At 42.2% G+C, this 115,343-nt stretch carries 95 protein-coding genes, 3 tRNA genes and 1 pseudogene (1 of these 99 running past the window's edge); 44 read left to right on the top strand and 55 right to left on the bottom strand.

The window, feature by feature from the left end:
- Positions 1-270 precede the first annotated feature (270 nt).
- From ACTXGK_RS25190 to ACTXGK_RS25180, 3 genes are all read left to right on the top strand, one after another.
- Complete coding sequence (locus tag ACTXGK_RS25190) at positions 271-522, top strand: hypothetical protein (RefSeq protein WP_443515009.1); 252 nt, start codon at positions 271-273, stop codon at positions 520-522.
- Positions 523-773: 251 nt separating this feature from the next.
- Positions 774-1,019 (top strand): hypothetical protein, encoded by a 246-nt coding sequence (locus ACTXGK_RS25185; RefSeq protein WP_201599849.1) that lies wholly within the window; start codon positions 774-776, stop codon positions 1,017-1,019.
- A gap of 386 nt (positions 1,020-1,405) precedes the next feature.
- Complete coding sequence (locus tag ACTXGK_RS25180; protein WP_443515012.1) at positions 1,406-3,034, top strand: long-chain-fatty-acid--CoA ligase; 1,629 nt, start codon at positions 1,406-1,408, stop codon at positions 3,032-3,034.
- A 315-nt stretch (positions 3,035-3,349) separates the two neighbouring features.
- On the opposite strand, the gene ACTXGK_RS25175 is transcribed toward ACTXGK_RS25180, so the two are convergent.
- Positions 3,350-4,501: a hypothetical protein gene (locus ACTXGK_RS25175; protein ID WP_443515014.1), complete on the bottom strand. Its 1,152-nt coding sequence runs from the start codon at positions 4,499-4,501 to the stop codon at positions 3,350-3,352.
- A 471-nt stretch (positions 4,502-4,972) separates the two neighbouring features.
- Here ACTXGK_RS25175 and ACTXGK_RS25170 point away from each other — a divergent pair, with 471 nt between their 5' ends.
- The 6 genes from ACTXGK_RS25170 to ACTXGK_RS25145 all read left to right on the top strand — a co-directional run bounded on the left by ACTXGK_RS25170 (position 4,973) and on the right by ACTXGK_RS25145 (position 10,044).
- The gene (locus tag ACTXGK_RS25170; RefSeq protein WP_443515015.1) at positions 4,973-5,881 is read left to right on the top strand and encodes a YagK/YfjJ domain-containing protein; all 909 of its coding nucleotides are present in this window, start codon (positions 4,973-4,975) and stop codon (positions 5,879-5,881) included.
- Between the two features lie 154 nt (positions 5,882-6,035).
- Positions 6,036-6,311, top strand: coding sequence for a hypothetical protein (locus ACTXGK_RS25165; RefSeq protein WP_443515017.1), 276 nt, complete (start codon positions 6,036-6,038; stop codon positions 6,309-6,311).
- A gap of 60 nt (positions 6,312-6,371) precedes the next feature.
- Positions 6,372-7,364, top strand: a complete 993-nt coding sequence (locus tag ACTXGK_RS25160; protein WP_443515019.1) for a DUF932 domain-containing protein — start codon at positions 6,372-6,374, stop codon at positions 7,362-7,364.
- A gap of 115 nt (positions 7,365-7,479) precedes the next feature.
- On the top strand, positions 7,480-8,592 hold the full coding sequence (locus ACTXGK_RS25155) for a YqaJ viral recombinase family nuclease (RefSeq protein ID WP_443515021.1): 1,113 nt from the start codon (positions 7,480-7,482) through the stop codon (positions 8,590-8,592).
- Between the two features lie 122 nt (positions 8,593-8,714).
- Complete coding sequence (locus tag ACTXGK_RS25150; protein ID WP_443515022.1) at positions 8,715-9,626, top strand: recombination directionality factor; 912 nt, start codon at positions 8,715-8,717, stop codon at positions 9,624-9,626.
- Between the two features lie 166 nt (positions 9,627-9,792).
- Positions 9,793-10,044, top strand: a complete 252-nt coding sequence (locus tag ACTXGK_RS25145; protein WP_443515024.1) for a helix-turn-helix transcriptional regulator — start codon at positions 9,793-9,795, stop codon at positions 10,042-10,044.
- Between the two features lie 223 nt (positions 10,045-10,267).
- On the opposite strand, the gene ACTXGK_RS25140 is transcribed toward ACTXGK_RS25145, so the two are convergent.
- Both ACTXGK_RS25140 and ACTXGK_RS25135 read right to left on the bottom strand, forming a co-directional pair.
- Positions 10,268-11,353 (bottom strand): GTPase, encoded by a 1,086-nt coding sequence (locus ACTXGK_RS25140; protein ID WP_443515026.1) that lies wholly within the window; start codon positions 11,351-11,353, stop codon positions 10,268-10,270.
- Positions 11,346-12,452 (bottom strand): GTPase, encoded by a 1,107-nt coding sequence (locus ACTXGK_RS25135; protein WP_443515028.1) that lies wholly within the window; start codon positions 12,450-12,452, stop codon positions 11,346-11,348. Before ACTXGK_RS25135 ends, ACTXGK_RS25140 begins: the two co-directional genes overlap by 8 nt.
- A gap of 248 nt (positions 12,453-12,700) precedes the next feature.
- Here ACTXGK_RS25135 and ACTXGK_RS25130 point away from each other — a divergent pair, with 248 nt between their 5' ends.
- A complete protein-coding gene (locus tag ACTXGK_RS25130) occupies positions 12,701-13,999 on the top strand; it encodes a Y-family DNA polymerase (RefSeq protein ID WP_443515030.1) in 1,299 nt (432 codons plus the stop codon).
- Positions 14,000-14,017: 18 nt separating this feature from the next.
- Positions 14,018-14,443, top strand: a pseudogene (locus ACTXGK_RS25125) (LexA family protein).
- A gap of 104 nt (positions 14,444-14,547) precedes the next feature.
- On the opposite strand, the gene ACTXGK_RS25120 reads toward ACTXGK_RS25125, so the two are convergent.
- The 6 genes from ACTXGK_RS25120 to ACTXGK_RS25095 form a co-directional block, all read right to left on the bottom strand.
- A complete protein-coding gene (locus ACTXGK_RS25120) occupies positions 14,548-15,069 on the bottom strand; it encodes a hypothetical protein (protein WP_443515032.1) in 522 nt (173 codons plus the stop codon).
- An 11-nt stretch (positions 15,070-15,080) separates the two neighbouring features.
- Positions 15,081-16,283 carry an AAA family ATPase gene (locus ACTXGK_RS25115; RefSeq protein ID WP_443515034.1) on the bottom strand — a complete coding sequence of 401 codons (1,203 nt, stop codon included), beginning with the start codon at positions 16,281-16,283 and terminating at the stop codon, positions 15,081-15,083.
- 167 nt (positions 16,284-16,450) lie between these two features.
- Positions 16,451-16,900: a hypothetical protein gene (locus ACTXGK_RS25110; protein ID WP_443515036.1), complete on the bottom strand. Its 450-nt coding sequence runs from the start codon at positions 16,898-16,900 to the stop codon at positions 16,451-16,453.
- 49 nt (positions 16,901-16,949) lie between these two features.
- The gene (locus ACTXGK_RS25105; RefSeq protein WP_443515038.1) at positions 16,950-17,609 is read right to left on the bottom strand and encodes a hypothetical protein; all 660 of its coding nucleotides are present in this window, start codon (positions 17,607-17,609) and stop codon (positions 16,950-16,952) included.
- A gap of 14 nt (positions 17,610-17,623) precedes the next feature.
- Positions 17,624-17,800 (bottom strand): hypothetical protein, encoded by a 177-nt coding sequence (locus ACTXGK_RS25100; RefSeq protein WP_443515039.1) that lies wholly within the window; start codon positions 17,798-17,800, stop codon positions 17,624-17,626.
- Between the two features lie 16 nt (positions 17,801-17,816).
- Positions 17,817-18,137, bottom strand: a complete 321-nt coding sequence (locus tag ACTXGK_RS25095) for an HNH endonuclease (protein ID WP_522910088.1) — start codon at positions 18,135-18,137, stop codon at positions 17,817-17,819.
- 245 nt (positions 18,138-18,382) lie between these two features.
- Here ACTXGK_RS25095 and ACTXGK_RS25090 point away from each other — a divergent pair, with 245 nt between their 5' ends.
- The 3 genes from ACTXGK_RS25090 (at position 18,383) to ACTXGK_RS25080 (ending at position 27,984) form a co-directional block, all read left to right on the top strand.
- Positions 18,383-21,247, top strand: coding sequence for an SNF2-related protein (locus tag ACTXGK_RS25090; RefSeq protein ID WP_443515043.1), 2,865 nt, complete (start codon positions 18,383-18,385; stop codon positions 21,245-21,247).
- A gap of 185 nt (positions 21,248-21,432) precedes the next feature.
- A complete protein-coding gene (locus ACTXGK_RS25085) occupies positions 21,433-24,579 on the top strand; it encodes a DNA methyltransferase (protein ID WP_443515044.1) in 3,147 nt (1,048 codons plus the stop codon).
- Between the two features lie 3 nt (positions 24,580-24,582).
- Positions 24,583-27,984, top strand: a complete 3,402-nt coding sequence (locus tag ACTXGK_RS25080) for a DEAD/DEAH box helicase family protein (protein ID WP_443515046.1) — start codon at positions 24,583-24,585, stop codon at positions 27,982-27,984.
- A gap of 96 nt (positions 27,985-28,080) precedes the next feature.
- Here ACTXGK_RS25080 and ACTXGK_RS25075 read toward each other — a convergent pair whose 3' ends face one another.
- The 12 genes from ACTXGK_RS25075 to ACTXGK_RS25020 all read right to left on the bottom strand — a co-directional run bounded on the left by ACTXGK_RS25075 (position 28,081) and on the right by ACTXGK_RS25020 (position 41,110).
- Positions 28,081-28,434, bottom strand: coding sequence for a hypothetical protein (locus ACTXGK_RS25075; RefSeq protein WP_443515047.1), 354 nt, complete (start codon positions 28,432-28,434; stop codon positions 28,081-28,083).
- A 148-nt stretch (positions 28,435-28,582) separates the two neighbouring features.
- On the bottom strand, positions 28,583-30,418 hold the full coding sequence (locus tag ACTXGK_RS25070) for a GmrSD restriction endonuclease domain-containing protein (protein ID WP_443515049.1): 1,836 nt from the start codon (positions 30,416-30,418) through the stop codon (positions 28,583-28,585).
- A 118-nt stretch (positions 30,419-30,536) separates the two neighbouring features.
- Positions 30,537-30,947, bottom strand: a complete 411-nt coding sequence (locus ACTXGK_RS25065) for a DUF3293 domain-containing protein (protein ID WP_443515051.1) — start codon at positions 30,945-30,947, stop codon at positions 30,537-30,539.
- 100 nt (positions 30,948-31,047) lie between these two features.
- Positions 31,048-32,418, bottom strand: a complete 1,371-nt coding sequence (locus ACTXGK_RS25060) for a tyrosine-type recombinase/integrase (protein ID WP_443515052.1) — start codon at positions 32,416-32,418, stop codon at positions 31,048-31,050.
- A 163-nt stretch (positions 32,419-32,581) separates the two neighbouring features.
- Positions 32,582-32,668: transfer RNA gene (locus tag ACTXGK_RS25055), tRNA-Leu, on the bottom strand.
- A gap of 124 nt (positions 32,669-32,792) precedes the next feature.
- Positions 32,793-32,866: transfer RNA gene (locus tag ACTXGK_RS25050), tRNA-Cys, on the bottom strand.
- Positions 32,867-33,107: 241 nt separating this feature from the next.
- Positions 33,108-34,097, bottom strand: coding sequence for a formate dehydrogenase accessory sulfurtransferase FdhD (gene fdhD / locus ACTXGK_RS25045; protein ID WP_443515425.1), 990 nt, complete (start codon positions 34,095-34,097; stop codon positions 33,108-33,110).
- A 57-nt stretch (positions 34,098-34,154) separates the two neighbouring features.
- On the bottom strand, positions 34,155-36,485 hold the full coding sequence (locus tag ACTXGK_RS25040; RefSeq protein WP_443515054.1) for an FdhF/YdeP family oxidoreductase: 2,331 nt from the start codon (positions 36,483-36,485) through the stop codon (positions 34,155-34,157).
- 191 nt (positions 36,486-36,676) lie between these two features.
- Entirely contained in the window at positions 36,677-37,471 is a 795-nt protein-coding gene (locus tag ACTXGK_RS25035) for an ABC transporter ATP-binding protein (protein WP_058024151.1), read from the bottom strand.
- A gap of 64 nt (positions 37,472-37,535) precedes the next feature.
- Positions 37,536-38,435 carry an ABC transporter permease gene (locus ACTXGK_RS25030; protein ID WP_443515056.1) on the bottom strand — a complete coding sequence of 300 codons (900 nt, stop codon included), beginning with the start codon at positions 38,433-38,435 and terminating at the stop codon, positions 37,536-37,538.
- 446 nt (positions 38,436-38,881) lie between these two features.
- The gene (locus ACTXGK_RS25025; protein ID WP_443515058.1) at positions 38,882-39,913 is read right to left on the bottom strand and encodes an ABC transporter substrate-binding protein; all 1,032 of its coding nucleotides are present in this window, start codon (positions 39,911-39,913) and stop codon (positions 38,882-38,884) included.
- A gap of 132 nt (positions 39,914-40,045) precedes the next feature.
- Positions 40,046-41,110, bottom strand: coding sequence for an ABC transporter substrate-binding protein (locus ACTXGK_RS25020; protein ID WP_201602713.1), 1,065 nt, complete (start codon positions 41,108-41,110; stop codon positions 40,046-40,048).
- A gap of 579 nt (positions 41,111-41,689) precedes the next feature.
- On the opposite strand from ACTXGK_RS25020, the gene ACTXGK_RS25015 reads away from it, so the two are divergent.
- The gene (locus ACTXGK_RS25015; protein WP_443515059.1) at positions 41,690-42,100 is read left to right on the top strand and encodes a hypothetical protein; all 411 of its coding nucleotides are present in this window, start codon (positions 41,690-41,692) and stop codon (positions 42,098-42,100) included.
- Positions 42,101-42,247: 147 nt separating this feature from the next.
- On the opposite strand, the gene metG is transcribed toward ACTXGK_RS25015, so the two are convergent.
- Together metG and ACTXGK_RS25005 are read right to left on the bottom strand one after the other, a co-directional pair.
- A complete protein-coding gene (gene metG, locus ACTXGK_RS25010; RefSeq protein WP_443515061.1) occupies positions 42,248-44,347 on the bottom strand; it encodes a methionine--tRNA ligase in 2,100 nt (699 codons plus the stop codon).
- A gap of 341 nt (positions 44,348-44,688) precedes the next feature.
- Positions 44,689-46,104, bottom strand: a complete 1,416-nt coding sequence (locus ACTXGK_RS25005) for a GntP family permease (RefSeq protein ID WP_443515063.1) — start codon at positions 46,102-46,104, stop codon at positions 44,689-44,691.
- A gap of 397 nt (positions 46,105-46,501) precedes the next feature.
- Between ACTXGK_RS25005 and ACTXGK_RS25000 the strand changes: the two genes are divergently transcribed.
- The 6 genes from ACTXGK_RS25000 to dcd all read left to right on the top strand — a co-directional run bounded on the left by ACTXGK_RS25000 (position 46,502) and on the right by dcd (position 52,437).
- The gene (locus ACTXGK_RS25000) at positions 46,502-47,842 is read left to right on the top strand and encodes a short-chain fatty acid transporter (RefSeq protein WP_443515065.1); all 1,341 of its coding nucleotides are present in this window, start codon (positions 46,502-46,504) and stop codon (positions 47,840-47,842) included.
- 139 nt (positions 47,843-47,981) lie between these two features.
- Entirely contained in the window at positions 47,982-48,695 is a 714-nt protein-coding gene (locus ACTXGK_RS24995; RefSeq protein WP_443515067.1) for a CoA transferase subunit A, read from the top strand.
- Positions 48,696-48,804: 109 nt separating this feature from the next.
- Positions 48,805-49,434: a 3-oxoacid CoA-transferase subunit B gene (locus ACTXGK_RS24990; protein ID WP_394211580.1), complete on the top strand. Its 630-nt coding sequence runs from the start codon at positions 48,805-48,807 to the stop codon at positions 49,432-49,434.
- Positions 49,435-49,476: 42 nt separating this feature from the next.
- On the top strand, positions 49,477-50,277 hold the full coding sequence (locus tag ACTXGK_RS24985; RefSeq protein WP_443515069.1) for a 3-hydroxybutyrate dehydrogenase: 801 nt from the start codon (positions 49,477-49,479) through the stop codon (positions 50,275-50,277).
- A 209-nt stretch (positions 50,278-50,486) separates the two neighbouring features.
- Positions 50,487-51,719, top strand: a complete 1,233-nt coding sequence (gene apbC / locus ACTXGK_RS24980) for an iron-sulfur cluster carrier protein ApbC (protein ID WP_443515071.1) — start codon at positions 50,487-50,489, stop codon at positions 51,717-51,719.
- Positions 51,720-51,861: 142 nt separating this feature from the next.
- Entirely contained in the window at positions 51,862-52,437 is a 576-nt protein-coding gene (dcd, locus tag ACTXGK_RS24975; protein ID WP_058024138.1) for a dCTP deaminase, read from the top strand.
- A gap of 104 nt (positions 52,438-52,541) precedes the next feature.
- Here the strand turns inward: dcd and ACTXGK_RS24970 are convergent, their stop codons facing one another.
- The 6 genes from ACTXGK_RS24970 to ACTXGK_RS24945 all read right to left on the bottom strand — a co-directional run bounded on the left by ACTXGK_RS24970 (position 52,542) and on the right by ACTXGK_RS24945 (position 58,913).
- Positions 52,542-52,979, bottom strand: coding sequence for a ClpXP protease specificity-enhancing factor (locus ACTXGK_RS24970; protein ID WP_238037387.1), 438 nt, complete (start codon positions 52,977-52,979; stop codon positions 52,542-52,544).
- Between the two features lie 132 nt (positions 52,980-53,111).
- Positions 53,112-53,726, bottom strand: a complete 615-nt coding sequence (locus ACTXGK_RS24965; RefSeq protein WP_058024136.1) for a glutathione S-transferase N-terminal domain-containing protein — start codon at positions 53,724-53,726, stop codon at positions 53,112-53,114.
- Between the two features lie 195 nt (positions 53,727-53,921).
- The gene (locus ACTXGK_RS24960) at positions 53,922-54,635 is read right to left on the bottom strand and encodes a cytochrome c1 (protein ID WP_290177728.1); all 714 of its coding nucleotides are present in this window, start codon (positions 54,633-54,635) and stop codon (positions 53,922-53,924) included.
- Entirely contained in the window at positions 54,635-55,840 is a 1,206-nt protein-coding gene (locus ACTXGK_RS24955; protein WP_443515427.1) for a cytochrome b, read from the bottom strand. The genes ACTXGK_RS24960 and ACTXGK_RS24955 overlap by 1 nt, the downstream gene beginning before the upstream one ends.
- A 22-nt stretch (positions 55,841-55,862) precedes the next feature.
- Positions 55,863-56,447, bottom strand: coding sequence for a ubiquinol-cytochrome c reductase iron-sulfur subunit (gene petA / locus ACTXGK_RS24950; protein WP_394211590.1), 585 nt, complete (start codon positions 56,445-56,447; stop codon positions 55,863-55,865).
- A 522-nt stretch (positions 56,448-56,969) separates the two neighbouring features.
- Positions 56,970-58,913, bottom strand: coding sequence for an ATP-binding cassette domain-containing protein (locus ACTXGK_RS24945; RefSeq protein ID WP_443515075.1), 1,944 nt, complete (start codon positions 58,911-58,913; stop codon positions 56,970-56,972).
- A gap of 240 nt (positions 58,914-59,153) precedes the next feature.
- Between ACTXGK_RS24945 and ACTXGK_RS24940 the strand changes: the two genes are divergently transcribed.
- The 3 genes from ACTXGK_RS24940 to ACTXGK_RS24930 all read left to right on the top strand — a co-directional run bounded on the left by ACTXGK_RS24940 (position 59,154) and on the right by ACTXGK_RS24930 (position 62,836).
- The gene (locus ACTXGK_RS24940) at positions 59,154-59,411 is read left to right on the top strand and encodes a SlyX family protein (RefSeq protein WP_443515077.1); all 258 of its coding nucleotides are present in this window, start codon (positions 59,154-59,156) and stop codon (positions 59,409-59,411) included.
- Positions 59,412-59,631: 220 nt separating this feature from the next.
- A complete protein-coding gene (locus tag ACTXGK_RS24935; protein ID WP_443515079.1) occupies positions 59,632-61,023 on the top strand; it encodes an outer membrane protein transport protein in 1,392 nt (463 codons plus the stop codon).
- 370 nt (positions 61,024-61,393) lie between these two features.
- On the top strand, positions 61,394-62,836 hold the full coding sequence (locus ACTXGK_RS24930; protein ID WP_443515081.1) for an outer membrane protein transport protein: 1,443 nt from the start codon (positions 61,394-61,396) through the stop codon (positions 62,834-62,836).
- A gap of 465 nt (positions 62,837-63,301) precedes the next feature.
- Here ACTXGK_RS24930 and putP read toward each other — a convergent pair whose 3' ends face one another.
- Both putP and ACTXGK_RS24920 read right to left on the bottom strand, forming a co-directional pair.
- Positions 63,302-64,801 (bottom strand): sodium/proline symporter PutP, encoded by a 1,500-nt coding sequence (putP, locus tag ACTXGK_RS24925; protein ID WP_443515083.1) that lies wholly within the window; start codon positions 64,799-64,801, stop codon positions 63,302-63,304.
- A 474-nt stretch (positions 64,802-65,275) separates the two neighbouring features.
- A complete protein-coding gene (locus ACTXGK_RS24920) occupies positions 65,276-66,148 on the bottom strand; it encodes a LysR family transcriptional regulator (protein ID WP_058023799.1) in 873 nt (290 codons plus the stop codon).
- Positions 66,149-66,621: 473 nt separating this feature from the next.
- Here ACTXGK_RS24920 and leuC point away from each other — a divergent pair, with 473 nt between their 5' ends.
- From leuC to ACTXGK_RS24895, 5 genes are all read left to right on the top strand, one after another.
- Entirely contained in the window at positions 66,622-68,040 is a 1,419-nt protein-coding gene (gene leuC, locus ACTXGK_RS24915; protein WP_186474764.1) for a 3-isopropylmalate dehydratase large subunit, read from the top strand.
- 141 nt (positions 68,041-68,181) lie between these two features.
- A complete protein-coding gene (gene leuD, locus ACTXGK_RS24910; protein WP_201599633.1) occupies positions 68,182-68,832 on the top strand; it encodes a 3-isopropylmalate dehydratase small subunit in 651 nt (216 codons plus the stop codon).
- Positions 68,833-68,971: 139 nt separating this feature from the next.
- A complete protein-coding gene (locus ACTXGK_RS24905; protein WP_443515086.1) occupies positions 68,972-69,691 on the top strand; it encodes a hypothetical protein in 720 nt (239 codons plus the stop codon).
- Between the two features lie 39 nt (positions 69,692-69,730).
- Positions 69,731-70,834, top strand: coding sequence for a 3-isopropylmalate dehydrogenase (leuB, locus tag ACTXGK_RS24900; protein ID WP_443515088.1), 1,104 nt, complete (start codon positions 69,731-69,733; stop codon positions 70,832-70,834).
- Between the two features lie 294 nt (positions 70,835-71,128).
- Positions 71,129-72,418: a L,D-transpeptidase family protein gene (locus ACTXGK_RS24895; protein ID WP_443515090.1), complete on the top strand. Its 1,290-nt coding sequence runs from the start codon at positions 71,129-71,131 to the stop codon at positions 72,416-72,418.
- A 256-nt stretch (positions 72,419-72,674) separates the two neighbouring features.
- On the opposite strand, the gene infA is transcribed toward ACTXGK_RS24895, so the two are convergent.
- From infA to dinB, 7 genes are all read right to left on the bottom strand, one after another.
- Positions 72,675-72,896: a translation initiation factor IF-1 gene (infA, locus tag ACTXGK_RS24890; RefSeq protein WP_021814850.1), complete on the bottom strand. Its 222-nt coding sequence runs from the start codon at positions 72,894-72,896 to the stop codon at positions 72,675-72,677.
- Positions 72,897-73,017: 121 nt separating this feature from the next.
- A complete protein-coding gene (gene truA / locus ACTXGK_RS24885; RefSeq protein WP_443515092.1) occupies positions 73,018-73,857 on the bottom strand; it encodes a tRNA pseudouridine(38-40) synthase TruA in 840 nt (279 codons plus the stop codon).
- A 43-nt stretch (positions 73,858-73,900) separates the two neighbouring features.
- Positions 73,901-74,974, bottom strand: a complete 1,074-nt coding sequence (locus ACTXGK_RS24880; protein WP_443515094.1) for an asparaginase — start codon at positions 74,972-74,974, stop codon at positions 73,901-73,903.
- Between the two features lie 185 nt (positions 74,975-75,159).
- Complete coding sequence (locus ACTXGK_RS24875) at positions 75,160-76,827, bottom strand: FimV C-terminal domain-containing protein (protein ID WP_443515096.1); 1,668 nt, start codon at positions 76,825-76,827, stop codon at positions 75,160-75,162.
- Positions 76,828-76,878: 51 nt separating this feature from the next.
- On the bottom strand, positions 76,879-78,669 hold the full coding sequence (locus ACTXGK_RS24870) for a FimV/HubP-related protein (RefSeq protein ID WP_443515097.1): 1,791 nt from the start codon (positions 78,667-78,669) through the stop codon (positions 76,879-76,881).
- A gap of 113 nt (positions 78,670-78,782) precedes the next feature.
- Positions 78,783-79,985, bottom strand: coding sequence for a tRNA preQ1(34) S-adenosylmethionine ribosyltransferase-isomerase QueA (gene queA, locus ACTXGK_RS24865; protein WP_443515099.1), 1,203 nt, complete (start codon positions 79,983-79,985; stop codon positions 78,783-78,785).
- Positions 79,986-80,162: 177 nt separating this feature from the next.
- On the bottom strand, positions 80,163-81,248 hold the full coding sequence (gene dinB, locus ACTXGK_RS24860) for a DNA polymerase IV (protein WP_443515100.1): 1,086 nt from the start codon (positions 81,246-81,248) through the stop codon (positions 80,163-80,165).
- Positions 81,249-81,756: 508 nt separating this feature from the next.
- Between dinB and ACTXGK_RS24855 the strand changes: the two genes are divergently transcribed.
- Positions 81,757-82,002 (top strand): hypothetical protein, encoded by a 246-nt coding sequence (locus ACTXGK_RS24855; protein ID WP_443515102.1) that lies wholly within the window; start codon positions 81,757-81,759, stop codon positions 82,000-82,002.
- Positions 82,003-82,108: 106 nt separating this feature from the next.
- Here ACTXGK_RS24855 and ACTXGK_RS24850 read toward each other — a convergent pair.
- Together ACTXGK_RS24850 and ACTXGK_RS24845 are read right to left on the bottom strand one after the other, a co-directional pair.
- Positions 82,109-82,195 (bottom strand) — tRNA-Leu (locus ACTXGK_RS24850).
- Between the two features lie 132 nt (positions 82,196-82,327).
- The gene (locus tag ACTXGK_RS24845) at positions 82,328-83,101 is read right to left on the bottom strand and encodes a ferredoxin--NADP reductase (RefSeq protein WP_443515103.1); all 774 of its coding nucleotides are present in this window, start codon (positions 83,099-83,101) and stop codon (positions 82,328-82,330) included.
- A 427-nt stretch (positions 83,102-83,528) separates the two neighbouring features.
- Here ACTXGK_RS24845 and tsaA point away from each other — a divergent pair, with 427 nt between their 5' ends.
- The 8 genes from tsaA to gspK all read left to right on the top strand — a co-directional run bounded on the left by tsaA (position 83,529) and on the right by gspK (position 91,522).
- Positions 83,529-84,386 carry a tRNA (N6-threonylcarbamoyladenosine(37)-N6)-methyltransferase TrmO gene (tsaA, locus tag ACTXGK_RS24840; RefSeq protein WP_443515104.1) on the top strand — a complete coding sequence of 286 codons (858 nt, stop codon included), beginning with the start codon at positions 83,529-83,531 and terminating at the stop codon, positions 84,384-84,386.
- A gap of 58 nt (positions 84,387-84,444) precedes the next feature.
- Positions 84,445-86,232 (top strand): type IV pilus assembly ATPase TfpB, encoded by a 1,788-nt coding sequence (gene tfpB / locus ACTXGK_RS24835; protein WP_443515106.1) that lies wholly within the window; start codon positions 84,445-84,447, stop codon positions 86,230-86,232.
- Between the two features lie 161 nt (positions 86,233-86,393).
- Positions 86,394-87,182, top strand: coding sequence for a TatD family hydrolase (locus tag ACTXGK_RS24830; protein WP_443515108.1), 789 nt, complete (start codon positions 86,394-86,396; stop codon positions 87,180-87,182).
- A gap of 234 nt (positions 87,183-87,416) precedes the next feature.
- Positions 87,417-88,100 (top strand): TetR/AcrR family transcriptional regulator, encoded by a 684-nt coding sequence (locus ACTXGK_RS24825; RefSeq protein ID WP_201599651.1) that lies wholly within the window; start codon positions 87,417-87,419, stop codon positions 88,098-88,100.
- Positions 88,101-88,431: 331 nt separating this feature from the next.
- Positions 88,432-89,091 (top strand): prepilin-type N-terminal cleavage/methylation domain-containing protein, encoded by a 660-nt coding sequence (locus ACTXGK_RS24820; RefSeq protein ID WP_443515429.1) that lies wholly within the window; start codon positions 88,432-88,434, stop codon positions 89,089-89,091.
- A complete protein-coding gene (gspI, locus tag ACTXGK_RS24815; protein ID WP_443515111.1) occupies positions 89,091-89,594 on the top strand; it encodes a type II secretion system minor pseudopilin GspI in 504 nt (167 codons plus the stop codon). The genes ACTXGK_RS24820 and gspI overlap by 1 nt, the downstream gene beginning before the upstream one ends.
- Before the next feature lie 2 nt (positions 89,595-89,596).
- Positions 89,597-90,427, top strand: coding sequence for a type II secretion system minor pseudopilin GspJ (gene gspJ / locus ACTXGK_RS24810; protein ID WP_443515112.1), 831 nt, complete (start codon positions 89,597-89,599; stop codon positions 90,425-90,427).
- Positions 90,428-90,475: 48 nt separating this feature from the next.
- Positions 90,476-91,522: a type II secretion system minor pseudopilin GspK gene (gspK, locus tag ACTXGK_RS24805; protein ID WP_443515114.1), complete on the top strand. Its 1,047-nt coding sequence runs from the start codon at positions 90,476-90,478 to the stop codon at positions 91,520-91,522.
- Between the two features lie 21 nt (positions 91,523-91,543).
- Here gspK and ACTXGK_RS24800 read toward each other — a convergent pair whose 3' ends face one another.
- From ACTXGK_RS24800 to ychF, 4 genes are all read right to left on the bottom strand, one after another.
- Entirely contained in the window at positions 91,544-92,224 is a 681-nt protein-coding gene (locus ACTXGK_RS24800; RefSeq protein WP_443515115.1) for a TetR/AcrR family transcriptional regulator, read from the bottom strand.
- A gap of 108 nt (positions 92,225-92,332) precedes the next feature.
- Positions 92,333-93,751, bottom strand: a complete 1,419-nt coding sequence (locus tag ACTXGK_RS24795; protein WP_443515117.1) for a deoxyguanosinetriphosphate triphosphohydrolase — start codon at positions 93,749-93,751, stop codon at positions 92,333-92,335.
- Between the two features lie 62 nt (positions 93,752-93,813).
- Positions 93,814-94,326 (bottom strand): hypothetical protein, encoded by a 513-nt coding sequence (locus ACTXGK_RS24790; RefSeq protein ID WP_443515119.1) that lies wholly within the window; start codon positions 94,324-94,326, stop codon positions 93,814-93,816.
- A 186-nt stretch (positions 94,327-94,512) separates the two neighbouring features.
- Positions 94,513-95,604: a redox-regulated ATPase YchF gene (gene ychF / locus ACTXGK_RS24785; protein WP_057759361.1), complete on the bottom strand. Its 1,092-nt coding sequence runs from the start codon at positions 95,602-95,604 to the stop codon at positions 94,513-94,515.
- Positions 95,605-96,049: 445 nt separating this feature from the next.
- On the opposite strand from ychF, the gene ACTXGK_RS24780 reads away from it, so the two are divergent.
- The 3 genes from ACTXGK_RS24780 (at position 96,050) to ACTXGK_RS24770 (ending at position 100,169) form a co-directional block, all read left to right on the top strand.
- Entirely contained in the window at positions 96,050-98,248 is a 2,199-nt protein-coding gene (locus ACTXGK_RS24780; protein WP_443515121.1) for an ATP-dependent helicase, read from the top strand.
- A 276-nt stretch (positions 98,249-98,524) separates the two neighbouring features.
- Positions 98,525-99,772: an NAD(P)/FAD-dependent oxidoreductase gene (locus tag ACTXGK_RS24775; protein WP_443515123.1), complete on the top strand. Its 1,248-nt coding sequence runs from the start codon at positions 98,525-98,527 to the stop codon at positions 99,770-99,772.
- Positions 99,773-99,830: 58 nt separating this feature from the next.
- On the top strand, positions 99,831-100,169 hold the full coding sequence (locus tag ACTXGK_RS24770; protein WP_055124581.1) for a RidA family protein: 339 nt from the start codon (positions 99,831-99,833) through the stop codon (positions 100,167-100,169).
- A 190-nt stretch (positions 100,170-100,359) separates the two neighbouring features.
- On the opposite strand, the gene ACTXGK_RS24765 is transcribed toward ACTXGK_RS24770, so the two are convergent.
- Together ACTXGK_RS24765 and ACTXGK_RS24760 are read right to left on the bottom strand one after the other, a co-directional pair.
- The gene (locus tag ACTXGK_RS24765) at positions 100,360-101,172 is read right to left on the bottom strand and encodes an enoyl-CoA hydratase (protein ID WP_443515125.1); all 813 of its coding nucleotides are present in this window, start codon (positions 101,170-101,172) and stop codon (positions 100,360-100,362) included.
- Between the two features lie 190 nt (positions 101,173-101,362).
- Positions 101,363-101,863, bottom strand: coding sequence for a lactoylglutathione lyase family protein (locus ACTXGK_RS24760; RefSeq protein WP_101205448.1), 501 nt, complete (start codon positions 101,861-101,863; stop codon positions 101,363-101,365).
- Between the two features lie 107 nt (positions 101,864-101,970).
- On the opposite strand from ACTXGK_RS24760, the gene ACTXGK_RS24755 reads away from it, so the two are divergent.
- A complete protein-coding gene (locus ACTXGK_RS24755; RefSeq protein WP_443515127.1) occupies positions 101,971-102,840 on the top strand; it encodes a LysR family transcriptional regulator in 870 nt (289 codons plus the stop codon).
- A 95-nt stretch (positions 102,841-102,935) separates the two neighbouring features.
- On the opposite strand, the gene ACTXGK_RS24750 is transcribed toward ACTXGK_RS24755, so the two are convergent.
- The 8 genes from ACTXGK_RS24750 to ppsA form a co-directional block, all read right to left on the bottom strand.
- The gene (locus tag ACTXGK_RS24750; protein WP_443515128.1) at positions 102,936-104,072 is read right to left on the bottom strand and encodes a glycerate kinase; all 1,137 of its coding nucleotides are present in this window, start codon (positions 104,070-104,072) and stop codon (positions 102,936-102,938) included.
- A gap of 112 nt (positions 104,073-104,184) precedes the next feature.
- Positions 104,185-105,540 carry a GntP family permease gene (locus ACTXGK_RS24745; protein WP_443515130.1) on the bottom strand — a complete coding sequence of 452 codons (1,356 nt, stop codon included), beginning with the start codon at positions 105,538-105,540 and terminating at the stop codon, positions 104,185-104,187.
- Between the two features lie 332 nt (positions 105,541-105,872).
- Positions 105,873-106,112 (bottom strand): hypothetical protein, encoded by a 240-nt coding sequence (locus tag ACTXGK_RS24740; RefSeq protein ID WP_443515132.1) that lies wholly within the window; start codon positions 106,110-106,112, stop codon positions 105,873-105,875.
- 321 nt (positions 106,113-106,433) lie between these two features.
- Positions 106,434-106,940 (bottom strand): 50S ribosomal protein L9, encoded by a 507-nt coding sequence (gene rplI / locus ACTXGK_RS24735; protein WP_201599665.1) that lies wholly within the window; start codon positions 106,938-106,940, stop codon positions 106,434-106,436.
- 20 nt (positions 106,941-106,960) lie between these two features.
- Positions 106,961-107,191, bottom strand: coding sequence for a 30S ribosomal protein S18 (gene rpsR, locus ACTXGK_RS24730; RefSeq protein WP_010198808.1), 231 nt, complete (start codon positions 107,189-107,191; stop codon positions 106,961-106,963).
- A 16-nt stretch (positions 107,192-107,207) separates the two neighbouring features.
- Positions 107,208-107,612 (bottom strand): 30S ribosomal protein S6, encoded by a 405-nt coding sequence (rpsF, locus tag ACTXGK_RS24725; protein ID WP_101205443.1) that lies wholly within the window; start codon positions 107,610-107,612, stop codon positions 107,208-107,210.
- Positions 107,613-107,885: 273 nt separating this feature from the next.
- Positions 107,886-108,869 (bottom strand): RDD family protein, encoded by a 984-nt coding sequence (locus ACTXGK_RS24720; protein WP_522910078.1) that lies wholly within the window; start codon positions 108,867-108,869, stop codon positions 107,886-107,888.
- 114 nt (positions 108,870-108,983) lie between these two features.
- A complete protein-coding gene (ppsA, locus tag ACTXGK_RS24715) occupies positions 108,984-111,368 on the bottom strand; it encodes a phosphoenolpyruvate synthase (RefSeq protein ID WP_443515136.1) in 2,385 nt (794 codons plus the stop codon).
- A gap of 584 nt (positions 111,369-111,952) precedes the next feature.
- On the opposite strand from ppsA, the gene ppsR reads away from it, so the two are divergent.
- The gene (gene ppsR / locus ACTXGK_RS24710) at positions 111,953-112,849 is read left to right on the top strand and encodes a phosphoenolpyruvate synthetase regulatory kinase/phosphorylase PpsR (RefSeq protein WP_371531258.1); all 897 of its coding nucleotides are present in this window, start codon (positions 111,953-111,955) and stop codon (positions 112,847-112,849) included.
- Between the two features lie 158 nt (positions 112,850-113,007).
- Positions 113,008-114,657 (top strand): Si-specific NAD(P)(+) transhydrogenase, encoded by a 1,650-nt coding sequence (gene sthA / locus ACTXGK_RS24705; protein ID WP_443515431.1) that lies wholly within the window; start codon positions 113,008-113,010, stop codon positions 114,655-114,657.
- A gap of 92 nt (positions 114,658-114,749) precedes the next feature.
- Here the strand turns inward: sthA and ACTXGK_RS24700 are convergent, their stop codons facing one another.
- A protein-coding gene (locus ACTXGK_RS24700; protein WP_443515138.1) for an ABC transporter permease crosses the window boundary here: on the bottom strand, positions 114,750-115,343 show its 3' end. 597 nt of this gene lie beyond the right edge of the window; the window shows 594 of its 1,191 coding nt (coding positions 598-1,191); its start codon lies off the right edge, out of view — the gene reads right to left on this strand; it ends in the stop codon at positions 114,750-114,752.

Genomic DNA, 115,343 nt, shown 5'->3' with positions numbered 1-115,343 from the left:
GCTAACATATAGGATGTTGGTGTTTTTGAAACTTTTCCAGCTGGTCAATACCAACAAAAAATATTCCAATGTCCTTGGTCTATATCACGTTACATAGCATAAATTTCACCATGAAATATCTCATCCGAATCAGCTAAAACGCTACTTAAGGCAAGCTAGAATTACTCTCCAGTATGTCTATTTGTAACCTTCAAGTCTAAAAAATATATTGCAGAAAGTGAATTTATCTGTAAAGTATAAAAATAACAGACTAAAAATAAGGGATTAGACATGCTTATCGAACTACAGGGTAGTAGATTGACTCAGGCAATATTAGAGCGGGATGATAATCAGGTATGGTGTGCTGTGAGCAATGTCAGTGACGATCATGCTATGACAGCCATCGATAATGGTTATTATGAATTATTAGTGTCTATCGTGTCTTTGGGTGATGATGGCTTTGTTTGTGATAAAGGCAATCTATGGCAATACGCTGTGCCCGTTAAAAAAGTCGAGCTTACTCAGAATGAAGTGGGTTTATGATTAATAATAGTTAAAAACGGTTGGTGCTCGGTCAATATAGATTAGTTTGATTGTTGACGCTGAATAGTAGCGTTTATTTTGTAACTGCACGATAAAAATAATAACGCCAACATGATATGCAAATATCAGCACCCGCATTGCAGCACTATAATTCCTGATTGAAAATCAAAGTCTTAGCGGTGGTCAAGCGATTGCTCTTATAGTCCTGATTGTTTGCCTGAATAATTCTCTTCATTGTAGGAGTCAGTGGTATGGATAGTGGAATGGTGGGGAGTGCATTAACGCGCTCAATGCTTGAAAATGGTCATCAAGAAATATGGTGTGCCGTGAGTGATGTGAGCGATGAAGACGCTATGGAAGATCAAGTAGGGAACGACTTTACAGCGTGTATCGTAGATTTTAGGGACGGACAGTTTTATTGCGCCGCAGATAATGGTTGGTTTCATGCAGTACCAATTGAGGTACGTGCACTAACACAAAGTGAAGTTGGTTTCTAAAAAAATAAAAATTATCAAAGTATAAAGTATTTAGTTCTTGCTACCCCACCAAACATAAAAAACCGATCATTTAATTTGATCGGTTTTTTTGCGTTAGGTGGTATTGCTCAAAACACCTAAGGAATTTGATGAATTTAGTGTCATTTAACGATTTTTATTGATGATTAATGTAGCTAACGGTTTGGTAAAACCGTAGGAAAGGAAAAATAGAATATTAGCAGCAATATATAAATAATGAACAGTCGTCTATTTTAATCGATGGCGATCATAATATTAGCTTGTCTTGACACACAATTCTGATTATTCTTAATTGTGGTTTATTTTTAGTATTAGAGGATACATGAATAAAAATAAGCGGACTTTCAAACAACGACAGGGAATGTACTATGTTAGGAAAAATGATGTATCAGCCATTGCTGATCAGTGGTCTAATCGAACACGCTGCCCGATATCACGGTGATACGGCAGTTTTGTCCAAAGAAGTCGATGGACAAATGACTCATACTAATTGGCTTACGATTTCGAATAACTCAAAACGGTTGGCGAACGCCTTAGCTGCCCTAGGACTTCAATCATCAGAGCGCTTAGCCACATTGGCTTGGAACAATCGCCGTCACTTAGAAGCTTGGTATGCGATTTCAGGCAGTGGCATGGTTTGCCATACCATTAATCCACGTCTATTTCCTGAGCAGCTTAGCTACATTATCAATGATGCTGGTGACCGCGTGCTATTCTTTGATGTCACATTCCTACCGCTCATTATGGCAATTAAAGAAGATATTAAAGGGATTGAGCACTTTATTTGCTTGAGCGCTCGAGAGGATAGTGTTGTCGAAAAACTGCCTGATGTATTATTTTTTGATGAGTTATTAGCAGAGCATAATGCTGATTTTGATTGGCCTCAGTTTGATGAAGCCACTGCCAGCTCACTTTGCTATACATCAGGAACGACAGGCAATCCTAAAGGGATTTTATACACGCACCGCTCTTCTGTGCTTCATGCGATGGCATTGTGCATGCCGGATGTGTCGGGATTATCTGCGCAAGATGTCCTACTCCCTGTAGTACCGATGTTCCATGTCAACGCGTGGGGCACCCCTTATGCGGCTGCATTAACTGGCTGCTCTCTGATACTTCCAGGTCCCAATCTGGATGGTGGTAGCCTAGTATCTCTCATTGATGATTATAAGGTGACGGTTGCGTTAGGCGTTCCCACGATTTGGCAAAGCCTATTGACCGCCGCTAAAGCCAGAGGCAGTAAGCTTGATAGTATGACGCGGACCATTGTCGGTGGCGCCGCTTGTCCACCATCAGTGATTAAAACGTTTAGAGAAGATTTTAATTGCGATGCGGTACACGGCTGGGGTATGACGGAGACCAGCCCACTTGGAACGATGAATCAAATAAAGGCTAAGCATAAATCACTGAGTAGAGATGAGATTAACGAGCTACGTAACTCTCAAGGACGTCCACCATACGGTGTTCAGTTACGTCTCATAGATACTGATGAGCCACTTAAGCCAGTCAAAGAGGATGGAGTGTCTCAGGGTCGCTTGCAGATCAAAGGTCACTGGATTATCAACGATTATTACACAGAGAATCCTGATGCCATTACGGAAGATGGCTGGTTTGACACGGGTGATATTGCAACCATTGATGCTGATGGCTATATGAATATTCGTGACCGATCAAAAGATTTAATCAAATCTGGCGGGGAGTGGATCTCCTCAGTAGAGCTTGAAAATATCGCTGCCGCCCATCCACAGATAAAAATGGCAGCTGCTATCGCGGCAAAACACAAAAAATGGGGCGAGCGTCCAGTACTGATTGTGGTAAAAGAAGAGAATGCAGAACTCGATGAGTCACAAGTGCTAAGTTTTTATGAAGATAAAATTGCTAGCTGGCAGATACCTGATAAAGTTATTTTTGTAGAGAACATCGTACTGAACGGTGCCGGAAAAATGGTGAAAAAAGACTTACGTGATGACCATGGTGATGTATTGTTGGGCATGTGATGGTATGTTCGTAAAGTAGTATGTATTCTAAACGCCCCTGATATGCGTCGAAAGTCGACGTGTATCAGAATCACGAATGATAATAAATAGAGCAGGACAGTATGGAACGCCAGATACAACAAAGCCCCTGATATCAAGGGCTTTAGCTGTTCTATAAGATAGTATAGGACTATGTAATGGTACCCGGAGCCGGAACGGTATTGTATAATTAAGTGTTTGATTTTATTTATTAAATTATTTTTAATGTGATGTAGTGTACATGATAGTGTACATGAGATAGGGTTTTCAAAAATTCATGGTAAATATTTTATGTCATTAAGTTTTATCGTAAGCGTCATCAATTAGCTGCTGAAGATACTCAGTGCTACTTACTCCATAATCGCTAGCCAATTTTTTTAGCTTATTTATGTGCCTTCTATTCAAAATGTATTCAAGAGCGGACTCAGCATCTTTTTTATCACGAAACTTCTTTTGACTCCAGGCACCGCGCATCTTTCTAATAATTTCTTTCTTTTTCAGACTCATACCTGATGTTCCATACGTAGTGCTATTATTATCTAATCCTGTATCTATAATGTCGAGAGAGGCACAAACTTGTTCATATATGCTTTGCAAAGTATCTGTTAAAAACCCCCTTGGTTGTATGAGGAGATTTTGTGAATACAAGTGTTCTTGTGCCCATAGAATTTGTTGTTCGTTTTTTACGTCTAACCAATCTGTGTACTTTTCCGAAGTCCTACGTAAGCTGTATTCAACTTTAGCACAATTTATAAACTCTGACTTTCGTTCAAACTGTTTTATGTGTTTATTTAAACGTAGAGTAGAGTTACGACGATTGCTAGTACTACTTGTATCATAATTCTCTCTAATAGGTCTAAAGGGTCTAAAGGGTCTAGATGTTCTAGGAGGTCTAGAAGGTCTAGAAGGTCTAGAAGGTCTAGGAGGTAAACTGATACTCATATCATAAATATTTGTGGCTACATTTCGTGGTTTTATAGCTCCTGAATATCTGACATTATTCATTGATCGTTCATTATCTATGTTATTGGATTCTTCCTCTGTTAAAAGGTAACAGGTGTCAAATCTTTTTAGACAATCATCTATGTATGTTGTACGTAGGATAGGTTGGAATTTTAAGATGTAAGGAGTCAGAGCTTTGAATCTATTCTTCTTAAGGTAGTCATCAAACCATAATACTACTCTCAAACTTTTGAATATCCAGTCTACTGCTTTATCGTCGAGTACATGATTATGTGCTATATCAATGTAGCTATCTAAGTCTTCAGACATTATATTGAGTTCTGCTAGTCTTCTGCTTAAATAATCCACATCAATAACAGAAGTGCTCTGTGACTTATCGATAGATACTTCCGTCATTAATACATACAGCAACCTAGGCGATAAGCCTTTAATTTTCGATTTAATATAATCGCTATCTAATAGTCCATCGTCTCTAGTAGTCATCATTACACTCTAAATTATTAATATTTAAATAATAATTGTACTACAATTTACTATTAGTTTAATAATATTAACATAATTATATAGTAATATTTTAGTAATGGTTATTATATAAGTTATCCCAGTATTACTAGGCTGTATAGCTTATTTGGGAGTATTTTAGTATAAATGCGATTTATTATTACTGGTTAACTTAGTTGCTGCTAGTGTATTGTTTGACAATTCTTAACTTTGACTATTTTATTGTCTTCTGACTTGATGCAATAATTCAGCTAACTCCATCCCAATTTTCATCACTCAAAAAGCCTGAAACCCCGTTATCCAGTTGATGATAAAACGCTAGAAACTCTGCTGCCAAATTTGTCATATATAGTTGGTATCTATGTTATTGATTAATACTATTGACTGATCATCATAAAAAAATACCACTAGACCCTACTCTATGAACAATCCGTTCTCATTCATAGGAGTAGTCTCATGTCATACCCACATATCCATCAATCCAAGCTTATTAGTACTATCGATTTATTAGTCAGAGATGTGCTATTTGATGATATCGATATCAGTCAAGTCAGCGTTCAGCTATCGAATTTGTATTTACCCTTGCTAGACGATTACGATCCCACATTGGAGTACGCACAAACTGTTGAAGCATTCAAACATAGTGCTGAAAAAGTGATGGCTGACCCATACTCGCAAGCTCAGAGGTGGGACGACTACAATACGGCTCAATTTATGGATTACCTAGGCATTTATAAAGCTCTCATTACAGCCGAAGATGCTAAGCTGAATAAGCAAGAGAAAAGTAATAGCAAGGTGCTTGAAGTAGATTTACGCAAGTTATTCAGGAGGTATTCTAGGCTGTTATTTGTCAGAGTTGATTTAGGATACTTAAAAGACACCATGCATTTAGTTGATATCGAAGATTTACATCGACACCTAAAAAACCTTAGAGAGCTTATAGGCAATAAAAAGACATGCTTTGAAGGTTTGGTAGGCCATGCTATAGCGATAGAACAAGGACATGAACATGGCTACCATTGTCATGTCCTCTTAATCTATAACGGTGCTAACCGCTGGAAAGACACCTATCTAGGCCAAGCAGTAGGAGAGAAGTGGGAGAACATTACTGATGGTCTGGGCTCTTACTATAATTGCAACCACACAGCAAATAAGAGAGCTTATGAAAAGAGTGGCACACTCGGTATCGGCATGATAAGTCGTCACGATGAACAAGCCGTTGAGAATGCGATAAGAACGGCCTTATACCTCACTGACCCTGGTAAGACTGACCGCTATACTGACAGGCTTGACCAGCATCTCAAGGTCAAGCTACCTAAAATGAAAACTTTTACTCGCGGTATTACTCAAGGTGAAAGGGTATAGTCAACTGGACCCATACCAAAGTAATCTCAGATATATACTATTTTAATGAGATAGCGCATTAGTAGTTAGTAAAGCGCCTAATCCAATCAATATTTAATCAATAAAGGTCTGCCTCGTGCAGGCCTTTTTTATGCCCAAAATAAAAGGAGTCTTTATGAAAACCATCTGTCCATGTTGCCAGTCAACTGCGGTCTATGAGATGACTGATGGTATCAATCTAATCGACCAGCTGTTATCCCCTGCGGTTCTCGTCAGCTTTGGCGTTAGTCTGTGTAAGACGCTTAAGGTTCATCCTTCTATAGGCGTGGTTGCAGGTAAAACAGTCTCAGCGCTTATAGAGATGACTCAGTCTCATCAGGCGCTACCGCTGCTAGTCAATCAGCAATATCGCTGTGACGACTGCTCCCATGTGTTCACATCACTTCATTAACTTTCAACTCAATCCTCTAACTTATTCAGTTATAAATTATCAATAAAAAGGAAAATTCTCATGGCACATTTAATCGAAAGTATGGCGTACGTAGGCGAAACCCCTTGGCATGGTCTTGGCAATGAGCTATCACCTAAGCAGCCGTTAGAGGTTTGGGCACGCGAGGCAGGTCTTGATTGGCGTATTGAGTCATCGGACGTCAGCTATATGTCAAGCAATGACAAAGGGCACAACCTCATCATGCCCTTTGCTGAGAACAAGGTGCTCTATCGCAGCGATAACCTAGAGCCGTTATCAGTCGTCAGTCAACGCTATCAAGAAGTACAACCGCGTGAGATTTTAGAGTTCTATCGCGATCTCACAGAGCAGTCTGACTTTGAGCTTGAGACTGCTGGTGTGCTCAAAGGTGGTAGAAAGTTATGGGCACTGGCTCGTACAGGCCAGTCAGCAACGCTCAAGGGTAAAGATGTTAGTAACGGCTATCTGTTACTGGCAACGGCTTGTGATGGGACGCTTGCGACCACAGCACAGTTCACTAATATTCGTGTGGTCTGTAATAACACCCTTGCTGTTAGCTTAGCTAACGGAAGTGGTGGTGTGGTCAAAGTTCCGCATAGTACCTCCTTTGATGCGGACAGCGTCAAGCAGCAATTAGGCGTATCAGTAAAACAGTGGGAAGAGCATGTTTATGAGATGAAGCAGTTATCGGAGCGCCGTGTCACTCAAGCGGATGCCGCGAATTATCTCAGCCGTGTATTCAACGACCAAGACAATGACCTTATCTTGTTTAATAGCGCTAAAAAGCAAAAGGATGCCGTTCCTAATGCCAAAGCGATGAATAAGGTGATGCAGATGTTTAACGGTCAAGGGCGCGGTGCTGATTTAGATGCTGCCCGTGATACGGCTTATGGACTGCTATGTAGTATCACGGAATACGTTGACCATGAACGCCGGGCCATGAGTACCGATAATCGTCTCAATTCAGCATGGTTCGGTGCTGGGGCTAAGCTTAAGCAAAAGGGCTTAGAGGAATCGCTACTGATGCTTGCTTAATCAGGGATGTCTAACGTCTGGAAATACGATCAACCACGCCTTAGCGCGTGGTTTTTTTATGTCCATTATTTAACCAGCCACCTTAATTCATTAAGCTATTTATAAGGAATTTATTATGGAAACCATCGCATTAAACACAACCACTCAGCCAAGACGCGCAAAGCGTTCAACTGTTAAAGCAAAAACAATGCGCATACCTTCAAACACGAAAGCCAACATTGAGCACCCAACGCCTTTGGTGCCATCGACTCAATCAACCAACGCTAAACGTCTTGTCAGCACCAAGGGCTTGAGCCGTGAAGACTGGTTAGCCGTTCGAAAGCAAGGTGTTGGTAGCTCTGATGCTGCCGCTGCATGTGGGATTCATCCGTACCTATCCATGCTTGAGCTATGGATGATTAAGACGGGACGCATGAGCTCAAACATTGATGAGAGTATTGAGGGTTATTCTCCATTGTACTGGGGTAATACGCTTGAACCAATGGTCGCTAAATACTATCAAGAGCATACAGGCAATAAAGTACGCCGGGTGAATGCCGTCTTGCAACACGCTGAGCCTGATAATCACTTTATGCTAGCGAATTTAGACTATGCCGTGACAGGAAGCGACGACGTACAAATACTAGAGTGCAAAACCGCTGGTGAGCATGGCGCGAAGCTATGGAAGCATGGTGTGCCTCTGTATGTGACTTGCCAAGTTCAGCACCAGTTAGCAGTCACAGGTAAAAATGCGGCGCATATCTGCGTGCTGCTATGCGGACACGAAGCCAAAATATACAAGGTTGAGCGCGATGAGCACTTGATTGAATCCATTACTCGTCATGAGCGTTTGTTCTGGCATTACGTAGAGACGGACACACCACCAACCCCTGACCATAGCGAGTCAGCAGCCAAAGCATTAAAGCTGCTTTACCCAAAGCCAAAACCCTCAAGCAAAATTGATTTAAGTGCAGATGACCGCGCTAATAGCTTGTTCGCTAAGCTGCTTAATCATCGCATGTCTATTGAAGAACTAGAGCAACGTCATGACCAGATTAAGCATCAGCTACAAACGCTTATCAAAGACAATGAGGTCGCGATCTTTGATAAAGGTGCTATTTCATGGAAACGCTCGAAAGATAGTGTCGGATTGGATAGCAAGGCAGTTATCAAAGCCCATCCAGAATTGCTCATACAGTTTGGTAAAACAAAGCAAGGCAGTCGCCGCTTCGTTGTCTTAGATGACTGAGCTAAAAATCACTTAATCAAACGCACAACAACCAACCATTTCAAGCGCATAACCGCCCACCCCTAAAAGGTGGGCTTTTTTATGGCTAAGCGCATTTTATTAAACACACAAGGAATATAACCATGATTAAAGGTCTCACGATAACCCCGCCAGTACTCGGTCGCATTAGCATTGGTAAAGTCGTTCAAAAAGACGGCAAGCGTCTACCAGCTAAAGACGATCAATTCACTATCACCAGCCAAGTTCAAAACAAGGATGGCTGGATCAATCATCCACTCGATGCAAGGCTACGCGAAAAGAATGACGGTAAACTCAGGCAGATTCCCGTACGCATGTTATTTAATGATCCTGAACTGAATTTGCGAGCTGAATACACGCTATTTGATAGGCAGACTGGACGCCCCCTTTGCGTAGGTGATGGTGAACATTGCCAACGTCGAACCAATAACGGTGTTGAGCAACTGTCATGCCCATCTCCCGATCGCTGTCCATTAGCCCAAGGCGGTGCTTGTAAGCCCTATGGCAGGCTCTACGTTAATTTGAGTGAAGACGATGAGCTTGGCACCTTTATCTTTCGTACCACTGGCTTTAATAGCATTCGTACGCTTGCAGCAAGGCTTAGTTATTTTGCAGCGGTATCAGGCAATAAGCTGTCCTGTCTCCCACTCCAATTAACGCTACGCGGCAAAAGCACCACGCAAAGCTATCGTACACCAATCTACTTTGTGGATTTGACGCTACGTGATGATGTGACTTTGAAGCAAGCGGTACGAGATGCTGGAGCCATTGATGCAGAGTTAAGTGAACACGGTTTTGACCAAGCAGCGCTAGAAGTCGCTGCTAAGCAAGGCTACGTTAATTCTTGCTTTGAGGTTGATGACGATAATCTATTGGATGTGGCAGAAGAGTTCTATCCAGTAGAGACAGATGAGGCTAATAGTGATCATCAAGGAGGGTCGCAAAATGGTATTGCTTCCTACAATGTCGGTAACATCGAAAGAAGTCTAAGGGAGAGTGTGACAGCTATAAGTTAAAGCAGTGGTAAGGATATACGGCATAAAAAGGGAGTTGATTATTCAACTCCTTTTTTTATGTGCTTGATAAAGAGTACGCGCGGTCAGTATAGGGCGCCGTAAAAAAATATGGGACTCCGTAACTGTATGAGAGGAAATGCTCTCATTCACTCATAAGGAGCTAGTCATGGAAAACTTTAACGCAATACAGCCTGTAATCAAGCAGTGTAACCACATCCCACAGTTACTAAGCATCAAAGATGTTGGTCATTACACAGGTCTTAGTCGTTCCACGATATATGAGCTTACCAACGAAGATTCCGACCGTTATGACTCAACATTTCCTAAGAAAGTACAGCTTACGAAGGTAAGAGTAGTGTGGGTAGCTAGTGAGATCGCTGAATGGATTAATAATAAGATAGGTGAGCGTTCAGCTTAGAATTAGCAAACCGCCTCAACTCTAGCGAGTAGGGCGGTTTATTTTTTTTGGTGAATCTAGCAGTTTTGTATGTCAGTTCTTTTTACCCAACTTTACTCACACCTCTCTTATATATAAGTTAGTTACTAAATGAGCTTTAGTAAGCTTGAATATAGATGGTCTATTTTAAGTGGTGTGTTGATAGTTTTAAAGGGCGAAATCATTAGTTCTGTCGGGGTGTAAATTAATGAACTAAACTATTCATCAGTTCTTTTTTTATACCTTGCAAAGATAGTTCTAATTCCTGAGTTCTTTTGTTGATTTGACTTTTAAGTTTCGCAAAAAAGTTATCGGCTTCGCTATAAAAAATATTTACGTATCTCTTTCTTTCAGAACGTAATACAAATGGTAAAACTATTATTAATGGAATCAACACTATATCACTCCAATCCCAATCTGTTTCTATAGGCCCATCAATTTTTAAATCCTCACTATTACTGTATGATTTAATTTTTCCACTAAGCTTGTTTAAAATAAATTCGTACTGTTTTAATGCTGATTTTTCAGCTTTATTACCACTCTCTGTAACTTCTCTAACTATATTTTTAGACGTAGAAGATAGTTTATCCTTTACTTTATCAGAGTTAAAGCCACCTATACTCAATTCCTTATCAATAATTTCATACATTTTCTTCTGTCTATATTCAAGATCTGATAGCATTACTTCTTGACAATGCTTTGGAATACGTAAAATCAAAGAGTCGACTAAGTCTATAAGTGATTGTTTTTCAACAAGTTCTTTTCCAAATTTATGCGTTTCTCCTCCTCTAGTTTTTTTACTTTCGCTACATACGGGAATTATTGCTAACTCAAAGCCTAATGCTTTTTTAATTTCTTTAATGAAACACTCTTCATCTTCTTCAGCTATTGCATCTGCTTTAGTTAAAACAATACTTATTTTATTTTTTTCGCTTCTAAGTTTTTTAATAATTTCAATATCTGCATCTTGAATACGGGCACTGGGTGCAGATATACAGTAAAAAATAGAATGAAACCATTCAGAGGCTGGTTTATCAATATCTCTATTTTTAAGCTCTTGATCTAATTCATTTAACCATTGGTCTTGTTTACCTACCTCTAAACCCCATGAATCGTAGATATTTACTACCATACCTTTAATAGAGTGCTCAACCTTATGAAAACCATTGGTAGTAACTGGACGACCTGTTCCTGTTGCTACTTTTTTTTCTCCATATAGGTAATTAATTAAGCTGCTTTTACCTACTCCAGTCTGACCAATAATTGCAATATTATAATTTGTGTTATCCATTTTTCTTCTCTTGTTCTTGTTTCAGATATTTCATAAATATATTAATTAGATCTGTATCAAAGTGCTTCATGAAAGACGCGTCGTCTATATTATCAATGCCTAATTCAACAACGTTTGCACAAGCTTCGGAAACAGCAAAACCGAAAGCTGAAGTTATAGATGCTGCTACTACTCCATTAATTGTTCCACCAGTTACAGTACCTACTCCTGGTATAAGCTTTAATATTTGACTTACTAAATACCTACCCGCCATAGGTAGAGCTGAGGCTAAAGCCACTTGAATAATTGCAGATGCATTATCTACGGCTTTATCCAAATTATAGATATATAATATTCTGGCCAAGAGCTTTGATTGATTAGCTAGTAACAACGGGGCACTAGAAGCAGGAATAGGAACAAAGCCAGTGGCAAAAGCTAAAGAGGTATGCTTAATAACAGCGTTCTTAGCATGCTCTCTTTTTCCTTTAATGCTTGCTTTTTGCGCAGAAATAAATGCAGTTTTTAGAGCTTCTGGTAATTGAATAACGCTCCATTCAATGAGTTTTTTTAGCTCCATTCCATGTGAAATATTTTTCGTATTAGTTTCAAAAATATGAATATTAGGGAATTCAGCTAAGATGACTTTTTTCATCTCAATGGCATCTTCTTCATTTATCAAATCAGATTTCGTTAGGATAATAGCGAGAGGTACCTTAGATTTTTCTATTTTACGAATGATCTCAATATCAAAATCTGTAATACGAGAGCTTATAGATTGTACGCAATACCATGCTAAATGGGGTTTATCTTCAACTTTTTCATGTGTTCCTGTACACAATTCAATAACATCTTTCTGAAACTGTACTTCTTGCTCAGAGCCAATTTCATACCCCTTACTGTCAAAAAGAACTATAGGAATATTCTCAGAGACAAATCTGTCAATGTGTTGAGTTACTGGTTTGCCAATTCCAGTCTTAGCAATATTCTCTCCAAAACATAGGTTTAATAACGAACTTTTACCCACTCCCGTTCCACCAACTAACAAAATATTTGGTTTTTTAATCTCTTTTTTTAATGAATTAAATTCTTTATACAGTTTTTCTTGGAAATTATCTGACATATTTAATCTCATTATGGTTAAGTATATTAAATAAAGATTATATACAGCATTCAGCATTTTTAGCGAGCTAACTATTAAAAATAATTAACAATCCTCTTAAACCCTCACGACAGCCATCGTTGTCTACTATTTTCTACCCCTTGAAGTTTAAAGCTCTATCTCTCTACACTCAAAGGCATATCCAATCATGCAAATAGTCGTGTTTTGATATGCCTTTTCTTTTATACCGTTCACTTATCGAGTAAGTCATGTATGCGCTTGTTGATTGCAATAGCTTTTACGCCGACTGTGAGAAACTCTTTCGCCCCGATCTAAAAGATAAGGCGGTGGTGGTACTATCCAATAACGATGGCTGCGTGGTTGCTCGCTCAACTGAGGCAAAGCTACTCGGTATTAAGATGGGCGTACCGTTCTTTCAGGTCAAAGAGTTCTGCGAGAAGAACGACATCACGGTCTTCAGCTCTAACTACACCCTTTATGCTGACATGTCTCATCGCGTCATGACCACGCTTGAAACCCTATGCCCTACTGTAGAAGTCTGTTCTATCGATGAAGCCTTTTTATACTTAGCCGATTATCCGACTGCGATGACTGATCTTAACGCTTACGGTACTAAGCTTAAAAGCATTGTAGAGATGTACACGGGCATTCCTGTATGTGTGGGTATGGGTAGCACCAAGACCATGGCAAAACTTGCCAACCACGCCGCTAAGAAGCACCCAGCTACCAAAGGCGTTTGTGTCCTACAAGATCTTAGATGGATACGTCACATCATGCAGATCACTGATGTGGGTGAGGTATGGGGTGTGGGTCGTCGTTATAAAGTTAGACTCAATGAGATGGGTATTTGTACCGTCTATCAATTGGCCGTATGCGCACCTGCCAAGATAAGACAGCACTTTGGCGTAGTATTAGAGCGCACTTGCTTAGAGCTTAATGGTCAGTGCTGTATCGGTATTGAAACCGCTGGACCTAAAAAGCAGATTGTCTCTTCACGCTCATTCTCTACACGCATTACTTGCCCTGATGAGCTGAGCGAGTGTGTTTGTAGTCATGTGTCAAAAGCGGCTAACAAACTTCGCAAGCAAGGGAGCGTCTGTAGCTACCTTAGCGTCTTCGCTAAGAGTAGCTCGTTCAGTACCACAGAGAGCTATGCCTCAATCTCCGGTCAATCTCAGTTTATAACGCCGACGGCTGATACAAGAGTGATGGTCGCTGCGGCTCGGCAAATACTGACACAGATATTTAAAGAAGACATACGCTACGCTAAAGCAGGTGTAATGCTCTTTGATATCTGTCAGCACCATGAGGTGCAGTCTGACTTATTTGCAGAGAATAGTAGTGATGATGCAGGTCAAAGCAGTAGTCACTGTGCCAATAGAAGCGCAGAAGTAATCGCTATCATGGATAAGCTTAATAAAAAGTTTGGACAAAACAGCAACCAGCAATCTGCTGTGTTTATCGCAAGCGAAGGAATAAAGAATAAGCACTCATGGCAAATGAGCCGCAATATGCTATCGCCTTGCTATACCACTAATATTAACTAGTTACCCAAGGTGGACTAAATGACCGTTAAGATAATTGGTAGGCTTACCGATGAGGGTGAAACGGTATTGCTGTCTTTATACAGTGATAGAGTAAAAGTAGGCTTCCCAAGTCCTGCGACTGACTATGTGCAAAACCGTATTGATTTGAATACCTTACTTATTCATAGTCCGACGACGACCTATTTAGTCGAAGTTGAAGGCGACAGCATGATCGATATCGGTATCTACCCTAATGATATTTGAATTGTTGATCGTTCGATAAGTGCTAGGAACAAGGATATTGTCATTGCGCTAGTCGAAGATGGATTCACGGCAAAGCAGTTGATACTAGGTGAGCACATCGTCTTGCGTGCTCACAACGTCAACTATCCTGACATTATCGTTAAGGGATCGCTTGAGCTGTTTGGCGTGGTGGTCAGTAGTATTAGGCGGTTTAAGCGCTGAGGATAGTGTGGGTCGCAAGTGAGATTGTTGAATGGATTAATACTAAGGTTTTAAAAAGGTCGGCTTAGTTTATGCATTAGCCGTCTCACTTAAATGTAAGTCGGCTATTTTTTTTGCTTAACGCCTAATAATGAGCGTAGCGTTATGACTGTGGCATGATTGGTCTCATCAAGTACTGGCTTAGCAAATAGGGGCTCATAGCTTTTCGATAAGGCAGGGTTATCGGACAATTTAGGGTGGAGCATACTCTTAAATTTTTGTGCAGTGTTAGGAATGCTTTGAGCAAGTATGCTAAGTAGCATACCTTCCAAGCATAGCGGCTCTGAATATAAAATAGCAATACCTGAATCTTTAGCTGCTTTAATATCTTGTTGCTTAACCGGAACATCGCTATCCATCAAAATAAATTTCTGGTCATAATCAACGTGACGACTCTTTTTAACCGTGTCCTTGATGATATCGTGTGGTGAGCCACCACTCGAAAAATCAAGAGTTATTTTACTACCAGAGTGTCTTTCGTAATAAATGCCTTTCATATGACTTAAAAACGCCTTGTCATGTTCACCTTCACCCATAACGAGTAGGGTGGTTTTGTTGACTGACCTAGTAGGTTTACGCTTTGCCATAATCTAGCTCCTTATAGATTTGGTATCGCGTCAAACGCGCCAGCCATATACTTAGCGTAAAGGTTGTCATCGTTACGAACCCCTTCCATTTCATCAAGCCGCCAAGCTTCTGAAGCCTGCTCGTATTTTTCGACTAGATAAATTTGATGCTTGTTCAATAAATTAAACACATCAGGGGTATGGCAACTAAAAATAAGCTGCGCATTATGAGGATTGTGATGCGAGGAGCGAAACAAATCAAAAATAGCAGGTAACAGCAGTGGGTGTAAGTCATTATCAAGCTCATCAATAATGGCTACACCACCGTTCTTAAGAACAGGCAGTATCAGCCCAAGCAAACTATAGGCAGATTGTGTACCATTGGATTCTTCATAAATCATAAGCTCAAATGATTCATCACCCACTTTATGTACACCAAAAGGTAGTAGTACTTCTTGCTGCTTACCCTCGTTCACCATCATCACGCTTTTTATATTAATCTCATCTATGCCCGTATCAAACTGACAAAGTAGCTTTTCAGCGGTTTGTTTTAAACCATCATCCTTAGCAAATAATTCTGTCATTTCAGGTATAGATTGGCTAAGGCTACCAAGCCTACCCATTGAGACTACATTAGTCTTATAGTGATTGAACATATCAAAAATGGCTTCTGCCAAAGGCTCATCAAGCAAATTAGCATAGCTGATAAGTGATGCATTTTTTTTCACATCATCGGCTAAAGAAGGGATAACAAAGTTACGATGTTTATAGTTAAGCGCGTCACTGTCATGCTGACGTATAAATATATAGCTAAACTGGCTACTGGTCTTTTTGTATAATGCCTCTTTAACCACGCTATGCTGTGTCAGAGTGAGCTCATAGCGATACTGATCATAAATGCCATCAGAATTTTTAAGTAAAAAGCCAAATTCAAATTTGGATAACTCATTGTTACTTAACGCAAGCTGGCTAAAAGAAATAGGTTGCTCTGAGTCAAGGCTGCTAGTAGATTCGCACATAAACCAACGTAAAAAGGCAATGGCTTTTAATAGCTGCGTTTTACCGGAGCCATTCGCGCCAAGCACAGCGGTGACTTTATTTAATCGATACTGGTCTTGCGTGGTATCAACATAAAAATCATAGTCAGTCTTAGTAGGTTGTTTACCCAGAGTGAATGACACCTCAGTAGACTCTGAGTAAGAATAAAAATTATTAAAGCGAATATAAGTAATCATATTAGGTCACTTTTAACAAAATATTGTGGTTTCTTTGATAATATAGCATAGATATCACTACATGGTCTTGCTGTATAAATATTATTGTTTTTATACAGACAATAAAAAACTGCCTTCTACATAAGTAAAAGGCAGCCTGTGATGTTGAGTATGAGTGGGTAATTACATTAGCAATATGCTGAGAAAATACCTTCAACCGCTTTTCTATCTATATAAAAAGGGTGGTTAGTGTCTAGGCGCATCGCATTTTTTATTCTTACATTATTGCTTTGGTTAGAGCCTTCGTACACAAAAGAGTCGATAGGGGTGGCGCAGTTAATTAATGCAGCGTAAGAATGTGTGTAGTACTCGCTAATATGTTTTTGATACGCATTAACACGAATATCAACAATTTCAGGTTTTTTAGTTCTTAGATTCTGTCTAATAATATCGTTTAATCCTGCTGTCCAGATAGTACGCATCTCAAGACCTCTGAGCATGCCATTATTTTCAGTATAGACGGTAACTGATGGATAATCTTGACCAAAAGAATAAGGATCGATTGCAGATGCAGGAACGGTTGCTACAGCAGCAGTAGCTAATGCTAAGCTGATTGTAAGTTTTTTTATTATGGTCACTATTGAAGCCTTTTAAGTAGATTGAATAACTTGGATCTCATTAAGGGTTTTAAATAAACTGACCAAAGTAGCTATCTACCCAGTCTTTTACACTTGATACTCCACTCACAGTATAAAAAGTGTCATCGGGAACATCTTGCGCTTTGGCTAAACCAGCTTGATTAGCGATATGATCAGCTAGATAAAAATACACCTTGTCGTCTTTATCGTACTGTACAAGATTGCCATTTGATTCAGTCGCAATTGTCGTCAACGCTAAGAGCTTAGAATTAGGGCTAGTACGGCTGTCCTGACATTTATTAATGTAGTCCTCTTCAAGAGCCCCGAGACCAAATATAGTATTATTAATTAAAAAAACATTATTGTAAGGAAGGAGTTCTTTGCTACTAGCTGAGTACGAATCGATGACTGATCCAAACCATTGATATAGCTCAAGATGAAGCGGATGGATGTTGGTAGTATCAAGTTGATTGATACATCCTACCTTTGTAAGAAAACCAGTACCATGCATAGGTAGTTCAAAAAACCTAAAGTCTCCTTGCTCGGAGCTTAGCTCAGTGACTATAGAATTCTTAAAAAGTGTATAGTCATATACTGTAGTAGAGGGTAGCTGCCGAAAGTAATCATTGCCTGATACTACTTCAGTTTCTTTAATATTCTCTAAAAAATAACGTGAGCTATTTTGATATGATAAAAATATACTGTTCATTTTCCATCCTATTACTATTTTTTAAGCCCACTGAGAAATACTAATGCGCCGACTGCCATCATGACTAAACCAACAGGTGGAACAGATGTCATAGCGGCAAACCCAAAAAAGACTAACACTGCTCCAAATGCTTTTTTACCTATGAAAAAAGAAATAACTAGCGCAGCTAAGATACCTAAAATTAATCCCAATTTTTAACCCCTTACTTTAGTAATTAATAAGGCTTCTTAATTCTCTTGCTAGTGCTTGGCCTGAATACTTTAATGTTAGCTTATTTATGAGCGCACTTTTTTTAGAGTTGCACGAGCGGCAAAGAACCTGAAGGTTGGTTATTGCGTTAGTACCATGTGCTTTTTGCGGTACTATATGATCAATGGTGACTGTTCCCTCAGATCTGCTTAGTATTTGACGACATGCACGGCAAGAATGCTGATCGCCTGGATTAGATTTAAAATATACGTCTCTGTAGTTGTTACCAGCAGAGTTGTTAACAACCTTCTGAACACCTGAGAAAAATTTACCTATCATATAATCCACTCCTTGTTTAAACTCAGAAACAAACATTTGTATTTTTTTATTGTAACAGGTTTGTAATTTTAAAACTATATATAGGATTCTTGTTATTGATGTATATCCTTTTTTATGAATAGCCGTGATAGATTACTTTCTGACAAAAAAGTAGATAATTTTTTTAGATTTTATCCAAGAGCTAATGTTTTAATAACTGCTAACAAACACAAATGTTGGAGCTGAAATTACAAATGACTGTGACCTTGAAAAATATAACCAACCACCAATTAAAATACTTCGCTTGGGAAATCACTAAAAAGCGGAGCAGCTCCGACGATGCTCGTATTGCGCAGTCCCTGTTTGATGCTCAGGTCGATGTCAATCCTCATCAAATTGAAGCTGCCTTATTTGCGCTTAGTAATCCTTTGAGTCGTGGTGTGGTATTAGCTGACGAAGTAGGATTAGGTAAAACTATTGAAGCAGCGTTAGTTTTATGTCAATACTGGGCGGAGTATAAACGAAACTTACTGGTAATCTGTCCAGCATCATTACGAAAGCAGTGGGCATTAGAATTACAAGATAAATTTAACTTACCTGTACAAGTATTAGATTCGTTTACTTGGAAGAAATTACGTCAAGAAGGTGTTTATAATCCTTTTGAAAATAAAAAGATCACCGTTATATCCTATCCGTTTGCAACCAGAATGGAGCATGAGCTGGCTAAAATACCTTGGGATATGGTTGTTATTGATGAGGCACATCGGCTGCGTAATGCTCATCGACCAAGTAACAAAACAGGCAATAGTTTTAAAAAGTCTCTAGTTGCTCGCAATAAACTGCTACTGACGGCCACTCCACTACAAAATTCATTAATGGAGCTATACGGGCTCAGCACCATTATAGATGAGCATCTATTTGGTGATGATAAGGCGTTCCGCCGTCAATATGTTAACGAAGATAACTTGCCAGCCCTTAAGCGCCGATTAGATCAATTTGTGCATCGTACGCTACGTAAAGACGTTTTGGAGTATATCCCTTATACCAAGCGTCATGCTTTGACTGTACCATTTACTCCTAGCGATGTAGAACAGCGTTTATATGATCAAATCAATAGCTACTTACAAAGAGAGTTTAGCTATGCCTTTCCTGTACAGCAGCGCCATCTAATCACCATTGTTTTACGTAAGCTATTGGCGTCTTCTACTTCTGCTGTTATCGCAACATTAGAATCGATTCGTAATCGTCTACAATCTCTTTTAGACAATCAAACTATTGATGCAGAATGGATAGAGCATTTTATTGCTGATGAAGATATAGATGAAGAGCTTATCGAAGAGGACGAGAACGAGAACGAGAACGAGTATAGCGAATATGAAACTCGCGGCGTTGATGCAGATTTACTTAAATCTGAAATTAAAGAGGTCGATCAGTATCTTGCTTTAGCTCATGAAATTGATGAAGACCGTAAGTCTTATGCGTTATTAACGGCGTTGGAGCGTGGGTTTGCCCGTATGTTTGAAATGGGGGCGCCAAAGAAGGCTGTGATATTCACTGAGTCACGTCGCACGCAAACCTATCTTGTAGAGTTTTTGCAGTCTCATGGCTTTAATGGCAAGGTAGTTGCTTTTAATGGTAGTAATAATAGCCCAGTCAATACTGGTATCTATCACAGATGGTTAGCTAAACACGTAGGTAGCGACAGGGTGACTGGCTCATCGTCAATAGATAGACGTACAGCGCTTATCGATTATTTCAGAGATGAAGCTGAAATCATGATTGCTACCGAAGCCGCTGCTGAGGGTGTCAACTTACAATTCTGCTCTTTAGTAGTTAACTACGATTTGCCGTGGAACCCACAAAGAGTCGAGCAGCGTATTGGACGCTGTCATCGCTATGGTCAAGCTTTTGATGTGGTTGTAGTCAACTTCATCAATGAGCGTAATGCTGCTGACCAAAGAGTGATGGAGCTGCTTAGTGAGAAGTTTGAGCTATTTGAAGGGGTATTTGGAGCCTCGAATGAAATCCTAGGATCGATAGAAAGCGGTATTAACTTTGAGAAACGTATCCTTGAGATCTATGACAAGTGCCGTACCAACCAAGAAATTGAAGCAAGCTTTAATAAGCTACAGTCCGAGCTTGAAGCTCAAATCAATCAAAAAATGCTACAGACTCGTGATTTGCTATTAAAACACTTTGATGCAGATATTCACGAATTGCTGAAGATTCATAAGCAGCGTGCCGAAGAGCAGCTTGATCGTATCAGTAACTTTTTTTGGACGATTAGCCGAGCACTACTAGCGCCCTATGCTGACTTCCATCCTAATCAGTTAAATTTTACGCTGCATAAGTCGCCTACAGTAGATATAAAGGTTGGTAGCTATCAGCTGATCAGAAAGGGCGAATCTGTACCTGATAATACCTACATATATCGTCTAACGCATCCACTCGGTGAGTATGTACTAAATAAGGCAAAGTACCTACCTACTGAGACTGCGCAGATAAACTTTGATTACAGCAATTATGATAAAAAAGTATCCAGCCTTGAGCCATTAGTAGGGCAATCAGGATGGTTGTCGCTTAGTTTATTATCACTAGACTCGTTTGCAAAAGAAGAGCATTTAATACTGACAGGAATGACTGATAATAATACTGTCTTAGATGCTGATATCTGTGAGCGTATTTTACGTTTAGAAGGGGTAGTGGTTGAAGATAAAATAACGAAAGCTATTCCGAAACTATTCACTGATACAATTGAGTTTCAGCATAAAAACAAGCTGAGTGAGGCGCTTGATAATAATCAAGTGTTTTTTAAGCGTGAGCAAGAAAAAATCGAGAGTTGGGCAGATGATCATATGGCATCGGCTGAGTCAGCGCTTGATGATATTAAGCTCAAAATCCGCAGCTTAAAGCGTGAGACGCGTCAAGCTAGTACTATCGATGAGCAAAAACAAAAGCAAGAGCAGCTCAAAAAGGCAGAACGTGAACAGCGCAAACTACGTCAAAATATTTTTGACGTGACTGATGAGATTGAGGAAAGGCGCGATACATTAATTGAAAACTTAGAACAAATGATGCATAAAAAAAGCCAGTTTGAAACGCTTTATCATATTCGTTGGCACGTAAAATAAGTTGATAAATTTTATAATGGAGCAAGCGCTTTTTAGCTATTGAAGCACTGATCTGATATAATGTTTGGCTAATTTTTTTTCTCTTTTAGGGCTGGGTTTGGTTTCATTAATTGAGACTAGCCTAGCTCGTTTTGTCATAAGCCTATGACAAAATGCTGCTATAAAAACCTGTCGAAGGACTCACTATGAGCCAATATGCCAATCTTAATCAAAAACTAAAAAACATCTTTCAAATTGATCGTCCTGATCTAGATTTTGGTATTTATCGTATCTTGAATGCTCGTCGTAACGAAATCAGCGACTATCTAGATAATCGTCTCAAAGCCAAAGTAGAGACGTATCTGACGGATGCCAAAAGCGACGTACATGACAGCCAGCTTGAGAGCATTACTAATCAAATCAAAGATGAGTTTGGCAAGCGTGCGTTCGATGAGGCAGGCAACTTAGTCAATGAAACCGCTATCGAAAGCTCACTTGGACAGCAGTACCAAGAGCTACGCGATCATGCTGATAGCAGCTTTGATCAAGCGCAAGTATTTAGCCATTTGTACACCTTTTTTAGTCGCTATTATGATGAGGGCGATTTTATCAGTCAGCGCCGTTATAAAGGCGACACCTATGCCATTCCTTATTCTGGCGAAGAGGTGATGCTGCATTGGGCGAATAAAGACCAGTACTATACCAAGTCAGGTGAGATGTTTAGCAACTACCGTATTCGCTTCAACTCGATAGGTGAGTCAGACAAATCCGTCTTATTCCGTTTGTTATCTGCTGATACGGCGAAGGACAATCAAAAAGACAATGACAAAAGTCGTCGCTTCGTTATTCTTTCTAAGCCAAAGACGGTAACTCGTACGGATGAAGAAGGCGAGGAATATGAAGAAATCGTACATCCTATAGAGCTTAATAACGCTGGCGACGAGCTGACGGTATGGTTTGAATACGCGGTCATGGACAGTAAGGCCAAGCAAGACAAGCTCAATCTACAAGCGCATGACGATATATTAACAAATACCAAAGTCAGTACAGCATGGGCTAACTTACTCAAGCATCCAGCACCAACCGAAAAACAGGCTGATCGTGACTTACTCCGTAAGCATTTAGATACCTATACGCAAAAGAACACAGCTGATTATTTCATTCATAAAGACTTAGGTAAATTCTTAAATAATGAGCTGGACTTCTATATCAAAAATGAAGTCATGCATTTAGATGATGTGGTCAATAGCTCGGGCTTTATAGAGATAGAGCGTCAGCTTGCGCTGATTAAGTGCTTACGCAAGATCGGTCGTGAGTTAATTGAGTTTTTAGCATCTTTAGAGGATTTTCAAAAGAAGCTATGGCTTAAAAAGAAGTTTGTGGTATCCAGTCATTATTGCATTACCCTTGATCGTGTCGATGAAGCGCTGTATAGCGAAATTGCTGTTAATGAGGCTCAGTGGCAGCAGTGGGAGAGCTTAGGATTTAAGGTAGCTGATGATAGCTTACCGCATTGGGGTAGCAGCCATTATCTAAAAGAGCATTCGTATCTGATGGTGGATACCAGCTTGTTTGAGTTAGGCTTTAAAGCCAAGCTATTAAATAGCATTGATGATTTGGATGAGCAGACAGATGGTCTGATAATCAACAGTGATAATTTTCAGGCATTAAATCTAATTGAGAGTAAAAATACACAGGCATTAGACTTTATATACATTGATCCACCTTATAACACTGTTCACTCTAAAATTCTTTATAAAAATAACTTTGAGCACTCAAGCTGGTTGACGCTTCTAAACCAAACTATATCCACATCAGTTCCGCTTTTAAAAGATGATACATCGTCTTTTGGTGTAGCGATTGATGATTATGAATTTAAAAACGCCTTGGACTTAGTTAAGCTAAACTTTCCATCTTTAGAGTTATCGACTATTGTGATAAATCATCACCCTCAGGGTTCTGGTGGACGTATTTCACGTACACACGAGTATTATATAGTCGCCTCTTCACCTACTGCTCCTGCATTACTCGGAAAGCCTAAAGATGATATTGAGGAAGATCGTAGCTTTATGAGAAGTGGTACAGGAGAGAACAATTTTAGATTTGGCAGGTGGAAGAGCTTCTACGCAATACTCGTGGATGATGAAGGAAATGTAATTAGAACAGAAGATCCGCCTGAAATTGATGCTAGCTATCCCACAAATAAAACTGAAGATAATTTATCAAGAGTCTATCCTATCAACTCTAAAGGAGAGGAACGAGTTTGGCGGTCCTCATACATAACTGGTGCAAAACGTGTAGCTGACGGTGAAATATTTATAACTAAACAAGGTTCTGTAAAACAAAAAATATTTCATGAAAATAAAAGAGAAACACTATTCAGTAATTGGGTTGGCACAGATTTTAATGCTGGAGTGCAAGGAACTAATGTACTCAATGACTTAGGATTAGGTGGTAAGTTTGATTACCCCAAATCTTTGAAGACGCTTGAGACATCATTCTGGATGCAATCATTTGGGAAAGATGATTTCAGAATGATTGATTACTTTGCAGGCAGCGGGACATCAGCTCATGCAGTAATAAACTTAAACCGTGAAGATGAAGGCAGTCGTAAGTACATTCTAGTGGAGCAAGGCGAATACTTTGATACTGTAGTTAAGCCCCGTATTCAAAAGGTTGTCTATAGTGGAGACTGGAAAGACAGTCAGCCGCTGCTACCTAAGAGTAAGGACGCTGATAATTCGATTAATCCTTTTAACGGAATTAGCCACTGCTTAAAAGTCGTCAAGCTTGAGAGCTATGAAGATACTTTAAACAACCTTGAGCTTAACCGTAGTCCGGCTCAGAATGATTTGTTTGCTGACTTGACACCTGCTCAGCAAGACGATTATCTCATGCATTACATGCTTGATATTGAGAGCAAAGACTCGCTACTTAACGTAGCTGATTTCGCAAACCCTTTTGATTATCAGCTTAAGATAACTGCTGACAGTGCTGGCGCCTATACTGTACAAAATATTGATCTCATCGATACCTTTAACTATCTCATAGGGCTAAAGGTTAGAAATATAGACTATCAGCTAGATCGAGGATTTGTACAAGTAGATGGGTATTTGCGTACTGGTGAGTTTGTGACTGTATTTTGGCGTGACTGTGAACAGATTGGTTATGATGAGCTGGACGAGAAGCTACAAAAGCTGCGTATCAATGCCTTAGATAGCGAGTATCAGCAGATATACGTCAATGGTGATCATAACATCAACACCAAGCTTATCAGTACTGATGGTAATGAGAGACAACTAAAAGTCCGCTCTATAGAGCAGGTATTCCTTGAGCGCATGTTTGCAGAGTAAGTTATGGCTAATCCCAGTAAAAAGAAAAGCAAAAAAATAAACTTTCATGAGCAGCTAGTGCTTACGCAGTGGCTGTGGTCAAAGTTTAATCCTGATAATATTAAGGGCATGCATACGCTATTAGATTTGCCTGTCCATGAAGGTATTGAATACGAAGGTGAGGATGCCGGTCAAACCAAGTTTTTCACTGAGCTGACTAGAGACTTAGTCGGTAAGCAGACTTTAGATATAGATACGCTAAGGCGCTATGATAGAAATATCGTGCGTCACTGGCTACAGATTAGTGAAGCTCGCAATGAGCAAGCTAACAGTGAGCTGAATCTAAAATACTTCCAGTACCTATCATTATTATTTACGGAATATTATCTGGATCAATACTTCAATCATTCTGAGCAGATGCTAGAGGAGCTCAATGCTACCGTAGCTACCTATAACGAGGACAAAAGCGATAGCGAGATATTACAACCGTATGTAGCCAACGACTTAAATAAGGTTGCGTATTGGAGCGCCACAGGTAGCGGCAAGACGCTATTGATGCATATCAATATTTTGCAGTATCAGTACTACACTGAGCACGCCAGCCACAATGATAAAATCGAGCAGATAATTCTACTGACTCCTAATGATGGGCTAAGCAATCAGCATCTTGAAGAGTTCAAGATGTCTGGTATCGAAGCCATGATATTCCAAAAAAACAAATCCCGTGACCAGTTTTTAAAGTATGTGCAAATTATTGATATCCATAAGCTGGCTGAAAGAGATGGTGATAAGACGATAGCGGTAGAGTCACTAGAAGGTCAAAACCTTGTACTTATTGATGAAGGTCACCGTGGCACAAGTAGTGCTGGTGTATGGATGAGCTATCGTGACACGCTGACAAAAGACGGCTTTAGCTTTGAATATTCAGCGACCTTTGGTCAAGCGATTAATAAATCCAATAACGTCGTCAAGCAAGAAGAAGAAGAGATAAAAACCAAAGCAAAAATGCATTTTGGTACTAAGGCATTAACCAAACTAGACGATACTCAGTTGAAGGCTTTAAGTTTAGATGAGCTGGAAAAGCAAAAAGTAAGGCGCGAAGCCTTGCGTGAAGTCTATGCAAAAAACATCTTGTTTGACTACTCGTACAAGTATTTTTATGATGATGGCTATGGTAAAGAAGTCAATATTCTAAATATGAAAAAAGGTGAGACGCAGGATAATCAGCAGCTATATCTAACCGCCTGCTTATTGGCTTTTTACCAGCAGCAGCACCTTTATCAAAATAACGTCGGACGTCTTAAGCAATTCAAAGTTGAAAATCCCCTTTGGGTATTTGTCGGTAATAAAGTAAATGATGATGATTCAGATATTTTGACCATCATCAAGTTTTTAGCTGACTTTTTAGACAGTCGTTATAAAGCAGAAACTATTAACTGGATTCATGACTTTATTACCAATAAGTCACGTTTGGTCGATAACAAAGGTAACAATATTTTTGTTAATCGTTTTGCTCCATTACATGGTAGAGACGCTGAAGTTATTTATCAAGATATACTCAGTCAGTTCTTTAATGCAGGGAGTAATCAACGCTTAAACGTCATTCGGATCACTCAAAATACAGGCGAGCTACGCCTACAAATTGGTGAGAATACACCGTTTGGTGTGATAAACGTAGGTGATGAAAAAGGCTTATTTGATCACTGTGAAAAGCTAGGCGATAGCCATTATCTTAATACGCGTACCGATGAGTTCACCCCGACGCTATTTGATACCATTAATGACGATGATAGCAAAACCAATCTACTCATTGGCTCACGTAAATTTACCGAAGGTTGGAGTAGTTGGCGCGTCTCGACTATGGGTCTGTTGAATATGGGTTCTGGTGAAGGCTCACAAATTATTCAATTGTTCGGTCGAGGTGTACGTTTAAAAGGTGAGGGGTTCTCACTCAAACGAACGCCGCACAACATTTATAGTAAAGCTGAATATAAAGACCTATATTTAGATTTGCTACAAACGATTAATATCTTTGGCTTACATGCTGACTATATGGAAAAATTCCGTGACTATCTAAATGATGAAGGTATCGTCCTTAATCAAGATTTAGTCACTTTAGATTTCAATACCAATCGTATATCAGCGCCACATAGACTCAAAACTTTGACGCTTAAAGATGGTTATAAGGATAATCAGCCAAATGGCTTTAAAGCGCAGGTTAAGCTGTCGCTATTTGAAATTCCTGGTAAGTATCAGGGCAAAATCAAAAAGCCATTTGTGATTTTAGACTTGTATCCACGACTGCAAGCCTATCATACCGATAAGCGTAAGCGTAATAATGACTTAAAAGACAAGCGTCAAGAGCATGAGATATCACCTGACATCATGCCGTTTTTTGATTTTGATAGCCTATATCTACAACTACAACAGTATAAAATGCAACGTGGCTATACCAATATACGTCTTGGTATCGACGAGCTTAGAGCATTCTGCTGTAAGCCAATTAAGAATACCCATGATGACTGGTATAGGCTATTGGTAGATAGCGAAAAGCTGACGAAAGATGTAGATGGTATTCGCTTTCAGCAAAGCGTTTTATTAGAGCTGCTACAAGCGTACATGGACAGATTTTACAAAACCATGAAAAACGCATACGAAGGTCAGTACTATGAAGTGACAGAGTTTAATGTCGGTGACGATGATCTGCCTATTCACATGTGCGACAAATATGTCTTTACATCAAAAGAAGGGTTTAATGGTGAGGCAGAAGAGTACTTTAAACGCCTTACCAAGTTACAAGATATAGTCAATGATGGACAGCTAGAGAAGACAGTCAACTGGCAGGACGGTAGCTTACGTACAGTCGTGTTTGATAAGCATCTGTATTATCCATTGTTCAGCAAAAATGATGATAGCCTACCTTTTACTTGGTCGCCTTCTGTATTTGATTATGATAGTAAGGATGAGAGTAGCGAAGTTAAGTTCGTTGATGATCTACAGCGCTATATCAATTCTGATAAACAGATTGATGCGCTTAAAGATTACCATATCTATTTACTTCGTAATCCCGATAACCGTTACAAAGGATTAGGTTTTGCACTAGCAGGTAATTTTTATCCAGACTTTTTATTGTGGTTAGTACACCAAGAGACGGGTGAGCAGTACCTGACCTTGATCGATCCTAAGGGTATCCGAAACATGAATACTGATGATGCCAAAATTAATCTATATAAAGAAATAAAAACCCTTGAGAGCCGCTTAGAGGATAAGCTGATACTAAATAGCTTTATTTTGACCACGACGCCAATGAAGGAATTGATAAACAATTCATTGAGTGAAGATGAGCTTAAAGAGCGTAATGTGTTATTTATGCTAGGCAATCAAACACAGTATTTAAATGATATGTTTGAGGGGATTTTGAGCTAGACGTAGAAGCAATTGTTCTATTAAAGGTTGACCTAAGAGTAAACTAAATAGCTAAGAAAATAATGTATACCATCTTAGCTATCAGGTCATATATAACTAATTGCTAATAATTTCAGTATCCTTAAACCCTAAGAGCTTCAAGAAAAAAATAGCTTCCTGTTCGTTTCTAAAGTTTCTTTGCGTATGGAAAATATCAGGTTCAGACATATCGTTTGAGCCAGAGAGAGTTAAAGCATTTCCTTCGTATAGCGGCTTACCATTAGCGCCGTAAAAATCAACAAAGAAGCCATTATCGTTGGGTCTTAGCCTTGCTTGTTTAATTATTCCTACTTCATGTCTTATTTGAGCTATCGATGACAGTATAAGGTTACTACCATAGCTGCCACTAAACTCTATTACACCTTCATCAGCCATATCGGCTAAAGACTTTTTACTTGAAATATTGGTCATGATCAATATCCATAAGTTATTAATGTGTTTTGCAGCTTGTATAGTATTTATGCCCTACTGGTAGGTCATAAGCACCTATAGTTGATATACTACACACAAACAATTGATAGATACAAATCTGTCTATTAACAACTTTCTTAAGCGCCTTCTAGTTACCTTGATATTCATTCCAAATTGCATCAAGAGTTGGCTGCTCTCCAAAGCATAGCTTATTAAGAGCTATTTCAAATAGTTTTGCTCGCTTGCGTCGGAATTCGGCAAAATCCTTATTGAGCTGTGACTTTAGGTCTTTGTCACTCATATTAGAGTAGTGTGCTTTTGCTAATAGGTCATACGGTATGAGATGGGTTCTAAGTCTTGTTTGAACCGACTGCATATCTGAGAGCTCAACACGTTCTTTTAAATATTCGATAGGATCTTTACGACCTATCACTCTGTTTGTTTTCCAAGTAATTAATGCGCAATTCATTGCATAAAAGCTATTTTTTTCGATTTCTTTTAATAAAGCATCTGGGAATAAGTGGTGGTATTCGCGATGTTGAATACTCTCAAACGTTGCCTGACGATTATCTGCAAAGTCATAGGCACCAAAGTAGCTAGCTACAGCTAGTACACCTCTTGCTTCTATCCCAACCTTTTTAGGCCAACCTGCTTCAGCTAAAGAGTCAGTATTAGATAAAGGGTATTCATCTCGATTAAATATAGGGACAATATTCCAATCAGCGTTAGAAAACTCCTTTTTACTTAACAATGCCTTTAAACCTTTATAGTCAGCATACGCGCGCGAAGCAGCTGAATTTTCATAGCGGTTTGTAAAAAAAGCAGACCATAAATAAGCACGTAGTAATTGCTCAGCTTTTGCAACAAAATCACCATGCTCTGGAATCAAATCATATAGAGCTGCAATTACTGCAAGAACTGCGTTGGTAGGTAGTCTTGCGGCATCAAAAATACCTTGGCTATCTAGTAGCCAAGCCATTTTTTCTAATCCAGATTCTAAAATATCCCAATTTTCTAATAGAATCTGCTTGTCCATTTCTACCATGCCTTTATGGTTAGGCGTTTTGTCTTGCAATAAAGCAGATGTCGATAAAATTAAATCTCTGACATCACCAAATCTTATCGCTCTTGGACATTGACCAACTAACTGTTTTTCTAAATCATGTAAAGATTTGCCTGCTACACTTTCAACTTCAGCCACGATAATATCGTAAAGAGAAAGAGGTTTACTATTGGTATTCATGTTAATGAATACCTGCAATGCAACGTCTTTATGTGTTTCAATGGGCAGTGATAGGTATGGTAAGTTAAAATGAGTCACTCGCTCTCGTAAGTTTTTGATCTCGTCTTTGAGCTTCTCTTTAGTTGCTGTATACAGCTTATATTTAGTAAGAGCATTTGGATCATTATCATTAGGCTCTAAGTTACTGGTTGACTCATTCACCCACTTATCAACTTGATTAGTCAGATCGCCAGGGCATAATAGGTGAATTGGAATAAACCCTCTATATAACGAGTTTACAGGATCATCTGCCCATAATGGCATTCTGCGTCCGTCTTTAGAGTGCCATCTTCCCTGACAATAAACCTCAATCTCGTCACTATATTTTGTTTCACGTTGATCGAACTCAGGAAGGTAAACAAAGAATGTCTCAGATTCATAATTGTTATGCATACTGCGCCAAAAGGCGGTTAAGCGTTGTTGGCCATCAAGCAAATGCTGGTTTACAGTGCCGATAGTAGCTGGTTCTGACGTTACTATATATCTTGAAATGAACTTTTCTTCACTACCTACTTCTAGTGCAAGCGTAACCCCTACAGGGAGATTGTTGATAATGGTATTCATAAAACTGGTGATACGACCACGATCCCATGCTTCGAACCTTTGAAAACGCGGTAACTTAATTTGCCCTTGTTTAATGTGTTGGTACCATATACCTAACGTTCTATCTTGCGCTTTACTTGATTGCTGCATAATGCCCATAGCTGACTCTTAAATTTGTAAATACATAAAAAAGGAAAGTGTGCTTGTTAACAGTTATTATCTCGTTAAGTAAATAACTTATATGGCTAATCATTAGCGTAATAATTAAAGTTTTAAGCTAAGCAAAATTAGGGTTTAATAGTAAGGTAGGTAAGCCATCAGTGGTAACATATAACACAGCATTTTGCTCAAAGCTACAACATAAGTTGAGGCTGGTGCCTTTATCTATCGGGTAAGCGAAAAAACTGTCTTCTCGCCACTCGTTATCCTCACTTTCACCATAGCCATCAATAACAATTAACCCTTTGTTTAGCAGAATGGTTTTTAGCTTTTGGTTGGCTTGTCTATTTACTTCAGCAGTAAGCTTGTCACCCATTGGATTCCAAGCTGTTATAAATACGCCACCAGCTGGCGCAAATGGCTGTAATAGAGAATTCGCCTCACACGATTTTTTGTCAATTTTAAGTAATATGTCACCAAACTGATAATTGGTTTGACGGTAAATTTCTACAATGGATGGGTCTAGCATAATAAGGCTCGATTAAGTGGTTCTGGTTAGGATGTTTGTTGTGAGTAATTTGGCTTTTTAGCTAATATTATATTCTTCAGTTTATTTAAAAATCAGGCACTTAAGACTTGTTCTTCAACATAGCTAATACTTGGTCTTCTCCTAGTTCTGCAATGAATGCTTGCAGCTGGGCAGTAGAGTCAGCTTGTAATTGAGCATCTGCTCTAAACTCAGCCGTGTCATTGCCTTCCCTGAGCGCATCTAAGTAGTTTGCCCATTTCTGCATCATATCGCTACGATCGTCGATGTACTCAAACCGACCGTAAGCGGTTCCATTAGGATCTTTAGTAGTATGACCTAATGCCATCTCAACAAGCACAAGAGAGTACTTTAGTTGCTCTTGCAGAATAGTTTTCGCCGTGGCTCTAAATCCATGAGCACAATGTATATCTTTATAGCCTAAATCCTTTAGACGCTTATTGGCAGTCGCATCAGATATTATCTGGTGCTTTTTTGCCGTTTGGCTAAAAAAGACATATTCGGTATGACCATTGATTTTCTGCTGCTCACGCAAAATAGCCACTGCTTGAAGAGATAGAGGCACAACCATGTCCTTGACCATGTTTACCTTGCCTTGTCCTTTGAGCGGCTTTAGTGTCCACCTGCCAATATCCAAGTCCAAATCAGCCCAGCGCATGAGCCTTAGATCACCATTACGTACGAACAGTAACGCCAATAGCCTAAGAGAGTTGATAGTGTTTGGATCACCTTCTATAGTCTCTATATCACGTAGCAGCTTAGCTAGTTCTTTAGGCTTAGTGATGGCAGGACGATGACCATAACTAGACTTAGCTAATTGACTCTTAATAAGCGCCGCAGGATTGCTGCTACAGAACCCACGAGCGCCAGCATAGACAAATACGTCACTAGCAATACCTGCACAGCGTTCAGCCTTATCTGTGGGCTTGCCAGCTTTATTTAAGGAGTTAGCTTGGATGTCTAGTAACACTTCGAGCATTCTAGGTGAGCCAATCTCACTAATAGGCTCATTACCAATATAAGAGCATATAAGCTCTAAACGGCCTTTCTTACGAATCAACGTATTACCTTTTTGAGTCTGCTCCAGTCCTTCAAAATACTCCCAAGCGAAATGATTAAAAGAGTTTTTATTTTTACTAATAACACTTTTCTTTAATTCTTCACGATGGTTTTTGGGGTCAATATTACGGCTCAACAACTCTTCATATTCACGCCAAATTTCACAGGCACGTGAAAACGATACGTTTGGATATACACCAAGCGATATACGTTTGTTTTTTGAATGAGTAGGAGACAGGTACCGATAAACCCAAGACTTAGTGCCATTAGGTCTGACCATGAGATAAAGCATAGGATGGTTTTTGACAGAGACCAGATATTCTTTGTTATCTTCTTTATGACTGCTGATGCTGCGGTCGGAGCTGATAGGTTTGCGTTCTGCCCGTGCTTCCATAACTGATACCCCAATGTACATTTAAAAACCAGTGTACATAGTAGTGTACATCAGATGCATGGATTGGGATAGATAGAGCAGGACAGTATAGAACACCAGATACAACAAAGCCCCTGATATCAGGGGCTTTAGCTGTTCTATAAGATAGTATAGGACTATGTAATGGTACCCGGAGCCGGACTTGAACCGGCACGCTATTGCTAGCGAGGGATTTTAAATCCCTTGTGTCTACCAATTTCACCACCCGGGCAAAACTTGTGTTATCTAACATGTAAACTAGATGATAGACCATCTAGTTACTAGATAAGTGGTCGCTATTATAATCGGTTGTGATAATAATGCAAGCCAAAATTAACGTAAAGTTAATAAATAATTGGAGGCTGGAGTCGGAATCGAACCGGCGTTAACGGAGTTGCAGTCCGCTGCATGACCACTCTGCCATCCAGCCAATCAAGGTGGACTATATTAGCAAAAATATGCCAAATTACAAGTCATTTTTCATGCAAAAAAGCGTTATTTTTGATTAATATATATTTACCCTTTATTTTCAATCGGTTGAGTTGCTCAATATTTAATTATTATTAGATAATAAAAGGATAAAGGAGTGTTAAACATCGAATGTTAACCTGATGAGCGCTCTCTTTATCGTTGCCTTTGGTCTTTTTGGTATTGTTTGTATCTGTGGATGATCAGACCTGCGAGTAGTAAGTGACTCGGTTATTACGCAAAAATCCTGCTAACCCAAGTCCATAGCGTTCAGCCACGCGTACTGCGGTGCTGGTTGGTGCTGACATCCCAACGAGCCAAGGTATGTGACTACGAATAGATTTTTGTATCAATTCAATCGATAGGCGTGAGGTCATGAGTACGCAATCAACATCTACCTTTTGTCGCAGTTGCCAACCGATTAATTTGTCGAGCGCATTGTGGCGCCCCACGTCCTCAAATAAGTATAGCTGCTCATTGTATATCGTTGCTGCTGCATGCACAGCTCCTGTTAGTTGATGTGTATGCTGTGCAGCATCTACTTGCTGACGTAATGCCAACAGATAGTCAAGGCTTGGCACGGTTGCCTTAGAGCCATGTATGTTTGCTTGTGAGTAGGGGCTCAAGTTGGGCAATGCCTGTGTCAGGCCAGTGATACCGCACATGCCGCAGCCTGTACGCCCCGCTAGTTGACGCTTCTGAGCTTGAATGCGTTGATGGCAACGCTGGCTTAACACCAGCTCTACGACATAGATATCATAATCTTGAAATTGTTGTAAACTTTGCTCAACAGATGCTGAATCAAGACTGTCATCAATCGAATCTTGAGCAAACTTTTGATAGCTATCAATATCCGTAAGATGAGTCACTTCCCAGTCAAGTAACTCGTGACTGTGCTGAATCAAGCCCTCGCTAAATAAGAAGCCAACAGCCAAGTACTCTAGTTCATAAGGGCTGGCCATCAGTACTGCATAATGAATCCCATTAATGATAATTGAAACCGCTGCTTCTATTGCCAAACTGGTAGTCTGAGATTCGATATAAGCTTGAGAGGTATTGTTCCCATTATTAAGTCGACCATTATCTGATGAGTAATAATGCTTATGCGCTACATGGTTACGAGCAAGCAGCATCTCAGACGCTGCAGTATCTTCAGATATATTCTTCGTAACCTCATCAGTTTGATTTACCATATCGACGATGTTAGGTAACTCACTCTGCTCAACGCTATCTTCAGTTATCATAGTCATTTACGCAGGCTCAGATATTCGAGCACCTGCATTGACGCGCTCCAAAATAACGGTCGTCGACTTGTACGCTGGAATATGAGAGTCTGGCGCATGTGTGTCTAAATCGAACAGGTCATTGCATTCAGGATAGTAAGCGGCAACGGCGTTAGAGGCAATGTCCATCTCTGTTAATATCAGTGGACCTAGTATGCGTGGTTGTCCTGAACTATCTTTAGCACGTTGGCGAGTCACTATAACGCTGTCACCTTTTTGCCAGCCTAGGCGGCTGATTTCATCTGGATGCATAAACAACACATCACGGCGATTGGTTTGGCGATAGCGGTCTTTGAACCCGAAAATCATGGTATTGAATTGATCGTGACTACGGACACTGGTCAATTGCCAAACCTTTTGCGTTAACTTTTGCGTTGTATTCTCGTCATCAATGCCCTGCGCATCTTCCATTTGGGCTGCAACATACGTAATGGGGTACTGCGGTACTTCAAACTGCGCTTTGCCGCTCTTAGTATTCCATACGCGGTGACGCGCCGCATGATACAAATGAAAACCGCGTTCCGAGTTACGAATGCGCTGATTGAAGTCTTCAAAACCGTTAATAGCTTGGGCGATATAGTCTCGAATAAGGTCAAAATCTTCACTCATCGCAAGCCAAGGAATAGATGAATCGGCGCCGAGCACATGAACCGCGATATCTGCCACAATTTGTGCTTCAGATTTTAAAGTGTCGCTCACAGGTTTTAGCTTGCCTTGAGTCGGAACGATTTGACACATTGAGTCTTCGATCGTGGCAAACTGCTCACCTTTTGTCGTTACTATGCGCTCAGTACGACCTAGACAAGGTAAAATAATGTTGTTTGCCCCAGGATATAGCATCGTCTCATTAAGCTTAGTACCGACAAATATGTTGAGTTGAGTGGTGGTTAATGCTTGTTCTATAGCGCTCGTATCAGGGGCTGCTACAGCGTAATTGCCGCCCATACCCATAAAGACCTTTAATTGACCCGCGATAAGCGCTTTGGCACCTGTAACGACGTCATAGCCATGCTCTTGCGGCATAGGGCGCTCAAAGACACGCTCAAGACTGTCCAGTAAGCTTTTGCTAGGACGCTCATGAATACCCATAGTACGATCGCCCTGAACGTTAGAGTGACCACGGACAGGAGAGGCACCTGCACCCTCAATACCGATCATACCCATCAGCAGCAGTAAATTGGTAATCATTGCGACATTGTCATCGCCTTGCACGTGCTGGGTGATGCCCATACCCCAAGTACAAATCGTCGCTGGGCTGTCAGCAACTAGCTTAGCGAGATTGACAATATCTGTTTGAGTGATACCACATCCAAGCGTGATATCTTCCCAAGTTTGCGCTGTTAGCCATTGTTTTAGCGGTTCAAAACCTGAGGTATGAGTGGTGATAAAATCGTGGTTGATTTTATCATTTTCAATTAGCCATTTGGCAATGCCTGTTAATAGCGCGGCATCCCCGCCGATTTGAATTTGAATGACATCATCAACCATATCATCGCTTTGACCGGCTGCCATATGCGTAGGTTTTTGCGGATTTCTAAATTTACTCAAGCCTTGCTCACGCATGGGATTGATTGAAATGATTCGGCACCCTTGCTCATGTGCATGGGCGAGCATCTCTAGCATCCGTGGATGATTGGTAGCTGGATTTTGTCCAAACATTAGTATCAGCTTGGCTTGCTCAAAATCTTCTAGCATGACTGTCGCTTTACCGATACCTAACTGCTTGCTGAGCATGACCGATGTGGGTTCATGACACATATTAGAGCAATCTGGCAAGTTATTGGTACCAAAACAGCGTACAAATAACTGATATAAGAAGGCTGGCTCGTTAGTCACGCGGCCTGATGTATAAAATAGTGCTTCATCGGGTGAATCAAGCTGTCCTAGCTGCTCAGCGATTAAGCTATAAGCCGTTTCCCAAGGAATAGGGACGTAGCGATCTTGCGCGGCATCGTAATACATTGGCTCTGATAAACGACCACTATGCTCAAGCTCGTAACCCGACCATCCTTGTAGCTCGGTCACGGTATGTCTCGCAAAAAACTCGGCATCTGCTTTATGAGTCATAGTCTCACTAGCAATGACTTTTATACCGTTTTCACAGACATCGATGGATTTGTGCGATTTATGGTCGGGCCATGCACAGCCGGGGCAGTCAAATCCGCCCTGAGGTTGATTGCTTTTGAATACACTTAGGCCACCCCGTAGAAATGTCTGATAGTCCATCAACTTTTGAGTCGAGGAGATCAGCGCAGGCCAACCAGCGGCAGGGTGGGAGTAGATAGGAATTTTGCGCATGACAGACCTCATAGATAGATGACAATAGCGAAGCATTGATAGACAACAACTATATAATGGTCAACAGAAACTTCATATGATCATTAACTATAGATAACAAAAAACCTTCAAGAAAAATCAATTTTCTTGAAGGTTTTAGGAGCAGCTAAAACAGTTATATCTGCTACGTAAAATTCATAAGTTGAAAAATATTAGCTTAAAATTAAGCTATCGTCTTCAACCTTTTCGCCGCGTGTTTGCTCAAACATATCTAGTAGATCGTGTACGGTCATGCCTTTACGAATATCTCCAGACACATCCAAGACCACTTGCCCTTGGTGTAGCATCACGGTGCGCGTACCATGCGCCAGTGCTTGTTGCATCGAATGCGTCACCATCATGGTGGTGAGCTTATTGTCTGTGACAATTTTATCTGTCAATTCTAAGACAAAGGCGGCGGTTTTTGGATCTAGGGCAGCTGTATGCTCATCGAGTAGTAGAATCTTAGATGGCTGCAATGATGCCATCAGAAGGCTGACGGCTTGACGTTGACCACCAGAGAGTAGACCCATACGGTCTGTCAGGCGATTTTCTAATCCCAGTTTTAACACAGACAGTTTTTCACGGAACAAGTCACGGTTGTTTTGGTTAAGTGCAAACTTCAAACCGCGCTTGCCGCCACGTTTATAGGCCAGTGCCATGTTTTCTTCAATCGTCAGCGCTTCACAAGTACCTGCCATTGGATCCTGAAAAACACGGGCGACCCAGTGTGCACGTTGATGGGCGGATTTTTTGGTAACATCAATGCCATTTAGCAAAATTGAGCCACTATCGACGCGCGTTGTACCACTGACTGCGTTCAAAAAAGTCGATTTACCTGCACCATTGGTACCAATAACGGTGACAAATTCACCATCAGCGATATTCAAACTGATACCACGTAGGGCAGGGTTTTCGATAGGTGTCCCTGGATTAAAGGTCAACTGTAAATCGGTGGCTTGCATCATAATCGTTATTCCTTATTATCTCTTCAAGCAAAGCAAGTGCTGTTGACACTTGCTTAAACTGTCATTAGGCGCGAACTTTGCGTGATAAAAACTTCGTTTTCGCTTTTGGTAAGACCAAAGCCAGTACCACGAGTAACGCGGTAATTAAGTTCAAATCTTGCGGACCAAAGCCGATACTACGTAGCGTATCGCTCGATAGTGCGACCTGAATAAACAGTTTGTACAATACTGCACCGACCACAACGGCAAAGGTAATTAACCAAATACGTTTGGCAGGAATGATGGTCTCACCAATGATGACTGCTGCTAGGCCGATGACGATGGTACCGATACCGATAGAAATATCAGCGCCGCCTTGGGTCTGGACAAATAGCGCACCTGCCAAGGCAATCAAACCGTTAGAGATCGCCATACCGATGATGGTCATCCATGAGGTATTAATACCTTGCGCTTGTGCCATTCTCAAGTTTGAGCCCGTAGCACGCATTGATAAACCGGTTTCGGTACTATAAAACCAGTTTAAAAATATCATAGCAATCGCCACGACGATCCCGATAATCAGACAGCGCATCCAATAGCCATTGCCATTAGTCACTAAAGTACTAAATACCGTCGTTTCACCAAGTAGCGGTAGGTTTGGGGCGCCCATGATGCGTAGGTTGACAGAATATAGGGCAACCATCACCAAGATACTGGCAAGCAGTTGTAGGATGCCAAGTTTGACGTGCAGCCATGCAGTAACGATACCGGCGACTGAGCCTGCTAGCATACCAAAAGCACAGGCGAGCCACGGATTGACACCCGCAACGATAGAGATGCCAGCGACCGCGCCGCCCAGCGGAAAGCTACCATCAGCCGTCAAGTCAGGAAAGTCGAGCGTACGAAATGAGATCAGCACACCGAGTGCGACGAGGCCATAGATCAGACCACTTTCAAGCGCACCAAAAAAAGCAATTAAAGACATAAGAGATCAGTAAGTCATAACCCAGTGTCTAGCGTATGGAACCAAGATAGGTGAGAGGCAAGCGCCAAAACCACCTAAATGCTAAACAGCTAAGCGGTGAATTTAACAGATTAAGCAATCTGCGGTTAGGGTAAACCAAAACAGGTCACGATTAACAACGATCATAAGTTACCTTGGTTTAAAGCTATAGTTCGAGCCATGGCAATATTTCATGCAGCAAAAATGTATTTTACTTAACAAGTAGCAGATAAGCCACAAGCTAACTACAGCAATATATGAAACAAGCTATTTAAATAGGTTCTGCTGAAACAAGAAGCCCAGCTTACTGACTCATAGCTGGGTTTCTTGTCAAACATTTAGCATCACAGCGCAAGATTGCGATCAATCACTGATTGATATGGCTATCTTGCTTACGACTACTATTTTAAGCCAAATACAAAGGTGCGTTATTCTACCACTTCTTTTGCTTTATCGATAACCGCTTGTGGCAAAGTGATGCCTTCTTCTTGAGCATGTTTTGGGCTGACATATAGGTTAAGCGCTTGTGGGGTGTAAACAGGAATAGCGCCTGCTTTTTCACCATTCAAGATACGAACAACGATTTTACCCGTTTCACGGCCAAGCTCATAATAATCTACGCCTAATGCTGCAACCGCACCGCGCTCAACTGAGCTCGTGTCTGATGCGATAAGAGGAATCTTACTTTCTTTAGCAATTTGATAGAGTGACTCGTAAGCGGATACCACGTTGTTATCAGTCGATGTATAGATCATGTCGACTTTGCCTTCAAGACTACGGGCTGCCATCGCGATGTCATTACTACGCTGTGCTGGTGCTTCGAGTACATTGATGCCGAGCGGTGTCAATTTTTCTTTTAGACTTTGTAAGATAATCGTTGAGTTGACTTCACCTGGGCTATAGACATAACCGACATTCTTCAATGATGGAATGATTTGACGCATCAAGTCGATTTGTGGCTCGTACGGTAGGGCATCTGATGCGCCTGTAACATTGGTGCCAGAACCATCTAACTTAGGTACCAGTTTGGCTGCTACCGGATCGGTAACCGCAGAGAATACCAATGGAATGCTGCTAGTAGAAGCGGCAACAGACTGCGCAGATGGTGTTGCGATAGCGACAATCACATCTGGGGCGTCAGCAACGAATTGCTTAGCAATCTGTCCTGCTGTCGCTGTATTGCCCTGTGCGCTTTGGAAGTTGACGGTTAGGTTTTCACCGTCTTTGAATCCTGCTTCGTTTAATTCGTCGATCACGCCTTTGCGCACATCATCAAGTGCTGGATGTTCAACGATAGCAGTGATAGCAACAGTTTTCATTTCGGTGGCAGTATCGCCAGTAGCCGCAGTATCAGTCGTGCTGGTATCTTGGGCTGATTGATTACAACCCGTTAAGATAGCAGTGCATACACCGCCTAGTAGTAACGCTTTGCCAAAATTAAAATGATTTTGATACAACATGGTTCTGACTCCTAAAAGTAATAATGTGTCCGTACATTATTAATAGATGGGTAAAAGGGTAAAGCGAGCCACTTATGATGGCTACAGGTTATTTTTCAGTATTACTATTTAGCACTATTTATTTTATTCGTGCTATTTGTTATCAGTGCTTTGCGTTTGTTCATCAACATTGATGCCATTTTTTAGCAACTCTGCTGGCAAACTAACGCCTTGCGTTTTGGCGTGCTTAGGACTGATATATAAGGTTAGATCGTTCATGACGGCAGGTTCAATGGTATTGATAGCCTCACCATTTAATACGCGATATACCATTTTGCCAGTGGTACGACCAAAGTCATAATCATTAACGCCAAGAGCTGCAGTCGCGCCGCGCTTCACACTGAACTCATCGGATGCGACAATCGGTAATTTTAATTCATTCGCGGCTTGGGTCATGGCCTCAAAAGCAGAAGCGACATTATTGTCAAATGAGGTGTAGATGATATCTGCGCGTCCTTGCAAGCTACGTGTTGCCATGCCGATATCGGTTGGACGATTGGCAGGGATATCTAACAATGTCAGACCTCGTGCTGGCAGGGCTTGTTTTAGACTATCACGCAATGACACTGAGTTTGCTTCGCCTGGGCTGTAAACGTAGCCGATCGTTTTCATATCGGGCTTTATTTGCTGCAATAAATCTAATTGCGGCTCTAGAGGTAACTGGCTCGATAATCCCGTCAAATTGCTTTGAAAAGGCTTGCCATCTTCGGTAATGAGCTTGGCACCCAGTGGATCTGATACAGCTGTATAAATGATAGGAATAGTAGTGGTCGCAGCCACAATCGACTGAGCCGATGGCGTCGAGATGGCAACGATGGCGTCTGGATTGTCTCCTGCAAACTGCTTAGCAATCTGTCCTGCTGTCGCTGTATTGCCCTGCGCACTTTGGAAGTTGACCGTTAGGTTTTGACCTTCGACATAGCCATTGTCTGCCAGCTCATCAATAATACCGCGGCGCATATCATCCAATGATGGATGCTCAACGATCTGAGTGATCGCAATAGATTTGGCAGGTTTTTCTGCATCTGCAGCAGCACTATTTTCAGTAGTGGCGGCTGTGTCAGTAGAGGAGTTCGAGCAGCCTATCAGGCCAAGTGTGCTAATGGCACTAAGAGCAACGCCATATAGGCTTAAGCGTAGAGTAGAAGCAATAGTCATTATTAGGATAACTCATAGGTTATATCAATCACAAAAACCAAGCGAGGACTGTCAGAGTGATCAAGCCTGCTAATAGCAATGCTCAAATGATCTGTTTGGTTCTCTTTGGTTTTGAAAAAGATATTGGAGAATGCAGATTAGCCGAGTCAATGCTATGTTGATGCCAAAATAGCAGGCTAACCATTAAATAAAGTAATCGTTCCGTCGATTATTATGTTCATATTATGACAGCAATGTAAGTTATCGCAATAAAAAATTAAAGCGCGTTCGTCATAGGCGTACTTAGTAAGACTATTAGGCATTGTCGTAACCACTGTCATAAGTGTGGTTTTGAGCATTTAACCATGATAATTAGCCTCTAAAAGCGTTGTTTTATCCAATGAACTGATAGTCAAAAAGCGTACAAGCTAGCAACGCATCTATTACGCACCCACTTCATAATTAACGTAAGCTAATATTTATACAAAAGTTTTTTATATGAGAAGTAGAGTACGTCCAAAATCCATATCATTACTATGTTGACGTGTTGAATATACAACGCACTCGAATATCTCATTCGCATATTTTAAGGATAACATTATGAATACGGCTAATTTGAAGTTATTAACTATCGCTGGAATTACGGCAAGCTCATTGATTTGCCTGCCTGCTATGGCAAAAGACAATCATGGTAATGGGCACGGTCATGGAAATGGCAAAGGTAACTCTGCCCACATTAGTAAAGATTACAACTACAATAGTTATCAAAATAATGGTAATGCCCACCCCAATATTAATGCGTATCGCAATGCCAGCCCTAACGCTTCATTTAAGCGTGACCTTGATAAATACGGTTATAGAGTAGTCGGCAAGATTGATAGAAGGGATTATGATCGTTCTGTCATTTTAGACCGTTATGATGACCGTTACGAACGTATCCGTACGCCAGACAATAACATTGTGACGGTGATTAATAATACGTTGGAAATTATTGATGTTTTGAGTAGATAACTATTGAATAGAGAACTATAAGGCTTAATTGTTATTTATCTTGTCAATCAGCCATAAAAAAAACGGTCTATTTAGACCGTTTTTTTTCGTTCTTTCTTTAATGATTACTTACATCACTACTTAAGTTAACGTTACTTATTAACGTTCCTATGCGAGCACATCACCAATGACACAGTTGTCAGGTAGAGTAACGACTGTTAGTTGAGTTTTTGGATTGCCCGTTGATAACACCATACCTTCAGAAATGCCAAATTTCATGGTGCGCGGCGCAAGGTTGGTGACACAGATGACTTTTTTACCCGTCAGTTGCTCAGGCTCATAGAACTTACGAATACCGCTAAACACGTTACGTGGTTTGTCTTCGCCGACATCCAGTGTGAACTGTAGTAGCTTATCAGCACCTTCTACATGGTTACACTCTAAAACGTGTGCGACTTTCATCTCGACTTTGGCAAAATCTTCGATACCAATATAATCCGTTTGCTCGGCATCAGTATTAGCGTCTATTGCAGGTGCTTTGTCTTTTGCGGTAGGCTTGTTATTTTCGGTCACAGCAGGAGTATCGGCTTGAGCCAATGAGGCTTTAGAGTCTTCTACCATGGCTTCGATATCTTTTTCTTCGATACGCTGCATCAGTGGTTTGAATTTATTGATTTTATGACCTAGTAACCACTCATTACGACTGGCAAAACTTAAATCATCAAGGTTCAAAAACTCTTTCGCATTATTAGTTAGCTCAGGCAATACTGGTGCCAGATAGACCATCAATTGACGGAAGATGTTGATAGCGACCGAGCATACGTCTTGAACTTCTTTCTCAGTACCTTCCAGTTTTGCGAGCGACCACGGCTTTTTGGCATCGATATATTCGTTAGCCTTGTCCGCACACTGCATAATTAAACGCATAGCACGTGAGAATTCACGATTCTCATAGGCAGCTGCAATCTCATCGCCTGTTTTGGTAATGTCTTCTAATAGGCGCGGTTCAGCGCAAGTTTCAGATAGTATACCGTCGTATTTTTTCACCAAGAATCCTGCACTACGACTGGCGATATTGACGACTTTGCCAACCAAGTCAGAGTTGACCTTTTGCATAAAGTCTTCTAAATCTAAGTTGATGTCCTCAACTTTATCAGACAGTTTGCTGGCGAAGTAATAACGTAGGTATTCTGGATGTAAGTGCTCAGCATACGTCTCGGCCTTGATGAAAGTGCCGCGTGACTTACTCATTTTTTCGCCATTGACCATCAAGAAACCATGGGCAAAGACGCCTGTTGGCGTGCGCAGCTCACTACCTGCTAGCATTGCTGGCCAAAATAGAGCATGGAAGTAAACGATGTCTTTACCGATGAAGTGATAAACTTCGGTTTTGTGCTCGTTCTCTTGTGCCCAGTAGCGGTCAAAATCAAGCGCTTCATCGGTGCCAGCACGCTTATCACATAGGTTTTTAAAGCTTGCCATGTAGCCCACTGGTGCATCTAGCCATACATAAAAATATTTGTCTGGCTCATCGCTTGGGGTATCTGGAATCTGAAAACCGAAATAGGGCGCATCGCGTGAGATGTCCCAGCTGGTAAGCCCTGCATCAAACCATTCTTGTAGCTTGTTGGCGACTGATGTTTGCAAGCGATTGTCACTGCGTGTCCAGTCCTGTAAGAACTGCTCAAACTCTGGCAAATCAAAGAAATAATGCTTAGAAGTTTTAAGAACTGGCGTTGCATCAGACAATGTTGAGTGCGGGTCTTTTAGATCTGTTGCATCGTAAGTGGTGCCACATACTTCGCAGTTATCACCGTACTGGTCTGGTGAGTCACACTCTGGGCAAGTGCCTTTGACAAAACGATCGGCTAGAAACAATTGCTTTTCAGGATCAAATAGCTGCTCGACATCTTTTGTGCTGATATGACCAGCCTCATTTAGACGACGATAAATCAGCTCAGAGAACTGTTTGTTTTCTTCTGAATGGGTGCTGTGATAATTATCAAAATTGATCAGGAACTTTGAAAAATCTGCTTCGTGTGAGGCTTTGACTGAGGCAATTTGCTCCTCTGGCGTGACGCCATTGGCTTCTGCTTTGAGCATGATTGCCGTACCATGTGCGTCATCCGCGCAGACATAGGTGACCTGATGGCCTTGCGCTTTCATCGCACGTACCCAAATGTCGGTCTGAATATATTCTACAAGATGCCCCAAATGGATATAGCCATTGGCGTAGGGCAGCGCACTGGTTACTAGAATCTCACGCACAAAATCACCTATATTTTTATATAAACGGGTTAGTTATCGAACATCTTGAGCGGTTCATCGCTTATCGATGCGACATTGTTAATGCTAAAAACTTCTAAAAATAATAAAAATTCAAAAAGTGCGCCTATGATACCGTAATTCAGATAATTTTGTGATATTCCTTGGTAATTACTTCTCATTTGGCAGGCATCTATTAACTATAAATAACAGCCTTGCACCGTATTTTTATGGTTATAAAGCAGTCATAAAAAACCCACTAGGCATGATGCTAAGTGGGTTTTTGTTTATTAAATATTCGCTTAGATATCAGTCGTTAGTAATAACAAATAATTTAAGCTATCTTAGAATGAACCGAACATCGTACCTAAGATGATAACAGCAACCACAGCGACCAATGGAATAACCATCGTAACCATTGCCAAATTCAAATAAGACTGCTTATGAGTCAGGCCACAGATGGCAAATAGGGTGATGACCGCGCCACTGTGCGGAAGCGTATCAAGACCACCTGCCGCCATAACGGCTACGCGGTGCATCAGCTCAGGGTCGATACCCGCATTGACTGCCATTCTTAGATAATCTTCACCCAATGTAGATAGTGCAATACTCAAACCACCAGACGATGAACCTGTGATACCAGCAAGCGTGGTCATAGCAACGGCTTCTGAGATTAGAGGATTGTCAGGAGTAAGGTTTAAAATGCTATCACGAATGATAAGGAAGCCTGCAAGCGAGGCGATAACCGCGCCGTAACCCACTTCTGAGGCGGTATTAAAAATAGGCAACATCGAGTCATAAGTACCGCGGTTGATAGTTTTTTGTAGGTTATTCCAATGTCCAATACGTAGCAATATTAGCACCACACAAGCAACGACCAATGAGATAATAATTGACCATAACCCAAGCGAGCCTGCAATATTCAAGTCTGGGAATTGAGTTTGTAGGCTACTGAAATCTATCGATGGGAATACCACATAGGTCAATATAGCGTTCAAGCCAATGACCAATACCAGCGGAATCATGGCAACGGTGAATGAAGTATGATGAGTATTTAATACCTCAGCTTCTTTTGCCGCCGCTCCAACGCCGCCTACATCCTCTTCATCATGCTGACCATAGCCTTCGCCCGCTGCATTGGCTTTTTTGGCACGTGACTGAAGCCACAACCAACCACAGATAAACATGATTGTACCGCCAATGATACCCAAAATAGGCGCGGCAAATACGTTGGTGTTGTAGTAAGGAATGGGAATAGCGTTTTGGATGGCTGGCGTGCCCGGTAATGCGGTCATCGTAAACGTAAATGACCCTAGGGCAATCGCTGCTGGAATCAAACGTTTTGGAATGTCTGCCGCTTTGAATAAGTCTTTGGCGATTGGATAAATAGCAAAAGCCACAACGAACAACGAGACGCCGCCATAAGTCAAAATAGCACAGACCAAAATCACTGCAAGTATAGCTTTGCTGGCACCGAGCTTTTCGACGACGGTATTAGCAATGGCAGTTGCCGCGCCAGAGTCAGCCATCAAACGCCCAAACAGTGCCCCTAGCAAGAATATCGGGAAGAATTTAAGTAAAAATCCACTTAACGCGCCCATAAAGACATCGGTATAAGCGGGGATGGTATTTAAGAAGTCACCTGACAACAAGACTGCTAGCGTCGCCATAATCGGTGCTAGAATCAGCACAGAGTAACCGCGATAAGCAAAAAACATGAGTAATAATAGGGTGATGACAATCGCAAATGTACTAAACATGATAGCCCTCCTTGGCAAAATTAAGACAGCGAGTATGTCGCGCTTATTGATGTAGGTCAATAAAGTTAATCAAAAAACCTTATTTATTATATTTTATTAAACATAAATCCAGTTGCGGTATTATTGAAGGATAAGAAATGCTTTGTTGACTCGCGTACTCTTGGGTTATTTTCTAATCACTAAGCAACTAGGCGCTACGAAAATAATATGTTAAGTTAGCATAAGTATTTTATACATGATATACCGATATAATATGTATTATTATAAATAAAAATATAAAGTATAATGTTTGATATGAGTCGCGCTTATCAAATGGAAGTTTGTTGATAATAAGCGCTAACCATAAAAACTGGTCATAAATCTCATCACAAACAGCAAATTTACAAGGAATGTGAATATGTTTAGTGCCATCACTAACGTGAGCGTGCAGCTGGTCAATCGCTACCTACCATCTCCGTTTGTCTTTTCAATTGTTTTAACGCTCATTGCCTTTGTTGTTGGCTTGGCTATTACTGGTCAAGATATGATTGCGATGGCAGGGCACTGGGGCAATGGACTGTGGTCATTACATAGCTTTGCGATGCAAATGGCGCTAATTTTGGTCACAGGTTACGCGTTTGCGAGTGCGCCATTCATTCAACGCTTATTGGATAATTTTGCCAGCAGAGTTCATTCTCCTACGACTGCCATTATCGTATCCACCTTGGTTGGGCTGGTCGGTTCGTGGATGAACTGGGGTTTTGGTCTGATTATCGGGGCCATTTTTGCCAAAGCACTGGCAAAGAAAGTCACCAATGTTGATTATCCTTTACTCGTTGCTGCAGCTTATTCGGGTTTTGTGATTTGGCATGGTGGCTTCTCAGGCTCGATACCACTGACGCTTAGTTCGGGTGGCGATACGCTACTGACGCTATCTGGCAATACGATGACCGAAGCAGTACCTTTATCTCAGACTGTATTCGCAGGCTATAACTTACTGATTGTGGGTTTGCTCATTATTATCTTGCCGCTGCTAAACCGCTTTATGCACCCCAAAAATCCTACCGTGATTGATCCAAAGCTGATTAAGGAAGAAGTGTACGTCGCGCCTCCCAGAGAGACACCCGCGCAAAAGCTCGATGACAGTCGTATCATCGCTGTGATATTGCTGGCGTTGGCACTAATGTACTATATCAGCGAGTTTGGCAATAACGGTTTTAATTTAGGGTTAAATATCGTGATTGGGCTATTTCTATTCATTGGTTTGTTATCGCATGGCACGCTAGAGCGCTATTATCGGGCAGTATATTCAGGCATTGGTGGCATCACAGGTATTGTGTTGTTATTCCCGTTCTATGGCGGCATCATGGGAATTATGACGGGTGCTAATGCTGATGGTATCTCTATCAGTACGCAAGTTACCGAGTTTTTTGTCAATTCTGCTTCCGCAGACAGTTTCCCAATATTTGCATTTCTAAGTGCTGGCTTGGTCAATGTCTTTGTACCATCGGGCGGTGGACAATTTGCTGTGCAAGGCCCCGTTATGATTCCAGCTGGCATTGAGCTGGGTGTCAATCCAGCTATCACTGCGATGGCGATTGCATGGGGTGATGCATGGACCAATATGATTCAACCGTTTTGGGCCTTGCCACTATTGGGTATCGCAGGTTTAGACGCGAGAGCAATTATGGGTTACTGCCTGATCGTGCTTGCCGTATCTGGCGCAGTCATAATGGGTGTGTTTTGGTTGGTGGTATAAGGTTGTAATGCTTAAAGAAATAAGAGTCGTAAAATAAAATGAGTGAAAAGCAGTAAATCAAATGGATACTTGATATAACTAGGTCAGTATGAGCTTTACATAAATTAAAAAATATAAATGATAATCATAGGAGATAAGCATGAGTCAATCAAAAGTATATAACAGTGCCGAAGAGGCGTTAAGTGGCATCGTCAGTGATGGGCAAACACTCGCTATCGGTGGTTTTGGTCTATGCGGTATTCCAGAAGCGTTGATCGAAGCACTACGTGATAGTGGCGTTAAAGAGTTGACCTGTATCAGCAACAACGCTGGCGTCGATGATTTCGGTCTGGGTCTGCTACTACAGACCCGCCAAATCAAAAAGATGATTTCATCATACGTGGGCGAAAACAAAGAGTTTGAGCGCCAGTATTTGGCGGGCGAGTTAGAAGTTGAGCTAACCCCGCAAGGTACATTGGCCGAAAAGCTACGCTCAGGTGGTGCGGGTATTCCTGCATTTTACACAGCAACAGGTGTGGGCACGTTGGTTGCCGAAGGTAAAGAAACGCGTGATTTTGATGGTCGTACTTATGTATTAGAGCATTCATTGCGCGCGGATGTAGCACTCATCAAAGCACAGAAGGCCGATAAAGCCGGTAACTTGATATTTAATAAAACCGCTCGTAATTTCAACCCAGATTGCGCGATGGCGGGAAAAATCACCATCGTCGAAGTAGAAGAAATCGTCGAGACAGGCACATTTGATCCAGATGAAGTGCATCTGCCGGGTATCTTCGTTCAACGTATTGTATTGAATGCTAGCCCTGAAAAACGTATCGAAAAAACCACGACTAAAGCGGTAGAAAGCGCTTAGATAAAATCATGGTTGAGACTTATCGCCAGTTTTTAGACGGATAGTAGTTTAAATAATTAGCGATTCAGATAAATAACAATAGAATATCGTAAAAAATAAGGAAATCAGTATGGCATGGACAAGAGAACAAATGGCGCAACGCGCTGCAAAAGAGCTACAAGACGGCTATTACGTCAACTTGGGCATTGGCCTACCAACGCTAGTCGCTAACTATATTCCAGAAGGCGTGGATGTATGGCTACAATCAGAGAACGGCTTGCTGGGTATTGGTGAGTTTCCTACAGCAGAAAACGTCGATGCGGACTTGATTAATGCGGGTAAGCAAACCGTGACCGCAGAAGCGGGTGCCAGTTATTTTAGCAGCTCAGAGTCCTTTTCGATGATTCGCGGTGGTCATGTCAACTTGGCGATATTAGGCGCAATGGAAGTCTCAGAACAAGGTGACCTTGCTAACTGGATGATTCCCAAAAAAATGGTCAAAGGCATGGGCGGTGCGATGGATTTGGTCGCAGGCGTACAGCGTGTGATTGTATTGATGGAGCAGGTAAATAAGCACGGCGATCCAAAAATTTTAGCCAACTGTGAGCTACCATTGACGGGCAAGGGCGTGGTCGATCGTATCATCACTGAGCTTGCCGTATTAGATGTTACTGATAATGGTCTAAAACTGGTTGAATTAGCAGATGGTGTTAGCTTTGACGAGTTACAAGAAAAAACGCCAGTCAGCATTGCTCAATAGAATTTATCTCCTAATATCTATAGATCATAATAAGGAACCTATATGGCCACCCAATTACAGCAGGACTTGACAGGTAAAGTAGCATTGGTCACTGGCTCTGCAAGTGGTATCGGGCGTGATATCGCTGAAACTTATGCAAAAGCAGGCGCTATGGTTGGTATTGCCGATATCAATCTTGAAGCAGCACAGCAAACGGTTGATGCCATTGAAGCAGATGGCGGGCGTGCTCTCGCGATTGCGATGGATGTGACCTCTGAAGATGCGGTAAACGAAGGTGTACAGAAATTGGTTGATACCTTTGGTGGTATTGATATTTTGGTGTCTAATGCTGGTATCCAGATTATTGATCCTATCCATAAAATGGCGTTTGACGACTGGAAAAAAATGCTCGCCATTCATTTAGACGGGGCATTTTTGACGACCAAAGCTGCGGTACAGCACATGTATAAAGACGATAAAGGTGGCACGGTCATTTATATGGGTTCAGTACACTCGCATGAAGCATCGCTTTATAAAGCGCCTTATGTCACTGCCAAGCACGGTCTGCTAGGACTGTGCCGCGTATTGGCCAAAGAAGGTGCTGAGCATAATGTGCGCTCGCATGTGATATGTCCAGGATTTGTTAAAACGCCTTTGGTCGAAAAACAAATCCCGCAGCAGGCAAGCGAGAAAGGTATTAGTGAAGAATCTGTCGTTAATGACATTATGCTAGTAAATACCGTCGATAAAGAGTTTACGACGGTAGAGGATATTGCCCAGTTGGCACTATTCTTAGCGGCGTTTCCAAGTAATGTGTTTACAGGACAATCTATCGTTGCCAGTCATGGCTGGTTTATGAACTAATAGACAGATATTGCGCCTATTATAATAGAATAAACCACAAGGTCAGACCTACTGGCGTTGTGGTTTTTTTATGCGTCCAATTCAGCTACACTGTCACGATAGAAGGTTTGGCTAAAATGGTCACTGGTTTTATCGTTTGCTCAATAGGAGACGATATGAATTAAGCCATGTGCCAAACCCATCCACTTGTATAGGCAATAATAATAGCTATGTTCAACTTTATGAAGAAAAAAACTACCAAAACCGAAACACCGCAGCAGCAGGCAGAACGTGATAGTGCCGTTGACAAAGTATTGCTTGGGTATGAGATAGGAACAGTCAGCATTGCGACGATGGTCACAGGTCTTGAGCGTGACGGCGAGGCGCTGACGCTAGACTTGCGCCTGCCACAAGACAGCAACCCTGAAGCTGTACAACAAGAGCTTGGTCAGTTGCTGCATCCTCATGGTATTACTACGATTCATATGAATGTACGTTTACCTGCGCCAGAAAAAGGGTCAGGTTCAAGCTTACCAAAGCAAATGCCAAAGACAACCAATGCGATGGAATCCCAGCCTTCATCTGGCGCTAATAACAACGCGAGTAATGCCAGTAACGCCAACGCCGAGCCGCCAATTACCAAAGCTGCTCCAACACAATCTTCATTAGCTGCGCATCCTCGTATCCGCCATATTATTGTTGTGGCATCAGGTAAGGGCGGCGTTGGCAAATCAACGACGACTGTGAACATCGCACTGGCATTACAGAAGCTGGGCAATCGTGTTGGTGTACTCGACGCAGATATTTATGGCCCTAGCATGCCAACCATGCTAGGCGTTGCCGATGTGAAGCCGCAATTAGAAAATGAGCAATTCGTGCCAGTGGATGCGCATGGTATCGCGATGCTCTCTATCGGTAGTTTGCTCGATGGGGAAAACACACCAGTGGCGTGGCGTGGGCCAAAGGCGACGGGTGCGCTGATGCAGCTTTATAATCAAACCAACTGGCCACAGCTAGATTACTTAGTGATTGACATGCCGCCAGGTACGGGTGATATACAGCTGACATTGGCACAGCGTATCCCTGTGACAGGCGCTGTCATTGTCACGACGCCGCAGCATGTTGCGCTACTCGATGCGCAAAAAGGCGTTGAGATGTTTAACAAAACCAGTATTCCTGTGCTTGGCGTGGTTGAGAACATGGCGTTGCACACGTGTAGCAACTGCAACCATACCGAAGCGATTTTTGGTACGGGCGGTGGTGAGATTATCGCTGAGCAGTATCAGGTGCCGCTATTAGGGCAGCTACCGCTTGCCAGTGGTATCCGCGCCCAAGTCGATAAAGGCGTGCCAAGCGTATTGGCTGACGACGATTTTGCAACCTATTATTTGAGCATTGCCAAAAATATCGAAACCAATATCAATAAATTTGCCAAACCTGTTGATGACAAGCGTATTTTTTGATGCTTGAAACACTTGGTTAAAAAATGCGTTTATGCAGAAAGGCATTTTATAAGGTCGTCAGTTTTAAAGTCATTGCGACCCTATAAATTGAGCCATCAATTCCGTATAATCGTCGCTATTAAATATTTGCTAAGGAATAACAATGTCTATCAAGTCTGACCGCTGGATTCGTAAAATGGCCGAAGAGCACGGCATGATTGAACCATACGAGCCAGGTCAAGTACGCTTTAATGATGCAGGCGAGCGTTTAGTCAGCTACGGCACCTCAAGCTACGGTTATGATGTGCGCTGTGCTCCTGAATTTAAAGTTTTTACCAACGTACATTCAGTGGTCGTTGATCCTAAAAACTTCGATGATAAAAGCTTTATCGATATCGTTGGTGATGAGTGTATCATTCCACCGAATTCGTTTGCTTTAGCCCGTACTATGGAGTACTTCCGTATTCCACGTGATGTATTGACTATTTGCCTAGGCAAATCGACTTACGCGCGCTGCGGTATCATTGTCAATGTCACGCCGCTTGAGCCTGAGTGGGAAGGGCATGTAACGCTTGAATTTAGTAATACCACTAATCTTCCTGCGCGTATTTATGCGGGTGAAGGCGTGGCACAAATGCTGTTTTTCCAAAGTGATGCGGATGACGTGTGTGAGACCAGCTACAAAGACCGCGGCGGTAAATATCAAGGCCAGCGCGGCGTGACCTTGCCAAGAACCTAGTCAAATATAAAGTATCAAGTCTTTGAACAGACAATAAAAAGCCAGTCATAGTAAACATGACTGGCTTTCTTATTATGTGAAAAGTAATGAGTTTGAATCTCTAATTACTTTAAAACTTTTAAACCTGCTTTGTTATCACGCTTCGGTTTAGGTGCGGTAGCAGGTTTTTTGCTAGCAATCGGTGCGTCGTCGTCTTCTGGTACATAGTTATCATATTCTTTTGGATCAAAGAACATCCCTTGCGAATTTTCTTTAGCATAAATGCCCATGACTGCCGTAAGCGGTACCCAAATTTCTTGTGAGACGCCACCAAAACGCGCACTAAAATGTATGTAGTCATTTTCCATACTCATATTGCCTGTAGCACGGCTGGCGATATTTAGTACGATACGACCGTCTTGCACATGCTCTGTTGGTATCTGTACGTTATCAGCAGTAGCATCGACCATCAGATAAGGCGTCAAGGCGTTGTCTTCTATCCATTGATATAGTGCACGTACCATATAAGGACGGGTAGGTGTAATAGAGGTGGTTTCGCTCATCTAATGATTTCCTATACTAATGATGTTCAATAATGAAAAGATATTTTATTTAGCAAATTGTCGCACAATAAGTGCAAGTCGATTTCTATTATATTGGTACTTATTCTAAGGCAGCTTCTTACACTTGTCTAATCAACGCACGCTTTTTTGAAAGCTACTACGCTCAAACACTCTCGTTTGATATTCAAACAATGGACGGCTAATAGCACGTGGCAGCTCAATACCCATCTCATCCAATCGCCATAATAGTGGTGCTAATAACACGTCACACCAACCAAACTCATCAGCCATAAAATAAGGCTTATGAGCGAACAGCGGTGACAGAGTAATCAACGAATCACTGAGCTGTTTTTTGGCAACGGCAGCCTGTGCTTTATTAAAGCTATCTGGATGCGTCAGCAGACGCTTGCCAAGTACTAACCAATCACGTTGAATGCGCCAAGCCAGTTGGCGAAACTGTGCACGCTCTTGCGGTGTCTCAGGGAGCAGTTTGTTTGTGTGATAACGCTCTTCAAGGTACTCAAAAATGACGTTAATCTCATAAAGCGCAATCTCACGCTGCTGCAATACAGGCAAGGTATGATAGGGGTTTAGCTCAGTCAAATCTTCAGGGCGCTCAGAATGTAAGCGAGACAAATAGTAAGCGAGCTTTTTTTCTTCAAGTAATAGGCGTACCACATGACTGTCGTAGCCGTCATCAGCATACAAAATTAGCTGACTACTTGGAATGTCATTCGCATCAATCATGAAAGCCTAATGTTAATAGTGAAGGTTGTCATCGTAAACAAACTCGCAACGTTTATCAAGGTAGTGTGCGTAAACATTAGCGCTGAGCGACTTATTTTCCGGCTTATCTAGTATTTATGCTCTATATCAAGGCAGAAAAAAGCACTACCGAAGTAGTGCCTTTTTTATTTCTAAAAACTAACTGCTGACTATGACTTATTTAACATCTTTCCAGAACTCTTTATTTAATAAGTAAACTGGTATGAGCAGTACTAATAAGAATAGAATGACGAAGAAACCAATTACTTGACGGTCGTGACGAGCAGGTTCACCCATCCACGCCATAAAGTTAACCAAGTCACCAACTTCAGATTCAAACTCTTCTTGGCTCAACTCTTCTTGCATATTATGCAATACGTGAGGCATCGCTGCATTGGCCAGTACTAAGTTGTTTGCACCCCAAGGACGGCTTGGATCTTCATAGAACGATAGTAGGTAAGTATATACCCAGTCGTCGCCACGTAGACGTGTCTCAAGTGATAGATCAGGCGGCGCTGCGCCAAACCAAGATGCTTGAATCTCAGGATCTATCTCAGCAGTGATGTGGTCACCGATTTGATCGGTAGTAACCATTAGGTACTTTTCGACTAACTCAGGCGGTATCTCTAAATCTTGTGCAATACGAGAATGACGAACATATTTGGCTGAGTGACACCCAGCACAGTAGTTCATAAAGATTTTTGCACCGTTTTGTAGTGAGCCCTTATTGGTAAAATCAATAGGAGCAGTACTACAAGCCAAATGCTCTTCAACGCCTTCAGCATTAGTAAACGTGCCGCAACCACTGCCTTCAGCCATTGCTGTACCAGCAGTCAACGTCAATGCCGCGCCTAAGCCTAGACCAACTAGGGATTTAATTAGCGTGTTCATTAGTGACCTCCGGTAACGCGTTCTGGTGGCTGTTTGCACTTCTCAATGGCAGTGTAGAATGGCATCAGCAAGAAGAACAAGAAATATAGAATCGTAAATATACGAGCCATCAAGGTCGCTGTTGGAGTCGTTGGGGTTGCACCCAAGTAGCCTAGTACGACAAAGCTAATCGCAAATACAGTAAGCGCGATTTTAGACAATATGCCTTTGTAACGCATTGAGCGTACAGGCGATCTATCAAGCCATGGAATCAAGAACAGTACAGCAATAGCAGCACCCATTGCGATAACACCACCAAGCTTATCAGGAACCGCACGCAAGATAGCGTAGAATGGTGTGTAGTACCATACCGGTGCAATATGCGCTGGTGTTTTCAATGAGTTGGCAGTTTCAAAGTTTGGTGGTTCAAGGAAGAAGCCGCCGCCTTCTGGGAAGAAGAATACCACTGCAAAGAAACAAATAAAGAATACGACAATACCAACCATGTCATGCACAGTGTAGTACGGATGGAATTCGATACCGTCTAGTGGGATACCATTTTTGTCTTTTAGCTTCTTGATGTCGATACCATCAGGGTTGTTCGAACCCACATGGTGTAGTGCCACAATGTGCATGAATACTAGACCTACTAGCACTAATGGAATAGCAACAACGTGTAGAGCAAAGAAACGGTTCAGCGTGATACCTGAGATGATATAGTCACCACGTACCCATTCAGCAAGACCATCACCAATCACTGGTAACGCCGCAGGTAAGTTCAAGATAACCTGAGCACCCCAGAATGACATGTTACCCCAAGGTAGCAAGTATCCAAAGAAACCTTCTGCCATCAATGCTAGATAAATACCCATACCGATGAGCCAAATAAGCTCACGAGGTTTTTGGTATGAACCGTATAGCAAGGCTCGGAACATATGCAGATAGACAACGACGAAGAACGCAGAGGCACCAGTCGAGTGCATATAGCGGATGAGCCAGCCACCTTTTACGTCACGCATGATATATTCAACAGACGCAAATGCCCCTTCGGCACTTGGGTTGTACATCATCGTAAGCCATATACCAGTCACCAATTGGTTGACCAATACAATCATTGATAGCACACCAAAGAAGTACCAAAAGTTAAAGTTTTTTGGTGCGTAGTACTTTGACATATGGTATTCATAGGTTTCGGTCGCAGGAAAGCGCGCGTCCACCCAATGCATTAACTTTTTACCCATACTCATATTAAGCCTCCCCAACCGTCAAGATGGTACCATCCATACCATATTCTGGGATGGGTAGATTCAGCGGTGCAGGAACGCCACTAAAGACGCGACCTGCTAAGTCATATTTTGACCCGTGGCACGGACAGAAAAACCCGCCATACCAGTCATTGCCGCCCAAGTCAGCTGCGCCAACATCAGGACGGTAGTTTGGTGCACAGCCTAAATGTGTACAAACGCCTTCGACAACCAATACGGTTGGATCTAAAGAGCGAGTAGGATTGGTACAGTATTCAGGTTGTACTGATGCAGTAGAGTCAGGATCAGACAATAATGGTTTGACTGACTCAAGTCCTGCAATCATGTCTTCAGTACGCTTAACCACATAAATAGGTTTGCCACGGTATTTGACAACGATCATTTGTCCTGCTTCGATAGCACCGATATCTTGGGTTACTGCAGCCCCTGCAGCCTCAGCTTTAGCGCTTGGGTACCAAGAACGGACAAAAGGTGTCGCCACGGCAGCTACCCCAGCTGCACCAATCGCGGCAGTTGAGGCAATAAGAACTCTACGGCGTTGTACATTAACGCCTTCGGCTTGGCTCATTAATACTTCCTCCAGGTGAATGAAATGGGATTATCCCACACTGGGTTTGTGGCTTAGAAAATATACAATATCAAGCCACTTTAGCTGTGCCTAATTTTGCTAATTGTTACTATTCTAAGCTATTTCGGTGATAAAATAAATTATTGCGTTAAAAATAAAGCAACCTTAATAGGACATATTAGGAGGTTGAATATGACAATCATACTAAAACAGTCGGATTATCAATGTTTAACGCTAACTTTGCTTTTATGGGGATTGTAAATGTCATGACCTTATAATTAATAAGGATTTTCAGCAATAGCGAATGATACTTGAAATTAAGGGAATGTTCACTAACTTTCACTATCTAACTGCTGTGTAAGTTTCTGTAAAACAAATATCACCACTCTATATAATAAAGTGGTGATGCTTTCAGAATAATTAATAATGCTTTATCAGACTATCAGAAACTTGTTTATCGAAATACGCAATGCAAGGTATATATGCGTTATTCCAATAAACTCAGCTAGAGTATTGCCAATACTAGCCTTCAAGCTCGCTCCAACGCTCAAGCTTACTCATCATTTCATCTTCGATTGTTAATAACCGCTCACTTGCGGCTGTCGCTGCATCAAAGTCGGTATTAAACCAAGAGCCATCAGCCAATTTTTCTTGTAGTTGAGTTTGTTCGGCTTCGAGTGCTGCGATTTCTTTTGGTAAGTTATCCAATTCACGCTGCTCATTATAGTTCAGCTTTTTGGCTTCTTTTTTAGGCTTGATATCTGCGCCAGATTTGTTTGCTGCTTTTTTGCTGACCGCATTATTGGCAGGTGCTTTTGCGGCGCGTGCTGCCTCTTCGCGGGTTTTTTGCACCAAATACTCTTGGTAGCCACCAACATATTCGCTGACCTCTCCTTTGCCATCTTCATCTTCGCCAAATACCCAAGTAGAGGTAACGACGTTATCCATGAATGATCGGTCATGACTGATCAGCAAAATAGTACCACCAAAGCTGGCTACTGACTCTTCTAATAGCTCAAGTGTCGCCATGTCCAAATCGTTGGTTGGCTCATCGAGTACTAGAATGTTGGCAGGTTTTAATAACTGCTTGGCCAGTAACACACGGTTACGCTCACCACCTGACAAGGCTTTGACAGGCGTACGTGCACGCTCTGGGGCAAATAAGAAGTCTTGCAAATAGCTCATGATATGTGTCTTGCGACCGCCAACTTCGACAAAGTCAGAACCTTCTGAAACGTTTTGCGCGACGCTCGCTTCTAGATCTAACTGATCGCGCAACTGGTCAAAAAAGGCAATTTTTAGATTAGTACCTAATTCAACATTACCACTCTTGGTGACTTCATCATCAGACATGTCGAGTAGGGCTTTGATAAGGGTGGTTTTACCAGCACCGTTAGGGCCGACAATACCGATTTTGTCGCCACGCATAATAGTGGTCGTAAAATCATCAACCAATACATTGCCGTCGTACTCAAGATGTAAGTTTTTGACTTTACAGACAAGCTTGCCGCTTTTTTCGCCTTGACCCATCGTGATGTTTACATTACCCACTTGCTCACGGCGTTCGCTGCGCTCTTCACGCAATGCTTTTAGTTCACGGACGCGGCCCTCATTACGGGTACGGCGAGCTTTGATACCTTGGCGAATCCACACTTCTTCTTGCGCCAGTTTTTTATCAAAGTTGGCGTTGTTCTTTTCTTCAGCCTGTAACTGTAGCTCTTTTAACTCTTGGTAGCGAGCGTAGCCACCTTCGCCTTGGGTCACGTCATAGCTGGTCAATTGGCCACGGTCAAGCTCGATGATACGAGTCGATAATTTATTCACGAATGCTCTATCATGAGTCACGAACAACAACGTCAGACCTTGCCAGTCGAGTAAAAAGCGCTCCAGCCATTCGATACTTTCAACGTCCAAATGGTTGGTTGGCTCATCGAGTAAGAGCATATCAGGCTTGGTAACTAACGCACGAGCAAGTAGTACGCGGCGCTTACGACCACCAGAGAGTGATGATAAGTCATCTTCTGGATCGAGTCCCATCGTTGTGATCAGACGCATGGCATCACGTTCTAAATCCCAACCATGTACCGCATCGATATCATGCTGTAGGGTCGCCATATGCTCACAGGCATCCATATCACCATTGGCGCACATATCTACTTGCTTATTATAGTTAATCAGCAAGTCAGCCGTGCGGCGACTACCGCCCATGACGATATCTAAGATGCGACCACTGGTTTCAGGAACGTCTTGTTCTAGCATCGCCACACGCATGCTACTGTTGGTAATAATCTCGCCACTGTCAGGCTGTAATGAGCCATTAATCAGTTTGAATAAGGTGGATTTACCTTCGCCATTGCGACCAATTAAGCACACGCGCTCGCCTGAATTGATAGAGAAATCAATACCATCAAGAACAGGCGCAACGCCAAACGCTAAGTGAATGTCTTTTAAATGAATCAGTGCCATAGAGTATCTTAAGCTTATATAATAGTGAGGTAGGGGTTGTTGCAAAATTGCCAGCAGTATAACATGCCACCGCGCAACTGTAGTGCGAGTAAATAGTTTTATCAGTACTATTTATAGTTTTTATTCATAGTGGCTATTTTTTGATTAGCATGATGGATTTAACAATGACACTTAGGTTTTACCACCTATTTTACTTACTAAACCTTTCAGCCTTATATTTACGATACTTCAGAGAAAAATATGAATCAATCCAATAACAAAGATACCGCTGCGAGCATACAAGATGACTTGCAAACCCAAGTAATTGATCTTCAAATGAACGTAGCCCACCTTGAGATCACAGTAGATAGACTTGATGAGGTGATCGCACGTCAAGACAAAGATATTCAGACATTGCAACGTCAGCTACAACTGATTTATAAGCAAATAGAAAACCAAGACCCAGAGAGTGGTATTGCCCCATTTGACGTGATGGCGGATAGACCACCACATTATTAAAAAAATAATAGCAAGTAAGATAATTAGTAGTGAATGATCGCAATATGTGTATTTTTAAATGAAGATACCTTTTGGTGACTTAGTAGTCATAATATGGAAATAATGTATTTTGGCAGTTGTTTTAGTGTTTAAAAATCTTTACTATCTTCCACCTCGGATGCTGCTTACTTAAGAAAATTAAGTAAAACAGTAAAACAATGCGGATGTTTGGAGATGTAAAATGCGCCACACCTTTCACTTAAAAACTCTTGCAGTAGCTGTTGCTACTCTATCTGTTGCTAGCGCCGCTAGTGCTGCTGGTCTTGATCGCTCAGGTCAAGATATCACCGCATTCCTACAAGATGGCACTTATGCTGAAGCTGTCTATACCTATATCGATGCGGACGTGACGGGTGAAGATACTTCAGGTAATAAGATTGATGATATCGCAGAATCTTATGACTTTTTTCGTTATGGCGTAAAAACAGACATTAACGACACGTTTAGTGTTGGCGTCTTATATGACGAGCCTTTTGGCGCAGCCGCTGACTATACTGGTAATAATAATTTTGTTACTAATGACAATGCAGATGCACTTATTCAAGGTTTCACAGGCAACCCTAATTTAAATCAAGGTTTAGTTGACCAAAGTATTACTCAACTTCGAGGTGCGCTTACTCCAGGTAATCCAGGTAATTTGTCACCTGAGCAATTACAAGCAGCTCAGGGTCAGTTAATTGCTCTTGAGGCTGCAAAAGGCTTGGCAGCTACTGCAGGTGAAACTACACAGGTAGAGGTACGTACAGAAAGTATTACTGGCATCTTGGGTGCGAAGTTTGGTCAAAACAAAGAATACCAAGTTTATGGTGGTCCAGTCGCTCAGCGTGTCCATGCTGATGTAAAACTACGTGGCACAGCTTATAGTGCGGCTTCTGGTTATACTACGCACATTAACCCAGATCAAGACTACGGCTGGATTGCTGGTATGTCTTATAGTAAGCCTGAAATTGCACTAAAAGCAGCATTAACCTATCGCTCTGAGATTAAACATGATGCAAAAGCTTTCGAAGTTTTCCCTATTGCTACAGCTGCCGGAGCTACAGCTGGTTTAGCCTTACCAACCACTAGATATGCCGATATCGAGATTAATACACCAGAGTCAGTAAATCTTGATTTCCAAACTGGCATCAACCCTACAACCCTAGCGACAGCCAAAGTACGCTGGGTACCATGGAGTGATTTTGCTATCGTACCATCACTATATAACGATGTTAGCAAGGTTTCGACTCGGGATGATAAGGGGTTAGCGTTAGTTAGCTATGATGACGACCAATGGCAAGTAGAGCTAGGATTAGCTAAGCGCGTTGCGCCAGCACTTGCTATCAGCGGTACTGTCGGTTGGGACAGCGGTGCTGGTAATCCAGTGACCTCATTAGGCCCTATCGAAGGCTATTACAGCGCCGGTCTTGGTGCAAAATATAATGTTACCGAAAACTGGGCAGTATCTGCTGGCGGTAAGTACCTATGGTTCGGTGATGCCAAAGGTCAAATCCCAAGTAAAACGATCGTTAGTGATTTCGAAAGTAATGATGGTTTTGTATTGGGTGTAAAGGTTTCTTACCAAGCTCAGTAAATCACAAATAAATTATGTGATGCTGTTTGTTATTAATATTAAAAGCGATCCTTTAAGGGTCGCTTTTTTATTATGTGTTTTTAAAAATTACATTTAACAGACTATAGGTAAAAATATTTATTTTATGACTATAGACCTCACCGTAAAAATCACACTAAGGATAAAAAGTAAACCACAGCATTTTATTTATATCTTATATGTACTGTTCAGTCATAATTGAGAAATAAAGCACTTTAAATGTTGTTTTAGTGTCAAAAAGGCATTAGTATTCAACTTAGGACAAAACTTTAGTAATACCAGTATTAAGCATAGTAATGCTACATAATGGTTATTAAAGTATTAATACAACAAGGACCGTTGGAGATACACAATGCGCACTACCTTTCATTTGAAAACCCTTGCAGTAGCTATTGCTACTCTCTCTGTTGCTAGCGTAACCAACGCTGCTGGTCTTGATCGTTCAGGTCAAGATGTCACTGCTTTTTTTCAAGATGGCACTTACGCTGAAGCGGTCTATACTTATATTGACGCTGATGTAAGCGGCTACGATAGTGCTAACAATAATCCTTCTCAAAATGACTATGAGCGTGGCGATAAAACAGGTGATATTGCTGAATCTTATGACTTCTTTCGCTATGGCGTAAAAGCTGATATCAACGACACGTTCAGTGTGGGTGTGCTATATGACGAGCCCTTTGGTGCTGCCGCTGAATATACTGGCGATAGCAATTTTGTTTCTAAAGGTGACTTGAACGCTTCTATTCAGCAATTAACTAACGGCCAATTTAATGGCGCGACTCTTCGTCCTGAAATAATTAGACAAACTGGCATTGCGCAGTCCGCAACAAGTACTCCTGCTGAGAGAGCTGCAGCAGTAGCTGAAATTACTCGTCTTAGTACAGCAGGAGCAATAGCTCAGGCAGAAGCAGGTAATGCAGGCGAAAATACTAATGTAGAAGTCCGTAGCCAAAGCTTGACTGGTATTCTAGGAATGAAATTCGGTGCCAACAAAAACTTCCAAATTTATGGTGGTCCAGTTGCTCAGCGTATCCAATCTGAAACCAAATTGCGTGGCTTAGCTTATGGACCTGCTACTGGCTATACGTCAAACAGCAATCCTGATATGGATTATGGTTATATCGCAGGTATTGCCTATAGTAAGCCTGAAATTGCTTTAAAGGCTGCTTTGACTTATCGTTCTGAGATTGATCACGACATAGAAGTATCTGAGACTTACCCACTAGTAGGAATTAGAGCTATAGCAGCAGGAGCTACTCCAGAACAGGCAGCAGCAGCAGCAACTCAAGTCAGCAACTACGAAATTACCACACCTAAATCAGTCAATTTTGATTTTCAAACAGGTATCAATCCGACTACTTTAGCAACGGCAAAAGTCCGTTGGGTACCATGGAGCGATTTTGTCATCACACCTCCATTATATAATGAGGTTAGTAAACTTAATCCTTTATATGGTCCTGATGGTCTGAACTTGGTTGAGTATGAAGACGATCAATGGATGGTAGAGCTAGGGTTGGCCAAGCGTGTCGCACCAGCACTTGCTATTAGTGGTACGGTGGGTTGGGATAGTGGTGCCGGTGATCCAACAACGTCGTTAGGTCCTGTCGATGGCTATTACAGCGTCGGTCTTGGTGCCAAATACAACGTGACGGAAAACTGGGCAGTATCCGCTGGTGGTAAATACTTATGGTTCGGTGATGCAAAAGGCCGTCTACCTAGTGGAAAAATCGTTGGTGATTTCCAAGATAATGATGGTTATATCGCTGGTTTGAAGATTTCTTATCAAGGGAAATAGCCTCCTTATATAACTGTTAGAGAATAAAAAAGCGACCTGTCATAGGTCGCTTTTTTATTGATTCCAATATTTTGAATTGAATAAAAACTCTTAGATATAGAAAGATATTTAGAGTGTTTTGTAGAGAGTAGATTAATAATTGATAGCTATAACTTACTTACTAGTCATACGTTGTTGTACGTGTGATAGCCACCTTCCAGTTTATTGAATGGTAAGCAATGTATCCATTGTCGCTACCTATATGATAGTTAGCTATCCATATAGGTAGGGGCATGTTTAGACAGGTGCATTTAGCAATAGTACATAGCTATTCTATTAAGAGTAGATACTCATAATAGAAGGTTAGAGCAGCCTTCCTACTTATAATAGTAGCTACTTAGATCATAATTAATAGCTACCAATAAAAAACCTCGCCATTAGTGGCGAGGTTTTTTTATAGTAATAAGGTAAAGTTACTGTATAAACTTATTTGTTTAGATTCAATTCCATCTCTCTGTACTTAGCAGATACCGTTTCTCTTGGGCCACCAGTCATGATACTTACTGCAAAGATAGCGATAGTACTTAAGATAAAGCCTGGAACGATAGCAAACAACCAGCTGTTAAGTGCCATACCATTCATCTGGAATGGACCATAAATCCATAAGATCACAGTCAATGCACCAACAACCATACCAGCTACAGCACCATTACGGTTCATGCCGCGCCATGTGAGACTGAAGATAACCAACGGTCCAAATGCTGCACCGAATCCTGCCCAAGCATTAGAAACTAAATCTAAAACTGAGCTGTCTGGATTAGCGGCTAGCATAATAGCGGCGAGAGCAACGGCCACAACCGAAATACGACCAACTAATACTTGACGAGCTTCTGGGGCATCTCTGTCAAAGAACAGTTTGTAAACGTCTTTGGTTAGTGAGCTTGATACTACCAATAGCTGAGATGAGATGGTACTCATAATAGCTGCTAAAATCGCTGCTAATAGGAAACCTGAAACCAGCGGGTGGAATAAGAACTGAGTGAATACCAAGAAGATAGTCTCAGGATCGTCTAACGTCATAGCAGTCTTTTGTACATAAGCACGACCAGCAAAACCAGTCATTAGCGCACCAATAAGACTGACAATCATCCAACTCATACCGATATTACGTGCAGTAGGCACATCTTTGACTGAGCGGATTGCCATAAAACGTACAATAATATGTGGCTGACCAAAATATCCTAAACCCCATGCCATAAGCGAAATGATACCGATGACACTCATACCACTAGTAATATTTAATAGGCTTGGATCAATGTTTCTAACAGCTTCAGTCGTGGCTGAAACACCGCCAAGATCCGTAAAGGCAACGACAGGTACAATGACCATCGCAAACAGCATGATGATACCCTGAACAAAGTCAGTCATCGATACTGCTAAGAAACCACCGAATAGTGTGTAACCGACAACGACGCCAGCAGTCACCCAAAGCCCTGTGGTGTAAGATAGGTTAAGTGAGCTTTCAAAAAGCTTACCACCGCCTACGAGACTTGCCGCTGTGTAGACTGTAAAGAATAAAATGATAACCAAAGCAGAGATTACACGCAGCATATGCGATTTATCTTCGAAGCGATTGGCAAAATAGTCAGGTAAAGTAATAGCATTATCAGCGACTTCAGTATAAACACGAAGACGCGGTGCTACGATGATATAGTTTAAGAAGGCACCAAGGGTCAAACCAAGTGCGATCCAAATACTCACCACACCATCTGCATACATATAGCCTGGTAGTCCGAGTAGCAACCAACCTGACATGTCCGACGCGCCTGCGGAAAGTGCAGTAACTGCTGGACCTAGATTACGTCCTCCTAAAAGATAACCCTCGGTATCATTGGCTTGCTTAAAATAAGCGTAAACACCAATCCCAATCATCACTAAAAAATAGGCGCCAAGTGATATAAGCACGCCACTAGAAACTCCGTTCATATAAGTTATCCTTAACCAACATCGTTGGCTTTAATTATTTTTTAACTATAAAAGTTCTGTCCTACAAGACGATGCCTCAAACAAGATGTCTCAAAAAATATTTAAAGACAAAAAAAGCCATTAATTAAGACATAATGGCTTTTTCAGTATCTTCTGTAGTTTTATATGATTGATGTCGTTATATGGCTAGCACTCATATAGAGATAGAGAACAATGGGAACCTCGCATTCCATTTATAGACTGTTGTTGCTCGCATCTGCTATTTATATATGAGTATTAGCAACCTACATAACCAATCAGTGAAACCATTAAACCTACTGCTAACTATCATATCTTACTAGAAGTATTCAATATATGACTATCAGTGTCCTTGTGGTAAATTTTTGTTATTAAAACAACGTCAAGCATATTATAACGTATGAGAGTCACAAATGCGAATAGCTTAAATACTTAAATTGTTATATTAGGATGTTTTTATTCAATAGGCGCCAGTAAATCGAGTAGGGCGGTTACGCTACTAGATTGTGTTAGCTTCGGATTGATAACCACGCCTAAATAACGTTGTAACTCAATGTTGTCTGCCATATCGATACGTTCCAGATCTTGACTGACCATAGTTTGCGGAAGTACTGACCAACCCAGTCCAACAGAAACTAGCATTCGAATGGATTCAAGCGGATTGGTACTCATCGTGGCATAAGGTTTTAGGTTATGCTTAGCAAACTCAGCCAAAGTAATCTGACTGGTAAAGGTATTGGCAGAAGGTAAAATAGCAGGATAGCGTGCTAACTGCTCTAAAGTGACATTAGACTTGGTTGCCAAAGGTGACAAAGTACCCGTCATAAAATAAAGTGGATCTGACCAAAGCGTGTGATAGGTCAGACGTTTATCGTATACAGGGGGTAGCGTGACAAACGCCAACGATAAATCACCATCTAATACGGCTTTGTGTGCTTTTTCTGAATCGACAAAATGAACTTCTAACTGAACAGCGGGATAAGTCTGAATAAAATGTTTAAGCACGGGTGCTAGATGATGCAAACCAATATGATGGCTTGTGCCAATCACGAGCTTGCCAGAGACGATATGCTGAGAATGCTGCAAGTTAATCTTGAAGTTCTCATAATCTTCTAGCCAACGCTTTGCATGCGGCAACATCTCACTGGCGGCCTGCGTGGGCACAATCCCGCGGCCTACAGTATCAAATAAAGTAATGTTAAACTCATCTTCTAAGTTTTTGATGCGCTTACTGACGGCAGGCTGAGTGATGAACAGCTTTTCTGCGGCACCTGAAATACTGCCAGTGTGCATAACGGTAACGAATGTCGTCAAGTTTGTGGTGTTCAAACGGATTTCCTTAGCTACTTTGTGAGCTATAAATAAAAGTGGGCTGAGCCAATTATAACGTATTAGAAATAAAAGTTTGCATCTGGTTAAAAATCATCAATTATTATTATAGGATTTGCCTGCTATAATCACAAGACATCAAGGCGTATTGTCACATATTTATTCTTTTAAGTTGATTATTTGCAGTCTCAAGCGTGTTTTAAGCGTTAATTACAGCCACAAATCTAAAATTATCAATGAATAATATTTATACTACACAAAATATAGCAATTACAGAATATATATTTCAATATCATTGATTAGGTAGAAATTATTGCAAAGTGATGCTCTTACACAAATAATAAAGAGCTATCATGCAGTTGAATACAACATTATAGATAAATCTAATAGTTAATTGAACAAACAGAACCTTAGCTTACCAACAGGTGAGCAGGCGAAAATCAAGTCAGTAGTAATTAATAAAGGATAGCATCATGGCCGGTCAAACTTTATATGACAAACTTTGGAATGCTCACGAAGTCACCAAGCGTGACGACGGTTCGAGCTTAATTTACATCGATCGCCATCTGTTGCATGAAGTGACGAGTCCACAAGCGTTTGAAGGATTGGAGCTTGCCAATAGAGCGCCATGGCGTCTGTCTGCCAATATTGCCAGTCCTGACCATAATGTGCCAACAGTCACCAAAGAGCGCTCAGCAGGTGTCCCTGGTATTAAAGATAAGGTATCACGTCTGCAGGTTGTCACATTGGACGAGAACTGCACTAAATTTGATATCGCAGAATTTACAATCAACGATGCGCGTCAAGGGATTTTGCATGTCGTTGGTCCTGAGCAAGGTCTTGTACTGCCAGGCATGACGGTTGTTTGCGGTGATTCGCACACAGCGACACATGGTGCACTTGGTTGCTTGGCACATGGTATCGGCACTTCTGAAGTTGAGCACGTATTGGCAACGCAGTGCTTGATCCAAAAGAAATCAAAAAATATGCAAATCCGCGTTACTGGTCAACTTGGTGCGGGTGTGACCTCAAAAGACGTCGTGCTGGCCATTATCGCGAAGATCGGTACGGCAGGTGGTACAGGACACGCGATTGAATTTGCAGGTCAAGTGTTTGAAGACATGAGTATGGAAGGTCGTATGACCGTCTGTAACATGGCAATTGAGGCTGGTGCTCGCGTGGGGATGGTGGCTGTTGATGATACGACTATAGATTATGTCAAAGGTCGTCCGTACGCGCCAAACGAGTCACAGTGGCCACAAGCTGAAGCCTACTGGCGTACATTGTATTCAGATGATGACGCAGTATTTGATACAGTGGTTGAGATAGATGGTAGCCAAATAGCACCGCAAGTATCTTGGGGCACCTCGCCTGAGATGGTCGTTGATATCACGCAATCGGTACCAACACCTGACCAAGCCATTGATGAAGCGCAGGAAGAGGGTTGGTTACGCGCTTATACCTATATGGGCTTAGAAGCTGGTCAGAAAATCACGGACATTCAGCTTGATCGTATATTTATTGGCTCATGCACCAACTCGCGTATCGAAGATTTGCGTGACGCTGCAGCAGTTATTAAAGGACGCAAAGTGGCTGATAATATCAAAGAGGCCATCGTTGTTGCAGGCTCTGGACAAGTAAAACTACAAGCAGAGGCTGAAGGTTTAGATGCTTTGTTTACCGAAGCAGGTTTTGAATGGCGTGAGCCGGGTTGCTCAATGTGTCTTGCCATGAATGCTGACAAACTTGAGCCGCAAGAGCATTGTGCATCGACCTCTAATCGTAACTTTGAAGGTCGTCAGGGCAATGGTGGTCGTACGCATTTGGTCAGTCCAGCAATGGCAGCTGCAGCAGCGTTGGCAGGTCATTTTGTAGACGTTCGTACGTTTTAAGACTGATAATAAGTAGCTGACATAATGCTTATATCAACGATAAATATATGAGCATGGTGTCGAAATGGTAAAAATTTATTTACTGTTTAATACGCTTATCAAGATCATCAGCCAGCAAAAATATAATTGATAGGAAATTTTATGCAAGCTTATAACACCCAAACCGGTATCGTTTGCCCACTTGATCGTGCAAACGTCGATACCGATCAAATTATCGCAAAGCAGTTTTTGAAGTCTATTAAACGTACAGGCTTTGGCGTGAATTTATTTGATGATTGGCGCTATCTTGATGAAGGATATCCGGGCCAAGACAACAGCACACGCGTTATTAATCCAGACTTTGTATTGAATAAACCCCGTTATCAAGGTGCTACTATATTGCTGGCACGTAGAAACTTTGGCTGCGGTTCTAGTCGTGAGCATGCACCTTGGGCGCTTTCTGAGTATGGCTTTCGTACGGTTATCGCACCAAGTTTTGCGGATATCTTTTACAATAACTGCTTTAAAAATGGCATGTTACCGATTGTACTAGATGAAGCGATTGTGGATACCTTAATGAAGGCGACTGTTGCCAATGAAGGCTATGAGCTGACGGCAGATCTTGAGCGTCAGGTAGTTATCACGCCGACAGGTGAAGAGTATGCTTTTGAAGTGGATGCTTTTCGCAAACATTGCTTGTTAAATGGACTGGATGATATCGGTTTAACCTTGCAGCAAAGCGATGCTATCAAAGACTATGAGCATAAAATGATGCAAAAAACGCCGTGGATCTTTAACGATGTACGCGCTTAGGTAAGGATTTTATGATCCCTTGCTCACAAAACTGCTGGCCAGTCGCAACGCAGCGTTGAGTTATGGCGGTGAACTGGCTAAAATGAAGGGTAGTTTTTACCATACTTTATTATCTCTCTTATGAATAGTAGCCGCCATTATGAATAAAAAACGTTATGCTCTATCGACAAGTACGATTGTTGCTGCAAGCTTATTTTTGTCAGGCTGCCAGCTATTGACGGGCTATCAAAAAATAGATGAGGCAGAAAGTGCGAAAGCGTGGGTAGGTAAGATTCAACCCATTGCTGGCGAAGTGAACATCGCGTGCGTGGGTACTTACCACTGTGAAATCGTGCAAATAGATAAGACACTGATTGTGTCTCCTGACAATCATGAGCCAGTTAATCCTCAGATTGTAGCGTCTTTACCAAGTTATAAAGGCGCTGCAACGCCCCAAATGGGCATAGAGATGACACCGCTCATGAGTAAAAACTCTATAAAGATAGTGCCATTAGCCGCATCTGGTATGCCAGGGTTGACCAACTATTATGCACGGGTGATGCCTGCAAAACGTGAAGTCCATGTCAATTTTTATCCAGAGAATAACATGGGATACGTTGAGCGTTTTGCGATGATTCATGATTTTGCGGACGCAGGTACTTACGAGTTACGTGCTTATCAAAAGAAAAGTAGTGAAAAATCTGGCAGTTTATTGGATACAGCGTCACCTGAGCCTCTATGTATTGATCTATTACAAGGTAATAAGGTGCAGCGCCGATTCTGTAAACAGTTAGGGTCTGAGCACCAAGGTGAGTTTGTAGAGACAGGCATGGTCAAAGCAGTAACGTCAGCATCTAAACCTAAAAAGACGACAGCGTAATAAAAATTAATTGATAAAAATATATCCAAAAGGATTAGTATGGCAACGATTTTAACATTAGCGGGCGATGGTATTGGCCCTGAAATCATGACTCAAGCCATCGACGTGCTCAAGGCCGTCAATGAGAAGTTTTCACTTGATTTGACATTAGAGTCTGGATTGATCGGTGGTGTGGCTATTGATGCCACAGGTGAGCCTTTACCTGATGAAACGTTAGCGCGTGCACGTGCAGCAGATGCTGTATTATTAGGCGCTGTCGGCGGCCCTAAATGGGATGCGATTGAGCGTAGTAAGCGCCCTGAGCGTGGTCTGCTTAAAATCCGTGGTGAGCTGGGTTTGTTTGCCAATTTACGTGTGGCAAAGCTTTATCCGCAGCTAGCCAATGCGTCAAGTATCAAGCCTGAAATTATATCTGGTTTAGATTTGCTGATTGTTCGCGAACTGACGGGTGGCATTTATTTTGGTGAGCCACGTGGTATTCGCACACTAGAAAATGGTGAGCAGCAAGGCTATAACACGATGGTGTATAGCACCAGTGAGATTCAGCGTATCGGTAAAGTTGCTTTTGAGTTAGCAAAAACGCGCACCCAAGCTGCAGGTACAGCGGCCAAAGTATGTTCAGTAGACAAAGCCAACGTCTTAGAAGTGACTGAGCTGTGGAAGCAAACAATGATTCAGATGCAGCAAGCAGAGTATAGCGATGTGGCGTTATCGCACATGTATGCTGACAATGCTTGTATGCAGTTGATCAAAGATCCTAAGCAGTTTGATGTCATGGTAACAGGCAATATGTTTGGTGATATCTTATCTGATGAAGCGGCAATGCTGACCGGTTCTATTGGTATGTTGCCATCAGCGAGCTTGGATGAGTCGGGCAAAGGTATGTATGAGCCATGTCATGGTTCCGCGCCTGATATCGCTGGGCAAGATAAAGCCAATCCATTGGCGACTATTTTGTCTGTCGCTATGATGCTGCGTTATACCTTTAAGCAAGAAGAAGCCGCACAAGCGATCGAGCAAGCAGTGAGTGATGTGCTTGATGATGGCTTGCGTACGCTTGATATTTTAGACAGCAGTGAAGCTGGACTCAAGCAAGTGGGCTGCCAAGAGATGGGGCAAGCGGTATTGGCTAAACTGGTATAAATTAGCTAATCTAGTGCAGACCATTTTTATGTAGTTTTCACAGTCTAATCTCGTTCATTTTATACCCATAAACTGCTGAGCAGTTTATGGGTTTTTTCTGTTATATGGTATTGAGTCATGCCTTATTGTAAACGGATCAGTGTGTTTGTTCACCCTATTAACAAATGCACAGTAGGAAGAGTCAGTTATTAACATAAAGCTGTTAGGGAATAGTGGTGGGGCTATGGCAATATATTTCTATAATAAATTTTTCGATATTTTTTGATATATGGTAATTATTTAGGGAGTTTTTTTATGTCTCAACTACTTAAGATTGGCAGCCTTGTTATAGCGATGGGAACAGCGTCTGCATTATTAGTGGGTTGTAGCAGCAATGCTAATAGTACTGAAAATAGTGCACAAGCGGCTAATGAGAGCAAGTCGTCTAACAGTGGTATGACAGACACTACAACAGATAATAATAACAATGCAGGCACCGAAGCAGAGATGAGTACTAGTAGCAACCAATCTACTAGCAACCAATCTACTAGTAACCAAACTAGTGGTCAAAATATGGATGCTGATACGATGGACAGCACGGCGACTGATAGTAACGACATCAGTCCAGTCACCAATGGTGTTAGTCAGCAAATAGATGGTAATAGCAAAGCCGCAAATTCGCTAAATAAATTATTAACCAAAATTGAATATAGTACAGAAAATTTATCAGAAACTGCTAAAAAGGTAAATGAAGCAACATGGAAAGCTGATACCAAGATTGATCGTAATGTTGGTACCAAATTACAAGCGCTACTGAACTGGAATCATAGTGGTGTGGGTGCGGTGGATGGCTATTGGGGCAAGAACACGCGCAAAGCCATGCAGGCTTTTCAGAAGGCCCAAGGATTACCAGTAACCGAAGCGGTCAATGAAGAGACGTGGAAAGCATTGACTAAGAATTCCACGCTTACTTCACAGCCTGTATTAGTCAGTTATCAGCTGACAGACGCTGATGTGAATGTCAAAACTACCCAAATTCCTGCTAGTGCTGAAGCCAAAGCCAAGCTAGATGGTATGTATTATGAAAGCGTCCTTGAAGCCTTGGGCGAAAAATTTCATATCAGTCGTGACTATCTTAAATCGCTTAACCCCAATGCCAATTTCAAGAGTGGCGAAACCATCATCGTCTATAACCCTGGCAACCCTAATACAACACCAGTGAGCCGAGTGGTCGCTGATAAAGACACGCAAACCTTATATGCATACGATGACAGTAACAATCTGGTTGCCAGTTACCCAACCACGGTAGGTAGCACAGCGACACCTTCACCAACGGGTACGCATAAGGTCAAAGTCAAAATTCACGAGCCAAACTACACCTATACTAGCGATAATGGCAAAAAATCTATTATCCCGCCAGGCCCTAATAATCCTGTTGGTGTGGTATGGATTGGCCTTAGCAAACCATCGTATGGCATTCATGGCTCACCCGATCCTGAACGTATCAGTCGTCAAGCATCAGCAGGTTGTGTTCGCCTTACTAACTGGGACGCACTGAGTCTGCTAGGTGTTATCAAGAACGATGCCACTGTCGAGTTCAAATAACTCATCGTTTAATTATTTCATAAAACGCAGACAAAAAAATACCGCTGAAACTTAGCGGTATTTTTTATGGTAAAACAAACAGCAAATACTAAATAACTAAAACAGTGATAGGCAATAATGAGCAGATTAGCGTTTTCATTATTATTATCAGTTAAACCACTCAAGCGTCTATATCAGCTATCAGCGATAAAATAGCTATTCGACTATTGGCTGTATTTTTATAAATACTTTCATAACCATATAAATTGGCGAGTATTTAGTTTTTACCACGGTAAGTAATACGACCTTTAGATAGGTCGTAAGGGGTCATTTCAACCTTAACTTTATCACCTGTCAAGATACGAATATAATGCTTACGCATCTTACCTGAGATGTGTGCAATGATTTCGTGTCCGTTTTCTAAACGAACTTTAAACAAAGTGTTAGGAAGGGTATCAATGACTTCGCCTTCAAATTCGATAATATCGTCTTTTGCCATAATTTGTATCAATCAATTAAAAATAAGCCCATATTATACGTAAGTTAGCAGATTAAAGCAATACAGAACCTGGTTTTGACTTGACAGCATGTAAGTGATATGTATGCCAATTTACATTGATTTAGTCAGGTAAGTTTAACCAAATCGGTGTGAGCGGTGCCTGCGGCAATAAACGCTGGAAATGCTCAGGATAATAGGCATTAATGAAGTACAAACCATCCCCTGAGGCCGTAGGCGGCGCAATTGTCCGATCCTCTTTGCTCAAGATGTTCAAAAAGTCTGCTGGTTCTAGCTCATGTCTGCCAATCGCGTATAGCGTACCCATCAAGTTACGAACCATGTGATGCAAAAATCCATCTGCTTGTATATCGAACACAATAAACTGACCATGAGCGAAAAGGTCGGCATGGCTGACGGTACGTACTGGCTGATTGGACTGACAGGCTGCCGCACGGTAGCTGTTAAAGTTGTGAGTACCAACGATATCGGCAGCTGCCTTTTGCATCGCTGCTAGGTCTAAAGGCTCATAGATATGGGTAACCTGATGATTGAGTATCGCAGGGCGCTGCGCTTGATTGAGTGTGATATAACGATAACGACGGGCAATCGCACCAAAACGCGCATGGAAATCAGCTGGCATTGGCTGAATCCAGCGTAGGGCAATATCGTCAGGCAATAGGCTATTGACACCGCGTAACCAGTTATGAGTAGGGCGATACGCACGAGTGGTAAAATGAGCAATCATATTGCTGGCATGGACACTGGCATCAGTACGCCCAGCAGCGATGACTTCGACGGATTCATTGGCGACCTTACCGATAGCGGTTTCTAGTGCTTCTTGTACACCCAGCACTTCTCGTTGCCGCTGCCAACCATGATAGTGCGTACCCAAAAACTCAATCGCAATCGCTAAAGTATAAGTTGGTGAACGTTCAGGTTCGATAGTTTCAATCTTAGACATTTTGGTTTCTAAGCTTATAAAGTTGGAATTAATCAAGGAGCATTTATCGCTTTTTGATGCTTGTGCCAGGCTGACTGACATTATTCAACCAGCGCTGTCGGCGTCTTGCTGGACTGTCATAGCGCAGTAGCAACCATAACAGCCGTGCATAAATAGCAGGAATGGTTAAGCGTCCACCAGCAATAACGTGATAGTCATATTGCCAACTGCCCGCCGCGTAGCTGTCGCTCACACCGCCAAACGGACATTGACTGGCAGATATCACGATGTGTCCATGCTCGTGAACCAAATCAAGAGTCTTTGCTAGTGCAGCTGAATAGGAGATATTCCCCGCACCAAATCCTAATAGGATAATGCCACAAGGCGGCTGTGATAATAACGCTTGTAGTTGATCATTGAGCACCTGAACATCATTAGGTAAGCAGTATAAAGCATGGATCTTGGCCTGCTCAGCGCTTGCTTTGATATTGGGTAGTAAGTCTTGTTGATCATCCAGCCAATGCTGCCTACGGGTATCTGATAGATTTTTTATATAACTATTGGCTGGATATGCTGCTCGAGAGTGCCCAGTAAATGCCATAAGGTCATGACTGTGAATTTTTTGCACGGTTTGCGCAGGCCACGATTCGCCGCCAAAATTAATCTTGACACCTGATTCACCAGCCGCAGCTAGCTTCAATGAGTCGTTAAGGTTGCCCCAAGCATCGCTATGAGCATCGATATCGTAGTAGTGAATCACTTCACTATCTAATAACGGCCGCATACTTCCAGTGACCACAATACAAATATCGCTACCGGCAAAAGCTTCTGCTAAAAATGCACCTAAATAACTCAACGTGTCAGTGCCACTAATCAGTACAAAGCGTCTATCACCTTGACCGTAAGCATTCAGTAATAGCTGATAAAAATGTACAAAATCAACTGGCTTAAGCTGGCTGCTGTCTTTGATCAGCGTGTTGTCTAGCCATGAAATTGCTGGTGAACCAGTCGTATTGCTTTGCTCAGTCAGTAGCTTTTGTAGCGTAGGTAAAAAGACGTCTGCCGATAAAGGCGCCAGCGGCTTGCCATAGCTACCAAAGGTACCACCAGCATAGATCAATTGAACAGGGTCAGACATAGTTTTGGTCATAAAAGAAGATGGCATAGTATCAACACAGTAAATAATTATGAAAAAAGAAGCGCCAGAGCGTTTATTAGTGACAGGTTGAGAGGTCAGTAATAGATAGTATCAGAATTAAATGCAAAAAATCAGCAAGCCTCCGATAATAAGAGATACTTGCTGATATGCATCCGGACGACTGATTATGCTGTGCGCTCAAGTAACAGTTGTGCTTGTTGTTTCTGCTCACTATTACCCTGAGCGATCACTTCATTAAGCAAACGTTTGGCACTGTCATATTCGCCTAATTGTAAATACTGATTGGCTAAATCTAGCGTCACTTGATTGCTATCTAATGATTTTACAAAGTCAAAATCTGCTGCAAAGCGCGATGAAAAATCTTCTGCTGATTCAACAGCTTCATGACTGATATCTGTTTCAGGTTCCACTGGTGCAACGGTAGAGGCTGGGGGAGTCGCTACAGAAGGGTCTAATAAAGAATCAGTGTCTATGATATCGAAGTCATCAGCTATAGGCGTGTCATCATCAAATCTCAACGACGTAACTGGCGTAGTATCTGACGCTTCAAAGGCATCAATGTCGGTGTCATCGTTGATTAGTTGTTCTTCAAAACTTAAGTCTGCAACGCCATCATCTTCGAGAGTACTACTGTCAGTATCAGCGTTTTCAAAGTCAATATCTTCCAAAACAAAGGCATCGATATCACTACTTTCTTCAGTAGTAGATGGTTCATTAATCGCGAAAGTATTAGCTGTATCAATGTCGTCTGATTCATTCAGATCGTCTAAAGATAAAGTAAAGTCATCTTCATTGTTTTGAACAGCATTGCTAGAAGCTTCTTCTTCATTTTTATCAACAGAAGTATCTTTATCTGCATCGGCTGCTAAATCATCAAAATCTAAGATGAAGTCGTCTTCTAACACCAATGCTTCGCTCTCACTGTCTTGAACATCTGATACGTCAGAATTTTCAATTAAAATGTTTTCTGCAGGTGAGTCAAAATCGAACTCAAAGTCACTAAGATCGTTGTCTTCTATGACCTCATCATTTTTGATGGTATCAGTACGGTCACTTGTAGAAATATGAAGGCTATCATCATCTGTGGCCAATGATGTAACAGGAGTCTCATCAGTAGCATTTGACTCATTGAGATCATCTTCTAAGTCACTGAGCGTCAAATTAAAGCTATCGTCTACGTTTTTAGTAGGCTCACTTGAAAACACTGGGCTATCGATAGGTTTATCTATTACAGCATCGTTACTATCTCCAATAACAGGACGATCAGATATGTCAGCTGTATCATCGGCTTGATTAGTGGTAGATAAATCGAAATCTAGAGCATCAAAACCATCGTGATTTTTTTCTGTTGTTGCCTCGTCTTTTACCACTTCTGGTGTGGCTACTGGACTTTGCTCTCCAATGTATAAATCTTTTAATTCATCAGCAAGCGTAATGGTTTTTGCGTCGTTATGCGTTTTAATGCTGTTATAGATATCATGAAAGTTTTCTGGCTGATCTAGCGTAGCGAATATGCTCAATAGCTTAATAGATAACTGACTGTCATTAGGCTTTTCGTTTAGTCCACGATTGATCGTTTCAATGGCTTTGTCGTAGCGCTGTTGATCCATAAAACGCTGGGCAATCGTGATATGATCGAACTTATTGCTATCATTTTGATTGTTTTGGGCAGCAGTGCCATAATCCGTTTTTGGTGCTGGTGCAGCGGCCTTTCTTACTGAGCTTACAGGTGGTTGTGCACTTTGCTTTTGTGCTTTATTTTTGCGCAATAAAAAACCAGCGACTAACAGGATAAGCACCAATCCGGCGATGATATATAGCATATTGTCCATAGTTATTCCTACTCCTAAGATCACAGCATCGTGCGTTGATCCGTTAGGCAATTATTGATTGCGTAGTTTTTTGAGACGAGCTTGTAGCTCAGCCAGTTTTTGATTTTGTAATTGGAGCTTTTTCGTATAGTTGTCCAGCGCGCTACTGGTTTTTGACAAGCGCTGAGCTTGTGAGGCAGTTTCTTGTCTTGAGGCTTTTAGCGTTGCTAATATATCAGTGCTTAGACCGTTGCCTTTATCTGCCGCTGATTTTGCCTGAGTGCCATCTGCATTACCATCATGACCAGGGGCAAGGACAGAAAACTGTACTTGTGGTAGTTTCTGTGTTTTAGTGGTGGTCGGTTTCTTAGGTACGCTGGCCGCTTGCGCTGTCTCAGGCGACTTTTTGGGTGCTGTTTGCGCTGACTTTTTTACCACAGGCGTATTCGCTCTACGACTGTATTGTCTTTGTGCATCAATAGCAGCTTCTAAATGTTGCTGTGAGGGTATGACATCGTAGCTAGGTAGGCTAAGCTTCGCATCGGCTTTTAACTGATCAGCATCTTTGTTGATAAAAGCATCAGGATTTTGTGACTGAATCTGCTTCATCACTGTTGGCGTATCTAGATTGTTCTCGCGCGCGATCTGCTCCGCGATCATCCACAAGCTATCATTGCGTTGCACCTGATATTGAGTGGTCGCATTACTCGTTACTTTATTGCTAGCTGCACTTGGATTAGCCGTCGTTTTGGATGGCACAGGTGATACTGTATTAGCAGGTATATTGCTGCCTTGAGCTGCGGCGATAATACTATTATCTGAGTCGATTACACTTTTTGATTTATCTATCGCTTTAGCGGTTGTTGCTTTGATAGGTGAGCTTGCTACGAGGTCAGAGTTTGCTTTACTGCTTGGCTGTATTTGGCGCGTCACTTGTATGTTTAGGATATCAAGCTGCTTGTCAGTACCTGGCTTATCCGCCGCAACTACATTATTATGAGCGCGCGCGTTAGTACGGCTTTTATCATCAAGGGCCATTGTACCGCTATTGCTACTTGCTACACTCAGTGGACTGTTATCCAAAGTGCTCATCGAGCTTTGGCTGTTACCAATAGCAGTTGAATGACTGGTATTATTGTTTATGTCAGCATTGCTATTTAAGCGACCATTATCGAGGCGGCTAGGTGTATAAGTAAGACTATTGACCTGTGAGGTAGTCGTCACTGTTGGCGCCTGAATATTAGGTGCGGGTGATGTAGAAGCCAACAATTCAGTCGCTGGTTCGTTTGGCTTTGATAATTTGGGCGAGGATATAGCAGGGGCAGACATCAGTGGCGGCGGTGCGCCTTTTCTGACCGTCAAAGGCATGGCATTACTTGCAGAAACGCTAGGCAAATTTGGCTTCTTGGCACCTGTAGCGATATTTTTACCAGTATTGATAGGTAAGGTATTTTTTAATGGCATCAGTAGCGTTTTGGGTACCATATTACGCTGGCCATTATCATTTATCGCTAACACGACATCAGCAAAAGGCTTAGATACAGGCTGTAATGTGGTAATAAAAACCTGACCGCTGGTCTCTGAGGTGGGCTGAAAGCGTACCGTCATAGAGTCAGTCGGGGTCAAACCCATTTGCTGGTAAATGGTCGAGTTTGCCAAACTGGCAGAAAAGTCAGCTGCTCGAATATTACTGACGACGATGCTCGCTACTAAAGGCTCATGCTGGGCTGAAGTGACCACCGTCTTACCAATGGTTGCTGCTTGTACGCTCGGCACTAAGACGGCGCAGCCTACAGAACAAAATAGTGCCATCGATACCGCGCGATGTACAGTAGTCAAGCGACGAGATAGATGACAAGACATGAGCAGCCCTTTAGTATAAATAAGTTGTCTTTGCTGTTATAACAAAATACCGTTTAGTTTACCAGTTTATTTCACAACTGTTGTGTCCAATGCACAAAATGTCTTTGTAGTGTTCAGTCAGCTTTTCTATCTAGTAGCATGGCATCGCCATAACTAAAGAATCGATACTGCTTTTCAATAGCATGTTGATAAGCGTGCTCGATAGATGACTTACCTGAAAATGCCGATACTAGCATCAGTAGTGTCGATTTAGGTAAGTGGAAGTTGGTCAGCAATCGATCAATAACGCCGAATTTAAACCCAGGATAAATAAATATATCGGTATCGCCTGACCAACTAGAGAGCGCTTGGCCATCAATGGCAGTTTTTTGATAAGCCGTTTCAAGAACACGCGTCACTGTTGTGCCAATCGCGATAACCTTTTTACCATTCGCGTGCGTTTGATTGATGAGGTCTGCAGTCGTTTGTGGCAAATGTGCATATTCACTATGCATGGTGTGATTGAGCAGATTATCTGTTTTGACAGGAGCAAAAGTACCCGCGCCAACGTGCAATGTGACAAAAGCGGTGTTAATACCTTTCTCGTCAAGCTTGCTTAGTACCGCTTCATCGAAATGTAAGCTTGCTGTCGGTGCAGCCACACTTGCGAGCTTGGCAGGATCATGAAAAACGGTTTGATAACGAGTGTTGTCAGTGTCATCAGCATGGCGCTCAAAGTAGGGCGGGATAGGTAGTTCACCATAGAGCTCTAGGTGCGGTAAGATCGGCGCATCAAACGCCAAAATGAATAAGTTGTCTTGACGACCAATCATCGTAGCACTCATATGACCATCGGCAAGTTGTAAGCGTTGACCAAGCTTGAGCGCTTTGCTGGCTTTTACATGGCAAAGGGCAATATGCTCTTGGTTGACCACTTCATCATTGGTGTCTTTTAGATGCAGTGTCACTTCATCCAAGTCCGAGATATCAACTAGGCGTTCAATCAGTACTTCAAGTTTACCGCCAGTATCCTTTTGACCAAATAAGCGTGCTTTCATCACCTTGGTATCATTAAAGACAATCAGATCTCCAGCCTCTAATAAGTCAGGCAACTCAGAAAACAAAAGATCTTCTACACGAGTGTCATTCATTTGAGTATGAGCTGGCAAGTATAGAAGTTTTGAGGCAGAGCGCTGCGCTAATGGGTAGCGTGCAATCAGGCTATCTGGCAGCTCATAGTCATAATCTTCAACGCTCAGATAATCCAAGACGTCGTTGTTTTCGTCGGTATCAGTTGGCGCGTTAGTATCAGCAGAGTCAATGTGAGAGTCGGTCATAATCAGTCTTTAAATGGATAGGAATTTTGGCATAATTGTAGCAGAAATACCTTTGTGAAAGGATACTTTGCTCAGCAGTAATCATGTATAAGATATACTTTTAACCTATAAATAGCCTAAGTAAATATTATAGACTATGTCAATTTACAACGAAGTTTTTATCAGTTGTAGACTAATTTACTCGAATAGATTCAGTTGAGGCGGTAACTGAGCGGCAGGTGCTAACGAAGAAAAAGTCACACCAACTAGCCGAATAGGCAGCTGGCGCGGAATATCCAAGAATAGCTTGTCTAGCCAATAATGTGCAGACTCGGCGCTATCAAAAGTCGTCGAAAGAGTATGTGAGCGGGTGATTTGAGTAAAGTCTGAATATTTAATTTTTAGAGTAATGGTATGAGCGACTAGCTTCTTTTGGTACATTTGATTGAAGGCATCGGCGTTTTGCTCATATATTTGCGTGAGTAATGCATCATTATCATTTAGGTTGTCTCTGAATGTGGTCTCTGAACCAACAGACTTGTGCGTACGTTCAGATTTGACAGGGCGCTCATCGCGGCCATGAGCGATATCATGATAAAACTGACCACGTTTGCCAAATTCTTGTACCAACACGGCAGCTGGTGTACGCCGAAGATCAGCGCCATTACTCACACCCATCGCATGTAAGCGCTTTGCCGTTGCTTTACCGATACCATGAAAACGCTCAATAGGCAGCGTACTGATAAAATTTTCAGCATCTTGTGGTGTGATAATGGCTGTACCATTAGGCTTATTGATGTCAGAGGCAATCTTGGCGAGCATTTTATTAAATGACACACCAGCAGAAGCAGTCAATCCTGTATGTTCTAATATCTGCGTGCGTAACCAATTGGCCATCAATGTCGCTGAGCCTTTGTGTACAGATAATCCTGTGACATCAAGATACGCTTCATCCAATGATAGCGGCTCCACATAGGGCGTTAAACTATGCATAATGCGGCGAATATCACTACTGACCGCTCGATAAACCTCGAAACGCGGTCTTACAAATATCACTTCTGGGCAACGTTTGCGTGCTTCATAGCATGACATCGCAGAGCGTACGCCAAATTGACGCACCTCATAACTGGCAGCAGCAACCACACCGCGACCATTAGGATCACCGCCAACCACCAATGGTTTACCACGTAATTCAGGAAAGTCACGCTGCTCCACACTGGCATAAAAAGCATCCATATCGATATGAATGATTTTACGAGGATTCGATTGATTAGAGTATGTCATACTCAGTATTTTACCTGAATTAATGGCTTTTTCTATTATCAATTGTTAGAGCTCAAAGTGGCTTTTCCGTAAATTTTTGACTAAATAACGATAATATTTAATTATTGATATATATCAGTAATTAAATATAGTGTAAGATTATGTACAGTAAATAAAACAGCTTTATAACCCTTACGCTAACGTTAGCGAACAGTTGTTTTCTATCAGCATCTTTCATTAAGAGGTTTGTCAAGTTATTTTATCTCAATAAACCGTCTATCTTAATAGATTTGCTATTCATCGTAAATTCGATGGATATCTATTACAGTTAGGACATTAAAGTTTTAAACTAGAAGTATTCACAATGATAGGCAAGGTAACAAGAGTAAATAACGCCTCATATATTTTTAGTACTGTAGAAAGACGTTGTTTGTAGCACTCATACCAAACTTGTGAATGGAGTACTGGTAGATCAACTCTTTAAAAACATATCGTTGCTAGAGAGTTCAGAACGATCAAGGAGCAGAAAATGAATAACGAATTGAAAGGGAGCGATTTAACACGGGCAATGCTAGCGCGCGGCGAAAAACGAATATGGTGTGCAGTTTGCGATGATAGCGACGAGCAAGCCATGATGGATCATTGTGGTAATGATTTTACAGCGTATATTGTGTCGTTTCGTGATGGGTATTTTTATTGTAGTGCTGGTATGCCATGGAGCTATGCCGTACCGATTAAGATAAGTGTTGTTAGAGAATCTGAAGTAGCGATGTAAACAAACAAATACCACAGGTATAAAAGTAAACAAACAAATACCACAGGTATAAAATTAACAGACACAAAAAAACCTCCGAAAAGGGAGGTTAGATTGTATTGCTATATGGTACCAGTGGTCGGACTCGAACCGACACGCTTTTAAAGGCAACGGATTTTGAATCCGTCATGTCTACCAATTCCATCACACTGGCATGTTAGAAGATAATGTCTATTAAATAAATATTATCGAATTGGGCTACAGGGTTAACTCTGTATAGGCTGCGTATTATAGCAGCCTATTTTTCTTCGTCAAGAATTATTTAGTATTAATTCAAAAAAATATTCTATCCTACAAAAGCACGCTCAACCGCGTAGTCTGCTTGTACACCCATACGCGGTGAAACGGTTAGGCCAAAGTCATCCAAAATGGCTGAAACTTCAGCATTAAACGGCATGCTACCGCAGATCATGACACGATCGTCGTCTTTATTCATCGGCGGTAAACCGATATCTTCGAATAATTTGCCAGACTTCATTAAGTCTGTGACTCGGCCTTGGTTTCTAAACTCTTCACGAGTGACAGTCGGGTAGTAGATGAACTTTTCGCGGAACCATTCACCAAAGATTTCATCATTCGGCAGCTCATTTTCGAACATGTCGCGATACGCCAAATCATGGACGTGACGGACACCATGTACTAGGATGACTTTATCAAAGCGCTCATATACTTCAGGGTCACGTGCCAATGCCAAGAAAGGGGCAAGTCCGGTACCTGTTGACAGCATATATAGATGCTTGCCCGGCAGTAGATCGTCTAACACCAATGTACCTGTCGGTTTTTTGCTGACCAATAGCTCATCGCCTACTTTGATGTGCTGTAAGCGTGAGGTGAGCGGGCCGTCTTGAACTTTGATAGAAAAGAATTCTAACTGGTCTTCGTAATTAGGGCTGGCAATCGAATAAGCACGCAACAGTGGTCTACCGTCGACAACAAGACCAATCATCGCAAATTCGCCATTACGAAAGCGTAAGCCATCGTCACGAGTGGTTTTGATACTAAATAGAGAATCATTCCAATGATGAACCTCTGTGACCGTTTCGGTGCGAAGTTTTGACATAAAGTCCTCGTTAATTAATAGGTTGCTATCGGTGTCGTTAGGTTTAAATACGTATTAAATCAAAATTTTCAATGATAGATTAAAAAATATAAAAACCTATCAGTATTCTAATAGTTATCGAAAAAGCTGAATGTTAAAACGTACCTACCGTAAAATTCAATAATAAGGTTTATCTATCAGCCGATAGGGCTGTAGACTATTTTTTGTTCATGTTAAATCATCAGTATTGATAAGAGGAGTGACAAATAAGCCAAATGTAAAAGACTCTCATCAAAAAATTTCTTGCACATGATATCAAACTTTAAAGTAAAAATCCGTCTAGCTGCTACCCACCAGCATGATAAAATGGAATATCGTTAGTGAGTAATTTTGTATCATTTGGCCAAATTGTCTAAAAAGGACCGTTTTTTATTACTGGAGCTGCTCTATGTCTGATGACAATATGTCTTTAGATAACTCTCACCACGTCCCAATCATTGGTTATCATCGTGCGCCGCTTTCACAAAAATTTGGTGCGCCGAGGCAGCCGAATTTGGTCGCGCTGACCAGTGCCATTGAAATGCTAGCGCCTTACGATACGCCAGCCGCGTTTGAGGGCTTAGAGGCCTTTAGTCATATATGGATCAGTTGGCAGTTTCATCATAACTACCGACATAAAGACAATAATCAAGCCAATAGTAGCTTTCGAGCGCAAGTGCGGCCACCAAGATTAGGTGGTAATCAAAAGATAGGCGTATTTGCCAGTCGCAGTATGTATCGTCCATCAGCGCTGGGACTGTCCGTCGTCAAACTTAAGCGTATTGAGATAGTACAAGGGCGCGTACTACTTATCATCAAGGGTGCTGATATGATAGATGGCACGCCAATTATCGATATAAAGCCGTATGTGGCTTATAGCGACGCACTTTCGGATGCAAAAAGTGGATTTGCGCCAATAGCGCCAGCATTGTTGGATGTGGTGATGACAGAGGCGGCTTACGAACAATTTATGCTGCTAGCAAGCGTAGGAGAGCCTGCTGAAATCATTAATAATGATGCAAGCCATAGCCCTATAAAGAATGTATCGAAAAGTGCTACAGTTGCTTCGATGGTCGAGCACATACAAAGTCAATTGCTAATCTCTGATATCGATGCTATCAAAGCGTTAATTGCGCAAGATCCGCGTCCAGCCTATCGCCGTAAAGAGAAAGAAACCTCATTTATTATGCGCTATAAGTCTGTTGATGTGAGCTTTTGGCTAATAGACTCAGGACAGTTGCAAATAACAGCAGTAGTGGCAATATAAGTGATATGAATCGATAGCATGTTTGTCAACGTACACCAAACAATAAAAGAAGAAAAATATGGCTGCTCAGAATTATTCGATAGTGATTGATTTACGCTGGTGCCTAGATGAGTTATTGGCAGATAAAGTCATCGATCAACGTGGCTATAATTTAGTAATTACCAGCCGCCGAAACAAAACACAGCATCCATTGCTGACGATTAGTGAGTTTGGCTTACCCAATGGGCATGCTCTGGATAATAACTCTGACAATAAGTTGACGCTGGCATGGCTAAATCAGTGGCTAGCGGCTAAAGCAGACATGCCACTCGTTCGTATTGATCCATTAAAAGTTGACGTCCCGGCAGTGACGCAGCTGATGTCTTTTGAATATGCACGCTCACAGTATATTTTGCCCATTGAGGTCACTTTAGATGAAGTGGTTATCGGGACAGATCAGCCTTTTTATACCGATTGGCACTCAAATATCGAAAAGCTAATCAAGTCAAAAAGCTATCGCACGGTTTATATTAATCCTGAGCAAATCAATCGCTACCGGCAAGAGTTCTATCAAGTCACGCAAGCCATAGCTGGGGCGAATAGTGTTCACAAACGTGCCGCGGCTGATGTTACTAATGTCGAAGCATTGCTGCAATTAGGCGATAATACCAACCCTGATGCCAATGACCAGCATATCGTCAGAGTCGTTGATTGGTTGCTACAATATGCTTTTGAGCAGCGTGCCAGTGATATCCATTTAGAGCCGCGCCGTGAGACGGGCAAAGTGCGTTTTCGTATTGATGGTGTGCTGCATACTGTGTACGAGATGCCACTCGCGATTATTGTGGCAGTAACGGCACGTATCAAAATCTTAGGACGACTGAACGTTGCAGAAAAACGTAAGCCGCAAGATGGTCGACTAAAAACCCGTACGCCGAAAGGGCTAGAGACAGAACTTCGTTTGTCGACTATGCCCACCGCTTCTGGTGAAAAGCTGGTCATGCGAGTCTTTGACCCTGAAGTGCTCGTGCGCTCATTCGCGCAGCTTGGTCTATCGGGTAAGCAGCTTGAGACGTGGCATGAGCTGACCGCAAATCCCAACGGCATTATTCTGGTCACGGGTCCAACCGGATCAGGTAAAACCACCACCCTTTATAGCACGCTCAAGCAGCTAGCCACTGAGCAGGTGAATGTCTGTACGATTGAAGATCCGATTGAGATGATTGAGCCTGCATTCAACCAAATGCAGGTCAACCCAGGCGTTGACTTATATTTCGCTGATGGTATTCGTTCCCTGATGCGTCAAGATCCCGACATCATTATGGTTGGAGAGATTCGGGATGCAGAAACAGCAAATATGGCAGTACAAGCCTCACTGACGGGGCATTTGGTGCTCTCGACCTTGCATACCAACGATGCGCCAAGTTCCATCACTCGTTTGCATGATCTCGGCATCCAGCCTTTTTTGACGTCAGCAACTATATTAGGGGTTATGGCACAGCGCTTGTTACGGACGCTATGTCCACACTGCAAAAAAGCAGTAGAGGTGACGCCGGACAGCGAAATAGCCATTCAGTGGCAAGAGTTGGTGCAACCTTGGCGCGCGCCAGTACCCACACAGATTTATACCGCGCAAGGCTGTGAGCATTGTCGACATACTGGCTATCAAGGTCGAGTCGGGCTCTACGAGATCATGCCTTTATCCAATGATTTAAAAAAATTGGTCGCCGCTGATGCTAACTTGGATGTGCTCAAGCAGCAAGCGTACCGAGAAGGGGTGCAGCCTCTACGTCTATCAGGTGCAAAACGCATTAGTGAAGGGGTGACGACGATAGAAGAGGTGATGCGCGTCGTGCCGCTGCACTGATCATTGCGCCGCTGCATTGGTTTTAGGCATTTATGCGCCAGCCTTTAAAAGCGCTCACAATTACGCTACTTGAAAACAGCACCCTTTAGAGCAATCAACTTATCAACCAATTTTAAATTTCAATAACTTTTACTGACATTGTTCCAATAACGAGATTATTTATGTTTACAGATACGCATTGCCACCTCAACCGTTTAGATTTGACCAAATATGATGGCCAATTGTCCGGCGCGATTGATGCTATGAAAACTGCCAATGTGACTCGCGCGATGGCCATTATGTGCGATTTTGCTGAATATGATGAGATTGCTAATATTGTCAGCACCTATAGTGATGAAACGCTAAATCTAGGGATGAGCGTCGGTATCCATCCTTGTGAGGACATTGGTATATTACAATCAGCGACCGTAGAGCGTCTGATAGAGACCGCTAGCTCCGATCATGTATGGGCGATAGGGGAAACGGGTCTCGATTATTACTGGTCAACAGAAAACAAAAAAGAGCAGCAAGCCAGCCTTGCGCGTCATATACATGCCAGCCAACACTTAAAAAAACCACTCGTCATACACATGCGTGACGCCAAAGAAGACACGATTAATATTCTAAAAAGTGAAGGTGCTGAGCATGGCATCATTCACTGTTTTACTGAAGATTGGGAGACAGCGAAGCGTGCGCTAGATCTAGGGTTTTATATCTCATTCTCAGGTATCGTGAGTTTCAAGAGTGCGCAAGACATCAAAGATGCAGCTCAAAAAATGCCTAGAGACAGAATACTCATTGAAACCGACAGTCCATACTTGGCGCCAGTCCCCAAACGCGGCAGACCAAACGAGCCTGCATATGTTCCCTACGTGGCAAACTGTATCGCAGACATGTATGGATGTAGTAGCGAGGAAGTCGGTGCACTGACGGCAAAAAACTTTGAAAATTTACTGGCACAGTATCATTAAAATGGTTATGCTATGACCACTCAGTCATTTATTCGATAGTCCTGTGGTTCAATCCCCTTAGGTATTCATCACACTAAATATAGCCACCTGATTATCAATGACTATTTAGCAAACATAAGCATATTCCCTTTTGTGGTCCTCGAGCAGTCTTGGTACAGTCCCATACTCTCATTGCCGATGTACTGCCGTAAATGATGGTTGTATGCTTAATCTTGTCATGTTTTAGGAGAGATTATGAGTCGTCAGCATCAGTTTAAGGCACGAGAAGAAAATATCTTAGCGATGGCAGAGCAATTGCTACTTGAGTCAGGCGATGGTGATATTACTTTGGACAGTTTGGCAGATCAGCTCGACTTGGCTAAAGGCACGCTATATAAGCATTTTTCTAGTAAGGATGAGCTTTATCTGCGTATTATTATTCGTTACGAAGAGCAGCTATTTGATATCAACCGTATTGATGACTGCCCATCGGCAGGCGTTGCCCGCATGATTTTTCAGCAGTTATTTAATCCGCAAAAAGCCATGCTATTGAATCAAATCGAAGAGCGTCTGGCAGCATCGGTCACTGGTCTGAATCGTTTATTTGGCGAGTTGTATGATATTCGTCGCCAGCGTATGAAGCGCTTGATTGATATCATCAGTGCCTATCTGAAAGACGAGCATAGTAGTCTGAGTACTCGCGATTATTTATCTTCTATTTGGGCGATGGGTCAAGGTGGTGCGGGTCTACTAAATTCAAGCTTTTATCAGCGTTATTTGGGTCGCCGTGATACCTTACGCTACGCCTTTGTTCAGCAAATGCTAGAATTGCCCAGTCACTATCCTGCCGAAGAAGATGAAGTCATGGATGAAGACATGCAAGAATTAGTAGAGCAGATCGATACTGAATCAGAAGAACATCGCAATACTAATTATTAGAATGTCGACTGATTTTTAATATCATTGATTATTTAGTGTTATGTGTTGTCATACCGGATATGACAGCACGTCAAAATGTATCTTTAAATGTATCTTTCTTAGCGTTCATAAAAATGAACGTTATCGTCCTATATACAAAACTGAATTACAGGCTTATAGGTGCAATATGCCGGTCACTGTCAAGACTCAGTCCAGCTCAGCGGCCAATTGCCCTTTAGCCATAGTCGGTCAAACGCCTTGTCCAAATTGCTTTGATATTTTAGCTACATCGTCTAATTGTAGTTGTCTCTCTCTATCAAGTAATGCATGTCCCTCACAACATACCTCATCAATAAGCAGTCATAGGCAAAGTGGTTTTACGCTCGTTGAAATCGTGGTGGTGGTGGTGATTCTATCTATATTTGCTGGCATGATGAGTCTGTCTGTCGGCAGTAGTGACTCTCGCAAAAACCGCGCCTTTTATGAACACCTCACTGATTCATTGAGCTACGTCCGTTTGCTATCAGCTGAGCGTATACAGCCGATGGGTTTGCGTTTGCAGGCAGATAAGCAGGGGCAGGTAGCGCCTGTTATCGTTACCTTATCGAATCCTTATATTGCCTATCAAACGGCTGATACTGCAGTAGGCAGTATGGATAGCCAGCCAAAGAACGCAATGGAGCTATCTGCTGATTTGAGTAGTATGTCAGACTCTACTGGAGAGACGCAGCCAACACCGAGCTGGGAGATTGAGTCAGAGGTTAGCTTGCCTGAGCTGCCCGCTGGGGTAAGTATCAGAGTGCAGAGCTTGGATGCTAGTAGTTCAGCGAGTACAGGACAGAGGCAAACGCTACAGCCTTGGTTTAGTAATCAAAGCGTGCCGCAGGTATTATGGTTTGGTACGGGCCAAGCGACGCCAGTCACCATAGAAGTGATTCACGATTCGCGTCTGGTGGGTGAGGTGATTACGATAATGCCCGATGGTAGTATGATGATAGGGCAGGGATTATAGTGAATAAGTTGTCCAAATATTCTGCGACGAAAGCTCAGCCTACGTCGCTCAAATCTATATCACCCAAGTCTGGGCGCGAGAGTGGTTTTACCTTGATTGAGGTAATGGTTGCCTTAGCCATTCTGGCAGTAGTGGCCGTCGCGGCGAGCCGTGCTAGCAGTGCATATTTGAAATCGGTTGATATATTGCGCACCCGCACGCTTGCTCATTTTGTCGCACAAAATGCCGCTGCTGATTTGCGTATTCAAGACACATGGTTGACCGCCAACCGTACCCAAACGATTAACGCTCAAGGGCGTGACTGGCAAATAGTCATGACTGTCGATGATGCCATCACACCTGCACTAAAACAAGTAAATATCGCAGTGGCGCCTATCATAGACGGACAGGCAGGCACGTCGGTCACTGATATTAGTGTCATGCTAAGCAATGCCAACCAAGATACGGGCAGTTTAGATTTAAGTAGTGAAAGTAGTATCGGACAAGCAGGGGGCGGCTTGTGAGGATGAAGCTACAGCGCGGGTTTACACTGCTTGAGCTGATGGTTGCTATGGCAATATTTGCCATGTTGGCAGTCGCAGGCTGGCAAGTATTTGACAGTGTCAACCGTGCACGTGAGCGAGCACAGTTCCATGCTGATAATTTGGCCGTATTACAATACGCCTATCTACAACTGCAGCAAGACATGGCACAAGTGATTCCTTATCAAGCGCCTAGTACTCAGAATATTGGTGCGGCAAATAGCAGTACAAGTAATAGTAACCAAGCAGGCGAGCAAAAAAATGAGATAGCACCTGAGCCTTTTATGAGGGTAGATGGTGAGCGTGTCAGCTTTGTACGCTTTGCTGATCCTGATCCACGTTATCAAAGCAGCACTAGTATCCAGCATATTGAATATATTTTTGCAGATGAGCGCCTGATACGTCGTCAATATACCAGTCTTGAAGATGGGCGCGATAGCGTCAGTTTAGACAGTGTATTATTAGAAGGCGTTACTGCTGGGCGTTGGCAAGCCTATTTGCCAGAGCTGAGCACCAAATTTCCAAGCGATGACATCAATAATAGTAGCAATACAAATATAGCATTGGGACAAGCAGCGAATACAGCGGGTGCTAAGCCCGATGTTGTTTTACTACCGAAAGGAATTGCCGTCAACTTTATTTATCAAGACATGCCTATTACTTGGCAGTGGGCGCTAGCGCCACAGCCAATACCTCATAGTAGCGCAAAGGCTGCCAATAGCAACGATAGTAATAACAATAATAATGGCAGTGACAGTAACAACAATAATAGCGGTAGTAATACAGATAATAGCAGTGTGGGAAACAGTAATTGAGAAGGTAGTACTTAATATGCATCACTTGCTCAGCAACATAAGCTCTCTATGTCAATAACAGCAAACTCTCAGCGCGGTGTGGCTCTGCTTACTATCTTATTATTGGTGGTGAGTATCACTGTGGTTGCAGGCGCGATGCTTGCTAGCCAAAAAGTTGCGATTAGGCGTAGCGGATTATTGTTTGATCAAAATCAGCTATTGCAAGATATTGATGCCGGTCAGCAGTTGGCAGTGACGATGATTCGGGCGGACAGCAAGCTTAATGACACCGATAGTGAGCAAGATATTTGGGCACAGCCGATACCGCCATACACATTAGCAAACCACAGTGTCAGCATCGAGCTGCGTGATGAGGCCAGTCGTTTTAATATCAATAACTTATACCAAGGTGGTACGGTTGATACCGCTGCTTTAGAATTATTCCAACGACTGCTAACGCAATTGAATTTAGAACCAGATATTGCGGTTGCCGTCCTTGATTGGCAAGATACGGACAGTGAGGTCTATCTAGATGGCGGCGATGAAAGTACGGTATATGACCAGCAAGCAAATGGTGTGGCGAGTACAGAATTGTCCAATCAGCCTTTTGTTAGCGTTGATCAGCTACAAGAGGTTCAAGGGGTGAGTGCAGAGGTGTTAGCGACGCTACGACCTTATCTGACGGCGGTTCCTTATTATTTACCTATCAATATTAATACTGCGAGCCCCGTATTGCTTGCCGCACTGATCGATGGTGCAACCAGTCAGCAGATGCAAGGGATAGTCGACACGCGCAGTAAGCAAGCGCTCACGTCTATCGATGAGCTATGGCAACTGCCAATTTTGAGCGGCTTAGATGAAAAGCAGCGGGCAGCATTGACGCCTTTGTTGGCAGTTGATAGTCAGGCCTTTATGGCCCTTATCACAGCGACTGACAATGCAACTGTTGGTCAGGCAAGACAGCGCTTTGCTACCGTATTGATTGGCAAAAACGCAGCGAACGACAGTCAAGCCACAAATGACACTAGTGGTAGCAGTAGCGATGTCACTAGCGAAAAGCCCAAAGAAGTCAAAGTGGTCACGCAGCGACTATGGGCGTTTCGTCCTAGCTTTTGATGAATGGTAGTGCGCTTTTCATTAATCTTTTAAGCGGGTCTCTTCACTAGATTTCCAGTTATAAGCCCCATAAAACAACATCTGCGCTTGGCGAGTGCAGTTATGTAGCATCAACTGTTTATTTTCTTCGATGACATTTAGATCGATTTCGTCATCGTGATCTTCAGTGTAGGTCAATTCTAACCAGTCGATAATCCAAGAAAAGAACATGTTTACGCCAGCCTCAGCCAACAGACGACGGTCATAATCATTGATATGGGTAAATGCTGGCTGTAATGCTAGATCGTCTGCCAAACTTTGGGCATGTTTTTTAACCAGCTCATTGATGGCTTTTCGCACAGATTCTGAGCCACCGTAGCGCTCACTGACCAAAAACTGCCAGTAGTAAGGCTGATCGCTGACCATATACAAGAACAGCTGAATACTCTTCGCTATCTGACGATCAAAGCTACGCTTGCGACCAATTTGTAAGCTATCGCTGAGTGTGGCGAGCGTACCACCCAACTCTTCGATGACTAAGGCGCGACCGAGCGACTCCATATCATCAAAATGGCGATAAAACGCAGTCGGCACAACGCCAACCTCACGCGTGACTTGTCTGAGACTAATAGAGCTAAAAGATTGCCCTGTCATACATAGATCGAGTACGGCATTAAAAAAGGCGTGCCGAGTTTGAAGTTTTTTTTGTTCGCGACTGCTCATAATGTTTCAAAATTGTCCGATAGAGGTTTATCATACTCATTTCAGCGCACAAATACGACTGAAATGCACAATTCGTGCTAATTTACTAAACCTGCACTAATTAATCTTTTAAACCACCGTACCCCAGTGACCTTGCAATTCTTGCGCCAATCGATAGGCTTCGTGGTCATTCATACCTGTAATAAAATCTAAAATATTCAATATATTGTGATAAATATTGTCTGATAACATGCGGCGATGCTCATCTAAGTGTGGCTGTAGTAATCTTAGTAGACTCTGTTGTTCAAACGACATAGATGATGCAGCAGCTTCTACTGCCTCAGTGCCCGTCCAAGCCAGTGGTACAAAGGCATCCATCAGGCGATGCAAGCATTGATTGGCCATTAGCTCCATTCGTACCTTGTTCGGATGATTAAATATTTTTTCGCGGGCCAATTGCTTGGCCTGCAAGATACCGTTTTGTACACTGGTGTCGCAATGCGCAAACAAGCTGCCTTGGAGTGTACCTGCCAGCAAGTCTTCACTATTGGCCACAAAAGCATCGGTGATCGTATTGACCAAGCGCATCATAGCGCGTGATCGCAGAGAAGCCAAACTCTGCCTGACTGACATATGCGCGGGCAGACTGACGCTATCAGGACGCTCGCCAATCAGTTCGTAAAATATCGTGGCAACCTCACTATAGGTTAGCATATTCAGATTAATACCATCTTCTAAATCTATCAGCGCATAGCAGATATCATCTGCAGCTTCTAACAGGTACGCCAACGGATGGCGTGCAAAGCCATCGTGATGTGTTGAGCGCGGCAGGTGCAAACATGCTGCCAGCTCCTCTAACTGCGAGGCCTCGCTATAAAAGCAGCCGAATTTCTGTACATTATGGGCGTTATCATTTGCATCATTGCTGTGAGTGGCAAGCCAAGGGTATTTCATAAAAGCGCCTAGCGTTGCGCAGGTAAGACGCATACCGCCTTTATCGGGATGGTGTTCATTGCGTACTAGTAACCGAAACCCTTGTGCATTGCCTTCGTAAGCCAGTAAGTCCAGTCGCTCGTTGCTGCTGAGCTGTTGCAAAATCGCTTGAGGATTAGGCTGTCGAAACCAGTCACGAATGGCGTACTCTCCAGCATGACCAAACGGCGGATTACCAATATCGTGAGCGAGACAAGCTGCTTGTACGATCACGCCAATATCAGATGGCGAAACTCCTGCTAGTAGACCGTTGCCTAGCTTATCATGGAGCTTTTCTGCGGTCATCATGCCCAAAGATCTTCCAATAGAGGAGACCTCAAGCGAATGGGTCAGGCGAGTATGGATACCTAGCTGATTAGTCAATGGATGAACTTGGGTTTTTTGATTCAACTGCCTAAATGAGTGAGAGAATACCAGTCTGTCATAGTCTTTGTGAAACTGAGAGCGAGTACTCGTATTAGCGTTGAATTTTTTGGCAGCGCCAAGACGCTGTGAGTTGAGAAGATGAGACCATTGCGCAGTAGAGGACGGCAAAGAGGTTGGGGTACTTAGCATATTGGAACATCCGAAACCAAGGGAGCCTCTAGCATAACAAAATAGCGCCCTTGGTACAGCTACTAAGACTTCTGGCAATCAAAAAGAACGTCTTCCTCTTCGATAGACACATCACTATTTAGTGTCTTATTAAGCAAGGTTGCGTTGTCACCATCCACTTTCCATATAATGCCATGAGTGTCATCTAGTCCAATATCACTCGTATATATGGTTTTGTCAGTAAGGGCGTCGCTACTAAAGGCAGCTGTCAAATCGTATTCGATACCGTCAATAAGTAGGTGTGCGGTCTGCGGTGTGGCATCGGTATGATAGTATACGCCGATAGTAGCAGTAGGCTCACAAGAAAATGGTGTGCTGTTGCTAGCGTGCTCAGAATGGTCGTGACCCTCATGATCATGCCCTTCGTGAACGTCCATGTCATTATGACTTTCATGGTCATGTCCTTCATGATCGTGTTCCATATCATCATGGGCATGTTCATCGTGCTCTGTATGACTGTCTACGGTTGTCACGTCTTCAGATGCTGCTGGCTCACCGTCTGTTTTTGGCTGGCAGCCTAACAACGAAACTGTCATAACACTGCCTACTATAGCAGCGCTTGCAAATTTGGAAAAAGAGAGAAAGTCAGTCAAAGTATAAGCCCTCAAATAAGTAAAATAAAGATATGTTATATTATAACAATGAGCTGATAAAATAAAGCCGATGCTGGAAAATATCCAACATCGGCTGATTAACTATCAGACAGTATTGACTAGCTAAAGCTACACGTTAAATCTAAAGTGCATGACATCGCCATCTTGAACGATGTAGGTTTTGCCTTCTAGACGCGACTTACCAGCAGCAGCAGCGCCTTTTTCACCGTTGTATTCGATGAAATCATCATAAGCGATTACTTCGGCACGAATGAAGCCGCGCTCAAAGTCCGTATGAATCACGCCAGCGGCTTGCGGGGCAGTAGCGCCAATTGCAACTGTCCATGCACGTACTTCTTTGACACCAGCGGTGAAGTAAGTCTGCATATCAAGTAAGTCATAACCACCGCGAATCACTTGATCAAGCCCGGCTTCTTCCATGTCCATTTCAGCCAAAAAGTCTTTTTTGTCCTCTTCATCTAGCTGGGCAATTTCAGCTTCGATTTGGTTGCATAGGGCAATAACGATAGACTCTTCACCAGTCGCGTAATCACGAACAGCGTCGAGATATGGATTGTTTTCAAAACCATCTTCAGCAACGTTGGCAATATACATGGTTGGCTTTAGAGTAATTAAACCGTAGCTACGGATGAGTTTTTTCTCATCAGCGTCTAGGTTGGCCGCGCGCGCCGCTTTGCCTTCTGCTAATAATGGCTCAATCTTTTTGAACACATCCAGCATGGCGCTCGCGTCTTTGTCGCCGCCTTTGGCTTTTTTGGTCAAGTTCAGTATCGCGCGTTCAACTGCTTCCAAATCTGCCAATGCCAGTTCAGTATTGATGGTTTCGATATCATCAATCGGACTGACGCGACCATCGACGTGTACCACGTTGTCATCATCAAAACAGCGAACCACGTGAGCAATCGCATCAGTTTCGCGGATGTTAGCCAAGAACTGGTTGCCCATGCCTTCGCCTTTTGACGCGCCTGCGACCAAACCTGCGATGTCCACAAACTCCATCGTCGTTGGTAATACACGTTCAGGGTTAACGATATCCGCCAGTTTCTTTAGGCGTGGATCTGGTACTGGTACGATACCGGTATTGGGATCTTTGGTACAAAACGGAAAGTTTTCAGCGGCGATACCCGCTTTGGTCAACGCATTAAACAAGGTGGATTTACCCACGTTTGGTAGGCCGACGATGCCGCAATTAAAACCCATAACAGTCTCTCAATGTATTAATAAAATAGTTGGTACTGAGCTAATATAAGACTTGATATTTAGTCAGAATAAAACTGAGTTCATCTAAAACTCAGCTTGTTTGAAATATTAGTCAAATAGTAAATCAAAATTGGGCACATTGTAGCAAATTTACCGGAATAGGGGTGATGTTGTTACGGTATATGCTTAGGTTTTTACTCAGCGATGGTAGGTGTTTTTCTATTAAGGTTAGGATATGTCAAACGCTAAAAAGTGAATACGATTGATTGTTCCTTATTTAGATAAGTTGTGTTCGATTTGGTATTCAGTATTTTTTGCTATAGTAAGTTATCATAGATAAATAGTGGCATCAGGCTCACAAACAGTAAGTGCAATCTGCTGGCTGGATTAATTTTTTTTAAACAATCAGCTCGCTCCAAAACAAAATGTAAGGCAATATCCGATAATGACAACCTCGATTTTTGACACACGCCGCTATAAATATCCACAAAACTTCCTTGAGATGAAGCCTAAACTTGCTCGACTTGAGCAGGCCATCAAAAAGCTAGAGGCAAACCTCATTGATGCTAATGATCAAGCAAACACAAAGTTGTTGATGCAAAGATTGGATAGTCATTTAGGGTTGAAAGTAGACTATGCCAGTGAGCTCAATCCCGATCAGCTCATGGCTGCCACTACTATCGAAGGTAAAGTGTTGGTGATTGCGGGTGCAGGATCGGGTAAAACCAAGACTTTGACCTATCGCACCAGCTATCTACTAGAAAACGGCGTGTCGCCTAAAGAGATATTACTACTGACTTTTACGCGCAAAGCAGCAAACGAAATCAAAGATCGCGCTAAGTCTTTGCTGGCAAGTAGTCCTTCAAATCAAGAGCTATCTGATGATGCATTGGCCGAAGATAAGCTGCCAACAGACAAGGCCTTAAACAGTATCACTAGTGGCACCTTTCACTCATTTTGCAATATGCTGCTGCGTCAATACTCTGGTCTACTCGGTATCAATCCACGATTTACGATTTTAGATACTGGCGATAGTGAGGATGCCATCGATTTGGTACATAAAGAAAAAAAGTATCCCACGCAAACCAAGTCACAGGCCTTTCCGCGCAAAAAAACGCTGCAAAATATCATATCGACGTCTAGAAACAGACGGATTCATATTCGTGACCTAATCGAGACTAATTATCCTGATATTGCCGTACACATTCCTATCATCGAGCAATTGGCAATCGATTTTCATGAGTATAAGCGCGCCAATCACTTATACGATTTTGACGACATTATCAGTCAAGTGGTACGTCATCTAAAGACCAACGACACCTTTAGACAGCGACTACAAAACACCTATCGCTATGTCATGGTTGACGAATATCAAGACACCAATATTCCACAAAAACAGCTGATTGATTTAATATGTGAACCTGAGTCGGTATCGCTAATGGTCGTTGGCGATGACAATCAAAGTATTTATGCCTTTCGCGGGGCAAACTACGAAAACATTTTACTGTTCGGCGAGACGTATCCCAATGCCAAACTTATTAAGCTTGAGCAAAATTATCGTAGTACGCCGTCTGTTCTAAACTATATCAATGCTCTGTCAGCGCAAATTACCTTGGGCTATCAAAAGCAGCTTTACTCTGACGCGCCTATAGCAGGCGACAAGCCAATATTTCGACGACTCAGCAACGAGACAAAAGAAGCGAGCTATATCACTAATAAGATCATCGCGCTAAAGCCAGAGTATGACTACAACGACTTTGCTGTATTGTGCCGCACGTCGTTTCAGTCCAACTATGTGCAGCTAGAATTTATGGCGCGCAATATTCCCTTTATCGTGGTAGGCGGTATTAAGTTCATTGAAAGACGCCACATCAAAGACGTGTTGGCATTTGTCAAAATCCTCTATAACCCGAACGATACGATTGCTTGGCACCGCATCTTGACCTTGTTCAAAGGAGTAGGCGCAGTCACCGCGACACGGTTGACCCAAGCCATTACTGCTGACAATAATGCGTTTGAGCCGCTACTAGCAGCGCCGTTTGCCAAAAAAAGCGATCAGCTGAAACCGCTTTACCACACGCTCACCAATGCACAGCAAGCAGAGACGGTCGAGACAGCCATTGAGCATATTCTTGAGTTTTATACTCCAGTCTTGAAGCTGATTGAAGACAATTGGCGTGAGCGTACCGAAGACTTTCGGGTGCTAAAGAACTTAGCGACAGAACACGCTAGCCTCGATAGCTTTTTAGAAAATCTCGCGCTTGACCCACCTAATGATTCTGTCGCGGTCATGGGAAGCTCTGACGATGGACAAAGTAAGGATAAAGTCACGATCTCAACCATTCATAGTGCTAAGGGGCTTGAGTGGCCAGTGGTATTCGTTAACTCGTTGGTCGATGGCATCACGCCGCATCACCGCTCGCTGGACGACTTTGAAGCATTAGAAGAAGAGCGCAAGCTGTTTTATGTGGCTTGTAGTCGTGCAAAAACTCAGCTGTATCTGACCGCGCCGAATTATTTTTCTAGTTATTCTGGATACTTTGACATGGCCTCACGCTTCATTGCAGAGCTATCTGCTGATGAAGTGGCAGTAGAGACGGTAAAATCGCCTATCAAGGAAAATGATGATCCAATGTGGTGGTAATTTTTCATTGTCATTAACAATAAATTTTGTTCTAAATTTTTCAGCTCACTTTGCTTCATTTTCGTTACTAATTCGCCACTAAATAGTGGCTTCATACGCCAACTATTCCTTTTAAAAATGACCTGCAAATAAAGGTATAGCTAAAAGTATTTAATAGTAAAAATATTTTTCAGATAAGGGTTTAATATTGAGCACAATGCGTTACTATTACCACCTAATTTGGTTAGACCTTTATATTTGATACTCTGTATTAACACCCTAAGAAAAGGATAGGTTATGCGCTATGAAGTTATCGTTATCGGTGCAGGTATGGTTGGCACGTCAATCGCGTGGCATCTACAAAAAAATAACTCAAATGTATTACTCTTAGACAAGAAATTGCCAGGGTCAGAGACCTCATATGGCAATGCAGGATTGATTCAGCGCGAAGCGATTCATACGCATCCTTTTCCGCGTCAGCTGACAGAGATGATCCGAGTATTGCCGAACCAAGGTACTGATATTCGCTACCGTATTCCAGCGATTCTGCGTTATCATCAAGCGCTGCTGCAATACTGGAAATACTCTACGCCTGCGTCTGTCAAAAAAATCGAGTCAGAGTGGCAGACGTTGATTGAGCATTGTACTAGTGAGCACCAAACCATGATTAGCGCTTCTGGTGCTGATGAGCTCATTACTCGTGATGGTTGGTTACAGCTACATCGCTCAGAAGAGACGTTCAAAGAAGCGCAAGCATCCGCCATTGATGCTCGCAACCAAGGGGTTGAGCATAACGTACTGAGTCTTGAAGAGCTAAAAGCAATGGAGCCTCGTGCTAATTTCGAAGGTTTTGTTGGTGCCATTCATTGGTTAAATTCATGGCAAGTATCAAACCCAAGCTCGCTCGTAAAAGCCTACGCAAAAAACTTCCAAGACATGCAAGGTACGATCAAAGAAAATGACGTAAAAGAAATCGTCCAAGAAGCGGACGGCTGGAAAGTTATCACTGATAAAGATACGTATTATAGTGATAAATTGGTCATCGCAGCAGGCCCTTGGTCTAATGATTTGATCAAACCACTTGGTTATAACTTGCCATTGTTCCCAATGCGTGGCTATCATCAGCATTTCAAAGTGACGGAAAAAAACACAATCCATCACAGTATGTTTGATATGGACAAAGGTTTTGTCATGGGGCCAATGCAGCAAGGTATTCGTATCACCACGGGTGCTGAGATGACTACTATGAATGCGCCAAAGAACTTTGGTCAATTGCAAACCGTATTGAAGCTTGCTAAAAAAATCTTGCCATTGGAAGATGCAGTAGAGAGCGAGGCATGGGCAGGCTCACGTCCTTGTATGCCTGACATGAAGCCAGTCATCGGTCCTGCTGATAAGCATGACAAACTATGGTTCGCATTTGGTCACAGCCATCAAGGCTTTACCTTAGGGCCAATGACAGGGCGTCTGGTTGAAGAGATGATTCATGATAAGCCTGCATTGGTCGATCTTGCACCATTTAGCGCTCAGCGTTTTTCTAACTAAGCGCGCGTTCAGCAGTTTTAGTACAGACTTAAATTAATAAATGAAAGGTATAGATATGATTAAGAAGCTACATAGCAATCAACGTATGAGCAAAACCGTAATCCATAACCAGACGATCTATTTGTGTGGTCAGGTCGGTAATGCAGAAGACGATATCAAAGCGCAAACGTTGACTTGCTTGGAAAAAATCCAAACGCTATTAGAAGAAGTTGGTAGTGATAAATCAAAGCTACTATCAGTCACAGTTTGGATCAAAGACATGGCAGACTTCGCTGCTATGAATGAAGTCTATGACCAGTGGTTTGAAGGTATTCAGCCACCAGCGCGCGCATGTGGCGAATCAGCGCTTGCGCGTCCTGAGCTATTGGTTGAGATGATCGCTATCGCTGCTGAGTAATAAACGGCTCGCAGTACTTGTAGTATCGGTATTAACTAGAAATAGAAAAGGCCATGATAGCGATATCATGGCCTTTTCTATACGTAGCAATAAGCCAACTCGATTATTGAAAAGGAATATGCTAGCTTTTTAATCCAAGCACACGCCGTATAACGTCAGCGAAGCAATACAATGATTAATACTATATGGACTAACACCCTTTCCATACTGCTTGGCGTTTCTCAATAAAAGCATCAATCCCTTCACCCACATCGTCTGCCATCATATTGCAAGTCATTACCTCACTGGCATAGTCATAAGCGTCTTCGACACTCATATCCAGCTGTTTGTAAAACATATCTTTGCCAGTTTTTACTGCTACTGGAGACTTGGTAGTAATGGCCGTTATCAGTGATTGTAGTGTTTGATCTAACTGCTCTGCTGACGAAACTCGATTGATCAATCCATATTGCAAGGCAGTATGTGCATCGATAAATTCACCTGTAATCAGCATCTCAAATGCTTGCTTACGGGGCAAATTACGACTGACGGCAACGGCAGGCGTAGAGCAAAAAAGTCCAACGTTTATCCCAGAGGTGGCAAATTTTGCATCATCAGCGGCAACGGCCAAGTCACAAGCGGCGACCAGCTGACATCCTGCGGCTGTGGCAATGCCTTGTACTTTTGCGATAACAACTTGCGGCATACGATTGATAGTAAGCATCATTTTGCTACATTGCTGGAATAAGGCGCGATGAAACGCTTCATCGTCGTGGGCGCGCATTTGTTTTAGATTATGACCAGCACAGAACGCCTTGCCCGTCGCTTGAATAACCACCACTCTGATCGTATCGTCTTGAGCGATATTGTCCAGCTCTGCTTGCATGGCAGATAGTACTTTAACGGACAGGGCATTGAATTGTTTGGGTTGGTTTAAGGTCAGCGTGACTATGCCACTTTCTTTATTGTCTTCTCTAATAACCAGAAGGTCGTCTAGGTCTAAAGTAACGTCAGATTGAGTCATTTATCATCCTTGATAATGGGTTATTTGATTTGGCTAATGCTACTATTTATAAAACTATATAAATAGTAGCATGGCTCATATTCTATACAATAGATGGAGCACATAGAAAGCACACAAAAAAAATAGCGCACTCAGGTGATGAGTACGCTATTGGTTTTTTAGTTAGATATAAGCTGCATTTATGATGAGCTTAGTATGCGCCTTCGCTATAGATAAGCTCGTAGCTGTGGCTATAAATTTCAACAATATTACCGAACGGGTCTTCCATATAGATCATGCGGTAAGGTTTTTCGCCAGGGTAGTAGTAGCGTGGTTTTTCCATACGCTTTTTGCCGCCTGCTGCAACCATACGCTCAGCCAACTCTTCAACATTTGGATCTTGAACGCAGAAGTGAAAGATACCTGTTTTCCAGTATTCAAAGTTGTTTTCAGGGTTTTCTTGATTCTTGAATTCAAAAATCTCAACACCGATACGGTCACCAGTAGATAAGTGAGCGATGCGGAAACTGCCCCAACCTGCACCGAATACTTCAGTACACATCTCACCGATCGGGCTATCATCTTCGACAATCTCAGTTGGTTCCATGATGGTGTACCAACCCATCACTTCAGTATAAAATTTTACGGCGGCATCTAAGTCAGGGACTGACAGACCGATGTGCGAAAAGCTTCTTGGATAAACGTTGTTCATAGCTTGTGCTCCTGTTTGCTGTACGCTTGTTTAACGTGAGTCCAGTATACAAATACGGATTGATTATGTAAAATTATCAAATATTATATAAATAAGTATGAAACGTAATGATAAATATCACATGGCTACGCACCTTTTGCACGCTTGCTGAAGTTGGGCACTTTACCCGTACCGCTGAACGTCTATATATGACGCAGTCTGGTGTGAGCCAACACATAAGTAAGTTAGAGGAGCAACTAGATACGGACTTGTTGATTCGTCAAGGAAAGCAGTTCTCATTGACCAATGCAGGTGAGCAGCTTTATAAAGAAGCAGGCGAGATACTGCAGCGATTATCAAATTTAGAACAGCGAATCGGTGAAGATCCGCCTTATGAAGGATTGGTGCGTTTGATGTCACCGGGTAGTGTGGGCCTCAAACTATATCCGCAGCTTTTGACACTACAGCAACAGCATCCAAAACTAGTGATTGATTACCGTTTTGCTCCAAATTCTGATATTGAGCGGGCGCTGGCAAATCACGAGATTGATATTGGCTTTATGACAGATATCTCAGACGATGAAACGGTTAGCTGCAAGCCTATGGCTCAAGAAGCATTGATACTAGTAACCCCTGTGGCTACAGTAGAGCCTAGTTGGGAACAGCTTATCGAACTTGGATTTATTGATCATCCAGATGGTGCCCATCATGCAGGCATGCTACTGACTGCCAATTATGATCAATTCCAGCATATTAATGATTTTGAGAAAAAAGGCTTTTCGAATCAGATAGGGTTAATCTTAGAGCCCGTCAGCAGGGGAATAGGTTTTACTGTTTTACCAGCACATGCAGTGGCTGCTTATCCAAAGCCTGAGCTGATTAACAGTCATTATCTGCCAGTTGCCGTTAGTGAGACGTTATATCTTGCAGTCAGACGACAGCAGGCACTTTCTAATAGAATGCATACGGTCATTGACGAAGTAAAAAAATGGCTATAGACATGTTAAGAATGATACATGCACAGCTAGCAAAGAGTTAATAAAACGCTCAATAGCTGCGCATTTAGTGGAGGAGGCTTATTGATAGATTGCGACTATTTTAAAGTCTGCCCAAGTTTGATACTTGCAGCGATATTAGCAGCAGTAGTTTCAATATTGTTATAAGCAGAGCCCAACACATTATCTATTGTATCGACTTTTTGGATACTTGGCATAACCACATCGAACTGACTGGTCTGAGCAGGTTTTAGTCCATCGACGCTGCCGCAGATAGCGATGACAGGTGTACGGCTAGCCTTAGCGATTTGGCTGATGCCGCCTGCCACTTTACCCATGGCGGTTTGCGCATCGAGCTTACCTTCGCCAGTGATGACGAGATCAGCCTCTGCGATATGCTGTGACAGGTGAGACACTTCGGCAACTGTATCAAAGCCTGACTTTAGCTGAGCTTTAAAGAACGTCATCATCGCATACCCAAGACCACCAGCAGCGCCAGCGCCTTCAACGTATTGACAGTCTTCGTAGCCATGCTGTCCACATATGGTAGCAAAGTGACTGAGCGCTTTATCTAATGTATCGACTTGCTTTGGACAAGCGCCTTTTTGTGGGCCAAATACCGCGCTCGCCCCAAGTAGACCACAGAGTGGATTGGTCACATCACAAGCAACTTCAAATACCGTGTCTGATATCTTTGCATGAAGGCTAGTATTATCGAGCTTATGCAAGTTGGCAAGTGCGCCACCACCATGAGTGAGTAAGCTGTCATTTATATCATGAAATGTGATGCCTAGCGCCATGAGCATGCCAAGGCCTGCATCATTGGTTGCGCTACCACCTAAACCGATAACGATACGCTTAGCACCTTCTGCTAATGCATCTTCGATCAGCTCCCCAACACCATAGCTACTCGCAATAACGGGATTACGCTCATCAGCTGTCAGTAGATGCAATCCACACGCTTGAGCCACTTCGATAACCGCAGTTGCGTCAGGCAATAACAGATACTTTGCCGTAATCGGTCTCATCAACGGATCATGTACTCTGACTTCTTTCCAGCGCCCGCCCAATACATAAGACAATACTGCTGAAGTCCCTTCGCCGCCATCAGCCATTGGCAGTAGCTTATAGTCAGCATCTGGAAACACTGTGCTAAAACCAGATTGAATAGCATGGCACACATCCAGTGCTTCTAAACTTTCTTTAAATGAGTCAGGGGCGATCAAAATTTTCATACGGCTCTCTTTGAATATCGTAATGACACGAACATTGCGATAGTGTCATGTTTTAAAACGTTTACTTAGCAATAGCCAAATAAACGTCTGTAGAAATACCCACTCTTATGTATTAGATAAACACTAGCGTCAACAACCAGATAAATACGATGCTAGTCACACCTTGGATACCAGTGGCCATTGAATGAGCTTTGTACGCTTGTGCCACGCTCATGCGACTGAACTGGCTAACAATCCAAAAGAAGCTGTCATTGGCATGTGAGATGGTCATGGCACCAGCACCAATTGCCATCACGCAGAACACGCGTCCAAGTTCACTGTCTAGGCCGATCTGACTCAATAGTGGGGCAACCATAGCAGAAGTCGTAACCAATGCCACTGTGGTCGAGCCTTGTGCTGTTTTTAGCGCAGCAGAGACGATAAATGGCATAAAAATATCTAAACCCAAAGCAGATAGCGTCGAACCTAGATAATCGCCAATCGGCGTCACTTTTAGCATGGCACCAAATGCGCCACCAGCACCAGTGATCAATAGGATAGGGGCTGCTACTACCAAACCTTGCGAGATACTATCGCTGATTTCTTGCGTTTTTTGGCTTGATTTAATCAAGAAAAACGATAAGAACAAACCGATAAGTAGCGCAGTCAATGGGTTACCAATGAATATTAAAATCTCTGCTAGCGTACCACTACCGAACGGTGCGCTTGGGAAGTTAGCAACCGAAGACAGGCAGATTAATATGATAGGAACAATGATAGGTAAAAACGCCATTGTCGCTGAAGGCAGATGACTATAATCGTCACGAGTCTTCATTCCTTCAGGCATGGCTGCTGGAGCGTCTACCGCATTGATATTATCAGGAGTCGCGTTAAGAAAGCGATTAGACCACCACCAGCCAGCCAGTACAGCAACTGCTGTCACGACCACACCAACCATGATAACCAAACCTAAATTGGACTCTAGACCTAAGTTACCTGCCGCCGCGATTGGGCCTGGGGTCGGCGGTACAAAGGTATGGGTAGCATATAGACCAGTGGCCAAGGCAATACTCATCGCGACACTTGATACATGTAGGCGCTCAGCCAAAGACTCTTTTAGAGAGTTCAAGATAATATAGCCAGAGTCACAAAATACAGGTATCGAAACGACAGCACCGACGATAGACATGGTCAAAGTAGGGAAGCGTGGCCCTAGTACTTTGATGACTGACTCTGCCATTACGATAGCAGCACCCGTTTTTTCAAGGATTAAGCCAATAATCGTACCAAATACGATAACAAGACCGATATAACCTAAGATACCACCGAAACCATCAGAGATCGTTTTTGCGACCGTATTAAGTGGTACTTGATAAAATAGTGCGACCAAAAAAGCGGACAAAATTAACACTAAAAAAGGATGCCACTTTAATTTTGCGGTAGCGAAAATAATAAAAAGAATGGTCAGCACAAGCCAAAATACAATCATCACTGTCTCAATATGGTTTATATCTTAATGAGTTATTCACGCAAACAGGCATCAATAACGATACGAAATTTTGAAGGGGCATATTTTATAGCAAATAGGCGTCACTAGGAAATACATTTGTCAAAGAGATGCTGTTTGTTATGGCGATATGAACATTTTCTGATGAGAGTAGTGGCATTCTTGTGCTTACAGAGTTATCGCTTTTTCGATTTTCAAACCGCATTTAACCAAGGTTTTTCACTAAAAAAAGACTGACCACTATAGATGGCCAGTCTTTTATAAAGTATCGCTTATTTTATTTGTTCAAGATGAGTTTTTATATAAATTCCAATCTAAGCAATCTTATCGAAGAACGCTTTATTGTCAGTGGCTATCATAGAATCGAAGCTTACGTAGATACCTTTATCATCTAGCGTTGCATACCAGTGATCATTATCGCCGCTGGTCAGTATTTGAAAGTATTTATCATTAACGATTCTACCTACCGTATAGATCTCACCCTCTGAATAGAAATCGTTACCTTTGACACAAAGTAGTTTATCGTCAGTGTTTATTTCATCAGTGTTGGTCATATTAAAGTACTCTATCAACGAAAAGTATAAAAATAGAGCATGAACTCTACTCGTTATGGCGAATACAATTATATAGACAGTATCTTGTTGGTTGGTATAGCGTTTTTAAGTGAGTTGTTGCAATTAGTTACTGCAAGATATCATGCTAACAAATAGTATTGAATACAGCTTTTAGTAATCGACTGATACTTACAAGGCATCAAGAAAACTCTGATGTAATGCGAAAGTATTATGATCACATGTATAAAATATCGACATAAAAAAAGCCAGCAACACAAGGTCACTGGCTTTTTTATAGACTGAGTCTAACTATCTGAAAGATTACTCTTCAGAATAATCTTCGTCAGCTTCTTCTTCGTCAGCTGAATCTTCGTTGTTACCATCTTCAGAAAGAATAGTAACTAAGATGCTAGCAGTAACGTCATGGTGTAGCTGAATATCAACATTGTATTCGCCAACTTGACGTAGAGTGCCTTCAGGTAGCTTGATTTCAGCACGGTCTACTTCTAGACCTGAGTTAGTCAATGCTTCAGCGATATCACGAGTACCGATAGAGCCGAATAGCTTGCCTTCGTCACCTGATTTCGCACGCATGATAACATTAACGTCAGTTAGTGCATCAGCACGCTCTTGAGCAACTGCGATCTCTTTTGCTTCTTCAGCTTCAAGCTCAGCACGACGTGCTTCGAACTTTTCAATATTAGCTTTAGTCGCAGGTAGAGCGCGGCCTTGAGGGATAAGAAAGTTACGACCGTAACCTGGTTTTACATCGACAGTTTCACCGAGTTTACCAAGGTTGACGATACGCTGTAACAAAATAATTTGCATGAGTCATTCCTAGTTAGCGGTTAACCTTGATGGTTATCAGTGTATGGAAGTAGCGATAAATAACGAGCTTGCTTGATAGCAGTCGCTAGTTGACGCTGATATTTAGTAGACGTACCGGTAATACGGCTTGGTACGATTTTGCCATTATCACTAATGTACTGTTTTAGCAATTCAACATCTTTATAGTCGATGTGAGTGATGCCTTCAGCAGTGAAACGGCAGAATTTGCGACGGCGATAGAAACGTGCCATGAGTATTCTCCTTTAATTAGTCTTCACTGTTGTCGTTGTCGTCATTATCGTTTTCACGATTGTCTGGACGACGAGTAGTTGCTTTGCGTGCGCGTTTTTCATCGGCATTCTTGGCTAACTGCGACTCTTCAGTGACAGCTTCGTCACGGCGCATAACTAGACTACGAATGATCGCGTCGTTATAGCGGAATAATTCTTCAAGTTCAGCCAAAGTCTCGCCGTCAGTTTCAATGTTGAAAAGAACGTAATGAGCTTTGTGAATCTTGTTGATTGGATAAGCCAGTTGACGACGGCCCCAATCTTCTAGACGATGGATAACACCGTTGTTGTCTTGAACTAACTTGATGTAGCGCTCAACCATGCCAACCACTTGGTCGCTTTGGTCTGGGTGTACAAGTAACACCAGTTCGTAATGTCGCATTATGACTCCTTACGGATTAGTAGCTATTAACCCTATGTTAATAGCAAGGAGATTTATAAGGTAAGCCCACGTTCTTAAAAATATAGTAAGAAATAAGCTTAGTTTATAAAGCGCCGTATTATAACAGTACTTGGCGATTAACACAAAGGTTAATAACCAAGCGGCTGTCAATAAAGTTGAGAAATCATATAATTATTGTGTTTACTCAATAAAAAAGCTGCGATCATACGCAGCTTTTTTATGACTATTATGAATTATATGGTTAAAAAACATTTACTCAGATTTTGATTTCTTTACCAGTTGACTGCTGTCAGCTTTGACCACTAAGGTTTTGGCAAGTTTGTCATGCCAACCAATATTTTCAGTGCTTTTTGATGCCATGTAATAATGAATGGCAATAATCACAAAACCTAAAAAGCTAGTAAACGAAAACAGTAGATTATAGATAATAAACAACAGTAATGTACGTGTGCCGACAAGCTTAATAAACGAGGGTAGACGATGTGTGGTCTGATCCACCACTCGAATACCAGTGATTACTTTGCCTAGTGATTGACCACGCATGGTGATAAATACCAGCTGCAGTGCAAACAAGCCAAAAACCATGACTTGCGACATCATGAGCGTGCTACTAGGAAGGCTTTCCATCAATGTCATTGAGTATTGATAAGCAGCATCCATATCTTGAATGTTTTGGAATTTGGTATAGTCCACATCCATTTTGGTCAATGCCATTACTAATGGCAATATGGCCAATACATACAGCAGCCCATTAAGCGCAGTCGCCAATACTCGCGACATAATCGGGGCAAGTACCACGTTGCCAACGGTTTTATCTTTATCTGTGGCAGCCTTCTTAATAGTCGGCTTGCTTAATGATACATTGTTGTGCGGCGTCTGATGACGATTGGTCGTCATATCGGCCTTCACATTTTTAGAACGTTCAGGCTTGCCATATAGTCTATCTAATGATACTGAGTTATTATCTTTAGCACTACTGGTCGTCTCCTCAGGAAAGACAGTCACATTATTGATAATAGAATCATTCGCATCAGGGGTAGTGGCACCAGTCGGCCGATAAACCGTTTGATTATTGGTCACATTTCCTACGCGCTGCCACTGATCTAAGCCTTCATGCCAGATTAAATCATCAAGCAATACTTCACCTGATGCCAGCATGATATTAAGCTGTTCCAAATTGTATGGACCAGCTTGTACGTTATTTCGAGCAAGGAAAATCTGCATAATTGCCTGCATAGTTAGTCATGTCTTAAGACATTATATTAGGGTCTATTTGAAAAAATCAAATAGACCCTAATAGTGGTATCTTTAATGACTGTGTGAGTTACCGCTTCGACTGAACGTAACGGTTTACTTTGCTTCTTCACCAGCTAGGAAGAACCAAGTATCTAGCACAGAATCAGGGTTCAATGATACCGAGCTGATACCTTGCTCCATTAGCCAGAACGCTAGATCTGGATGGTCTGATGGGCCCTGACCACAGATGCCGACATATTTGTTTTGCTTACGGCAAGCGTCGATAGCCATAGTGAGCAATTTCTTAACCGCAGGGTCACGCTCATCAAATAGATGTGAGACGATACCTGAGTCACGATCAAGACCAAGCGTCAACTGAGTCAAATCGTTAGAGCCGATTGAGAAACCATCGAAGTACTCTAGGAACTCTTCTGCTAATAGCGCGTTGGTGGGTAGCTCACACATCATGATGATGCGCAGACCATTTTCACCGCGTTTTAGACCGTTTTTCTCAAGTAACTCGATCACTTGTGCCGCTTCGCCAGTGGTGCGGACGAATGGAATCATAATCTCAACGTTGGTCAAGCCCATCTCATCACGAACACGTTTTAGCGCTTTACACTCAAGCTCAAAACAGTCACGGAAGTTATCAGAGACATAACGGCTAGCACCGCGGAAACCAAGCATTGGGTTCTCTTCTGATGGCTCATACAGCTTACCACCAAGCAAGTTGGCATATTCGTTTGATTTGAAATCTGACATACGAACGATAACTGGCTGATCCATAAAGGCAACGGCTAGGGTTGAGATACCTTCAACCAATTTATCAACATAAAAGTCAACAGGTGAGGCATAGCCTGCGATACGCTCTTGAATGGCTTGTGAGATCTCACGTGGCAAGCTGTTCATGTTTAGTAGCGCTTTTGGATGCACACCAATCATACGGTTGATAATGAACTCAAGACGCGCAAGACCAATACCTTCGTTTGGCATTTGGGTGAATGAGAAGGCGCGATCTGGGTTACCAACGTTCATCATGACTTTGAATGCAAGCTCTGGCATAGATTCAACAGAGTTAGTCTGCACTTCAAAATCAATCTGGCTTTCATAAATAAAACCAGTGTCGCCTTCAGCACAAGATGCAGTCACTTCTTGACCGTCAACCAATAGCTCAGTGGCGTTACCACAACCAACGATGGCTGGCACACCTAGCTCACGCGCGATAATCGCTGCGTGACACGTACGACCACCACGGTTGGTAATGATGGCAGAAGCGCGCTTCATGACTGGTTCCCAATCTGGATCAGTCATGTCAGATACAAGAACATCGCCTTCTTCTACTTTGTCCATCTCGTTTAGGTGAGTAACGATACGGACTTTACCTGAACCGATGCGCTGACCGATTGAACGACCTTCACACAATACTTTTGCCCCAGTCGTGTCGATGACATAACGCTCCATGACATTGCTGTCTTGACGGCTCTTAACGGTTTCAGGACGTGCCTGAACGATAAAGATTTCACCGCTGTCACCGTCTTTTGCCCATTCGATATCCATCGCGTGGCCATAATGCTGCTCGATCGTGACCGCTTGCTTGGCAAGAGAGGTCAGCTCTTCAGTAGATAAAGAGAACTGCATGCGATCTTGTTTTTCAACATCGACCGTTTTCACTGATTTTGCGGTGCTGCCTTCATCACCATAAACCATTTTCTTGTGCTTGCTGCCTAGGTTACGACGGATAACAGAAGGCTTACCATCGGCTAGCAGACGTTTTGAGATGTAGAATTCATCTGGGTTAACCGCGCCCTGTACAACCATTTCACCTAGGCCATAGCTTGATGTGATGAACACGACTTGATCAAAACCGCTTTCGGTATCTAGCGTGAACATAACACCAGCCGCACCAGTCTCTGAACGTACCATACGCTGTACGGCAGCAGATAGTGCAACGCCTTCGTGCTCAAAACCTTTGTGTACACGGTAAGAGATGGCACGGTCGTTGTATAGCGAGGCAAATACTTCTTTAATAGCAATTAGGACGTTATCAATACCGCGAATGTTCAAGAAAGTTTCTTGTTGACCAGCAAATGACGCATCTGGCAAATCTTCAGCAGTCGCAGAAGAGCGTACAGCAACAGCGATGTCTTCGCCGCCGCTCATGGTTTCAAATGATTCGCGTACTTCTTGCTCAAGATCTTTTGGCAGTTCTTGCTCGATAATCCACGTACGGATTTTTTTACCAGTCGCCGCAAGCTTATTAACATCATTGACGTCCAATGTGTTTAGCTCACTGTTGATTTTTTCTAGTAAACCTGTTTCTGTCAAAAAGCGATTGAATGCATTTGAAGTGGTGGCAAAGCCGCCTGGAACACTAACGCCTAAATCAGAAAGATGGCTGATCATCTCACCAAGTGAGGCATTCTTGCCACCAACCATTTCGATGTCGTCTTTTCCTAGCTGATCAAGATTGATTACAAGTGCTGTAGATTGCGCTGCCATGATAACTCCAGAAAATAAGGTTATTTAGTAAAGATTATAACGGTGAATTATACCGCCATATTAGGAGGAATTCGAGGGGTTTTACCAAAAAACTTGTTAAAAATACACAAATTGTAGGAATTGCCATATAAATTAAGGCAAGTTTCTAAAGATATTACCTTTAGCAAGATAAAAAATATCAGTAGTAGAGATGATGATATGTATTAATAACTGCTAATTAGGTTAAAAATAAACATGTCTAAAGCAGGTTTATTTGAATTATTCGCGAAATTTCTACCTTTATATACGGCATGTGATATCAACAGCAGATAACTGACCACAAATTAGGGGTGATGTGTGAACTTAAAACAGCATGAGTCTCTAAGTGTACACCTGTAACATTGATTTCTATTAGGGTGCTAATATGCGTATAATGTAGCGGATAGATAAGTGATGTATATGGCTATATAAATGTGCAATAGCAGCGCTGCCATCGTTCTGTATTTAAAAGAGATAAGGCAGCCAAAGTTAGATAAATGCTATTAGATCAATACTAAAAATGAAATGAAGATCATTATTGAGTTTTCAACCGAGGTGTCAACGTTATGTACTCAAGCAATCCATCTGAACAAGTCAAGTCCACTATCCAAAATCGTCATGCGTTAAACTTGGACAGCTCACAAGCCATCAGAACGGCATTTTTTATCTCAGATGGCACCGCAATTACGGCTGAGACTCTCGGACGCGCTATTTTAAGTCAGTTTGCCTCCGTCCCTTTTGAGACAAGAGTGTTGCCATACGTCGATAGCTTAGAGCGTGCTGACGATGCTGTGGAGCAAATCAACATGGCGTATCAACGTGATGGGTCGTTGCCGTTGGTGTTTGATACGATCGTCAATCCAGAGATTCGCGAAAAAATCAATTCAGCACACAGCTGTAATTTGGATATGTACGAAGGGTTGATTGGCCGCGTTGCAGAAGAGACTGGCGTAGAGCCAGATGGTCATTCAGGTCATGCGCATGATGATGTTGATTCTGAGACATACAAAGAGCGTATCGATGCAGTCCATTTCGCCTTAGACAATGATGATGGGGCGCGTACTCGTCATTATAATGCAGCAGATATTATTTTGGTGGGTGTGTCACGATCTGGTAAGACGCCGACTTCTTTATATTTAGCATTACAATTTGGTATCCGAGCCGCTAACTATCCTTTGACCGAAGATGATCTATACGACAATCAACTACCAAAAGCGCTCCGTGAGCATAAAGACAAACTGTTTGGTTTGCTCATTGATACCGATCGCTTGGTAAAAATCCGTCAAGAGCGCCGTGCGGGCAGTCGTTACTCAAGTTATCAGCAATGCCAGCAAGAACAGCGCGCGATACAGGGAATTTATATCACGCACGGTATCCCAAGCTTAGATGTATCAGAGATGTCTGTTGAAGAAATTGCGACGCGTATTTTACAGATGACAGGTCTTAAACGCCGCATTGGGTAATGGACTATTAATTTTATAATATGTAATCGTCATCAAGTTTGTAAAAAGTATATTCATGCCTTATGGTGAGGACAACTTTACTAAGTTGCTTGAATATTAAAAATATTAACTCGTGCACATAGATATTAATAGAGCAAACAATATATAAAGAGGACATGATGGTAAGTAAGAATATAAGTGACGCAACCAATGATACTGGTAAAGACGTCCATACTGAAGTATCGAATAAATCTAATGGTCGTTCGCCCAATCCTGAACATACTGAAGGTAAAGACACAAAACAGAAAATCGAGCAGACTCATGAGCAGGTCACTGAAGATATCATGCATCACCCTGATCTCATCAACCCGCTTGATGACACTCGTATTGATATCAAATCTGGATTTACCAAAGATTCTCGTCGACTAAAAAGTGACGATCACGAGTATGAGTATGATGCGGTTGTTTTAGGGGCGGGCCCTGCTGGTGAAGCCGCTGCCATGAAGCTGACCAAATCTGGTAAAAGAGTGGTGGTCGTTGATCCGCGAGATCAGGTAGGTGGTAACTCTACTCATGTCGGTACCATTCCAAGTAAAGCACTGCGCCAATCAGTATTTAACTTAATTAATTTCCGTCGCGACCCGATGTTTACCAAAGCGATGGAGTATAAGCAAGTTCCGCTAAATGAAGTATTGGCTAAGGCGCGTCAAGTAATTCGTCGTCAAGTCAGTACGCACACACGTTTTTATGAGCGCAACCGTATCGAAGTCATTCAAGGCTGGGCAAGTTTCATTGACGCTCATACGCTACGCATTGAAGTCGATGACAATGTCTACGAAACGATTACTTTCAATAAAGCCATCATCACTGTCGGTAGTCGTCCTTACCGTCCGGATATTCTAGACTTCGATCACCCACGCGTCTTTGACTCTGACAAAATCCTACAAATGGATTATGTGGTCAAAAAAATCATCATTTATGGTGCAGGGGTGATTGGCTGTGAGTACGCGTCTATCTTTACCGGTCTTGGCTACAAAGTTGATTTAATCAATAACCAAGATCAGTTGCTCAATTACTTAGACAGCGAAATCAGTGATGCCATCGCGCATGACTTTAGACAGTTCGGTGTGCTTATCCGTAGTAACGAAGAGATTGATCATCTTGAGACTCATGATGATTATGTGGTGTTGCATTTAAAGAGCGGTAAGCGTATCAAATCTGATGCCATTCTTTGGTCAAATGGTCGCTCAGGTAATACTGAAGGCTTAAACTTAGAAGCCATTGGGCTAAAAGCAAACGGCCGTGGTCAGTTAAAAGTAGATGATACTTACTGTACGGACGTCGACAATATCTATGCTGCTGGTGACGTAATCGGCTGGCCATCACTAGCCTCTGCTGCCTATGACCAAGGTCGCTGTGCTGCTGCATTTATGGTCGGTGATAGTGATGCTGAGCCAGTATCTAGTGTACCAACTGGTATCTATACCATTCCTGAAATCTCTTGTATCGGCAAAACAGAGCAAGAGCTAACGGATGAGAAAGTTCCGTATGAAGTGGGTCAAGCGTTCTTCAAACATTTGGCACGTGCACAAATCATCGGTGAACGCTCAGGCGTATTAAAGATATTGTTCCATCGTGATACGTTGGAGATTTTAGGCATTCATTGCTACGGCAACCACGCGTCAGAGATTATTCATATTGGTCAAGCAGTGATGAAGTGTAAGAGTAACAATACGCTTGAGTACTTTGTAAATACGACCTTTAACTATCCAACGATGGCAGAAGCATACCGTGTGGCAGCATTGAATGGTTTGAACCGAGTGTTTTAAACCGTCGCTGTTTATATCGTATAAATAAAAAAGCGCCTACTAACATTAGTAGGCGCTTTTTTTATGCTCATAGATTGAATTAATTTGAAGATTTATAAGTAGGCTCTTTTTTGCGGAATACGCTTGCGTAAAAATAGCAATAAAACAAAATAGAGCAACCACAAGCCAGCCAATGCATAAAACCCTATGGCCACTTGAGAAAGGCTTGCACCCATTTGGTTAAGCTGTACAGAGGTGTTGATCGCAGGAGTAGTCGGTACGATCCAGCGTATTATTTGTAATATTTGAGGCAACTGGTCGGCTGGCCATGGATAGCCACTTAAGAAAAATATCGGTAGTGAAATAAAGATTAAGATCTGCATACTGCGTTCACGCTGCCGGAACCATAATCCGAGCACGCAGCCGAGCGTTGCGACTGTCGGACAAAACAGTGCTAAAAACAATAGCGTTCCAAGCATATTTTGCCCACGTGGATAATGATGCAGCTCAAAAGTCCAGCCATAATAAAAACAGCCAATGATAAAGCTTAGCGTGCTCAACGCTGCGATACGTCCGAGCCAACCGCGTACACTTGCAGCATGACGCCGCTGTTCATACCAAGTGCCAATCAGCATGGCGGTCGCCATCAACAGTGTCTGTTGTAAGATAATGATGGAGACGGCTGGCACGACGTAGGCACCGTAGCC

Origin of the sequence: Psychrobacter sp. T6-5 (genome assembly GCF_052258485.2) — a bacterium.
Lineage (GTDB): Bacteria > Pseudomonadota > Gammaproteobacteria > Pseudomonadales > Moraxellaceae > Psychrobacter.
The sequence above is the reverse complement of the archived record's forward strand: the minus strand, read 5'-3'. Positions and strand labels throughout refer to the sequence as shown.

Bases quoted from the DNA above. Each gene is read 5' to 3' on its own strand.
- ACTXGK_RS25190 (WP_443515009.1), top strand. From the start codon at position 271: ATGCTTATCGAACTACAGGGTAGTAGATTGACTCAGGCAATATTAGAG.
- ACTXGK_RS25185 (WP_201599849.1), top strand. From the start codon at position 774: ATGGATAGTGGAATGGTGGGGAGTGCATTAACGCGCTCAATGCTTGAA.
- ACTXGK_RS25180 (WP_443515012.1), top strand. From the start codon at position 1,406: ATGTTAGGAAAAATGATGTATCAGCCATTGCTGATCAGTGGTCTAATC.
- ACTXGK_RS25175 (WP_443515014.1), bottom strand. From the start codon at position 4,501: ATGATGACTACTAGAGACGATGGACTATTAGATAGCGATTATATTAAA.
- ACTXGK_RS25170 (WP_443515015.1), top strand. From the start codon at position 4,973: ATGTCATACCCACATATCCATCAATCCAAGCTTATTAGTACTATCGAT.
- ACTXGK_RS25165 (WP_443515017.1), top strand. From the start codon at position 6,036: ATGAAAACCATCTGTCCATGTTGCCAGTCAACTGCGGTCTATGAGATG.
- ACTXGK_RS25160 (WP_443515019.1), top strand. From the start codon at position 6,372: ATGGCACATTTAATCGAAAGTATGGCGTACGTAGGCGAAACCCCTTGG.
- ACTXGK_RS25155 (WP_443515021.1), top strand. From the start codon at position 7,480: ATGGAAACCATCGCATTAAACACAACCACTCAGCCAAGACGCGCAAAG.
- ACTXGK_RS25150 (WP_443515022.1), top strand. From the start codon at position 8,715: ATGATTAAAGGTCTCACGATAACCCCGCCAGTACTCGGTCGCATTAGC.
- ACTXGK_RS25145 (WP_443515024.1), top strand. From the start codon at position 9,793: ATGGAAAACTTTAACGCAATACAGCCTGTAATCAAGCAGTGTAACCAC.
- ACTXGK_RS25140 (WP_443515026.1), bottom strand. From the start codon at position 11,353: ATGGATAACACAAATTATAATATTGCAATTATTGGTCAGACTGGAGTA.
- ACTXGK_RS25135 (WP_443515028.1), bottom strand. From the start codon at position 12,452: ATGTCAGATAATTTCCAAGAAAAACTGTATAAAGAATTTAATTCATTA.
- ACTXGK_RS25130 (WP_443515030.1), top strand. From the start codon at position 12,701: ATGTATGCGCTTGTTGATTGCAATAGCTTTTACGCCGACTGTGAGAAA.
- ACTXGK_RS25120 (WP_443515032.1), bottom strand. From the start codon at position 15,069: ATGGCAAAGCGTAAACCTACTAGGTCAGTCAACAAAACCACCCTACTC.
- ACTXGK_RS25115 (WP_443515034.1), bottom strand. From the start codon at position 16,283: ATGATTACTTATATTCGCTTTAATAATTTTTATTCTTACTCAGAGTCT.
- ACTXGK_RS25105 (WP_443515038.1), bottom strand. From the start codon at position 17,609: ATGAACAGTATATTTTTATCATATCAAAATAGCTCACGTTATTTTTTA.
- ACTXGK_RS25095 (WP_522910088.1), bottom strand. From the start codon at position 18,137: ATGATAGGTAAATTTTTCTCAGGTGTTCAGAAGGTTGTTAACAACTCT.
- ACTXGK_RS25085 (WP_443515044.1), top strand. From the start codon at position 21,433: ATGAGCCAATATGCCAATCTTAATCAAAAACTAAAAAACATCTTTCAA.
- ACTXGK_RS25080 (WP_443515046.1), top strand. From the start codon at position 24,583: ATGGCTAATCCCAGTAAAAAGAAAAGCAAAAAAATAAACTTTCATGAG.
- ACTXGK_RS25075 (WP_443515047.1), bottom strand. From the start codon at position 28,434: ATGACCAATATTTCAAGTAAAAAGTCTTTAGCCGATATGGCTGATGAA.
- ACTXGK_RS25070 (WP_443515049.1), bottom strand. From the start codon at position 30,418: ATGGGCATTATGCAGCAATCAAGTAAAGCGCAAGATAGAACGTTAGGT.
- ACTXGK_RS25065 (WP_443515051.1), bottom strand. From the start codon at position 30,947: ATGCTAGACCCATCCATTGTAGAAATTTACCGTCAAACCAATTATCAG.
- ACTXGK_RS25060 (WP_443515052.1), bottom strand. From the start codon at position 32,418: ATGGAAGCACGGGCAGAACGCAAACCTATCAGCTCCGACCGCAGCATC.
- fdhD (WP_443515425.1), bottom strand. From the start codon at position 34,097: ATGGTAAATCAAACTGATGAGGTTACGAAGAATATATCTGAAGATACT.
- ACTXGK_RS25040 (WP_443515054.1), bottom strand. From the start codon at position 36,485: ATGCGCAAAATTCCTATCTACTCCCACCCTGCCGCTGGTTGGCCTGCG.
- ACTXGK_RS25035 (WP_058024151.1), bottom strand. From the start codon at position 37,471: ATGATGCAAGCCACCGATTTACAGTTGACCTTTAATCCAGGGACACCT.
- ACTXGK_RS25030 (WP_443515056.1), bottom strand. From the start codon at position 38,435: ATGTCTTTAATTGCTTTTTTTGGTGCGCTTGAAAGTGGTCTGATCTAT.
- ACTXGK_RS25025 (WP_443515058.1), bottom strand. From the start codon at position 39,913: ATGTTGTATCAAAATCATTTTAATTTTGGCAAAGCGTTACTACTAGGC.
- ACTXGK_RS25020 (WP_201602713.1), bottom strand. From the start codon at position 41,110: ATGACTATTGCTTCTACTCTACGCTTAAGCCTATATGGCGTTGCTCTT.
- ACTXGK_RS25015 (WP_443515059.1), top strand. From the start codon at position 41,690: ATGAATACGGCTAATTTGAAGTTATTAACTATCGCTGGAATTACGGCA.
- ACTXGK_RS25005 (WP_443515063.1), bottom strand. From the start codon at position 46,104: ATGTTTAGTACATTTGCGATTGTCATCACCCTATTATTACTCATGTTT.
- ACTXGK_RS25000 (WP_443515065.1), top strand. From the start codon at position 46,502: ATGTTTAGTGCCATCACTAACGTGAGCGTGCAGCTGGTCAATCGCTAC.
- ACTXGK_RS24995 (WP_443515067.1), top strand. From the start codon at position 47,982: ATGAGTCAATCAAAAGTATATAACAGTGCCGAAGAGGCGTTAAGTGGC.
- ACTXGK_RS24990 (WP_394211580.1), top strand. From the start codon at position 48,805: ATGGCATGGACAAGAGAACAAATGGCGCAACGCGCTGCAAAAGAGCTA.
- ACTXGK_RS24985 (WP_443515069.1), top strand. From the start codon at position 49,477: ATGGCCACCCAATTACAGCAGGACTTGACAGGTAAAGTAGCATTGGTC.
- apbC (WP_443515071.1), top strand. From the start codon at position 50,487: ATGTTCAACTTTATGAAGAAAAAAACTACCAAAACCGAAACACCGCAG.
- dcd (WP_058024138.1), top strand. From the start codon at position 51,862: ATGTCTATCAAGTCTGACCGCTGGATTCGTAAAATGGCCGAAGAGCAC.
- ACTXGK_RS24970 (WP_238037387.1), bottom strand. From the start codon at position 52,979: ATGAGCGAAACCACCTCTATTACACCTACCCGTCCTTATATGGTACGT.
- ACTXGK_RS24965 (WP_058024136.1), bottom strand. From the start codon at position 53,726: ATGATTGATGCGAATGACATTCCAAGTAGTCAGCTAATTTTGTATGCT.
- ACTXGK_RS24960 (WP_290177728.1), bottom strand. From the start codon at position 54,635: ATGAACACGCTAATTAAATCCCTAGTTGGTCTAGGCTTAGGCGCGGCA.
- ACTXGK_RS24955 (WP_443515427.1), bottom strand. From the start codon at position 55,840: ATGCATTGGGTGGACGCGCGCTTTCCTGCGACCGAAACCTATGAATAC.
- petA (WP_394211590.1), bottom strand. From the start codon at position 56,447: ATGAGCCAAGCCGAAGGCGTTAATGTACAACGCCGTAGAGTTCTTATT.
- ACTXGK_RS24945 (WP_443515075.1), bottom strand. From the start codon at position 58,913: ATGGCACTGATTCATTTAAAAGACATTCACTTAGCGTTTGGCGTTGCG.
- ACTXGK_RS24940 (WP_443515077.1), top strand. From the start codon at position 59,154: ATGAATCAATCCAATAACAAAGATACCGCTGCGAGCATACAAGATGAC.
- ACTXGK_RS24935 (WP_443515079.1), top strand. From the start codon at position 59,632: ATGCGCCACACCTTTCACTTAAAAACTCTTGCAGTAGCTGTTGCTACT.
- ACTXGK_RS24930 (WP_443515081.1), top strand. From the start codon at position 61,394: ATGCGCACTACCTTTCATTTGAAAACCCTTGCAGTAGCTATTGCTACT.
- putP (WP_443515083.1), bottom strand. From the start codon at position 64,801: ATGAACGGAGTTTCTAGTGGCGTGCTTATATCACTTGGCGCCTATTTT.
- leuC (WP_186474764.1), top strand. From the start codon at position 66,622: ATGGCCGGTCAAACTTTATATGACAAACTTTGGAATGCTCACGAAGTC.
- leuD (WP_201599633.1), top strand. From the start codon at position 68,182: ATGCAAGCTTATAACACCCAAACCGGTATCGTTTGCCCACTTGATCGT.
- ACTXGK_RS24905 (WP_443515086.1), top strand. From the start codon at position 68,972: ATGAATAAAAAACGTTATGCTCTATCGACAAGTACGATTGTTGCTGCA.
- leuB (WP_443515088.1), top strand. From the start codon at position 69,731: ATGGCAACGATTTTAACATTAGCGGGCGATGGTATTGGCCCTGAAATC.
- ACTXGK_RS24895 (WP_443515090.1), top strand. From the start codon at position 71,129: ATGTCTCAACTACTTAAGATTGGCAGCCTTGTTATAGCGATGGGAACA.
- infA (WP_021814850.1), bottom strand. From the start codon at position 72,896: ATGGCAAAAGACGATATTATCGAATTTGAAGGCGAAGTCATTGATACC.
- truA (WP_443515092.1), bottom strand. From the start codon at position 73,857: ATGTCTAAGATTGAAACTATCGAACCTGAACGTTCACCAACTTATACT.
- ACTXGK_RS24880 (WP_443515094.1), bottom strand. From the start codon at position 74,974: ATGTCTGACCCTGTTCAATTGATCTATGCTGGTGGTACCTTTGGTAGC.
- ACTXGK_RS24875 (WP_443515096.1), bottom strand. From the start codon at position 76,827: ATGGACAATATGCTATATATCATCGCCGGATTGGTGCTTATCCTGTTA.
- ACTXGK_RS24870 (WP_443515097.1), bottom strand. From the start codon at position 78,669: ATGTCTTGTCATCTATCTCGTCGCTTGACTACTGTACATCGCGCGGTA.
- queA (WP_443515099.1), bottom strand. From the start codon at position 79,985: ATGACCGACTCTCACATTGACTCTGCTGATACTAACGCGCCAACTGAT.
- dinB (WP_443515100.1), bottom strand. From the start codon at position 81,248: ATGACATACTCTAATCAATCGAATCCTCGTAAAATCATTCATATCGAT.
- ACTXGK_RS24855 (WP_443515102.1), top strand. From the start codon at position 81,757: ATGAATAACGAATTGAAAGGGAGCGATTTAACACGGGCAATGCTAGCG.
- ACTXGK_RS24845 (WP_443515103.1), bottom strand. From the start codon at position 83,101: ATGTCAAAACTTCGCACCGAAACGGTCACAGAGGTTCATCATTGGAAT.
- tsaA (WP_443515104.1), top strand. From the start codon at position 83,529: ATGTCTGATGACAATATGTCTTTAGATAACTCTCACCACGTCCCAATC.
- tfpB (WP_443515106.1), top strand. From the start codon at position 84,445: ATGGCTGCTCAGAATTATTCGATAGTGATTGATTTACGCTGGTGCCTA.
- ACTXGK_RS24830 (WP_443515108.1), top strand. From the start codon at position 86,394: ATGTTTACAGATACGCATTGCCACCTCAACCGTTTAGATTTGACCAAA.
- ACTXGK_RS24825 (WP_201599651.1), top strand. From the start codon at position 87,417: ATGAGTCGTCAGCATCAGTTTAAGGCACGAGAAGAAAATATCTTAGCG.
- gspJ (WP_443515112.1), top strand. From the start codon at position 89,597: ATGAAGCTACAGCGCGGGTTTACACTGCTTGAGCTGATGGTTGCTATG.
- gspK (WP_443515114.1), top strand. From the start codon at position 90,476: ATGTCAATAACAGCAAACTCTCAGCGCGGTGTGGCTCTGCTTACTATC.
- ACTXGK_RS24800 (WP_443515115.1), bottom strand. From the start codon at position 92,224: ATGAGCAGTCGCGAACAAAAAAAACTTCAAACTCGGCACGCCTTTTTT.
- ACTXGK_RS24795 (WP_443515117.1), bottom strand. From the start codon at position 93,751: ATGCTAAGTACCCCAACCTCTTTGCCGTCCTCTACTGCGCAATGGTCT.
- ACTXGK_RS24790 (WP_443515119.1), bottom strand. From the start codon at position 94,326: ATGACAGTTTCGTTGTTAGGCTGCCAGCCAAAAACAGACGGTGAGCCA.
- ychF (WP_057759361.1), bottom strand. From the start codon at position 95,604: ATGGGTTTTAATTGCGGCATCGTCGGCCTACCAAACGTGGGTAAATCC.
- ACTXGK_RS24780 (WP_443515121.1), top strand. From the start codon at position 96,050: ATGACAACCTCGATTTTTGACACACGCCGCTATAAATATCCACAAAAC.
- ACTXGK_RS24775 (WP_443515123.1), top strand. From the start codon at position 98,525: ATGCGCTATGAAGTTATCGTTATCGGTGCAGGTATGGTTGGCACGTCA.
- ACTXGK_RS24765 (WP_443515125.1), bottom strand. From the start codon at position 101,172: ATGACTCAATCTGACGTTACTTTAGACCTAGACGACCTTCTGGTTATT.
- ACTXGK_RS24760 (WP_101205448.1), bottom strand. From the start codon at position 101,863: ATGAACAACGTTTATCCAAGAAGCTTTTCGCACATCGGTCTGTCAGTC.
- ACTXGK_RS24755 (WP_443515127.1), top strand. From the start codon at position 101,971: ATGATAAATATCACATGGCTACGCACCTTTTGCACGCTTGCTGAAGTT.
- ACTXGK_RS24750 (WP_443515128.1), bottom strand. From the start codon at position 104,072: ATGAAAATTTTGATCGCCCCTGACTCATTTAAAGAAAGTTTAGAAGCA.
- ACTXGK_RS24745 (WP_443515130.1), bottom strand. From the start codon at position 105,540: ATGATTGTATTTTGGCTTGTGCTGACCATTCTTTTTATTATTTTCGCT.
- ACTXGK_RS24740 (WP_443515132.1), bottom strand. From the start codon at position 106,112: ATGACCAACACTGATGAAATAAACACTGACGATAAACTACTTTGTGTC.
- rplI (WP_201599665.1), bottom strand. From the start codon at position 106,940: ATGCAAATTATTTTGTTACAGCGTATCGTCAACCTTGGTAAACTCGGT.
- rpsR (WP_010198808.1), bottom strand. From the start codon at position 107,191: ATGGCACGTTTCTATCGCCGTCGCAAATTCTGCCGTTTCACTGCTGAA.
- rpsF (WP_101205443.1), bottom strand. From the start codon at position 107,612: ATGCGACATTACGAACTGGTGTTACTTGTACACCCAGACCAAAGCGAC.
- ACTXGK_RS24720 (WP_522910078.1), bottom strand. From the start codon at position 108,869: ATGCAGGCAATTATGCAGATTTTCCTTGCTCGAAATAACGTACAAGCT.
- ppsA (WP_443515136.1), bottom strand. From the start codon at position 111,368: ATGGCAGCGCAATCTACAGCACTTGTAATCAATCTTGATCAGCTAGGA.
- ppsR (WP_371531258.1), top strand. From the start codon at position 111,953: ATGTACTCAAGCAATCCATCTGAACAAGTCAAGTCCACTATCCAAAAT.
- sthA (WP_443515431.1), top strand. From the start codon at position 113,008: ATGGTAAGTAAGAATATAAGTGACGCAACCAATGATACTGGTAAAGAC.